This is a genomic window from Pseudomonas oplopanacis (assembly GCF_057128725.1).
Window position 1 is genome coordinate 1 of the sequence record NZ_JBSKHV010000005.1, and the last position, 111,227, is coordinate 111,227.

The following is a 111,227-nucleotide window of genomic DNA, read 5'->3' on the forward strand; positions in this document are numbered from 1 at the left end:
TGTTTACCAAGGAGTTTTCCGTTTCGACTGCGCCGGAAGTGGGGCGAATTATAGACATCCAGAATCTGCCGTCAAGCACTGATTTTGCTTATCCATCAATAACTTGCCGAACGGTGCAAAACCACCCGATTCCTCTCTATATAGAAGGGGAACAGCTCCCTTCTATATAGAAGAAGTCCTCAGAGCACCCCAGCCTCTTTGAAAGCAGCCACGGCACCCGCGCCAAGACCCAACACTCGCTGCAGAACCTCTTGCGTATGCTCACCCAGCAATGGAGGAGCATTACGGTACTCCACCGGGGTCTCGGATAAACGAATAGGGCTGGCCACCTGCGGCACCATCCCTGCCAACGCATGCGGCATTTCAATCGCCAGCCCACGCGCCTTGACCTGAGGATCAGCAAACATCTGCGCCAGATCATTGATCGGGCCACAGGGCACGCCAGCCTGCTCCAACTGCAAGACCCACTCCGCAGTGGTCTTGAACACCGTCGCCTGACGGATCAACGGAATCAACACCGCTCGATTCGCCACTCGCAGCTTGTTAGTCGCAAAGCGCGGGTCATCTGCCCACTGCGGTTGCCCGGCCACTTCAGCAAACTTGCGGAACTGACCATCGTTCCCCACGGTAAGGATGAAGTCGCCGTCCGCCGTAGGAAAATCCTGATAAGGCACGATGTTCGGGTGCGCGTTACCCAAGCGCTTGGGCGCATTGCCCGTCGTCAGGTAGTTCATTGCCTGGTTAGCCAGACAGGCAACCTGAACATCCAGTAGCGCCATGTCGATGTGCTGGCCGCCGCCGTCGTGATCCCGGTGCGCAAGCGCCGCCAGAATCGCCACCGTGGAATAGAGCCCGGTCAAAATGTCCGTCAGCGCCACACCGACCTTCACCGGCCCGGCACCCTCATCCCCTTCCGGTCGCCCGGTCAGGCTCATCAGGCCACCCAGGCCCTGGATCATGAAGTCATAACCCGCACGCTTGGCGTAGGGACCGGTCTGGCCAAACCCGGTAATCGAGCAATAGATCAGATTCGGGTTAATGGCCTTGAGCGACGCATAGTCCAGCCCATAGGCCGCCAGCCCTCCGACCTTGAAGTTCTCGATCAGGATGTCCGACTTCGCCGCCAGATCACGCACCAGCTTCTGACCTTCCGGACGCGTGAAGTCGATGGTGACCGATTGCTTGTTGCGATTGGCCGACAAGTAATAGGCGGCCTCGCTTGTGTTCTCGCCATAGGCGTCTTTCAGAAAAGGAGGCCCCCAGGCGCGCGTGTCATCGCCGTTGCCCGGGCGCTCGACCTTGATCACCTCAGCGCCAAGGTCCGCCAGGATCTGCCCGGACCAAGGCCCGGCCAGTACCCGCGATAAATCCAGTACCCGCAGATGCGAAAGCGCGCCCATGGACGTTCTCCTATTAATAGAACGCCTGGATGCCGGTTTGCGCGCGACCGAGAATCAGTGCGTGGACGTCATGCGTACCTTCATAGGTATTCACCACTTCCAGGTTGACCAGATGGCGCGCAACACCGAACTCATCGGAGATGCCGTTGCCACCCAGCATGTCGCGCGCCATACGAGCGATGTCCAGGGACTTGCCGCAGGAGTTGCGCTTCATCATCGACGTGATTTCGACTGCCGCAGTGCCTTCGTCTTTCATACGACCCAGACGCAGACAGCCTTGCAGCGCCATGGTGATTTCGGTCTGCATGTCAGCGAGCTTCTTCTGGATCAACTGAGTGGCAGCCAATGGACGACCGAATTGCTGACGATCCAGGGTGTACTGGCGAGCGGTGTGCCAGCAGAACTCAGCAGCGCCCAGTGCGCCCCAGGAAATGCCGTAACGTGCGGAGTTGAGGCAGGTAAAAGGACCTTTCAAACCACGGACGTCCGGGAAGATGTTCTCTTCAGGAACAAACACGTTGTCCATGACGATTTCGCCGGTGATGGACGCACGCAAGCCAACCTTGCCGTGAATCGCCGGGGTGCTCAGACCTTTCCAGCCCTTCTCCAGAACGAAACCACGGATGTCGCCGGCGTCATCCTTGGCCCAGACCACGAAAACATCGGCGATCGGGCTGTTGGTGATCCACATCTTGCTGCCGGTCAGGCTGTAGCCGCCTTCCACTTTGCGTGCACGAGTAATCATCGCACCCGGGTCGGAACCGTGGTTAGGCTCGGTCAGACCGAAGCAGCCAATCCACTCACCGGTGGCCAGTTTCGGCAGGTACTTCTGCTTCTGGGCTTCAGTGCCGAATTCGTTGATCGGCACCATCACCAGCGAGGACTGCACGCTCATCATCGAACGGTAGCCGGAGTCGACACGCTCGACTTCACGAGCAATCAGACCGTAGCTGACGTAGTTGAGACCGCTGCCGCCGTACTGCTCAGGGATGGTCGCGCCCAACAGACCGACTTCGCCCATTTCACGGAAGATCGCTGGATCAGTCTTCTCATGACGGAAAGCTTCGAGAACGCGCGGGGCAAGCTTCTGCTGAGCGAATTGCTCGGCAGTGTCGCGAATCATGCGTTCTTCTTCAGTGAGCTGTTGATCCAGCAGCAGAGGATCGATCCAGTTGAAGCTAGCTTTACCGCCCATGAGTGTGTCCTCTCGAATCAGGGTCAAATTGCGTGGACTGATCCTAGGCCGGGTTCGGCATTACGGCAAACGAGGATTTTGCATACTGTTGTGCTAATTTCTCACTCCGTAACATCGCAAAAGAGCCTTTATGCGATGGATTAGTGAGGTTGACGTACATGCGCAGGAAAATCCCCAGCACAACGGCCCTGATCAGCTTTGAAGCGGCCGCACGCCACGAAAGCTTCACCAAAGCTGCCCAGGAGCTTTCGCTGACCCAAGGCGCCATTTGCCGGCAGATCGCCAGCCTGGAGGAGTTCCTCAGTGTCGAACTGTTCCGACGCTCGCGGCGCGGTGTGAAACTGACGGAAGCGGGACTTTCCTACAGCCGTCGCGTCGCTACACAACTCGATGCGGTGGAGCGGGACACGCTGTCGGTGATGGGGCAACAGGGCGCCAACGTGATCGAACTGGCAGTGGTTCCGACTTTTGGCACCCAGTGGCTGCTGCCGCGACTCAAGGACTTTCAGCAGAAGCATCCGGAAGTGACGGTCAACCTTACTAACCGCACCCGGCCGTTTTTGTTTGCCGATACTGACTTCGATGCAGCGATCTATTTCGGTGATGCCGACTGGTCAGGTACCGAATCCCACAGATTGATGGGTGAAAATCCGATGCCGGTGTGCAGCCCGGCCCTACTGGGCAAGAAGGCAAATCTGACACCCGTCGAGATCGCTGAACTCCCCCTGCTGCAACAGACCACCCGCCCCTATGCATGGCGCCAGTGGTTTAACTCGCAGCACCTCAATATCCCACGGGACATGACAGGACCGCGCTACGAGCTATTCTCCATGCTTGCCCAAGCGGCAATGCATGACATGGGCATCGCGCTGATTCCACCGTTCCTGATTCAACGTGAATTGGCGGAGAAGCGCCTGGTCATTGCCAACCCGCAGGCACTGTCGAGCATCAAGGCTTATTACCTGATGATTCCCGAGCGAAAAGTGGAATCGGCGTCTTTAAAGGCATTTCGCGACTGGCTGCTCAATCAGGCGCACAGCTACAACCTAGAGGGTTAAAGGGTTCAGCTAATTAGCTGACCCCGTAGTCAGCAAAACAAAAGCCCTACAGATATAACTATATGTCGCATATACACAGGCTGTACGGACAAGCAGTACAAACGTCCCACAAGCGCCTGATGACGTGGCTTTGCGCCGCTATTGGCGGGCAATGACGCACTATTCACCGTAAAGATATGTAATTGGTCAATTTTCAACAAAACCCCTTACAAGTCACGTCCTGTAAGGGCTTGAGCCAGTTCGTTGCGACATTCGGTCACGGGGTGACTTGTAGTTAATTTTCCGTCACCCGTCATAATCCCTTGAAGGGCACAAAGTTCGCCTGCAAAATGCCGCGCCCCGCCCTGATTCGGCGGGATCGTGCTGATCGGCCGCCCCAGCCGCACCATCCGAAGTGCCTGGGTTTACTCAATAAGATCACGCAGGAGATTTGACGTGCACATTGGTGTTCCTCTCGAAACCCAGACGGGTGAAACACGGGTTGCTGCAACCCCGGAAACCATCAAGAAGCTGATCGGCCAGGGTCATAAAGTCACTGTGCAAAGCGGCGCCGGCATTAATGCCAGCGTTGTCGACAGTGCTTATGAAGCGGCAGGCGCAACGATTGGCAGCGCCAACGATGCGTTTGGTGCCGAGCTGATTCTCAAGGTGGTCGCTCCCAGCGACAGCGAACTGACGCTGATTAAAAGCGGCACCGTTGTGGTGGGCATGCTCAATCCGTTCAGCAATGAAACCATCGCCAAGCTGGCCGAATGCGGCATTACCGCCTTCGCTCTGGAGGCCGCGCCACGCACCTCCCGTGCGCAGAGCCTGGATGTGCTGTCCTCGCAAGCGAACATCGCTGGCTATAAAGCCGTGTTGTTGGCCGCTCATCACTACCCGCGCTTCATGCCGATGCTGATGACCGCTGCGGGCACCGTGAAAGCGGCGCGCGTGCTTATTCTCGGCGCGGGTGTGGCCGGTTTGCAGGCAATTGCGACTGCCAAGCGTCTGGGCGCGGTGATCGAGGCCTCGGACGTACGTCCGGCGGTGAAGGAACAAATCGAATCCCTGGGTGCGAAATTCGTCGACGTGCCGTACGAAACCGATGAAGAGCGCGAATGCGCCGTTGGTGTCGGCGGTTACGCGCGGCCAATGCCCGCCAGCTGGATGCAACGTCAGGCCCTGGCCGTGCATGAGCGCGCCAAGCAGGCTGACATCGTCATCACCACCGCACTGATCCCGGGCCGCAAGGCACCGACGCTGTTGAGCGCGGAAACCGTGGCGCAAATGAAGCCGGGCTCGGTGGTCATCGATCTCGCGGCGGCTCAGGGCGGCAACTGCCCGCTGACCGTGGCGGATCAGGTAGTGGTCGAGAATGGCGTGACCATTTGCGGCCCGACCAATCTGGCCGGCGCAGTGGCGGCAGACGCTTCGGCGCTGTATGCACGCAACCTGCTGGACTTCCTGAAGCTGGTCTTCAACAAAGAAGGTCAGTTCGAAGTGAACCTCGAAGACGATATCGTCGCCGCGTGCCTGATGTGCCGCGATGGCCAAGTCATCCGCAAAAACGCCTAAGCAGGGATTCAGACGATGGAAGAGCTTATCTCCCCCGGTATCTACAACCTGATCATCTTCGTGCTGGCGATTTATGTCGGTTACCACGTGGTCTGGAACGTTACACCTGCACTGCACACGCCATTGATGGCCGTGACCAACGCCATCTCGGCCATCGTTATCGTCGGCGCCATGCTGGCGGCGGCGCTGACCGTCACGCCACTGGGCAAAACCATGGGTACCCTCGCGGTGGCTCTGGCAGCAGTGAACGTGTTCGGTGGCTTCCTGGTTACCCGCAGGATGCTTGAGATGTTCAAGAAAAAAGCCCCGAAAGTCGTAAAAGAAGAGGCGCCGAAGTAATGAGCATGAATCTTGTAACGACGCTCTACTTGATCGCGTCGATCTGCTTCATCCAGGCCCTCAAAGGCCTGTCGCACCCAACCACGTCCCGGCGCGGCAATGTGTACGGCATGCTCGGCATGGCGTTGGCGATCCTCACCACCGTAGGCCTCATCTATAAGCTGGGCGCAGAGCTTGCCACCGCCGGCATCGGTTACGTCATCGTCGGTCTGCTGGTCGGCGGCACCGCCGGCTCGATCATGGCCAAGCGCGTCGAGATGACCAAGATGCCGGAACTGGTCGCCTTCATGCACAGCATGATTGGTATGGCTGCGGTGTTCATCGCCATTGCTGCGGTTGTTGAGCCGCAATCGCTAGGCATCGTCAAGCAACTGGGCGACGCGATTCCGGCTGGTAACCGTCTGGAGCTGTTCCTCGGCGCGGCCATCGGTGCAATCACCTTCTCCGGTTCGGTGATCGCCTTCGGCAAGCTGTCGGGCAAATACAAGTTCCGCCTGTTCCAGGGCGCACCGGTACAGTTCGGCGGGCAGCACAAGTTGAACCTGCTGCTGGGCCTGGCGACACTGGGCCTCGGCGTGACCTTCATGCTGACTGGCAACCTGAGTGCCTTCGCCTTGATGCTGGCCCTGGCCTTCGTGCTTGGCGTGCTGATCATCATCCCGATTGGCGGCGCGGACATGCCGGTCGTCGTGTCGATGCTCAACAGCTACTCCGGCTGGGCGGCGGCGGGTATCGGCTTCTCGCTGAACAACTCGATGCTGATCATTGCCGGCTCGCTGGTGGGCTCCAGCGGTGCAATCCTCTCGTACATCATGTGCAAGGCGATGAACCGTTCCTTCTTTAATGTGCTGCTTGGCGGCTTCGGCAACACAGCCGATGCAGGTCCGGCCGGCGCCAAGGAAGCCCGCCCGGTGAAATCCGGCTCGGCTGACGACGCGACGTTCCTGCTGACCAACGCCGACACCGTGATCATCGTTCCGGGCTACGGCCTGGCAGTGGCACGGGCGCAGCACGCGCTGAAAGAACTGACCGAGAAGCTGACCCATCGCGGTGTGACCGTGAAGTACGCGATCCACCCGGTTGCCGGTCGGATGCCTGGCCACATGAACGTCTTGCTGGCCGAGGCCGAAGTGCCTTACGACCAAGTGTTCGAGATGGAAGACATCAACTCCGAGTTCGGTCAGGCCGACGTGGTGCTGGTGTTGGGCGCCAACGACGTGGTCAACCCGGCCGCGAAGAACGATCCGAAGTCGCCGATTGCCGGCATGCCGATCCTGGAAGCGTTCAAGGCCAAGACCATCATCGTCAACAAACGCTCGATGGCCAGCGGCTATGCCGGTCTGGATAACGAACTGTTTTACCTGGACAAGACCATGATGGTTTTTGGCGACGCCAAGAAAGTCATCGAAGACATGGTCAAAGCCGTCGAGTAACCCTCATCGGCACACAGGACGCCCCGACTCGTCGGGGCGTTTTTGTTTGCGCAAATCGTCGGACAAAACTACGCTTTTGTTACCTATCCGGTAATGGTGTTTTGCGCAAAAGGCCCGAAATAGACGCCTCGTTTGCGACCTTGGTAGCGGGACAGGAGTCGGTGTAATTCACTAGACTGCGCATCCTGCTACCCGTTGCCCGAGATAACAATCCATGTACCATGACCGTATTCGCCTGCCTTCCTTGTTGGATAGAGTGATGAGCGCCGCCGACGCCGCCGCTCTGATTGAGGACGGCATGACCGTCGGCATGAGTGGCTTCACCCGCGCCGGCGAAGCCAAAGCAGTACCCCAGGCTCTGGCCGAGCGCGCCAAGGTCTCGCCGTTGAAAATCACCCTGATGACCGGCGCCAGCCTGGGCAACGATCTCGACAAACAGCTCACCGAAGCCGGCGTACTTTCGCGACGCATGCCGTTCCAAGTCGACAGCACGCTGCGCAAGGCTATTAATGCGGGCGAGGTGATGTTCATCGACCAGCACCTCTCGGAAACCGTGGAGCAACTGCGCAACCAGCAACTCAAGTTGCCGGACATCGCTGTAATTGAAGCGGTGGCGATCACCGAGCACGGTCATATCGTGCCAACCACGTCGGTTGGCAACTCGGCCAGCTTCGCGATTTTCGCCAAACACGTGATCGTCGAGATCAACATGGCGCACAACCCGAATCTCGAAGGCCTGCACGACATTTATATCCCCACTTATCGCCCGACCCGCACGCCGATTCCGCTGGTGAAAGTCGATGACCGCATTGGCAGCACTGCCATCCCGATCCCGCCGGAGAAGATCGTCGCGATTGTGATCACCAATCAACCGGACTCGCCGTCCACCGTATTGCCACCCGATGCCGACACCCAAGCCATCGCGGATCACCTGATCAACTTCTTCAAGCAAGAGGTGGCTGCCGGGCGCATGACCAACAAGCTCGGCCCGCTGCAGGCCGGCATCGGCACCATTGCCAACTCGGTGATGTGTGGCCTGATTGATTCGCCATTCGAAGACCTGACCATGTACTCCGAGGTGCTGCAGGATTCGACCTTCGACCTGATCGATGCCGGCAAACTGAGCTTCGCATCGGGCAGCTCGATTACCTTGTCGAGTCGCCGCAACGCCGATGTGTTTGGCAACCTCGAGCGCTACAAGGACAAACTGGTCCTGCGCCCACAGGAAATCTCCAACCACCCTGAGGTGGTGCGCCGCCTGGGCATCATCGGCGTAAACACGGCGCTGGAGTTTGACCTCTACGGCAACGTCAACTCCACCCACGTCTGCGGCACACGAATGATGAACGGCATTGGCGGCTCGGGCGACTTTGCGCGCAATGCGCATTTGTCGGTCTTCGTTACCAAATCGATCGCCAAGGGCGGCGCGATCTCCAGTGTCGTGCCGATGGTCAGCCACGTTGACCACACAGAGCATGACGTCGACATCCTGGTCACCGAGATCGGCCTTGCAGACTTGCGCGGGCTGGCACCCCGGGAGCGGGCGCGCGTCATCATCGACAACTGCGTGCACCCGGACTATCGCCAGGCCCTGGACAACTACTTCGCCGCCGCTTGTGCGATTGGCGGGCACACGCCGCATATCCTCCGTGATGCACTGAGCTGGCACATCAACCTGGAAGAAACCGGGCGCATGCTCAAGGCGTAATTGGTACAGATGGCGGCTGGCGCAAACACAATTTCGTCAGCCTGCCGTTGCCAAGCAGAATTCTGTTTAAAACTGTACTGCTGTACTGGTTATTTCCTACCGTAATTGCCTACCTTTTCAGGCCGAACGAGCAAAAACGCACGATATCGGTGCAGACAGGTACAGTTGCCTCAATTTAGACCAGTACACCCACTATTAACAGTTAACTGGTCCCTCACAATACAGGTGAACTGTATCTACAGAGACTAGGCAAACGAGAGGATCATGGGCACCAGTTAAACCACTACCTAATCCCGCCACAAGCGGAAGGATGTCAATCATGGAACGTACACTCAGTTCCGACCTGTTCTTCGAAGACACTGCTGCAAAGACCCAGGCTTCCATGCCTCTGCGCGTTATCGCCAACCTGATGCTGTGGCAGCGCCGCATCTCCAGCCGCCACCAACTGGCTCGCCTGGATTCGCGTCTGCTGGCTGATGCCGGGATTAGCGAAGCACAACGCTACGAAGAGCTGAGCAAGCCGTTCTGGCGCTAACTTAGCGTCGCTGGCCCTGACCCATCGGGTCCACTGCCAGCATCCCAGATTGAAAAAACAAAGCCCGTCGTGGGAAACCACGACGGGCTTTGTCGTTTTGGGCTGGAAACCCGAAAAACAAAGGGCGTTCTACAAAACCAGTACAGTTATCTAATTTATACATCTGTATAAGTACAATTTCAGCGCAGTGTGCCTGTTTCACAAGAACGGAGGGGATCACCATGGAATCTCATTTCCAAGCACAAGGATCGCGCCATGAATCACTTACAAGATGTTTCCGCTCCCGCGCCGCAATCACAACCTTGTAAAGCTTGGCTTCAACGCGCGTGGACGACTCTTTCCCGTTGCCTGGAACGAGCCAGAACCCGGCGTTTGTTGGGGCAACTCAATGCGCAGCAACTATCAGACTTGGGCATCAGCCACGCCGATCGCCTCATGGAACTGGATAAACCGTTCTGGCGCTAATGTCCTGCCAGCACAGACAGGACTGTTCGAACGGGTAAAAGCGCCTAATATCCAATCAGAACGTGGCGAGCGCTGTAGGACAGACGTCTGATCCCGCAGATACCTCGCTACCTCTCAATCGGTTATCCAAAGGAGTTACACCATGTCCCGTCTTCGTCTGCTCAGCGCTGCAGCCCTGCTTGCCGTGGCGGCCAATTCCCACGCCACCAGCTTTATCGTGACCACCGATGCGGTCGTCAATGCCCTCAAAGCCACGTCCGACGCAACCACCGACGTCGTTTCCTCTTCTTTCAAGGACAACAAGATTGTGCGTGAAGCGCGCGATGATGCGGCCAGCTTCGTCGCCAGCGAAGGCGCCATCCGCGGCGTAAAACTGGAAAGTGCACTCGATTACATTCGCCACCAGGCGCCACAGCTGAGCGCAACCGATGCACAACTGGCACAAGCCATCCTGACCATCTAAGCGATACCTGACGCGGGACACGCCCAACGTGTCCCCATGTTTCGGCACTGGCTCTAGACCGGGTGTTGCGCTAGCCTTGGGACTCGCTTTCAGCTATCGAGTCTCATGCATTTTCATTCAAGGTTGTTGCTCACACCCCTACTGCTTGTGGCCTGCTGGTCGGGCCCGGCACAGGCTTTCGATGCCTTCAATCTTTCCACGCAAGGCACTGTCGCCAGTGGTTATGGCACCAGTCTGGTGACCTCCGCACCCTTCGACCGTAAACTGCTGCTCGCCGCGCACGATGATGCCGCGGCATTCATCGCCAGTGACGGTCAATTACGCGGAGCACAGCTGGAATCGGCCTTGATTTACCTGCGCCATACCCGGCCAAAACTTCATGCAAGCGACCTTGAACTGGCACAAGCAATTCTCGTCCAATAGTTATCCTTGTTTCTCCGGAGTTGTTCCATGCGTAACCCGCTGATTGCCGCCACCCTTGGCCTGCTGTTGTTGGCTGACATGGCCCAGGCCCATACCCTGGTAGCCACCAGTAACATGCTCATTCGTGCCACCCAGCGCACGCTTGATTTCACCTCGGACACCACCACCTCCATCCGTGACTCGAAGATCATTCGCGAAGCCCAAGATGACGCAGCCAGTTTCGTGGCCAGCGATGGCGATATTCGCGGCGCGCACCTCGAAGCGGCTTTCAATACCCTACGCATTCGCGTGCCGGAAGCCCGGGATGCCAGTGATCAGGTACTCGCCGAAGCCATCCTCGCACTGTGAGGCCGTCAGCCGCCTGGCTGCTGGCCGGGGTCATGATGCTGCTCGGCAGCGCGGCCCACGCCAGCCTGCAATTACAGCTCAAGACTGAAGGCCTCAGCCCCGCACAACAGCAAGCCAGCCAGGCATTGCTCGATGAAGCCATGCAGGCGCTGCCGCCGCGGTTCATCGAGCAACTGGACCGACGTATCGATGTCGGCTGGACCGACGACATGCCGAGCAACGCCTACGGCCAGGCGACGCTGGTGTCCGAACTCGACTTGAATCGCAACCTGCTCGCCAGCCTCACAGACGGTAGCGCCGCGACCAAGAAGACCTATCGCCCCCATGGCACCGTCCGCCGGGAAATGCTCGCCACGGTGTTGCACGAACTCACCCACATTTACGACCGTTCGCGCCTGTGGCCAGACGCCGAGCGCAAACTGATTCAACACTGCACCCGACGCAGCAACAGCGCCGGACTGGTGGGTATTCCCGATCAGTGCCGTGGCCAGAATGATCGGCGCTTTACCCTCAGCGACGATCCGCGCCTGCTCGACCTCGCTGGCTGGCAACAATACGTCGGCCGTCGCGGCGAACGTGAACAGCACAACCGCCAGATCGCGCGTAGCCCGGACATTTACGAAACGGACAGCCCCAAAGAGTTCGTTGCGGTCAACATGGAGTATTTCCTCCTCGACCCGAGCTACGCCTGTCGGCGTCCGGCGCTGTATCGCTACTACCAGGAACACTTCGGCTGGGCGCCAGCGGCGAAAGACACCTGCGCCAAAACCTTCGCCTTCCTCAACGCCGGCAATGACTTTGCCAAAACACCCCTCGGGCAGGTTGATCCGGAACGGGTGTATGCGGTCGACTACCTGCTGGCCGAAGCCAACCAGAACTGGGTCAGTCGCTGGGGCCACAGCATGTTGCGGCTGGTGATTTGTGCGCCGGGACGACCACGAGGCCCCGACTGCCGTCTCGATCTGGACCAGCATCTGGTCTTGTCCTATCGCGCCTTCGTCGGTGATGTACAGCTCTCGAGTTGGGACGGACTGGTCGGCAAATACCCCTCGCGCCTGTTCGTCCTCCCGCTCGCCCAGGTCATCGACGAGTACACCAAGACCGAACTGCGCAGCCTGGCTTCGGTGCCGCTGAACCTGTCGCGCAATGAGATCGAAGATGTGGTGGAGCGTGCCGCGGAGATGCACTGGAGTTACGACGGCAACTACTTCTTCCTCTCCAACAATTGTGCGGTGGAAGAACTGAAACTGCTGCGAGGCGGCACCAACAACCCAAAACTGGTCGGGCTCGACAACATCATGCCCAACGGCTTGCTGGCGGTGCTGAAGGGCCGGGGACTGGCCGACACCAGCGTGCTGGATGATCCACGCGAAGCGCTACGACTGGGCTATCGCTTCGATTCCTTCCGCGACCGCTATCAAGCCATGTTCGATGTGCTGAAAAAACGCTTGCCGATCAAACAGGACAAAGTCGAGGACTGGCTGGCATTAAAAGCGGTCGAGCGCCGGCAATGGTTCGAACAGGCTGACCTGCGCACCAGCGCGGCACTGCTGTTGTTGGAACAAGCGGCCCTGCGCCAACAATTGCTGCTGGCCCAGGACGAGGTCAAGCAGCGCTACCTCGGCGCGCGGAACCTGGAAAACGGCGGCATGGACAAGGCCAATGTGACCTTGCAACAGCTCCTCGCCAATAGCGGCTACCTCAGTCGCCCGGCCGAACTGCTCGGCAGTGGCGGTTACGGGTTGCCCCAACCGAGTGAATCGCAACGCCTGGAATCGGAAAGCAGCCTGCGCCAAAAGCAGCTGCTGGTGCTGACAGGCGATCTGGACAAGGAAGTGCGAGCGCTGCTCGAACCGGACCGTGCAGCGGAAATGGCCGCCAATGAAGCCAACCTGAAGCAGGTTGGTGAGCATCTACGCAAGCTGCACAAAGCCGCCGGCGGGTTGGAACTGCCATAAGAAAAAGGGCTTCGTGGATAATCCGCGAAGCCCTTTTTTTGCCTGTACGTTAGATCAAAGCACCCCTTCCAGCACTTCGTAAACAATCCCGGTGCCGACGGCGATCAGCACAATGTCACCCCCTGCCCGGCGCCATTCGTACCCCGGGTAATACGGCAGGCGACCGAGCGCGCGATTGTCCAGACGCTCACCGTAATAGCCGTGAGGCAACGGCCGGCCGCGCTCCAGATGTATACCTGGAGGTGGCGGCGCACCGCGCACGAAATATTCGTGGTGTTCGTGGATCGTCTGACGCACCGGACCGAAGTCGCGCGGCGGAGGGCCACCGCGATGGTTGTCCTGATGATCGCGGTGATCATCCCCATGATTGTCGCCATGGTTATCGTACTGGCCCTGTTGCGGGCCGCCGTGGTCGTGATCGTCGCGCTGATCGGCGCTCGCGTGCAGCAACGGGGTAGCGCTCAACATCAGCACGCCCAGGCTGGTAATCAGACGTTTCGGCATTTTCATCGGGTCTTTCCTCACTGCACTTACAGCAAAAAGGGCTTCAGAACGTAGTCCTGAAGCCCTCGGTCTTGCTGTTTAGTCTGTGCCGCGAGGCGCTAATTCCTCTGTATCAGGAACTTTACCTTCAGCTGACGCGAGCCTTACGCACACCTTCTGCCAGCGCCGCGCAAAGGCTCAGCACGCCATCAATCGCCTGATCCGGCGTCGAAGCGTTAGCGATGTGATCGATCAACGCCGAGCCCACCACCACACCGTCGGCCAGACGCGCAATGGACGCGGCTTGCTCTGGGGTCCGAATGCCGAAACCAATGCTGATCGGCAAATCAGTGTGGCGACGCAGACGGGCAACCGCCTCTTCAACGTGTTCCAGTGTCGCCGCACCTGCGCCGGTCACGCCGGCAACCGACACGTAGTAAACGAAGCCGGAGCTGCCGTTCAGAACGGTCGGCAAGCGAACGTCATCGGTGGTCGGGGTGGTCAGACGAATGAAGTCCAGGCCCGCAGCCTGAGCCGGGTCGCACAACTCGCCGTTATGTTCCGGCGGCAAGTCGACCACGATCAGGCCATCAACGCCGGCCGCTTTGGCATCGGCAATAAAGCGTGGCACGCCGTACATGTGGATCGGGTTGAAGTAACCCATCAACACCAGCGGCGTCTCGGTATTGCCTTCACGGAACTCGCGAACCATTTGCAGGGTTTTCGCCAGGTTCTGCTTGGCACCCAGGGCGCGGATGTTGGCCAGCTGAATCGCCGGGCCATCGGCCATTGGATCGGTGAAGGGCATGCCCAACTCGATCACATCGGCACCGGCCGCGGGCAAACCTTTAAGGATCGCCAGGGACGTGTCGTAGCTCGGGTCGCCCGCGGTGACGAAGGTCACCAGGGCAGCGCGGTTCTGTTCCTTGAGTTCGGCAAAGCGCGTTTGCAGGCGGCTCATCAGTGTTTCTCCTGCTTTGATTGTTCCATATGGTGCATCACGGTTTGCATGTCTTTGTCGCCACGACCGGACAGGTTGACCACCATCAGGTGATCTTTCGGCAGGGTCGGTGCGCGTTTGAACACTTCGGCCAGGGCATGGGCGCTTTCCAGTGCAGGAATGATCCCTTCCAGGCGGCAGCATTTGTGGAACGCGTCGAGGGCTTCGTCGTCGGTCACCGAGGTGTACTGAACGCGGCCGATGTCATGCAACCACGCATGTTCCGGGCCGATACCCGGGTAGTCGAGGCCGGCGGAAATCGAATGGGCGTCGATGATCTGACCATCGTCATCCTGCAACAGGAAGGTGCGGTTGCCGTGCAGGACGCCCGGTACGCCGCCGTTCAGGCTGGCCGCGTGCTTGCCGGTTTCGATGCCGTAACCGGCAGCTTCTACACCAATGATCTCGACGCTCTTGTCGTCCAGGAACGGGTGAAACAGGCCCATGGCGTTGGAACCACCGCCGATGCACGCCACCAGGCTGTCCGGCAGACGGCCTTCCTGGGCTTGCAACTGATCGCGGGTTTCCTTGCCGATGACGGCCTGGAAGTCGCGAACCATCGCTGGATAAGGGTGCGGACCAGCGACAGTGCCGATCAGGTAGAAGGTGCTGTCGACGTTGGTCACCCAGTCACGCAGCGCTTCGTTCATTGCGTCTTTCAGGGTACCGGTGCCGGCGACCACCGGGATCACTTCAGCGCCCAGCAGCTTCATGCGGAACACGTTGGCTTGCTGACGTTCGATGTCAGTGGTGCCCATGTAGATCACGCAGTCCAGACCGAAACGCGCGGCCACGGTGGCAGTCGCCACGCCGTGCATGCCCGCGCCGGTTTCGGCGATGATGCGTTTCTTGCCCATGCGCCGCGCCAGCAGGATCTGGCCGATGCAGTTGTTGATCTTGTGCGCGCCGGTGTGGTTCAGCTCTTCGCGCTTGAGGTAAATCTTCGCGCCGCCGCAGAACTCGGTCAGGCGTTCGGCATAGTAAAGAGGACTTGGACGTCCGACATAGTCACGCTGGAAGTAGGCCAATTCTTCTTTGAATGCCGGATCTTCCTTGGCCGCTTCGTATTCGCGGGCCAGGTCGAGGATCAACGGCATCAGGGTTTCGGCGACGTAGCGGCCGCCGAACGCGCCAAACAGGCCGTTGGCGTCGGGGCCGTTGCGCAGATTAGTCTGAGTCATGGGTCGCTCCAGTGAATGCGTGAATGACAATGCGCTTAACTCTACCCCTGACGTCCCGACCTGAAAACCGATAAGATCGCCGCAACCTGTCAGGAAAACTCACAGATCCCATGAGCCACGACCTTCCCCCGTTAAACGCCCTTCGCGCCTTCGAAGCCACTGCCCGCCTGAACAGCGTCAGTCAGGCCGCCGAACAGCTGCACGTTACCCATGGTGCGGTCAGCCGACAGCTCAAGGTGCTCGAAGAACACCTCGGGGTCAGTCTGTTCATCAAGGACGGTCGCGGCCTTAAACTCACAGATGCCGGCATTCGATTGCGCGACGCCAGCGGCGAAGCGTTCGAGCGCTTACGCACGGTGTGTGCAGAACTGACGCAAAGCACCGCCGATGCGCCCTTCGTGCTCGGTTGCTCGGGAAGCTTGCTCGCACGCTGGTTTATTCCCCGCCTGGGACGGCTGAATGCGGACCTGCCAGACCTGCGCCTGCACTTGTCAGCCGGCGAAGGCGATCTCGATCCACGTCGGCCGGGGCTTGATGCATTGCTGGTGTTTGCGGAACCGCCATGGCCTGCAGACATGCAAGTCTATGAGTTGATCAGCGAGCGGATCGGTCCGGTCATGAGTCCGCGATTCGCGGGATACGAAAGGTTGCAAGGCGCGCCGGCCACAGCGCTGTTGAACGAACCGTTGTTACACACCACTTCGCGCCCCCAAGCGTGGCCGAGTTGGGCGCAGCAAAGCGGCCTCGACGCCAAGGCGTTGAAGTACGGTCAGGGATTTGAGCATTTGTATTACTTGCTGGAAGCCGCAGTGGCCGGCCTGGGAGTGGCGATTGCGCCGGAACCGCTGGTGGCCGAGGACGTGAAGGCCGGTCGCCTGGTTGCGCCATGGGGCTTCAGTGAAACCCCGGCGCAACTGGCGTTGTGGTTACCCAAGCGCGCCGCAGACGGGCGGGCTCGGCAACTGGCGCAGTGGCTCAAGAACGAACTGCACCGAGCGGATTAATCCCCGCGTTTGCACAGCAGGTAGGCCGCAAGCAGACCTAGCGCACCCACGGCAACACCGGCCGTCGTCCAAGGGTGTTCCTGGGCATAGTCCCGAGTTGCGATCCCGGTTTCACGGGTTTTGACTTTGACGTCTTCGTACGCATCGCTGAGCAGATGACGCGAATGTTTCAGCGCACTTTCAGCGTTGGCTTTCAGGGTCTTGAGGGTGCGACGCGACTCGTCCGATGCATCGTCTTTGAGGCTTTCCAACGATTTCAGCAGACTCTCGATTTCGGCTTCCATGCTTTGCAATGAGGCTTTACGTAATGAAGTGTTGGCCATGGTGGCTCTCCTGCATTGATTGAGTTGCGTGTGTTGGTTGGGACTTCAGGGGTTGGAGAAAGTGCAGTAAATCTGCACAGCCCTTTCGGATTGGCCGACGCCAGTAAGACGAAAAATCACTGCTAGGCTGTAATTCACACCCTGAGGAGATCGCCATGACTGACCATCACACCTACAAAAAAGTCGAACTGGTCGGCTCGTCCACCAGCAGCATTGAAGACGCCATCAATAACGCGCTGGCCGAAGCCAGCAAAAGCCTCAAGCACATGGAATGGTTTGAAGTGACCGAAACCCGCGGGCACATCAAGGACGGCAAGGCGGCGCACTTTCAGGTGACGCTCAAAGTCGGGTTCCGGATTGCCAGCAGCTGAGTTTGAGCTAGTCTTCTGAACTTGCGCGCTGGCCGAGTGCCATAGGGAATGGCAAAGCGCTACTTGTGTACATCCGGAAATGGCCGGATGACCCTTTTGATCCGACCAGGGAATGCGACCAATGAAGAAGTTTATGTTGGCAGTAGGTTTGTTAAGCCTTGCGGGTACAGCGCTTGCTGACGGCAAGTCGTGCGAAGAGCTAAAAGCCGAAATCGCCGCGAAGCTGGATGCCAAGGGCGTTTCTGGTTACTCGCTGGAAATTGTCGATAAAGGTGCCGCCGCTGGCGCGAAAGTTGTCGGCAAATGCGAAAAAGGCGCCAAGGAAATCGTCTACAAGCGCGGTTAATCCCGCACAGATGTGAAAAGCCGACGCAATGCGTCGGCTTTTTTATGCGCGTCTTTGCAGTTTCAGCCCTTCATGACCTGTGCCAGCAGTTCATAGGAGTGAACACGATCAGCGTGCTCATACAGGTCGCAGGTAAAAATCAGCTCGTCGGCTTGCGTCTGCTCAACCAGCACGTCCAGTTTGGCGCGGATTTTCTGCGGGCTGCCCACCATGGCCAATCCGAGGAAATCACTGACCGCTTCGCGTTCATGCGGCAGCCATAACCCGTCCATGGTTTTCACCGGCGGACGCTGCACCAGACTCTGCCCACGCATCAACGCGAGAATCCGCTGATAGACCGACGTCGCCAGGTAATCGGCCTGTTCATCGGTATCCGCCGCCACCAGCGGCACGCCGAGCATCACGTAGGGTTTATCCAGTACCGCTGAAGGCTTGAAGTGATTGCGGTAGACGCGAATCGCCTCATGCATGAAACGCGGGGCGAAATGAGAGGCGAAGGCGTAGGGCAAACCGCGCTCGCCGGCCAGTTGTGCGCTGAACAGGCTGGAGCCCAGCAACCAGACCGGGACGTTGGTGCCGGTGCCGGGCATGGCGATGATCCGCTGGTCCGGGGTGCGCGGGCCGAGGTAACGCATCAGTTCGGCCACGTCTTCCGGGAAGTCGTCGGCACTGCCGGAGCGTTCGCGGCGCAGCGCGCGGGCGGTCATTTGATCGGAACCGGGCGCGCGGCCCAGGCCAAGGTCAATACGCCCCGGATACAGACTTTCCAAGGTGCCGAACTGCTCGGCGATCACCAACGGCGCGTGGTTAGGCAGCATTACGCCACCCGAGCCGACGCGAATGGTCGAGGTGCCACCCGCCAGATAACCCAGCAAAACCGACGTCGCCGAGCTGGCGATGCCGTCCATGTTGTGGTGTTCGGCGACCCAGAAGCGGTTGTAGCCGAATTTTTCGACGTGTTGCGCCAGATCCAGAGAGTTGCGCAGCGACTGGGCCGCGCTGCCGTTTTCCCGCACGGGCACCAGATCAAGGGTCGAGAACTTGATGTCGGACAGTCGTTTCATAAACCTGCTTCTCCAATTGAGGTCGCAGGTTTTTTCTCGTAAACGAAAACCTGCCGAATCCGTAAGCGTGTTTCATCAATAAGGGCATATACCCGAGTTTCAATAGCCAAGGCAAAAAAACCTACGAAAACGGTAGGAATTAACCAGATCGGGTGAACTTTGCAACGCCGACTATCCTCAGAACCCTTAGCAACCGAAAACCACGAAGGCGCGACGCTCGTGCCCGGAACTTGAGGAGGCAGATATGGCTATTACGAAGAAAGCATCGGCTCATTGGGAAGGTGACCTGAAAACCGGCATCGGCTCGATATCCACTGAAACCGGCGTACTCAGAGAAGCACCTTACGGCTTCAAGGCGCGCTTCGAAGGCGGCAAGGGCACCAATCCGGAAGAGTTGATCGGCGCGGCTCATGCTGGCTGTTTCTCCATGGCGTTTTCAATGATTCTGGGCGATGCCGGTCTCAAGGCTGACAGCATCGATACTAATGCAGAAGTCACCCTGGACCAGGTGGACGGCGGTTTTGCGATCACGGCCGTGAAGTTGATCCTCAAGGCGAAAATCCCTGGGGCGACCCAGGCGCAATTCGAGGAACTGAGCAATAAAGCCAAAGAAGGCTGCCCGGTTTCCAAAGTGCTGAATGCGAAAATCAGTCTGGATGCAACGCTGCTCGGCTGAGTACAGCGTTTCGCAGTAACGGATAAAAGATCGCAGCTTCAAGCAGGCTGCGGTCTTTTTTTGCGCTCGGACAAAACCTGACCCGCGAAATTGTGGTCGAATAAATGACAGCAGTGAAAGCGCATTACCCTGCGCGCTGCTTCAAAGGAGCTTCAACCATGAAACGTTTTGCCTTGGCGGTTATCTGTTGCGCACTGGCCACATCGGCCCTTGCCGCACCGAAATCCTGTGAAGAATTGAAGGCCGAAATCGAAGCCAAGATTCAGGCCAACAACGTCTCGTCCTACACCCTGGAAATCGTCACCAACGAAGATGTACACGATCAGAACATGGTCGTAGGAACCTGCGGCGGCGGTACCAAGAAAATCATCTACCAGAAAAACGACCGCTGATTCGCCTCACAGGCAATAGGACTCACTGTCTTCAGCGACAATCTCGCGCTTGGCGTTGTACAGCCGGGCGCCGGGCGTGAACACGATTGACTGGCCGACCAGCACATAACGCTGGCCGGCTTCGAAATGATCGTACTTGATCGTCAGGTAGCACAGCCGTTCCGATGGACCGTCCATGACGCCCAAGCCGCCCCCACCGGGCACTTCAAAATCGAATCGAACGAGTAACACGTGGCTGCCGGGCGTGACCTGGAAAAAGCGCCCGTCATTCAACCGCTGCTTGTCCAGTCGCTCGGCCATCAACAACTTGTCGTTGGGGAATGGCACAGAGAAGTCGACCCAGGCCATCTGCGGATTGACCGGCGGCAATGGGCTCTGGCAGCCAGCAACAACACTGGCGGCGAGCAACAGCATTAACCTGCGCATGATGAATGTCCCAATGATTTGGTCATTCAGCATACCGCCGATCAGGTGTGTTGGCAGCCTGCCGGTGTGCCTTGACCTATCACTTTTCGCTGTTGGTTATAGAGCTTCGCCCATGGCCGAAAACCGATGTTCCCCGCTTGCAGCTGATAGCGCTCACCGGCGCTGAAGTCACTGAATTTCACGTTCAGCTGGCAGTCACGCCACAGCGGCTCGGCATCCGGGCCGATATTGGTCGGCTGGACCGCGAACTGGTAGCGCACCGTCAGCTCATGGCTACCGGGCTGCACCTGGAAATAGCGCTTGTCGCTGGAGGCTTTATCGTCGACTTCCACCGCTTGCAGTGCCGTGTCTTGCTGTTTTGATTCCAGATCAATCCACGCTTGCGCCGGATCGTGGTGAGGGAATCCGAATCCAGCACAGCCCGTCAGCAACAACAGGCCCCCCGTCAGCATCAACTTGTGCATAGCGCAGCTCCAGTCAGGCGGGATAGTCTTGCGGGCAGACTTTCCAGGGATGATTTTATTTTGATCAGGCCGTTTCCATGCCTTGGGTTACTTGATCGCGTTTTGCGCGTTTTGTTTCCGAGTGTGTTGCTTTTGTTACTCAACGGTTGCGCCACCGTCAGCTATTACGGTCAATTGGCCAGTGGCCAGCTGCAATTGCTGCGGGCCCGTGAGCCGGTTGCCGAGGTGGTTGCCGATTCCTCCCGCGATCAGAAACTTCGTGCGCACCTGGCCCAATCGCAAAAAGCCCGCACGTTCGCCAGTGAGCATCTGCACCTGCCGGACAACCAAAGCTATCGCCTGTATGCCGACATAGGCCGGCCGTACGTGGTCTGGAATGTCTTCGTCACCCCGGAATTCTCTCTCAAGCCGCAAAACCATTGCTTCCCGATCGCCGGCTGCGTCGCCTATCGCGGCTACTACAGCCAGAGCGCCGCCCGAGGCGAGGCCGCCATGCAGCGCCTGCAAGGTATGGACGTTTCGATTGGCGGTGTCGAGGCGTACTCGACGCTTGGCTGGTTCAACGATCCGATCATCAGCTCAATGATGGGTTGGGGCGACGAGCGGCTGGCGACCCTGATTTTCCATGAGCTGGCGCATCAACGTGTTTATGTGAAGGACGACACTGAATTCAACGAGTCTTTCGCCAGCTTCGTCGAGCAGGAAGGCACGCGCCAATGGCGTGCATCCCGCGGCCTGGCGCCGGACAACGGCGCACAGGTGCAGCGACGGGATCAATTCACGCAACTGGTGCTGGACACTCGCACGCGCCTTGAAACGCTCTACGCCCTGCCCTTGCCGGCGGACCAGATGCGCCAGCGCAAGGCCGCTGAGTTCGAGCGACTGCGCAGCGAATATCGGCAGTTACGTGACAGCCAATGGGCCGGGGACAGGCGTTACGACGCTTGGGTCAACGCACCGATGAACAATGCCAGGCTGTTGCCGTTTGGGTTGTATGACCAATGGGTGCCGGGGTTTGCGGCGTTGTTTCGGCAGGAGGGCGGGGATTGGGTGAGGTTTTATGCGGCGGTCGAGAAGCTGGGGGTGTTGCCGGTTGGGGAGCGTAAGGCGGCGTTGAAGGTTTTGGCAGAATCGAAAATTTCTGCCGGCTGAGCGGGCCTCTTCGCGAGCAGGCTCGCTCCCACAATTGACCGGTGTTCACAAATCCCATGTGGGAGCGAGCCTGCTCGCGATTGGCTTTGATCAGCGCTGCAAAAACGCCTGATGCATCTCATCCAGCGTTTCAAAGTGATAAGTCGGCGCTTCTGCACTCAACTCTTCGTGGCTACCAAACCCGTAACCCACAGCCGCTGCATCCAGCCCATTACTGCGCGCACCGATCAGGTCATGCTTACGATCACCGATCATCAGGGTATTGGCAGGATTCAGCCCCTCTTCAGCCATCAAATGCGCAATCAACTCAACCTTATTCGTCCGCGTCCCGTCCAGTTCACTGCCGTAAATCACCTTGAAGTGCTTGGCGAAGTCAAAGTGCCGGGCGATTTCGCGGGCGAACACCCAGGGTTTGGACGTCGCGATGTACAACTGACGCCCTTGCCCACCCAGCGTTTCCAGCAGCGGGGTGACGCCGTCGAACACGCGATTCTCGTAGAGGCCGGTGACTTTGAAGCGTTCGCGGTAGAAATTCACCGCCTCCCAGGCCTTGGGCTCATCAAAGTCGTAAAACTGCATGAACGCCTGCAACAATGGCGGGCCGATGAAGTGTTCGAGTTTGGTCAGGTCAGGCTCATCGATACCCAGTTTGCTCAGGGCGAACTGGATCGAACGCGTGATGCCCTCGCGCGGGTCGGTCAGGGTGCCATCGAGGTCGAATAAAACGGTTTGGTAATGCATGAGTAATCCTGGGCAATAACGGGACGAATCAGAGCTGGTCGTAACCTTCTGCCAGATGCAGATCCTTGAGCTTCGCGTAATTCGCCGCGCTGTAGGTGAAAAAGGCTTTTTCCTTGTCGGTCAGCGGGCGGATCTGTTTCACCGGGCTGCCCACATAGAGGAAGCCGCTTTCCAGGCGTTTGCCCGGCGGCACCAGGCTGCCAGCGCCGATGATCACGTCATCCTCGACCACCGCACCGTCCATGACGATGCTGCCCATGCCGATCAGCACCCGGCTGCCCACGCTGCACCCGTGCAGCATGACTTTGTGCGCGATGGTCACATCGTCGCCGATCAGCAACGGGAAGCCATCGGGATTGAACGGGCCGGCATGGGTGATGTGCAGCACGCACCCGTCCTGAACACTGGTACGCGCGCCGATGCGGATGCGGTGCATGTCGCCGCGGATCACTGTCAGCGGCCAGACAGAGCTGTCTTCGCCGATTTCAACGTCGCCGATTACCACCGCCGATCCGTCGACAAAAGCGCCTTTGCCCAGCAGCGGCGTGTGGTTCTGGTACTTGCGAAGGTTCACGATAGGGTTTCTCTCTGTTGCTGATAGCTGCGGTGAGCGTCGATTGTAATTAAGATGGCCGCATGTTTCTTCCAGCCAAGGTGCCAACCGTGAGCGTGAACAACCCTCTTCTGCAGTCCTACGACCTGCCGCCGTTCTCGGCGATCCGTGCCGAACACGTGCAACCGGCCATTGAACAGATCCTGGCTGACAACCGCGCCGCCATTATCGAGATCCTCAAGACCCAGGGCAAACAACCGACCTGGGCCGGCCTGGTGCTGGCGATGGACGAGCTCAATGATCGCCTGGGCGCCGCCTGGAGCCCGGTCAGCCACTTGAATGCCGTGTGCAACAGCGCCGAATTGCGTGAAGCCTACGAATCCTGCCTCCCAGCCTTGAGCGCCTATTCCACCGAGCTGGGCCAGAACCGCGAGCTGTTCGAAGCCTTCGAAGCCCTGGCCAACAGCCCGCAAGCTGCCGGTTTCGATGTGGCGCAGAAAACTATCCTGGAACACTCCCTGCGCGACTTCCGCCTGTCGGGTATTGATCTGCCGGAAGCCGAGCAAAAGCGTTACGCCGAAGTGCAGAGCAAGCTCTCGGAACTGGGCAGCCGTTTCTCCAACCAACTGCTCGACGCCACTCAGGCCTGGACCAAACACGTCACCGATGAAGCCACTCTCGCCGGCCTGACCGATTCGTCCAAGGCACAAATGGCTGCCGCCGCACAGGCCAAGGGCCTCGAAGGCTTTCTGATCACCCTCGAATTCCCGAGCTACTACGCGGTGATGACCTACGCCCACGACCGTGCCCTGCGTGAAGAAGTCTACGCAGCCTACTGCACCCGTGCGTCGGACCAGGGCCCAAATGCCGGTCAGAACGACAACGGCCCGGTCATGGAAGAAATCCTCGACCTGCGTCAGGAACTGGCCAGGCTGCTCGGCTTCTCCAGCTTCTCCGAACTGAGCCTGGCCACCAAAATGGCCGAGTCCAGCGATCAGGTGCTCAGCTTCCTGCGCGACCTGGCCAAGCGCAGCAAGCCGTTTGCCGCGCACGACCTGGAACAGCTCAAAGCCTACGCCGCCGAACAAGGCTGCCCGGACCTGCAAAGCTGGGACAGCGGTTTCTACGGCGAAAAACTTCGCGAGCAGCGTTACAGCGTTGCCCAGGAAGCGCTTCGCGCCTACTTCCCGATCGACAAAGTGTTGGGCGGCCTGTTCGCCATCGTGCAGCGTCTGTACGGCATTGAGATTGCCGAACAGAAAGGCTTCGACACCTGGCACCCGGACGTTCGCCTGTTCGAAATCAAGGAAAACGGCCAGCACGTCGGCCGCTTCTTCTTCGACCTCTATGCCCGCGCCAACAAGCGCGGTGGTGCGTGGATGGACGGCGCCCGTGACCGTCGCCGCACCGCTGAAGGTGTATTGCAAAACCCGGTGGCCAACCTGGTGTGCAACTTCACCCCGGCCGACAGCGGCAAGCCTGCGCTGCTGACCCATGATGAAGTCACCACCCTGTTCCACGAGTTCGGCCACGGCCTGCATCACCTGCTGACCCGCGTCGAACACGCCGGTGTCTCCGGCATCAACGGCGTGGCCTGGGATGCGGTCGAGCTGCCTAGTCAATTCATGGAGAACTGGTGCTGGGAGCCGGAAGGCCTGGCGCTGATCTCCGGTCACTACGAAACCGGCGAGCCACTGCCTCAGGACCTGCTGCAGAAAATGCTCGCGGCGAAAAACTTCCAGTCCGGGCTGATGATGGTGCGCCAGCTGGAGTTCTCGCTGTTCGACTTCGAACTGCACGCCACCCACGGCGATGGCCGTAGCGTGGCGCAGGTGCTCGAAGGCGTGCGCGACGAGGTGTCGGTCATGCGTCCACCGGCCTACAACCGCTTCCCGAACAGCTTTGCGCACATTTTCGCCGGTGGTTACGCGGCGGGTTACTACAGCTACAAATGGGCGGAAGTGCTGTCGGCCGATGCCTTCTCGAAATTTGAGGAAGACGGCGTGCTCAATGCCGAGACCGGCCGTGCGTTCCGCGAAGCCATCCTGGCGCGCGGTGGTTCCCAGGAGCCGATGGTGCTGTTCGTCGACTTCCGTGGTCGTGCGCCCTCGATTGACGCACTCTTGCGCCACAGCGGCCTGAGTGAGGACGCGGCAGCATGAGTGAGGGACCTGTGATTACCAAAAAACGCTTTATCGCCGGGGCGGTCTGCCCGGCATGCAGCGAGCCGGACAAGCTGATGATGTGGAACGAAGACGAGGTCCCGCACCGCGAGTGCGTGGCCTGCGGTTATTCCGACACATTGAATGAACAAGGTCTGTCCGTGCCCAAGGAATTGGGTACAAGGGTAAATACCTCGGCGCTGAAAGTACCGGACGCCAAGGTTCAGGCCGTGCAGTTTTTCCCGAACCCCAAGCTGAAGAAAAAACCTGACGAGCAACACTGATCGACCACCCATTTGCGCCTCTTCAGGAGGCGCAAGTTGATGTCTTTCCGGAACTTGCCGCTATTCGACGTGAGCGGATTTGAACCAACTCTTCATCGAGCACGCGGCGAACGGGCTGGTGCTGCAATCGCCGTTGGCCAATGCGGTGCGCAGCTTGTCGACGTCAGCCTGCATCATGTAACGCACGCCATCCTTGAAATGAGTACTGTCGCCAAAGCCGCCTTGAGTCATTTCGCTCAGCGCGTCTTCCTTGCTCCAGCCCTGGATCACGACCCGGTACATGGCCGCCATCAACCCCGTACGATCCGACCCGTGCTTGCAATGCATCAGCACCGGGCCGTGGGACTCGGCCGTCTGAATGGCACGAAGGGCCTTGAGTACGTCTGCGTCATCCACGTGATTGGTGCGGTAGGGCAACTGGACCTGGGTAACCCCTGGTGTCGACAGCCAGGTTTTATCCGACTCGGGCAGGAAATTGATCACGGTTCCTACCTTCAGCTTTTCCAGCAATGGAAGGGCTCCGCTGTCAGGCAAAGCGCTGCGGTAGAGCGTCGGGGACATTCGAAAGAGGTTGTATTGCACCTCGACCGATTGAGCCCACTCAGGCGGACGGGGAGAAGCGCTGTCATCCGCATGGGCCAGGGTCAGGTTGAAAAATGCGGCCATCGACAATAGAAACGTCGCAGGCAAGAGGCGCAGTCGGGACATGCTCGGACAACCCTGTTGAATAAGTACTGCATAGCTTCTGCTCTGAGCAGTCAAAGGCCTGTGAGCCATCCGTCAAAGAATTGTGAATTGGACGGCGGCCCCCAGTTTCTTCTTATTATTTCACTCATAAAAAACGACACGGATAAGTTCCGCATCGTTTTATGAATAATCATTGATTGCAGAAGTTGAGCTGCAATCAAGGATTAATAATCTTTGCATACGCCTTCGCCAACGCAATCAAAACAACTTTGTCTTGCGCGTCGATTGCACCGTTCCCGTTGACGTCAGGGATGTTGCCCATGGTAAAGGTGACGCCGCCATCCTTCGACACGGCCTCACGGGTGCTGGTATCCAGCAGCGTGTAGGTTAGCGCACGGTTTTCAGGATCATAACCTTCTTCCTTTAGCGCAAACTGCATGGAAACCCGAACTTCTTTTGGACTAACGATAGAAGGCGCCTGTAATTGTAAAAACACGCCGCGCTGATTGTAGCCTGACATTTATTAAATCCTTTTAATAGTGAGAACACGACAACTTCGTGTGCAGAGAAGAATACTGACAACAGCGAATAAAGTGCCACGCACTTTATGTTTCTCATAATGACGAGGTTCGAAAGTTGTCAGGTGCCGAACGGCACTGGCCGATGGCGTCAAGGCCGTATACTGTATGCACATACAGCTAAAGGATCTTGTCGATGGCTACCCCTTTGCCACCTCGCGGTCGTGGCACCGCCACCAACCCGCACAACCGCTTCGCGCCGAATCGTTCGGTGGTCGAGGATGACGGCTGGTATCAGGAAGCGCCGATCACCCAAGGCACCGAGGTGCGCATCGAAACGGCGAAAACCATCATCACCCGCAACAACTCGCCGGACTTGCCCTTCGATCGCTCGATCAATCCCTATCGCGGCTGCGAGCATGGCTGCATCTATTGCTATGCGCGGCCCAGTCACGCCTATTGGGACATGTCCCCGGGGCTGGATTTCGAAACCAAATTGATTGCCAAGACCAACGCCGCCGATGTGCTGGAAGAACAGCTGAGCAAACGCGGCTATCAATGTGCGCCGATCAACCTCGGTTCCAACACCGATCCGTATCAGCCCATCGAGCGCGAGCACAAAATCACCCGTCAAACCCTCGAAGTGCTGCTGCGCTACCGTCATCCGGTGACGATCATCACCAAAGGCTCGCTGATTCTTCGTGACCTGGACCTGCTGGCCGAACTCGCCCGGCAACGACTGGTAGCGGTGATGATCAGCCTCACCACCCTGGATGACGAACTCAAACGCATCCTCGAACCGCGTGCTGCCGCCCCCAAGGCCCGGTTGCGGGCGATCCGCGTGATGCGCGAAGCGGGTATTCCGGTTGGCGTGTTGTGCTCGCCGATGATTCCAATGATCAACGACAGCGAACTCGAGAGCCTGCTGACCGAAGCCCATGCTGCCGGCGCGCAAAGTGCGGCTTATATGATGTTGCGCCTGCCACTGGAAGTTGCGCCGCTGTTTGAAGAATGGCTCGCGGCCCACTATCCGCAGCGTGCCGCCCATGTGTTGAGCCTGATTCGCCAGAGCCGTGGCGGCGAACTCTATGACAGCCGGTTTGGTGCCCGGATGCGCGGCGAAGGGCCATTTGCCGACCTGTTGGCGCAACGCTTCGCCAAGACCATCAAACGCCTGGGGCTCAATCGTCGGGAAGGTTTCGATCTGGACTGTGAAGCCTTCTGTCCGCCGGGTCGCCAGATGTCATTGATTTGAGGACAATTGGCCTATGGTTGAATAGTGGGAAACGTACGGTGCATTCAGGCTGGTCACGTTTTTTGTGACCTGGAACACGCGTTCTAGAGCGTTTTATTCAGTTTGAGTTAAGTTTCGGCCGCTACCTTGTTCATCGAGTGACTGACGGGTCGGATTTTTCGACCTGGATGTTTTTTAAACAGCCACTGGCTTCACACCGGACAAAACGGGACACTTCCCTGACTCCGCCTATGAGGATGAATTCATGAGTGACAAGGATAAACAGCCGTTGGCTGCGTCGGCTTCAGCCCAACCCGAGGCGGAAACCGCCGATGCAGCGCTGCAGCATATCGTTGACGGCTTTTTGCATTTTCATCACGAGGTCTTTCCGCAGCAGGAAGAGCTCTTCAAGAAACTCGCCACGGCCCAAAGCCCCCGGGCGATGTTTATCGCCTGCGCCGACTCGCGCATCGTTCCTGAACTGATCACCCAAAGCGCCCCCGGCGATCTGTTCGTGACCCGTAACGTCGGCAACGTCGTGCCGCCTTACGGACAAATGAATGGCGGTGTGTCCACCGCCATCGAGTACGCGGTCCTGGCCCTCGGCGTGCAACACATCATCATTTGCGGGCACTCCGACTGCGGCGCAATGCGCGCGGTACTCAATCCGCAAAGCCTGGAAAAGATGCCGACGGTCAAAGCCTGGCTGCGTCATGCCGAAGTGGCGAAAACCATGGTCCAGGAAAACTGCCATTGCGCTGACGAAAACGAAAGCATGCACATCCTCACCGAAGAGAATGTGATCGCTCAGCTACAGCATTTACGCACGCATCCATCGGTGGCCTCGCGCATGGCCAACGGTCAGCTGTTTATCCATGGTTGGGTCTACAGCATCGAAACCAGCGAAATCAAAGCGTACGACGCGGACCAGGGGTGTTTCCTGCCGCTCGATGGCAGCCATCCGATTCCGGTGGCAACGCCCAAAGCGCGTTTCTAACACCTCCTAAATCCCCGTGTGGTTGAGTCGAGGCTGCTGATCCTGCAGCCCGGCTTCGCCATGCCTGAAAAATGTCGGGAGCTTCAATATGCGTGCTGCGCAACTGAAAGCTGTATTGCCACGGGAGCTGCTGGCCTCGGTGGTTGTGTTTCTGGTCGCCCTGCCCCTATGCATGGGCATCGCCATCGCTTCGGGGTTGCCGCCCGCCAAGGGCTTGATCACCGGAATCATCGGCGGTCTGGTCGTGGGCTGGCTGGCGGGTTCGCCGCTGCAAGTCAGCGGCCCGGCGGCGGGCTTGGCGGTTCTGGTGTTCGAACTGGTGCGCCAGCATGGCGTCGCCATGCTCGGGCCCATCCTGCTGCTGGCGGGATTTCTGCAATTAGTGGCCGGGCGCCTGAAGCTCGGCTGCTGGTTTCGGGTCACGGCTCCAGCGGTGGTATACGGCATGCTCGCCGGGATTGGCGTGCTGATCGTACTGTCGCAGGTGCACGTCATGCTCGACGGGGTGCCCAAGCCTTCCGGGCTGGATAACCTGGCAGCCTTTCCAGCCGCAGTGATGCACGCCCTGCCGTCGCTCGGCTGGCAAGCCGGATTGCTCGGGCTGTCGACGATGGCGGTGATGTGGCTGTGGGAAAGATTCCGGCCTCATTCGTTGCGCTTCGTTCCGGGTGCGCTGCTGGGCGTAGGACTGGCGACCGTCGCCAGCCTGTTGCTCGCACTGCAGGTCAAACGCGTGGAAGTCCCTGCCAACCTGGCCGAAGCCATCGATTGGCTGAAACCCGCTGACTTGCTCAATCTGGCGGACCCGACGTTGTTGGTCGCCGCGTTCGCCGTGGCGTTTATCGCCAGCGCCGAAACCCTGCTATCCGCCGCTGCGGTAGACCGCATGCACAGCGGCCAGCGATCCGACTTCGACCGGGAATTGTCGGCGCAAGGCGTGGGCAACATGCTCTGCGGTCTATTGGGCGCATTGCCGATGACGGGCGTGATCGTGCGCAGTTCGGCCAACGTCCAGGCCGGCGCCACCACGCGGCTGTCGGCGATCTTCCACGGTCTTTGGCTGCTGGCGTTCGTGTTGTTGCTGTCGAGCGTGCTGCAGAGCATTCCGGTGGCGAGCCTGGCGGGTGTGCTGGTTTACACCGGCTTCAAACTGGTCGATCTCAAGGCCTTTCGCGGCCTGGGCCGATATGGCCGGATGCCGATGTTCACTTACGCGGCGACTGCGCTGGCGATCATCTTTACGGACTTGCTCACGGGGGTGTTGATTGGCTTCGGCCTGACGCTGGCCAAACTGGCCTGGAAGGCTTCACGGCTGAAAATCAGCCTGATCGATCTGCCGGCGGAGGGCGAAATGGAGTTGCGGCTGACCGGCGCAGCGACCTTTCTCAAGGTACCGGCGCTGACCCAGGTGCTGGGCACCATTCCCGCCGGTGCGACGGTGCATGTGCCGCTCAATAACCTGAGCTACATCGATCACTCGTGCCTGGAGTTGCTGGAGGAATGGGGCCGGGCGAATGCGGCCAAGGGTTCGACGCTGCTGATTGAGGCGCGGGGATTGAAGCGTAGGTTGGAAGGGCGGTTGCGGACTACATCCGGCGTAGGCTCGGCTGCATAGAAAACAATGTGGGAGCGAGCCTGCTCGCTCCCACAGGGGGACAGTGTTGACTCTAAAGGATCAAGCCGCCGGCTGATCCAGCTCCAGGCCGACGCCCAGACGGCGCGACATGCACGGCCAGCGTTTCCATGCGGCGCCGGTGTCCGGGCTGCTGAGTTTCTCGCGGTACGCTTCCACCGATTCCAATGCAAAGCTCTGGTCGTCGAGCATCTCGTCCAGGGCGTGATGCACCACTTCATCCAGTTGGTTGGCAAACACCTCACCGATCAATTGGTGGGCAATCAGGTTGGCAACAGTCATGTCCAAGGGGATCAATGGCTGGCCCAGATGCTTGATGTACAGGTCGTTGACCTCTTCGACAAAACGGTGCGCCAGATAGGCTTCGTCCAGCAGGCTGTCGAGCCCGATATGCCCCGCCATGATTGTCGGCGGCTGAAGGAAGTACTGTTCGGCAATTTTCAGCACCGGTTTGATCTGCGACTCGATACCGGCTTCCCTGGCCACTTCATTGGCTGCTTCCAGCAGATCAGGTACTTCGTCGATGTAGGCAGCGACAAAACGTGTCAGCACGCCATTGGCGTCCGCCTCCGGCAATTGGATCGAAGGGTGTAGATGAGGCAGTTTGCTTTCCAGCTGACGCGTCAGCAGGCCGGTCTCGGCTTCATGTGTTTGGGCTTTTTGGATCTGCTCGCGCAATGCGGCGGTGTTCATGAAAACTCCAGGAAACAAAGGCAATGAAATAGGGAAGACATAACTTAGCTGCCTTATGAAAAATGCTAAGACGCATTTGTCATAATTGTTTCATCCTTGAGACGCCTCCGTTATATCGATTTGCCACCACTCGTCTGCATCCTTCTCCATTCGGGACCTTGAACGCAAGTTTCAGCTGTTTCAGATCATTTACGCCATCACATTGCGAGGTCGCAGTCGCTGTCTATACTCGGGTTGGAAATGGAGTTAGCTGATGACGCCCGACTGCACACGCAGCAAGGCCCGGCGATTCAAGTTCGTAGTCTGAAAAAGCCGCTCCCTTGCCGCAGGTGAAAGCCGGCGGGATAACAAGAACGATAAGGGGAACCCGCAATGATGCGACATCCACACGTCTGGATGGGCCTCCTGTTGTGGTCGATTTTCAGTCAGGCGCAAGCCGCCTGGACTGTGAATATGGCGCCGGGAGCGACTGAAATCAGTCACGCAGTATTTGACCTGCACATGACCATTTTCTGGATCTGTGTAGTGATCGGCATCATCGTCTTCGGCGCCATGTTCTGGTCGATGATGGTCCACCGCCGCTCGACCGGGCAGGTGGCCGCAAAATTTCATGAAAGCACTACCGTCGAAATCCTCTGGACCATCGTGCCCTTCCTGATCCTGGTGGCCATGGCGGTTCCTGCGACGGCCACCCTGATCAAGATGTATGACGCCAGTGAGCCGGATATCGACATCCAGGTCACCGGTTATCAGTGGAAGTGGCACTACAAGTACCTGGGCCAGGACGTCGAGTTCTTCAGCAACCTGACCACCCCCGCCGACCAGATCCACAACAAGGAAACCAAGGGCGAGCACTACTTGCTCGAGGTCGACAAGCCGCTGGTGTTGCCGATTGGCGCGAAGGTGCGCTTCCTGGTGACCTCCGCCGACGTCATCCACTCCTGGTGGGTCCCGGCCTTCGCGGTCAAGCGCGATGCGATCCCGGGGTTCGTCAACGAAGCCTGGACCCGTATCGACAAGCCCGGCATCTACCGTGGCCAATGCGCCGAGCTGTGCGGCAAGGACCACGGTTTCATGCCGATTGTGGTCGAGGTCAAGGAAAAGGCCGATTACGAAAAATGGCTCGCCGACCGCAAGGCTGAAGCCCTGCAACTCAAGGAGCTGACCAGCAAGGAATGGACCCTCGACGAGCTCAAGGAACGCGGCGACAAGATCTATCACACCACCTGCGTCGCCTGTCACCAGGCCGAAGGCCAGGGCCTGCCGCCGATGTTCCCGGCGCTCAAGGGCTCGAAAATCGCCACCGGACCGAAAGAAGGTCACCTGAGCCTGGTTTTCCACGGCAAACCCGGCACCGCCATGGCGGCGTTCGGCAAGCAGCTCTCGGAAGTCGATATCGCGGCGGTCGTGACCTACGAACGTAACGCCTGGGGCAACAACAAAGGCGACATGGTCACTCCTAAAGAAGTACTGGAGCTGAAACAGGCGGAAAGCAAATGACCCGGTCTATTGCGCGTGTAAGGAACCGGTCGGGGCAGCGCGCCCCGGCTTGCCCAGCCCATCTGTTTGCAGGAGACAGGCCATGAGCGCTGTTATCGATGACCACGGTCACGCCGACCACGCCCACGGCCCCGCCAAAGGCCTGATGCGGTGGGTGCTGACCACCAACCACAAAGACATCGGCACGCTGTACCTGTGGTTTGCGTTTTCCATGTTCCTGCTGGGCGGCTCGTTCGCGATGGTGATTCGCGCCGAACTGTTCCAGCCGGGGCTGCAAATCGTCGAGCCGGCGTTCTTCAACCAGATGACCACCATGCACGGCCTGGTGATGGTGTTCGGTGCGGTGATGCCGGCCTTCGTCGGCCTCGCCAACTGGATGATCCCGTTGATGATCGGGGCGCCGGACATGGCCCTGCCACGGATGAACAACTTCAGCTTCTGGCTGTTGCCAGCGGCGTTCATCCTGTTGGTGTCGACCCTGTTCACCCCCGGTGGCGGCCCGAACTTCGGCTGGACGTTCTACGCCCCGCTGTCGACGACCTACGCGCCGGAAAGCGTGACGTTCTTCATCTTCGCCATCCACTTGATGGGGATCAGTTCGATCATGGGTGCGATCAACGTGATCGCGACCATCCTCAACCTGCGCGCCCCCGGCATGACGCTGATGAAAATGCCGCTGTTCGTCTGGACCTGGCTGATCACCGCGTTCCTGCTGATCGCGGTGATGCCGGTACTGGCCGGGTGCGTGACGATGATGCTGATGGACATCCACTTCGGCACCAGTTTCTTCAGTGCCGCCGGTGGCGGTGACCCGGTGCTGTTCCAGCACGTGTTCTGGTTCTTCGGCCACCCCGAGGTGTACATCATGATCCTGCCGGCCTTCGGTGCCGTCAGCTCGATCATCCCGACCTTCTCGCGCAAGCCGCTGTTCGGCTACACCTCGATGGTCTATGCGACGGCGAGCATCGCGTTCCTGTCGTTCATCGTCTGGGCGCACCACATGTTCGTGGTCGGCATTCCGCTGGTGGGCGAGCTGTTCTTCATGTACGCCACGCTGCTGATCGCGGTGCCGACCGGGGTGAAGGTGTTCAACTGGGCCAGCACCATGTGGCAAGGCTCGCTGACCTTCGAGACGCCGATGCTGTTTGCGGTGGCGTTCGTGATCCTGTTCTCCATTGGTGGTTTCTCCGGATTGATGCTGGCCATCGCCCCGGCAGACTTCCAGTACCAGGACACCTACTTCGTGGTCGCGCACTTCCACTATGTACTGGTGCCAGGGGCGATCTTCGGGATCTTCGCCTCGGCCTATTACTGGATGCCGAAATGGACCGGCCACATGTACGACGAAACCCTCGGCAAGCTGCACTTCTGGCTCTCGTTCATCGGCATGAACATGGCGTTCTTCCCGATGCACTTCGTGGGCCTGGCGGGCATGCCGCGGCGGATTCCGGACTACAACCTGCAGTTCGCCGACTTCAACATGGTGTCGTCGATTGGCGCGTTCATGTTTGGCACCACGCAGCTGTTCTTCCTGTTCATCGTGATCAAGACCATTCGCGGCGGCCCGCCAGCACCGGCCAAACCGTGGGATGGCGCGGAAGGCCTGGAGTGGAGCATTCCGTCACCGGCGCCGTATCACACCTTCACCACGCCGCCGGAAGTGAAATGAACGCGCAACCCTATGTGGGAGCGAGCCTGCTCGCGAAGAACGATGACGCGGTCTGTCTGTTAAACCGTGGCGTCTGCTTCGCGAGCAGGCTCGCTCCCACAGGGATCTTGGTAGGGGTTGGAAACCATGGCTGACTCGATTTCGATGAAAAAACTGGTCACCCGCCTGTTGCTGGTGGTGGTGGCGATGTTTGTCTTCGGGTTTGCCCTGGTGCCGATCTACGACGTGATGTGCAAGGCGTTCGGCATTAACGGCAAGACTGCCGGGCAGTACGAGGGCGAGCAAACGGTCGACACTTCGCGGCAAGTGCGCGTGCAGTTCCTGTCGACCAACACCGCTGACATGCCTTGGGATTTCTATCCCAAGAGTGAAGAGCTGACGGCCCATCCGGGGGCGGTGAACGAGATGATTTTCATCGCGCACAACCCGACCGACAAGCCGATGAGCGCCCAGGCCGTGCCGAGCATCGCGCCCAGCACCGCAGCGGCGTACTTCCACAAGACCGAATGTTTTTGTTTTACCCAGCAAGTGCTGCAGCCCGGTCAACGGATCGAGATGCCGGTACGTTTCATCGTTGACCGTGACATGCCCAAGGATGTGAAGCACCTGACGCTGTCTTACACGCTGTTCGATATCACCGCACGCCATCCACCCGTGGCGGTTGCCGCCAGTACCGGTGGCTAGGCGCTAATGCGTGCCCGATAAGGAGAACAATAAATGGCAACTCATGAACACTATTACGTACCGGCCCAGAGCAAATGGCCGATCATCGCCACGTTCGGCATGCTCATCACCGTGTTCGGCCTGGCCACCTGGTTCAACGACCTGAAAGCTGCACGGCCGGAATCCCACGGCCCGTTGATCTTTTTCGTAGGCGGCCTGTTGCTGGCGTACATGCTGTTCGGCTGGTTCGGCACGGTGATCAAGGAAGGTCGCGCGGGGTTGTACAGCGCGCAGATGGACCGCTCGTTCCGCTGGGGCATGAGCTGGTTCATCTTCTCGGAAGTGATGTTCTTCATCGCCTTCTTCGGTGCGCTGTTTTATGTACGGCACATCTCAGGCCCCGCACTCGGCGGCGAAGGCCCGAAAGGCATCGCCCACATGCTCTGGCCGAACTTCCAGTTCACCTGGCCGTTGCTGCACACCCCGGACCCGAAACTGTTCCCGCCGCCCAAGGAAGTCATCAGCCCGTGGGGCCTGCCGCTGCTCAATACCATTTTGCTGGTGAGCTCCAGCGTCACGGTGACCATCGCCCACCACGCCTTGAAAAAGGGTCATCGCGGCGCGCTGAAAATCTGGCTGGCGATCACCGTGTTGCTGGGCTGTGGTTTCCTCGGGTTCCAGGCTGAAGAGTACATGCATGCCTACCACGAACTGGGCCTGACCCTGGGTTCGGGCATCTACGGTGCGACGTTCTTCATGCTCACCGGTTTCCACGGCGCCCACGTGACCATCGGCACGATCATCCTGTTTGTGATGCTGATGCGGATCATGCGCGGGCACTTCGATAACGAACACCAGTTCGGTTTCGAGGCGGCGAGTTGGTATTGGCACTTCGTGGACGTGGTGTGGATCGGGTTGTTCGTTTTCGTCTACGTGCTCTGAGCCATTACCAAGGCGCCGTAGAGACCAACTGGCCGCTGTAGAAACCCCAGGCGATCAAGCCGACAGTGGTGGCGGCCAGGGCAACACGAACACTCAAGGCAATGACGAGGCGGTTTGAGCTGCTGTCGTCCTTGACCAGAAAAAACAGGCCGCTGAACAGGCTGACAACCGTGGCAATCAGCATCAGGACGATGGCTGCTTTGAGCATGGTGAGACTCCGGGGGAAAGGCGATGCACTTGAGTATAGCTATCGCGACTCACGACTTTTTGGCCACGCCATGAAGCGCTTCCGGCCGGGCATCGTGCCGACACTGGTGGTCGCCCTGTTGCTGCCGCTGCTGGTGTCGCTCGGGTTCTGGCAACTGAGCCGGGGCGCAGAGAAAAGCGCACTGCTGCAAAGCTATGCCGAACGCCGTGCCGCCGAACCGATGGCCAGCACCGAACTGCAACACACCGAAGACCCGGCCTTCCGCCGCGTTCATCTGCACGGCCAGTTCGACGCCGCGCACAGCCTGTTGCTGGACAACCGCCAGCGCGACGGCAAGGTCGGCGTCGAGCTGCTGCAACCGTTTCAGGACCAGGCGACCGGGCTCTGGTTGCTGGTCAATCGCGGCTGGTTGCCCTGGCCGGACCGGCGCACACCGCCGCATTTCACCACGCCAACTCAAGCGTTGAGCCTGGACGCCTGGGTCTACGTTTCCCCCGGCGCGACCTTTCAATTACACGCCGATCCGAACGCCAGCACCTGGCCTGAATTAGTCACCGCCGTCGAGCCGTCGAAGCTCTGGACGGCGCTGGGTCGTGAAGGGTTTGCCTACGAATTACGCGCAGAAACGGGTCCCGCGACGTATCAGGCCGATTGGCCCGTCGTCGCCATGGGCCCGGAAAAACACATCGCTTATGCCGTGCAGTGGTTTGCCATGTCGCTTGCCCTGTTCGGCCTCTATCTCTATCTCGGTTGGCACAACGCAAAGGAGAAACACCATGGGAGCGGCCATGAATCCACCCAGCATGTCTGAGGCGAAAACGCCGGCGAGTCGACGCAAGGGGCGCTTGCAGCTGCTGCTGATTCTGCTCGGGGTCATCGGTCCGATGATCCTCGCCACCGGCATGTACAAACTGCAGTTCTGGGTACCGGACGGGCGCAGCTATCACGGCGAACTGATCGGCAATGGCCAGACCCGCGCCGACCTCGGGGTGCAGGCCCAGGAGGATCGCTGGCAGATGCTGGTGACTGCGCCGAAGGATTGCTCGGTGGATTGCCAGCAACTGGTGTACCTGGCGCGGCAGATTCAGATCGGCCTCGGCCGCGACGCCTCCCGCGCCAGCCATGCACTGGCCGCCGCACAACCGCTGACAGCTCACTATGAAGCCAAGCTGACCCGCGAGTACCCGCAACTGCAACGCTACCCAATGGACCTGACGACTTTCAGCAAGACCACGGGTGATAAGACCGTGCCGCAGCTGTGGATCATCGACCCGCACGGCAATCTGGTGCTGCGCTACGACCCGACGGTGAAGGGTAAGGACCTGCTCAACGACCTGCGTCATCTGCTGAAACTGTCGAACATCGGATAAGGGCATCGTCATGGCCAAACCTGGATTTCGCCTCGCGCTGTTTGCCACCTTGCTGGCACTGATTGTGGTGCTGCTCGGCGCCTACACCCGCCTGACCCACGCCGGCCTCGGTTGCCCGGACTGGCCGGGTTGCTACGGTTTTATCAGCGTGCCGAAAAGCGAAGCCCAACTGGCCCATGCCGAGCTGCATTTTCCCGATACGCCGGTGGTGGCCCACAAGGGCTGGAACGAGATGATCCACCGCTACTTTGCCGGCACGCTGGGGATGCTGATCGCGGTCCTGGCGGGACGCGCCTGGGTGCATCGTCGTCATCCGGGGCAACCGGTGAAGTTGCCGCTGTTTCTGCTGGCGGTGGTGTTCGCCCAGGCCGCTTTCGGCATGTGGACGGTGACGCTCAAGCTCTGGCCGCAGGTGGTGACCGGGCATCTGCTCGGCGGCTTTGCCACGCTGAGCCTGCTGTTTCTACTGACGTTGAGGTTGTCCGGCGTGTTGCCGGCGCTGACGGTGCCACGACGTTTGCAGTATTGGGCGACGGCCGGGTTGCTGTTGGTGATCCTGCAAATAGCCCTCGGCGGTTGGGTCAGTTCCAACTATGCCGCCGTGGCCTGCATCGATTTCCCGACCTGCCATGGACAGTGGATTCCGCCGGCTGATTTCGCCAACGGCTTCCATCTGACTCAGCACATCGGACCGAATTATCTCGGCGGGCAACTGGACAGCGACGCGCGCACGGCGATTCATTTGACTCACCGTATCGGCGCGCTGCTGGTCACGCTCGTACTGCTCGGGCTCGCCTGGCAGCTGAAAGTCGTCGGCATGACACGCCTCGCGGGGCTGGTGCTGGTCGCCCTCGCCTCACAAATCACCCTCGGTATCAGCAACGTGCTGTTCCACCTGCCGCTGCCCGTGGCCGTCGCCCACAACGCCGGCGGCGCGGCACTGTTGCTGACGATGGTGCTGGTCAATTATCACGCGCGAACCAGCCTGGTTCGGGTCAAGCAGCAATCCCCTGCGCGCTGGCGGTTCAGCCCGCGTAAACACTCGGCCGGGCCCATAACAATAAAAGGAGAGATGCCATGGCGACTCTGATCGGCGAACGTCACAGTCAGGCAATCTGGCGCGACTATCTGGAGCTGACCAAGCCGAAAGTGGTGGTGCTGATGCTCATCACCTCGCTGGTCGGCATGTTCCTCGCGACCCGCGCCGGGGTGCCGTGGACGGTACTGGTGTTCGGCAACCTGGGGATCGCCCTGTGTGCCGGCGGTGCGGCGGCAGTCAACCATGTGGTGGACCGGCGCATCGATGCGGTGATGGCCCGCACGCACAAACGGCCGTTGGCCGAAGGCCGGGTGTCACCGGCGGCGGCGCTGACGTTTGCCTTGGTATTGGCCGTGCTGGGCCAAGCCGTGCTGCTCGCGTTCACCAATGCGCTGACCGCATGGCTGACCCTGGCTTCGCTGCTCGGCTATGCGGTGGTCTACACCGGGTTCCTGAAACGTGCGACGCCGCAGAACATCGTCATCGGCGGCCTGGCCGGGGCTGCCCCGCCACTGCTTGGCTGGACCGCTGCAACCGGGCATGTCAGCGCCGAACCCCTGCTGCTGGTGCTGATCATCTTCGCCTGGACCCCGCCGCATTTCTGGGCCCTGGCGATTCACCGCAAGGAGGAATACGCCAAGGCTGATATTCCGATGCTGCCGGTGACCCACGGTGAGCACTACACCAAGGTTCATATCCTGCTTTACACCTTCGCGTTGCTGGCCGTCAGCCTGATGCCCTACGTGATCCACATGAGCGGCATGCTCTACCTGATTTGCGCGCTGGGGCTGGGCGCCAGGTTTCTGCAATGGGCCGTGGTGCTGTACCGTGGCACTCGGCCGCACGCGGCGATCAACACGTTCAAGTACTCTATTTATTACTTGTTCCTGCTGTTTATCGCGCTGCTCGTAGACCACTACTTACTGTTGAACCTATGACTCGAACCCAGAAAACCGTCTTCATTCTCGTCGCCCTGATCGCACTGGTCCTGGGCCTGACCATCAACAAAGTGCTGTCCGGCAAAGGCCAGGGCGACCCGACGGCACTGATCGATGCGGGCATCATCTTGCTGCCGCAAAGCCGCAACCTGCCGGACGTGAAGATGACCGATCAGGACGGCAACCCGGTGACGGTCAATCAGCTGAAAGACAAGTGGAGCCTGCTGTTCTTCGGCTACACCTTCTGCCCGGACATCTGCCCGACCACCCTCGCCCAGTTGCGTCAGATCAAGAGCGAGTTGCCACCGGAAGCGGCGGCCAAGTTGCAGGTCATCCTGGTCAGCGTCGACCCGAACCGTGATACCCCGGTTCAGCTCAAGCAGTACCTGGGCTACTTCGATCCGCAGTTCAAAGGCCTGACCGCCGCCTCGGTGGATGACATTCAGAAGCTGGCCAATGCGGTGAGCATTCCGTTTATTCCGGCGGACACCAGCAAGCCCAATTACACGGTTGATCACAGCGGCAACCTCGCGGTGATCGGGCCGGACGGCACGCAGCGCGGGTTTATTCGGGCGCCGTTGAACAATGTGAAACTGGTGGCGCAGTTGCCGGTGATGCTTAACCGCAAATAGTTCGCACGATACATAACCCATGTGGGAGCGAGCCTGCTCGCGAAAGCGCTGTGTCAGTCAACAGTGATGTTGAGTGTGATGGCCTCTTCGCGAGCAGGCTCGCTCCCACAGGGGGATGGTGTTTCGGACACAAAAAAGGGGACGCCTTGGCGTCCCCTTTTGCATTACTTTCAGTCAATCAGAACGCCGGCAATACCGCGCCTTTGTACTTCTCGAGAATGAAGGCTTTGACTTCCGGGCTGTGCAGCGCAGCAACCAGTTTCTTCATCGCGTCGCTGTCCTTGTCGTCCGGACGGGCCACCAGGATGTTCACGTACGGCGAGTCGTTGCCTTCGATGACCAGTGCGTCCTTGGACGGATCGAGCTTGGCTTCCAGCGCGTAGTTGGTGTTGATCAGCGCCAGGTCGACCTGGGTCAGCACGCGCGGGATGGTCGCGGCTTCCAGTTCACGGAATTTCAGGTCCTTGGAGTTCTCGGTGATGTCCTTCACGGTCGACAGGATGTTGTTCGAATCCTTCAACTTGATCAGGCCAGCCTTCGCCAGCAGCAACAGCGCACGGCCGCCGTTGGTGGCGTCGTTCGGGATCACCACGTTGGCGCCGCCCGGCAACTCGGTCAGAGCCTTGTACTTGCTGGAGTAAGCGCCCAGCGGTTCCAGGTGCACACCGGCAACGGCGACCAGGTTGGTGCCCTTGGCCTTGTTGAACTCATCGAGGTACGGCTGGTGCTGGAAGAAGTTGGCGTCCAGGCGTTTTTCTGCCACTTGCACGTTCGGCTGGATGTAGTCGGTGAAGACTTTGACCTTCAGGTCCACGCCTTCTTTGGCCAGGGCTGGCTTCACGAATTCGAGGATTTCTGCGTGCGGGACCGGAGTCGCCGCGACGGTCAGGGTGTCGGCATGGGCGGAAAAGGCTGCAACGGCAGCGAACGCGACGAGTAGTTTCTTCATTCAGCTAACTCCATATAAGGCGCCCGTTTGGCGCCTGCCAGCGAATGGCCGGCTCATGACTTATTTACGAGAACTGTTTATTTTCTGGAAAAATGCACAACCAATTTGTCGCCAACGGTTTGCAGCACCTGAACCAGCACCAGCAGCAACACCACCGTCACCACCATCACATCGGTCTGGAAACGCTGGTAGCCGAAGCGGATCGCCAGGTCACCCAGACCACCAGCGCCGACCACACCGGCCATGGCCGTGTAGGACACCAGTGTAATCGCCGTCACCGTAATCGCCGCGAAAATGCCCGGACGGGCTTCTGGCAGCAAGGCATTGGTGATGATCTGACGCGTCGTCGCACCCATGGCCTGGGTCGCTTCGATAATGCCGCGATCCACTTCACGCAACGCGGTTTCCACCAGTCGCGCAAAGAACGGCGTGGCACCCACCACCAGCGGCGGGATCGCACCGGCGACACCCAGCGACGTACCGGTGATCAGCACGGTGAACGGAATCATCACGATCAACAGAATGATGAAAGGCAGCGAACGCAGGATGTTCACCACCAGCGACAGCATCGCGTAGACGCCTTTGGCTTCCAGCAACTGACGCGGGCTGCACAGGAACAGCAACACGCCCAGCGGCAAGCCGAGCAACACGGTGAACAACAACGAACCACCGAGCATCAGCAGCGTGTCGCCGGTGGCCAGCCAGATTTCGAACCAGTCGATATTGGCAAAGAAAGCAGTCAGGGCTTCCATTAGCGCAGCACCTCCATGTGGACGTCAGCCGCGGTGAAACGGGCAAATGCCGCGTCCATGTCGCCACCGGTGACGGCCAGCGTGAGTTGCCCGTAAGGGACGTCTTTGATGCGGTCGATACGACCGGCCAGGATGCTGTAGTCCACACCGGTTTCCCGGGCGACGGTACCGAGCAACGGCGCGTAGGTCGCTTCGCCCTGGAAGGTCAGACGCACGATGCGACCCGGCACGTGCGCGAAGTCATCGCGCTGCTCGCTTTCGTCGATCTGCTCGTCTTCCTGCACAAAGCGCTTGGTGGTCGGGTGCTTGGGATGCAGGAACACCTCGGCCACCGACCCTTGCTCGACGATCACACCGGCGTCCATCACCGCGACCTGATCGCAAACGCGGCGGATCACGTCCATCTCGTGGGTGATCAGGACGATGGTCAGCTTCAGCTCGCGGTTGATCTCGGCCAGCAATTGCAGGACCGACGCCGTGGTCTGTGGGTCGAGGGCGCTGGTGGCTTCGTCGCACAACAGGATTTTCGGCTTGGTCGCCAGGGCGCGGGCAATGCCGACGCGCTGTTTCTGGCCACCGGACAACTGCGCCGGGTATTTCCTGGCGTGGTCGGACAAACCCACCCGCGCCAGCAACTCGGCCACACGCAGGTCGATCTCGCTGCGCGACAGCTCGCCGGCCAGGGTCAGTGGCAACGCGACGTTGTCAGCCACAGTCTTGGACGCCAGCAGGTTGAAGTGCTGGAAGATCATCCCGACTTGCTGACGGAAGCGCCGCAGGCTGTTGGCGTCCAGCGCGGTGACTTCTTCGCCGTCGACGAAGATCTTGCCGCCGCTGGAATTCTCCAGGCGATTGATCAGACGCAGCAGGGTACTTTTTCCCGCGCCGGAATGGCCGATCAGGCCGAAGACCTGACCGTTCTCAATCGTCAGACTGGTCGGATGCAGGGCGGGAATATCCTTACCGGCGACGCGGTAGGTTTTATGGACGTTTTGAAACTCGATCACGTAGCGAACCTTGTGGGGCGCGTTAGAAAAGGATCAGCGGTTAGCCGGGCGCGCATTTTAGCCTGTCCGTATAGAGGTTATTAGCATTTATTCCGCATTCAACCTTCGATTTGGCAATAACGCGATCAAAGGTCATAAAAAAGGAACGGCTAAAAACCCCATCAGTCACTAATAAGGCAACTCGAAAACGCCCCCGGTGCCGTGCCTGGGGAATGCACAAGAATCCTGGCTACGGCGGGAATCGCAACGAGGAGTTTAGACTGATGAGTAACAAGAAGCCTGCCCCCGGCAAAAGCGCATTGGCCGGTACCGACACCCTGGACCGCGGCAACACCAATACCAAGCTCGACAGCCTGGAAAAATTTCGCTCCGACGCCACCGAACAGGCCCTGCGCACCAACCAGGGCGTGAAGGTTTCGGACAATCAGAACACCCTGAAAGTCGGCGCCCGCGGGCCCTCGCTGCTGGAAGATTTCATCATGCGTGAGAAAATCACGCACTTTGACCATGAGCGCATCCCGGAACGCATCGTCCATGCTCGCGGGACCGGCGCACACGGTTACTTCCAGACGTACGAAAACCATAGCGCGCTGACCAAGGCCGGTTTCCTGCAGGATCCGGGCAAAAAGACGCCAGTGTTCACGCGTTTCTCCACGGTACAAGGCCCACGCGGGTCAGGCGATACCGTGCGGGACGTACGAGGTTTCGCCGTGAAGTTCTTCACCGACGAAGGCAACTTCGATCTGGTGGGCAACAACATGCCAGTGTTCTTCATTCAGGACGCAATCAAGTTTCCGGACTTCGTCCACGCGGTGAAACCGGAGCCGCATAACGAAATCCCCACCGGCGGTTCGGCTCACGACACCTTCTGGGACTTCGTCTCACTGGTGCCGGAATCGGCGCACATGGTGATCTGGGCCATGTCCGACCGAGCCATCCCGAAAAGCCTGCGCAGCATGCAGGGTTTCGGTGTGCACACGTTTCGGCTGATCAACGCCGAAGGCAAATCGCGCTTCGTCAAATTCCACTGGCGCCCCACTGCGGGCACGTGTTCGTTGGTGTGGGATGAGGCGCAGAAGCTGGCCGGCAAAGACACCGACTTCCACCGGCGCGATCTCTGGGAAGCCATCGAGATGGGCGACTACCCCGAGTGGGAGCTGGGTGTGCAGGTCATCGAAGAAGAAAACGAGCACGATTTCGATTTCGACATCCTCGACCCCACCAAGCTGATTCCTGAAGAAACCGTGCCCATCACCCCATTGGGCAAAATGGTGCTCAACCGCAACCCGGACAACTTCTTCGCCGAAACCGAGCAGGTCGCGTTCTGCCCGGGCCATATCGTGCCGGGGATCGATTTCTCCAACGATCCGTTGCTGCAAGGCCGGCTGTTTTCCTACACCGATACGCAAATCAGCCGACTCGGCGGGCCGAACTTTCATGAGATCCCGATCAACCGGCCGGTGGCGCCGTTCCATAACGGTCAGCGCGATGCGATGCACCGCACCACCATCGACAAGGGTCGCGCGTCCTACGAGCCGAATTCCATCGACGGCGGCTGGCCGAAAGAAACTCCGCCCGCCGCGCAGGATGGCGGTTTCGAGAGTTATCCGGAGCGCATCGACGCCAACAAGATCCGGCAGCGCAGCGAATCGTTCAGCGACCACTTCTCCCAGGCGCGGCTGTTCTTCCACAGCATGAGCAAGCACGAGCAGGAACACATCATCGCGGCGTATAGCTTCGAACTCGGAAAAGTTGAACGCGAGAGCATTCGGGCGCGGGAGGTGAACGAGATCCTGGCCAACATCGATCTGGAATTGGCCAAGCGTGTGGCCGCCAACCTTGGCTTGCCAGCGCCGAAAGCCGGGACGGTGGAGGTGCCAAAAACATCTCTGGACCGCTCACCGGCCCTGAGTCAGGCCAATTTGCTGCCGGGCAATATCAAAACCCGCAAAGTGGCGATTCTTGCGGCCAACGGAGTCGATGGTGCCGCGATTGATGCGATGAAGAAGGCGCTGCAGGCCGAAGGCGCGCACGCCAAATTGCTGGGGCCGACATCCGCACCGGTCAAAACCGCCGATGGCAAAACGTTGCCGGTGGATGCGTCGATGGAAGGTTTGCCTTCGGTGGCGTTCGATGCGGTGTTTGTGCCGGGTGGCGCGGCATCGATCAAGGCGTTGAGCGGTGATGGCGTCGCGTTGCATTACCTGCTGGAGGCGTACAAGCACTTGAAGGCGATTGCGCTGCATGGCGAGGCGAAGCAGTTGCTGGATGTGTTGAAGCTGGAGGCTGATGCGGGGTTGATCGTTGGGGCGGATGCGAAGTTGATCAAGCCCTTTTTTGCGGCGATCGGACAGCATCGGGTTTGGGATCGGGAGGCTAAGGCCAAGGCGATTCCGGCTTAGGATCTGTATGGACAGTTAGGACGCTTTCGCGAGCAGGCTCGCTCCCACATGGGATTTGTGTCGATCACATAACCCTGTGGGAGCGAGCCTGCTCCGGGCGGCGTTCCGACGAAGCTTTTACGGTTTGCGTGGACTCAAGACCATCTGCGCCGGAATATTGCGCAGGATCTGTTTTTCCAGCTTCAGATCAAAGTCCGGATCGAGTTTCTTCACTCGCTTGGTCAGCAACGTGGCCAGCCAAGGATAGTCATCAGTGCGTGGCGCCTGAATGCTCACGTCGCACTGATAATTCACCACATCGGCGGCGATGGCATCCAGTTGACGACGAAGTTTCGCCATATCGTTGAGATTCAACGCGACCGTAGTGCTTTCAGCCGTGGGATCAATCACCTTCGCCTGGGGTTTGGCTTCAGCGGCTTTCAGATCGGCTTCCGCTTTATCCAGCTCGGCTTTGCGGGCCGTGACGATGGCGTTATTCACCCCACCAGTCAGCGCCGGAGCCTTGGGCATCAGGACCCGGGCGCGGGCCAGCGCAGTGGCGGCGGCGTTCACATCACCTTTTTGCAGGACGATCTGGCTACGGCGTAGATAGGCCTCGGCCAGTTGCCGTTGGTATTGCTCAAGGGATTGATCGTTGGGGGACTGGGCCTGCAAGGCTGCCAGTTGATCTTCGGCGGTGGCCAACTCGTTGCTGGCGAGGCTTTGTTCCAGCTGTGCGATGGCCGTAGCTCGCGCGTCCGTGGCCTCGGTGGCCGCCGGTGGCGTGCTTTGGCAGGCGCCCAGCAGCAAGGAAAATGCGACAAGGAGCAGATAACGTGAGGCGAACGGCTTCATTCCTGCGACTCTCTATTTGCGCAAAAAACGAGCAAGTCTACACCCCTCGACGGGGCAGGACAAAACTCAGCAGAAACAGTGCGGCCGCCGTCACAACAATCGAGGGGCCCGCCGGTGTGTCCTTGAACCACGACAGTGCCAGCCCGCCGCAGACCGCGAGCATGCCCAGCAGGCTCGCGCCCAGTGCCATCTGTTCCGGTGACCGGGCGTGACGTTGTGCCGCAGCCGCGGGGATGATCAACAGCGAGGTAATCAGTAAAACGCCGACGATTTTCATCGCCACCGCGATCACCACGGCGATCAGCAGCATCAGCGCCAGGCGCAACGACGCCACCGGCAACCCTTCGACCTTGGCCAACTCTTCATGCACGGTGATGGCCAGCAACGGCCGCCACAACGTCACCAGCAACGCCAGTACCGCCGCGCTGCCGCCGAGGATCCAGGCCAGGTCGGTCGGGCTGATCGCCAGCAAGTCGCCGAACAGATACGCCATCAGGTCGATCCGCACTTCGTGCATGAAGCTTAGTACCACCAGGCCCAGAGAGAGCGTGCTCGGTGCGAGAATTCCCAAAAGGGTGTCAGACGCCAGCGGCTGGCGCTGTTGCAAGGTCACCAGCAGCACCGCCAACAGCAAGCAGCCTACGGTGACGGCGACGGTCGGGCTGACATCCAGCAAGAACCCGAGTGCTACGCCGAGCAAAGCCGCGTGCGACAAGGTGTCGCCGAAATAAGCCATGCGCCGCCAGACCACGAACGAACCCAGCGGGCCCGCCACCAGCGCCAAAGCCAAACCTGCAAGCAGGGCGTAGAGCAGAAAATCAGCCATGCTTGCAGCTATCTCCGTGAACGTGGGGTTGAGCCGCCGTGACGACCGAGCCATGCAGGTCATGCGCGTGGTCGTGGTGGTGGTGATAAATCGCCAGGCTTTGGGCGTTCTTGCCGAACAGCTCGACGAAGGCCGGATCGCCGCTGACTTGCTCAGGATGGCCGGAACAGCAAACGTGGCGATTGAGGCAAACCACCTGGTCGGTGGTGCTCATCACCAAATGCAAATCGTGGGACACCATCAACACGCCGCAGCCGTGACGGTCGCGCAGCCGTGTGATCAGGCTATAGAGCTCGGCCTGTCCGGCGACGTCGACGCCTTGCACCGGCTCGTCGAGCACCAGCAGTTCCGGCTCGCGCAGCAGCGCCCGGGCCAGTAATACACGCTGCATTTCACCGCCGGAAACACTTTGCACCGGGCTGTCGATCACCTGTTCGGCGCCGACTTCCTTGAGCGCGGACAGCGCCATGGCACGGTCCACGCCCGGCACCAGCCGCAAGAAGCGCAGCACCGAGAGCGGTAGCGTCGGATCGACGTGAAGTTTTTGCGGCATGTAACCCACGCGCAGTTTCGGCTTGCGCCACACCGTGCCGCTGTCCGGCTTCAACAGCCCAAGCACCGCGCGCACCAGCGTGGTCTTGCCGGCGCCGTTAGGGCCGATCAGGGTGACGATCTGCCCCGGCTCGACACTCAGTTCGATGTTATCCAGCACCGATTGCCCGGCAAACGTGACGGCAACCTGCTCGAGGCGGATCAGCGCGTTGCTCATCAAGCCCCCTGGCAGCCCGAGCAGAGACCGACCACTTCAACGGTCTGGCCCTCGACGATAAATCCAACATCCTTGGCGCTGCCAACGATGGCATCGCTTATGGACTTCTGTTCGAGCTCAATGGCGGCGTGACATTCGCGGCAAATCAGGAACTGCCCCTGGTGGGCGTGCCCCGGATGGTTACAGCCGACGAAGGCGTTCAGCGAGGAGATACGGTGCACGAGGCCGTTTTCCAGGAGGAAATCCAGCGCGCGGTATACGGTTGGCGGCGCGGCGCGACGGCCATCCTGCTCACTGAGCACCGCGAGAATGTCGTAGGCACCCAGCGGCTTGTGGCTTTGCCACACCAGTTCCAGCACCCGCCGGCGCAAAGCGGTCAGGCGCAGCCCCTGACGTGCGCACAGGACATCGGCCTCAGACAGAGCGCTATGCACGCAATGAGAGTGGTCGTGGGGACGGCTGGCAATCGGTGTTTTAGGCATGAGCGGCGACGAATTTTGTGAGAGACGTTATTATATTACCCGTTCTCGCCTCCTCGAGTGGTCATCGTGTCCCGACTTTTTTCTATCTTTGTCGCATTTGTCGCCAGTTTTCTGCTGATCGGATCGGCCCAGGCTGAGGTTAAAGTCCTCACCAGCATCAAGCCCCTGCAGTTGATTGCCGCCGCGGTGCAGGACGGCGTGGCGATTCCGGAAGTGTTGCTGCCGCCGGGGGCTTCGCCGCATAACTATGCCTTGCGCCCTTCCGACGTACGGAAGGTGCAATCGGTCGATCTGCTGTACTGGATCGGGCCGGACATGGAAGGTTTCCTGCCGCGCGTACTGAATGGTCGTACGCTGCCGAGCGTTGCGGTGCAGGATTTGCCGGGGCTGAAACTGCGTCGCTTCGCCGAAGACAGTCACTCCCATGCGGAAGAAGCCGTTGAGCATGACCACGATCACCGCCCAGGCAGCCTGGACGCGCATTTGTGGTTGTCACCGGTGAATGCCCGGGTGATCGCCAGCAAAATGGCAGCGGACCTGAGTGCCGCCGATCCCGCCAATGCAGCGCGCTATCAGAGCAACCTCAAGGCGTTCGACGAGCGACTGGATGCGCTGGACCTGCGTTTGAAGGCACGGCTCGCCGGGATCGCGGGCAAGCCGTATTTCGTGTTCCACGAAGCGTTCGACTACTTTGAAGATGCGTATGGCCTGAAACACACGGGCGTATTCAGTGTCGCGGCCGAAGTCCAGCCGGGGGCCCAACACGTTGCGGCGATGCGCGCCCGGTTGCAGGAAGTCGGCATGACTTGCGTGTTCAGCGAGCCACCATTGCGGCCGCGCCTGGCGGAGACGCTGGTTGCGGGTTTGCCGGTGAAACTGGCGGAACTGGATGCATTGGGCGGGTACACGCCAGCGACTGCTCAAGGGTATGAGCAGGTGCTGGAGAAGCTGGGGAATGATTTGGCGGGGTGTCTGGAGTCGCTTTAAAAGCTTGTTCGGCTTCGCCTCATTCGCGAGCAGGCTCGCTCCCACATGGGATCTTTAGTGGACACAAAATCTGTGCTCACATCGGTCAACTGTGGGAGCGAGCCTGCTCGCGAAGCTTTTAAAGGGCAAACGGCAGCGGTGTGCTGACCTTCTGCCGCTGCGCCAACCGCAGCTGAAACTCCATCGGGTCGTGAATCAACACGTCCTGCCCGGCGAACGATTCCGCCGCGATCAACCGCGATAACCAAAACCGCACACACGCCACGCGCAACATCGTCGGCCACAGCTCGGCTTCAGCCGCCGTGAACGGACGCAACGCCGCATACGCCCCCAGCAATGCCCGCGCCCGCGGCCCGTCGATCAAGCCGTCGTCGTCCGAACACCAGTCGTTCAAGGCAATCGCCACGTCGTAGAGCATCGGCCCCGAGCAGGCGTTGTAGAAGTCGATCAACCCGGTCAGGTGCGTGCCTTCGAACATCGCGTTATCGCGGAACAGGTCGGCGTGGATATTGGCCCGCGGCAATGCCAGGATTTTTGCCTTCTGCTCGGCGATTTCATCCAGCGCCCGTTTCAGCAGATCGCTTTGTTCGGCGTTCAGGTGGGAAAGAAATTGCGTGCCCTCCTCCAGCATCCAGTCCAGACCACGATCGGTTTTGCGCTTGATCATGTTGGCTTGGGTCGCCAGGTGCAGGTGTGCAAGCAACTCGCCGACCTGCGCGCAATGCTGCGCGTTGGCCTGCTTGATGTGCTTGCCGGCCAGTCGTGGCTGCAGCAGTGCAGGCTTGCCGGCCAGTTCGCGCAGGGCAACGCCGTCGGTGGTGCGTAGCGCGTAAGGCACCGGCAAATCGGCCTCGTGCAGGACGTCGAGCAGTTCAATGAAGAACGGCATTTCATCGACCGGGCCGCGCTCGACCAGGGTCAGGACGAATTCGCCCTGCTCCAGGCTGATGAAGAAATTGGTATTTTCGCTACCGGCAGCAATCCCCTGGAAATCAAGCAGGCGGCCGAGGCCATAAGGGGCGAGAAAAGCTTCCAGCTCGGGCCGAGCCAGGGGGGTGAACACAGACATGTTTAAACTGCCAGTACGGGCGCCGCTCGTGAGCCGGCGCCGATTGAAATTAAGAAACTACTTCCACTCAAAAATTTTCCACGCCGGAATCAGCATATCCGGCTGATCCGAGCGGATGAAGTTTGCGTCCGTCCCGTCTGCGCGCACCAGAAAGTACGGAGGTGCGCCCTTCGGCGTGACCTTGATCGCATACAGGAAACCGTTTTGACGGTACTCCTGGATGACCTTGTCCCCTTCCGTGCGGATCGTCACTTCTGGCTCAGACTTCGAAACATCGTCCGCCGCCATGACGGCCAATGGAACAGTTGCAAACAAGCCAGCCAGCAACAGGCGATTTAGTGTGCGCATGATAACCTTGTCCCTTTGTCGTCAACGGTCCCGCTATTCTAGCGCCGGACCCGCCGAAAAGGTTGATCCTGCTCATGAGCCAAGCCCCCCTCGTCCTGGTGGACGGTTCTTCTTACCTGTACCGCGCCTTTCACGCGCTGCCACCGCTGACCACGTCCAAAGGCCTGCCGACCGGTGCGGTCAAGGGCGTATTGAACATGCTCAAGAGTCTGCGCAAGCAATACCCGGACAGTCCGTTCGCCGTGGTGTTCGACGCCAAGGGCGGGACATTTCGCGATGACATGTACGCCGAGTACAAGGCCAATCGCCCAAGCATGCCCGACGACATGCGCGTGCAAATCGAGCCGCTGCACCAGAGCGTGATCGCTTTGGGCTTCCCGCTGCTGTGCGTCGAAGGCGTCGAGGCCGATGACGTGATCGGCACCCTGGCCCGCAGCAGCGCGGCGGCGGATCGCCCGGTGATCATCTCCACCGGCGACAAGGACATGGCACAACTGGTCGACGGCCACATTACCTTGGTCAATACCATGACCGGTAGCAGCATGGACGTGGAGGGCGTGAAGGAGAAATTCGGCGTCGCTCCCGAGCAGATCATCGATTATCTGGCCCTCATGGGCGACTCTTCCGACAACATCCCGGGCGTTCCGGGTATTGGCCCGAAGACCGCTTCCGGCCTGTTGGTGGGCGTGAATGGCGGTTTGACCGAGCTGTATGCTCAGCTCGACATCGTCCCTACCTTGCCGATTCGCGGCGCGAAAACACTGCCGGCCAAGCTCGAAGAGCACAAAGAGATGGCGTTCCTCTCCTATCAACTGGCGACCATCAAGATCGACGTGCCGCTGGACATCGGCCTCGACGACTTGCAAATGGGCAAGCCGGACCACGACAAGCTCGCTGAGTTGTACACCCTGTTGGAGTTCAAGAGCTGGTTCGAAGACAACCAGCGCGACGCCAAGCGCTCAGGCCAGGAAGTGACCGCTCCGGTGGTTGAAGAAGTCGCCGCAGAGACAGAACTGAAATACACGACGATCCTCACCCAGGTTGATTTCGACCTGTGGCTGAAGAAGCTCAACGACGCCAAGCTGATCGCCTTCGATACCGAAACCACCGGCATCGATGCGCAGCAGGCGCAACTGGTCGGCCTGTCTTTCGCTGTACAAGCCAACGAAGCAGCCTACATCCCGCTGACCCATTCCTACATGGGCGTGCCGGATCAGCTGGATCGCGACACCGTGCTTCGCGCACTGAAGCCGATTCTGGAAGACCCGAACAAGCTCAAGGTTGGCCAGCACGCCAAGTTCGACATGAACATCCTGGCCAACTGCGCCATCGGCGGTGATCCGAGCTGCGGCATCACCGTGCAGGGCATCGCTTTCGACACCATGCTCGAATCCTACGTGCTCGACTCCACCGCGACCCGTCACGACATGGACAGCCTGGCGCTCAAGTACCTGAATCACACCACCACCAGCTTCCAGGACATCGCCGGCAAAGGCGCCAAGCAGCTGACCTTTGACCAGATCTCTCTGGAGCTGGCCGGGCCTTATGCCGCCGAAGACGCTGACGTGACCCTGCGCCTGCACCAAACGCTGCAGGAAAAGCTCAAGGCCATCCCGAGCCTGAGCAAAGTCCTGAGCGAAATCGAAATGCCGCTGGTGCCTGTGCTGGCGCGGATCGAACGGCAGGGCGCGTTGGTCGACGCCAACCTGCTGGGCATTCAGAGCGTGGAACTGGGCGAGAAGATGGTCGCGCTCGAGCGTGAGGCGTTCGCCATCGCTGGCGAAGAATTCAACCTCGGCTCACCCAAGCAATTGGGCGTGATCCTGTACGAAAAACTCGGTCTGCCGGTGCTCAGCAAAACCGCCAAGGGCCAGGCTTCCACCGCCGAAGCCGTACTGGCGGAACTGGCCGAGCAGGATTTCCCGCTGCCTAAAGTGCTGATGCAGTACCGCTCGATGAGCAAACTGAAAAGCACCTACACCGACCGGCTGCCGGAGCAGATCAACCCGCGCACCGGACGGATTCACACTTCTTATCATCAGGCTGTCGCAGCGACCGGGCGTTTGTCGTCCAGCGATCCAAACCTGCAGAACATTCCGATCCGCACCGCCGAAGGCCGTCGCATTCGTCAGGCGTTTGTTGCACCCACAGGCTACAAACTGCTGGCGGCGGACTACTCGCAGATCGAACTGCGGATCATGGCCCACCTGGCCAAGGACGAAGGTTTGCTGCATGCGTTCCGCAATGACCTGGACGTGCATAAGGCCACCGCCGCTGAAGTTTTCGGCGTGGAACTGGCCGACGTCACCACCGATCAGCGCCGCAGTGCCAAGGCGATCAACTTCGGCTTGATCTACGGCATGAGCGCGTTTGGCCTGGCCAAGCAGATCGGTGTGGATCGCAAACAGTCTCAGGCCTACATCGACCGTTATTTCGCCCGCTACCCGGGCGTGCTGCAATACATGGAGCGCACGCGCGCCCAGGCGGCCGAGCAAGGTTTCGTGGAAACGATCTTCGGTCGTCGCTTGTACCTGCCGGAAATCAACGCGAAAAACCCGGCCCTGCGCAAAGGTGCCGAGCGCACAGCGATCAACGCCCCGATGCAAGGCACCGCGGCGGACATCATCAAGAAAGCCATGGTGGCCGTGGATAACTGGCTGACCTCCTCAGGGCTCGACGCCAAAGTCATCCTGCAGGTGCACGATGAATTGGTGCTCGAGGTGCGTGAGGATCTGGTGGAGAAGGTTCGCGAAGAAATTCGTATCCACATGAGCGATGCGGCGAAGCTGGACGTGCCGCTTCTGGTGGAGGTTGGGGTCGGGAATAACTGGGATGAGGCTCACTGAGCCGTCTGAACAGGCGTTTTCTGCTGCGGCATAGTGCCGCGGCAGAAAAACACGGAGCATCATTATGTCGAAAAATGCTTGGGCTTATTTCCAATGGATTTGGAACTTCTTCGGAACTAATCCCGTCAACCGCCACTCAGAGTTACTGAATGGCTGGTGAAGCCCTTCGATGCTCCTATGTTGTGTTAAGTGTTGGCAGATATCTGGACCCCGCCCTAGCGGTCCGGAACTTGGACCCCGGAACTTCCCCCTCCCCATAGAAGTCCGGGGTTTTTTTTGCCCGCGATTTGCCTCGACGCCTTACTCGGCAGCCTCGGAACCCTTGTCCGCCAGCTCCATCCAGCCCGCCAGTACAGTGTAGGCGTCTTCCAGACCCAGGCGTTTTGGCGCCGAGAACAACTGGATACTGACTGCATCTCCCCAGCCCTTGCGGATATCTGCCTGAACCTTGAGCAGGACGTTTTTCGCTGCGCCGTACGTCAACTTGTCGGCTTTGGTCAGCAAAATATGCATCGGCATGCCGGCGGCGACAGCCCAATCGAGCATCAACAGGTCGAAGTCGGTCATTGGATGACGGATGTCCATCATCAAGATCAGACCTTTCAAACTCTCGCGACCGCCCAGGTACGCTTCCAGGTGACGCTGCCAGTGCAGCTTCAACGGAATGGGTACTTTTGCGTAACCGTACCCCGGAAGGTCGACCAGACGACGATCATCGTCTAGCTTGAAGAAGTTCAAGAGCTGCGTGCGCCCCGGAGTTTTCGAGGTTCGCGCAAGACTGGCGTGCGTCAGGGTGTTCAGCGCACTGGACTTGCCGGCGTTGGAACGGCCCGCGAAGGCCACTTCAAAGCCTTCATCGTCCGGGCATTGGTCGACTTTGGCAGCGCTGAGCATGAAGGTGGACTGTTGGCACAGGCCGAGGATGGGATTCTTGAGTTGCATGGGATTTCCGATGTGGGCGGCGCCGGGAATGGACGCGGCAAGCGGTGTCGTTTCCGTTTCAGTGACGCCAGTATATAATGCCGCAGATTTTGTGTGCGCTTTGTCCCAGCGTAGGATGAAGTTCACGAGAGCGATTGACCTTGATTGCGCATTAGAACGCAGAACGCTCTCAACCCTGAAAAGGTCGTTTTATGACGAAATGGCTGCTAGCTGCCGGTGTCTTGATACCGCTTTACAGCGCTCAGGCTACACAGGATCCGGAAGCTGTGTACAACCGTGTTTGTGGTGCCTGTCATTCCGGCCAACTACCCATGGCGCCTCAAAAGGGCGATCAGGAAGCTTGGACGCCGAGGTTGGCGAAAGGTATGGAGACGCTGGTGCAACACGTGACCCAGGGTTTCAAGGCGATGCCGCCGCGTGGTTTGTGCATGGACTGCAGTGCCGAGGATTACCAGGCCATCATCCACTGGATGAGCGAGTGATCCCGGTCCATAACTCTTTAACCCTTAGCCGTAGTTGGATTAGCTGATGAACAAATTGATCGTGAGTCTGCTGTTGACCGTGGGGATCTCCGGCATTGCCCATGCTGCAGGTGATGCGACTGCTGGTCAGGCGAAAGCCGCAGTATGTGGCGCCTGTCATGGCCCGGATGGCAACAGCATGGCGCCTAACTTTCCGAAACTGGCGGGTCAGGGTGAACGCTACCTGAACAAGCAATTGCACGACATCAAGTCGGGCAAGCGCACCGTTCTGGAAATGACCGGCCTGCTGACCAACCTTAGCGACCAGGACCTGGCTGATATCGCGGCCTACTTCGCCAAGCAGAACGGCAGTGTTGGCGCCGCCGACCCTAAAATCGTGGCTCGCGGTGAAGCACTGTTCCGTGGCGGCGACCTGGCCAAAGGCTTGCCAGCCTGCACCGGTTGCCACTCGCCAAATGGCGTGGGTAACCCAGCTGCCGGCTTCCCGCACCTGGGCGGCCAGCACGCTCAATACGTTGCCAAGCAGCTGACCGATTTCCGCAAGGAAGAAGGCGGACGCACCAACGATGGCGACACCAAGCCGATGCAGAGCATCGCTAAAAAGCTGAGCGACGAAGATATCGCCGCCGTATCCAGCTACATTCAAGGCCTGCACTAAGACCGGTTGATCGAGCGTTGCGAGCGATGAACATCTCCTGCAACGTTAACGCTCGATTAATCCGTCGCAGCAAGTATAAAAAGGGTGGCTTTGGCCGCCCTTTTTTGTGGCCGCTGCCGTTACACTACAGAACTCAAGCCCGCCAGGACCTGTCTGAGAACAGGTCGCGCGAGGCGACCAAAATTGTCCAGGAGTAAAGCATGCGTAATCTGATCATCAGCGCCGCACTCGTCGCTGCCAGCCTGTTCGGCATGACTGCCCAAGCCGCCGAAGCACCCGCCGCCCCTTATGTCGAACTGACCAATCCGGTTCCTGTCGCCGTGCCTGGCAAGATCGAAGTCGTGGAGTTGTTCTGGTATGGCTGCCCGCATTGCTACGCTTTTGAGCCAGTGATCAATCCATGGGTCGAGAAGCTGCCTTCCGACGTCAACTTCGTCCGCATTCCAGCCATGTTCGGCGGTCCTTGGGACGCACACGGCCAGATGTTCCTGACCCTTGAAGCCATGGATGTCGAGCACAAGGTTCACGCGGCCGTTTTCGAAGCGATCCAGAAAGAACACAAGAAACTGGTCACTCCAGAAGAAATGGCAGAGTTCCTGGCCACTCAGGGCGTCGATAAAGTCAAGTTCCTGGCCACCTTCAACTCCTTCGCCATCAAGGGCAAAATCGTCCAGGCCAAAGAGCTGGCCAAGAAGTATGAGATTTCTGGTGTACCCACCATGATCGTCAACGGTAAGTATCGTTTTGACGTGGGTTCTGCCGGCGGTGCCGAGCAAGCCCTGCAACTGGCCGATAAACTGGTCGACAAAGAGCGAGCGGCTAACAAGGCTGCCGCCAACTAAGCGAAGCACTGCCATGCGCCGCTGGGGAACTGAACGCGTTGTTGGCCTGCATGATCCACGGGTCAACGAACATCACCTGGAATCCACGGGCCTGCCCGCAGACAGTCGTCTGCGCTTGCTCAGTTTTAATATTCAGGTCGGTATCAGTACCGAGCGGTATCGGCACTACCTAACCCGGGGCTGGCAACACCTGTTGCCGCACACCGGGCGTGCCGACAATCTGCAAAAGATCGGCAACCTGCTGGGCGACTTCGACCTGGTCGCCCTGCAAGAAGCCGATGGTGGCAGCCTGCGCTCAGGCTACGTCAATCAAGTAGAACACCTGGCACAGCTCGGTGCCTTCCCCTATTGGTATCAACAACTCAACCGCAACCTCGGACGACTCGGCCAGCACAGCAATGGTGTGCTCAGCCGCTTGCGCCCGTGGGCGATTGAAGATCACCCGCTGCCGGGGCCCAAGGGTCGCGGAGCAATTCTGGTGCGCTTCGGCGAAGGTCCGGACGCGCTGGTGGTGGTCATGATGCATCTGGCGCTGGGCGCTCGCGTGCGCAGCCTGCAACTGGCCTACATCCGCGAATTGATCGGCGGTTATAAACACCAGGTGCTGATGGGCGACATGAACACCCATGCCAGTGACCTGCTGCAAAACTCCCCGTTGCGCGACCTCGGCCTGCTCGCGCCGCAACTGGAAGCGACCTTTCCCAGCTGGCGTCCGCAACGCTGCCTGGACCACATTCTGCTGAGCCCGACACTGACCCTCGAAAAGGTCGAAGTGCTGGCACAGCCCATTTCCGATCACCTGCCGGTCGCGGTAGAGATTCGTCTGCCGGGTTCGCTCACGGCTGATGCATTGCCCGCGTTGAGTCCTGCCCTTCGCGGATCCCATGAATGAGCGACGAAACAGAGCGCTGGAAAGAGAAATACCTCAAAAGCATCGAACAACAGGAAAAGCTTGAGCGTCGCTGGGATGCCCGGCTCGACCTGCTACGCCGTGGGCTGGTGCGCAGCACGCTGGCGGCGGAGGGCACTGACCGCGCCGTCGACCAATGCATGAAAGAGATGCGCGAAGTCGTGCGCACCGACGACATGGACGCCGGGTTGGCGGCTCTGCTGCCGCGACTCGAAAAAGCGGTGCTCGATTCCGAGCAACGCCGGGAAACCCGAGTCAACCAGACCAGCGCCGCACTGACTGCGCTGGTCGCGCAACTGCAATCGCTGCCGCTACCCCGGGAAGTCAGCCGACCGCTCAAGAGCTTTGCCAAAAAGCTCGATGGACGCGTCAGTCAGGCCCGCGAGATGCCGCTTCTGCTCAGCGAACTGAGTGGCTTGCAAGGCAAAGCCTTGAGGCAATTGGAGCACCCCGCCGAACCTGACCGACCCGGTTTTCTGCAGAGATTGTTCGGTAGCCACGAAGCGGATGAGGGAGCGCCGCAGGTCGTCGCTCCTGCCGTTCACGCATCGGCTGCGCAGGCTGTGGAACGGGTTGTCGAGATGGCGCACGCCGATGACTTTGAGGAAGAGGACCTGCCGCCAGTCGCACTGCCAGCGGCGCAAAGCGTCCACCCCACAGTGGCCACCCCGGAACCTCAAGAGACTCACACACCGACGCCCGCTCCAGAAGTGGTGGCGTTTGTCCCACCCGTACTTCAGCCCGACATCGCGCCCACGCCTGAATCACCAACACCCTCGAACAATGAACCGCTGGAAGCACTCGCCCTTCCCCTCCCTGCGCCAGCCAATCAGGTTCAACCAGCCATCAATCCCGATGAACTGACCCGGACAGTGACGACTATTAATCCGGAGCAAACCGAACACGAGGACATTTTCTACGCCTTGCCCGATTCACCGGAGCCGTCCTATAGCTCCGTTGCCAAGCACATCGAAGACACCCTGCTGGGCCTGCTCGAAGACCTGACATTGCCGGAGCGCCACCGCCCGCAAGCCGAAGCGATGCGCGACCGCCTTCAACATGGCTTGAACTGGTACGAACTGATCCCGATCCTCGACGATCTGGCAACGTTGATGCTGGCGATCAACGACAGCGGCCAGCACGAATTCGAAGTCTATCTACAGCAACTCAATGAACGCCTGGAGTCCTTCCAGAGTAATTTGCAGGCGGCCAGCGAAGGCCACGCCGACAGCCGTTCTGCGGCGCGCCAGATGGACACGCAGATCCGCGAACAAGTTGACGGCCTGCACAGCAGCATGCAGGAAGCGGCCGACCTGGACGACCTGAAAGGGGTGCTGGAAAACCATCTTGAGGGCCTGCTCGGCACCATGGATCGCCACCAGAAGCAGCGCGATGAGCGAGAACAGGAAGTGGCGACACGCCTTCACAGCCTGGCCGAACGGGTCGCGCACATGGAGCAGGAAGCGCAGGGCTACCGTGAACACCTTGAAGAACAACGCCAGAAAGCCCTGATCGATCCGCTCACCGGCCTGCCCAATCGCGCTGCCTGGAGCGAACGCCTGGACCACGAAATCGGCCAATGGCAACAGCACGGCAATACCCTGTTGCTGGCCATGCTGGATCTCGATCACTTCAAAAGCATTAACGACAACTACGGCCACCTCGCGGGCGACAAGGTGCTGAAAATCATCGCCAATGTGCTGCGCAAACGCCTGCGCGGAACGGATTTCATTGCGCGATTTGGCGGCGAGGAATTTGTGCTCCTGATGCCCGGCACGGTCCCGGCAGTCGGTGCAAAACTGTTGGAAACCTTGCGCGCCGCGATCGAAGCTTGCCCTTTCCACTTCAAAGGTGAGCGGGTCACCATCACTATCTCCATGGGCCTGACGGCGCTAAAGCCCGGCGAACATAGCGATATCGCGCTGAAAAGAGCCGATCAAGCACTGTATCGCGCGAAAAACGCCGGACGTAATCGTGTGGAAGCTGGCTGACGGCCAATTGTTCCATTTTGTTTAAAACCGGGCTTTTGCCGTCGGCACGCAAGGCAGTACGTTACACTGTTGCATTACTGTCTTGCGCGTACGTCTCCTGCCATGAAATATCTCGCTCTAATTGTGTCGCTGCTGCTGTTGGCCGCTTGTTCCAGCGGCCCGCGTATCGACACCAGCCACCCTTCGTCCAACTACGACAGCCGCATCCAGTTCGTGGTGGTGCATTACACCAATGCCTCGCTGGAGCGCTCGCTGCAACTGCTGACCCACGGCGAAGTGAGCAGTCATTACCTGATTGGCGACGACAAGGGTGCCACCATCTATAAATTGATGGATGAGAATTTTCGCGCCTGGCACGCGGGCGAAAGCGAATGGGAAGGCAGGACCTGGCTGAACTCCAGCTCCATCGGCATCGAGATCGTCAACCCGGGCTTCAAAGACACTCCCACCGGGCGCCTCTGGTATCCCTACAGCGAAGACCAGGTCAAATCGTTGATCTTCCTGCTCAAGGACATCAGCAAGCGCTACAACATCAATCCCCACGCCATCATCGGCCATAGCGATATCGCGCCGCTGCGCAAACTCGATCCCGGTCCGTTGTTCCCCTGGAAACGCCTGGCCGCCGAAGGCCTGGGGGTCTGGCCCAGCGAGCAAGCCGTGACGCGCCAGCAAGCCCAGTTCGCGATACAGCTGCCGAGCATCAGCTGGTTTCAGGGACAGCTCGCCAGGCTGGGTTATGCCACGCCACAAACAGGTGAACTGGACGTAGCGACGCGTCATGTGTTGGCGGCTTTTCAGATGCATTTCCGCCCTTCCCGCTTCGACGGCACGCCGGATGCTGAATCCGCTGCGATCCTGCAGGTCCTGAATCAGACAAAATAATGGCGCCCGTCCGACGGTTAGAGCTTTTTCCCTAATAGCAGCTATAACTCATTGGTAATTCTTCGGATATCAATAATGGCTGCTGCACGAGAGACCCTCCGTAGCTGGTTCTATCGCCCCTGGTTTCTGGCGATACTGGCTGCTGCCCTCAGCGCAACTCTATTGATGGCCGGCAGCCTGTTTGTGGCGATGCATCAGGTTGAACAGAACGAAAGCGAAGAAATGAATGCTCAAGGCGAGCGCTTCCTTGCCCGCCTTGAACAGCTGTTCGGGCAACTGCGCGAAAGCCTCGATGACCTGGAAGCCCAGCCGCTTCGAGGCTGCGATCCTGAAATGATCGCCACCTTGCAGCAGGTCAGCTTCAACTACCGCTTCGTCTACGAAGCGGCCTACATCGATGCATCACGCGTGTGCTCCAACCGTCCTCGCCAGGAAGGCCTTTCGTTGCTGCGCCCTCCCGACATCCGGGGCCCTACCTACAGCTACTGGCTGAACACCACCACCGAACCCGATGAAAACCGTGCCGCGCTGATGCTCGGCAGAGGCAACTTTCGGGTGGCGACGTCTCGCGGGCATTTGACGGACATGGTCGACCTGACGCCCGGAAGCAGTCTGCTGGTGGTGCTGGACCACGGCACTCGCGCCATTCCCGTATTGGGTGCTGCCCAGGTCTGGCCACCGACGGAATCCTGGGCACCTAAAAGCCGCGACGCGCTGCAAGTCACGCAAACCCGCTTGATATACCGCATGCCGACCAACAACCCTGAATACCAACTGGTTTTGATCACACCACGCACAGGCATACACGTGCCGGCGGTGTGGTGGTGGCTGCTTCCGGCCAGCCTGGCACTTGGGATCATCGTCGGCTTCCTGGTGTTTCTGCTGGTGCGCCAGCGTCAGTCGCTGGATGCCGAATTGCATGGCGCCATACGCCGGGGTGAGTTGCAGGTGTTGTATCAACCGATTTTCGATCTCGACAGCCGCAACTGTGTCGGCGCCGAAGCGTTGCTGCGCTGGCGCAGGCCCGACGGCACGCTGACCAGCCCCGACCTGTTTATTCCGATGGCGGAAAATACCGGCCAGATTCGCCAGATGACCGATTTCGTCCTGCAGCGCCTGCTCGAACAATTGGGGCAACTGCTGCGCGCCAACCCGCAACTGTACATCTCGGTCAACCTGGCAGCGTGTGATGTGATGGTGCCGCGAATCGGCCAGGTGATGGCCCGCCTGCTGACGCTGCACCGTGTCGCGGCCAAGCAGATCGCCTTCGAGGTGACCGAACGGGGATTGATTGATGTGGTGGTGGCCAGGGAAAACCTGCAAGCGTTACGCGATGTCGGGCATCAAGTGCTGATCGATGATTTTGGCACCGGTTATTGCAGCCTCGCCTACCTGCAAACCCTGCCGGTGGACTGCCTGAAGATCGACAAGGCGTTTATCGATGCGCTGGGCCATGACGCCGCCAGCAGTGGCGTAGCACCGCACATCATCCACATGGCTCAAGCGCTGCAACTCAAAGTGATTGCCGAGGGTATCGAGCATGAAGCGCAGGCAACGTTTCTAAGTAGCGAAGGCGTGAAGTTCGGTCAAGGCTGGCTGTTCGCTCATGCCTTGAGCTCCGTGCAGTTCATCGAATTGATTACCCGCGGCCGGCGAATGAAAGGCCGGCGCCTGGATGACGAGGCGTGACAGCGCCTTACACTGCCAGCGCCATGTAGAACTGCGTACCCTGCCCCGGCCGCGAATAGACGCCCATCCGCCCGCCGTGCAATTGCACGATTTCCTTGCACAACGCCAGGCCAAGTCCGGCGCCGCCCTTCTTGCGGCCGACCTGGACAAAGGGCTCGAAGATTCGCCCTTGCTGGCCATAGGCAATCCCTTCGCCGTTATCCTCGACACTGATAATCACCCGCTCGCCATGACGCCGGGCCTGCAACCGGATCAGCCCTTCCCGTGCGGTATGGCGCAAAGCATTGTCGATCAAGTTGTCGAGCACCCGGTCCAGCTGCGGTTGATCGGCCTGCAATCGGGGCAACGGCCCTTGCACCTCTATGCGCAATTCGATGCCCTGCTCGGTCGCCGTGTCGGCGAAACGGGCATGGGCCTGCGCCAACAGATCCTCGATCGAGCATGGGGCCAGGGTCAGTTTCTGCAAACCGTTCTGGTAGCGAGAGAAATTCAGCAGGTCGTTGATCAACTGCATCAAGCGCTGCATTTCTTCATTGACCGTATCCAGCAGGTCAGCTTCGCGGGAGTCTTGTGGAAATTTCGCCCGCTCACGGAACAGACCGAACGCCATGTGCATGCCGGTCACCGGCGTGCGCAATTCATGAGAAGCGCGCAAGACAAACTCGCTGCGCACCCGTTCGAACGCCCGCTGTTCGGTCACGTCATGCAACACCATGACCGCCCCGAGGATGTGCCCTTGAGTATGGATAACCGGTGTCAAGCTGTAGGTCAGCAATCTCGATTCACCATCGACCTCGATACTCAGGTCTTCCGGCGCACGCTCCAGCGTGCCGCCGCGCAGCACCAGTTGCAGCTGTTCATCCAGCTCGGGACGTTCAAGCGCCGCGCCCAGCCCTTGGCCAAGCCGATCGGTGTCCCAACCCAACTGGCGCTGAGCCACCGGATTGAGGTGCTCGAGATGGCCGTCGCGATCGATCATCAACAAGCCGTCGTCGATACTGTCGAGCACGGCTTGCAGGCGTTGTTGACCGGCGAGCAGTTCATCGATGTTGGTGGCCTGATGCTCACGCAATGCCTCGGCCATGATCCCGAAGCGCTTGGTCAGCAGGTTCAATTCCACGGCGGACGACACCGGCAGGGTCACCTCGAAATTGCCCTGGCCAATATTATCGGCGGCTTGCGCCAAGGCTTCGATCGGTCCGCCAAAGCGCCGGGCAATCGCGTGTGCCGTCACGAACCCGATGATCAGCACCGCCAATCCCACCAGACCAAGCAAGCCCGCCACCAGCAACGCGCGCTCCCGGGACTGGCGTTCGGTGCTATTGATGTCATCCAGCGCCCGCTTGTGCTCTGACAGAAGACCGTTGCGCAAGGTGTTGAATTTTTCCGTGAGGGCTTCGCTGCCACTCAGTACCTTGGTGGGCTCAGTGGCCTGGCCGTAGGCTTGAACAAACTCCAGATAATCAACCTTGGCCTGTTTGAACCCGTACTGACCGCCATTGCCTGATTGCTCAAGGGCGATGCCTTCATCGAGCAACTGCAGGTAGCGTTGCCTGGACGCCTCGAACCCGGCGGGATCAGGCTTTTCGTTGACCATGATCATCAACTGATCGCCGAGGGTCTGGCGTAGTTTCAGCCCCAGATCGAGCGTGACGAAGTTGTTGCGAACGAGCGCTTCCTGGGAGCCGGCCATCTGCATCACGCTGACCAGCCCGAGCAAGAGCCCGAGCAGTGCCACGGTGATCAGTGCAGAAATACTCAGGAACAGCCGAGTACGCAGCTTCATCGCCAATTTCATCGGTGGCAGCTCACAAGTTGTATTGCTTGCGTTTGCGGTACAGGGTCGAGGCATCAATGCCCAGGGTCTTGGCCGCTTGATCCAGTGTATCCGCCGTGGCGAGTACTGCACCGATGTGAGCTTTTTCCAGTTCGTCCAGGCTCAACGCGGCGCCAATGCGCGGCGCGTTGTTGATTGGGGTTTCAGCCATGCCCAAATGGCTGATCTCGACCCGTTCCTGTGGACAGATAATGCTCGCCCGCTCCACCACGTTACGCAGTTCGCGGATGTTGCCGGGCCAGCGATAACCCAGCAGCGCTTCGCGGGCCTCATCGCTGAAGGCCCGGGCCGGGCGCGCGTACTCCTTGACGAAGCGAGCGAGGAAACGGTCGGCCAGGTTCAGGATGTCTTCACGGCGTTCGCGCAGCGGCGGCAAGTGCAACGTGATGACGTTCAGGCGATAGAGCAAGTCTTCGCGGAAGCGGCCGTCGCGCACCATGTCTTCAAGGTTCAGGTTAGTCGCCGCGAGAATGCGTACATCGGCGCGGCGGGTCACTGGATCCCCTACCCGCTCGTATTCCTTGTCTTGAATGAACCGCAGCAACTTGGGCTGCAATGTCAGCGGAAAATCGCCGATCTCGTCGAGAAACAGCGTGCCGCCATCGGCCTGGTTGACCCGGCCCAATGTACTTTCGCTGGCACCGGTAAACGCGCCACGGCTGTGACCGAACAGTTCGCTTTCCATCAGTTCGGCGGTCAGGGACGGGCAGTTGATCGTGACGCAGGACTTCTTCTGACGCTTGCTCCAGCCGTGAATCGCCTGGGACAGCTCACCTTTACCGGTGCCGGACTCACCCAGGATAAGAATGTTGGCATCGGTCCCGGCCACCTGGCGGGCGGTTTCGAGCACCACTTTCATCGCCGGGCTGTGGGAGTCCAGGCCATCCTTGGGTTTGCGCACTTCACCTTCAAGGGCTTCCAGGCGAGCGGACAATTGCCGCACTTCCAGCTGCTTGGCGGTGGCCAGGCGCAATTGATCAGGGCTGCAGGGCTTGACGAGGTAATCGGCGGCGCCCGCCTGAATCGCATCGACCGCAGTGTCTACGGCTGAGTGCGCGGTGACGATCACCACACGCATCCACGGCGCCTGAATACGCATCTGCGCCAACACATCCAGGCCATTGTCCTCGCCCAGGCGCAGATCCAGAAAGCACAGGTCGAATACCTGGCGCTGCAACAAGGCATCGGCCTGAGCGGCGCTGTTCGCGGTAGAGACGCTGTAGCCCTCGTCTTCGAGGCAATAGCGGAAGGTTCGCAGGATAGCTGACTCATCGTCTACCAACAGAATGCGGCCTTGATGCACCGTGGCTGATTCCATGTTCCTGCGCTCCTTTAATGATTGATCTTGGTTAGTCCCGGATAAATCGGGCAAGTTGCATGGTCGATTCTGATCCATTCCAGCACTGGCAGGGTAGCTATCTAAGGCCGGCCTGCCTAATCCGCTGATTTTCATGGTTTTTTATTAAAACACCGGATTTTAGGCGGTTACCCGCCTCCCTTTCTGACACCTGCGTCTGTCGCTCAATTCAAAAATATTCAAAGTGCCTGGAAATCTATCGTGCATTTCGCACGACCCTGGAGGGGTCATCGTGCAGGATGCGTCGCAATCGATTTTCATAAACTTCTTAACCTATTGATTTTGATAAGTTTTATTTGCGCAAAAAAACTGGCATGCAGGCTGCAATGGTCTGGGTAATCAGGGCATTTACCTCTATGCCCACCAACAAGATCACCACCAAAGTGGGAGGAGCTTCAGGATGAATCGCTACCGTGCCGCCCAACTGCGAATCTCGCCACTGCATACCCAGCAAGGCTTGTTTGCTGTTCTGGCATTGCTGATCACGTTGATCGCCGGCCAACAGTTCGTGCGTTGGGAGCAGAGCCAGCAGCCAGAGGCGCCGCACGTATCGATTCAACATGCAGCCCAAACCCACTTCAGCGCCGTCAGCAGCAGTCAGGCCGACCTCACCCCGATGCGGATGATGGACGTCGACCAGGCGCAGCCTCTGGACGAGATGCCTCGTCAGGAGCGCTGGGTGTTCTAGGTAATCGAACTTGGCGTGCGGTCTGCGCCGGGACACAAGCACCACAAGCGACACCTCTAAATAATGAAGCGTAAGGAGAATCACCATGTTGAGCTGGGCAATCACCTTCTTGATCATTGCCATCATCGCTGCAGTACTGGGCTTCGGTGGTATCGCGGGCACCGCCACGGGTATCGCCAAGATTCTCTTTGTCGTGTTCCTGGTGATGTTCATTGCTTCCTTCTTCTTTGGCCGTCGTGGCCGAGGCTGAACATGAGCGTTTTGTACAAGACACTGGCAGCCGCCCTGCTTTTGGGCGGTAGTGCCATGGCAATGGCGGCCAATGACGGCCAAATGCGGGCCAATGGGTTGCTTACCACCGACCCGCAATACCGTGAAACGTGGCAAGGCGTGGTGAAGAAGGAAGAACGCCTGCCGGAATGGGTGATGAACCTGTCTGGCGATGCCGAGCAAATGAATGCTGTTGAGGAAGATGGCCACAAGTATCTGGTCGGGCCGTTGTGTGAAACACAGCCCACCTGCCTGAACGAACGCCTGATCGTGGCTTTCAGTTTCGACAAGGAAGATGCCTACGCCATGCTGGTCGAAGTGCCCGCAGGACTGCCGGCCGACAAGTCGCCCACGCGACATGCCAGCTACCGCTTCCTCGGCAAACCGGACCAAGGCATGCAGGACCTGTTGATGGAACAGCTGAAAAAAGATCCGCATTGGTACTGAATTTGTCATATGAAAGAAGCACTCTGCTTCTCTCTACTGCGCTACCCGATGAAGGTAGCCGCATGACCAAGGGGCCGGGACGTTCTGACTGTTGCAGGGTCGGAGTGACCTACGGGTACAGGGAGTACCTGCGCAAGGGCCGGGTCAGGCAAAAGCTGCGACGCAAATTCGCCGGGTCACAGGACTCGACGAATTTGCGGAGAGCTTCATTCGCAAAAGCTGCGTTCCAGAACGCATCGCTGATTTACTCCTATGCCACTTCCGTTAAATCTCCGCAAAAACATTTCGCGGTGTTTCTTCGCGACCGCATATCGAGAAAGCCGTCTGCAAATGACTGCGATTTTTTGCAGCTAAACGTAGGTTTTTTCTGAAGTTTTAACCCTGAATCCCCCACTTAAAAATTAACCAACCACCTCTGAAATGGCCGGTTCACGGCACTTATAGCTGCCGAAATGGCGTATTCGAACCGGTTGGGACGCCAGTTTCATTTGGAAAAGCTCATGCCGATTCGGCATAGGGTAGGCGTTTACGGCATTAGACGTCGCTTCCTTGCATCGGAATAGTTGCGCCTTTTTTCGCCTGCCAGAGAGCCACTAACAAGCGCTCCGGGGCTCCTTATACGGGGGCAAATGCATACACTTTTCGCCACAAGCGAACCAGTGACTGCGTCTGCCTGAGTCAAACGCAAGTAAGGGTAATGATATGAAGAAGGCAAAGCTTAGCCTCGCCTGGCAGATCCTCATCGGTCTGGTATTGGGGATTGCAATCGGTGCGCTGCTCAACCATTTCAGTGCCGAAAAAGCCTGGTGGATCAGCAACGTCCTGCAACCGGCAGGCGATATCTTTATCCGTCTGATCAAGATGATCGTGATCCCGATCGTGATCTCTTCGCTGGTCGTCGGCATCGCTGGCGTCGGCGACGCCAAGAAACTCGGGCGCATCGGTCTGAAGACCATCATCTATTTCGAGATCGTCACCACCATCGCCATCCTGGTCGGTCTGGTGTTGGCCAACGTGGTCCATCCGGGCACCGGCATCGACATGAGCACCCTCGGTACCGTGGATATTTCCAAGTACCAGGCCACTGCCGCCGAGGTTCAGCATGAACACGCGTTCATCGAAACCATCCTCAACCTGATCCCGTCGAACATCTTCGCGGCCATGGCCCGCGGCGAGATGCTGCCGATCATCTTCTTCTCCGTATTGTTCGGCCTCGGTCTGTCGAGCCTGCAATCGGACCTGCGCGAGCCGCTGGTGAAGATGTTCCAGGGCGTCTCGGAAAGCATGTTCAAAGTCACTCACATGATCATGAACTACGCGCCTATCGGCGTGTTTGCCCTGATCGCGGTGACCGTGGCCAACTTCGGCTTCGCTTCCCTGCTGCCGCTGGCCAAGCTGGTGGTGCTGGTGTACTTCGCCATCGCCTTCTTCGCCTTCGTGGTGCTGGGCCTGATTGCCCGCCTGTTCGGCTTCTCGGTGATCAAGCTGATGCGCATCTTCAAGGATGAGCTGGTACTGGCCTACTCCACCGCCAGCTCCGAAACCGTGCTGCCGCGCGTGATCGAGAAGATGGAAGCCTACGGCGCGCCGAAAGCCATTTGCAGCTTCGTGGTGCCGACCGGTTACTCGTTCAACCTCGACGGTTCGACCCTGTACCAGAGCATCGCGGCGATCTTCATTGCCCAGCTGTACGGCATCGACCTGTCGATCAGCCAGCAATTGCTGCTGGTGCTGACCCTGATGGTCACCTCCAAAGGCATCGCCGGTGTACCGGGCGTTTCCTTCGTGGTGCTGCTGGCTACGTTGGGCAGCGTCGGTATTCCGTTGGAAGGCCTGGCGTTCATCGCCGGTGTCGACCGCATCATGGACATGGCCCGTACCGCATTGAACGTGATCGGTAACGCGCTGGCCGTGCTGGTCATCTCGCGCTGGGAAGGCATGTACGACGACGCCAAGGGGCAGCGCTACTGGAACTCCCTGCCGCACTGGCGCAGCAAGGAAAAACTGCCGGCTGGCGAAGTTTCCAAGAACTGACGCCGTAAACCCTGTGGGAGCGAGCCTGCTCGCGAAAGCGGTGTGTCAGACAACGAAGATGTTGAACTGACTGGCCTCTTCGCGAGCAGGCTCGCTCCCACAAGGGAGCGCGTCCTTCGTGCTAAACAAACCCCGGAGAAATCCGGGGTTTGTCGTTTCTGGCTACCCCGCTATCATTCGCCGCATATTCTGGGGGATTTGACTGATGCTTAATGGCCTGTGGCTTGGCTTCTTCATCGTGGCTGCCGTTTCGGCGCTGGCGCAATGGCTGATCGGTGGCAACGCCGGGATCTTCGCGGCGATGGTGGAGAGTATTTTCGCCATGGCCAAGCTGTCGGTCGAAGTCATGGTCCTGCTGTTCGGCACCCTGACCCTGTGGCTGGGCTTTTTGCGCATCGCCGAGAAAGCCGGGATTGTCGAATGGCTGGCCAAAGCCTTGGGTCCACTGTTCCTGCGCCTGATGCCGGAAGTACCGGCGGGCCACCCAGCCATCGGCCTGATCACCCTGAACTTCGCCGCCAACGGCCTGGGCCTGGACAACGCCGCCACACCGATCGGCCTCAAGGCGATGAAGGCGCTGCAAGAACTCAACCCCAGTGCAACGATCGCCAGCAACGCGCAGATCCTGTTCCTGGTGCTTAACGCCTCCTCCCTGACCCTGCTGCCGGTGACGATCTTCATGTACCGCGCCCAGCAAGGCGCGCCGGACCCGACGCTGGTGTTCCTGCCGATCCTGCTCGCCACCAGTTGCTCGACCATCGTCGGTTTCCTGTCGGTTGCGTTCATGCAGCGCCTGCGCATCTGGGACCCCGTGGTGCTGGCGTACCTGATTCCCGGTGCCCTCGCCCTCGGTGGCTTCATGGCGCTGCTGGCGACGCTCTCAGCCACCGCTCTGGCCGGCCTTTCATCGATCCTCGGCAACCTGACGCTGTTCGGGCTGATCATGCTGTTTCTGATCATCGGCGCGCTGCGCAAAGTTAAGGTCTACGAAGCATTCGTCGAAGGCGCCAAAGAAGGTTTCGACGTGGCCAAGAACCTGCTGCCGTACCTGGTGGCGATGCTCTGTGCGGTGGGCGTACTGCGGGCGTCCGGCGCGCTGGACTTTGGCCTGGACGGGATTCGGCATCTGGTGGAGTGGGCCGGTTGGGACACGCGCTTCGTCGACGCGTTGCCGACGGCGATGGTCAAACCATTCTCCGGCAGCGCCGCAAGGGCGATGCTGATCGAAACCATGAAAACATCCGGCGTAGACAGTTTCCCGGCGTTGGTGGCGGCCACGGTCCAGGGCAGTACTGAAACCACGTTCTACGTGTTGGCGGTGTACTTTGGTGCGGTGGGCATCCAGCGCGCGCGGCATGCGGTGGGGTGTGCGTTGCTGGCAGAACTGGCCGGCGTACTGGGCGCCATCGGGGTTTGCTACTGGTTCTTCGGTTAACTACAGAACCCCTGTGGGAGCGAGCCTGCTCGCGAAAGTGGTGTGCCAATCAACATAGATGTTGAATGTGCGGCCCCCTTCGCGAGCAGGCTCGCTCCCACATTTGGTTGTGTATTGGCTTTAAGGTCTTGCTGGCAGCTCGACTTTCTGCCCTTGCTCAACCGCCCAATTCACCACCTGCGCCGTCAATTGGTCGCTTGCCTGGCCAAACCCGGCGACCACTGCGGGGACTTTCACATCGCTCAGTGGCTGGCGCACTTCGAAGCGACGGCTGGCGAGGATGTGCTGGTCATAGCTGCGCACCAGCAAGGCATCCAGGCTTACGACCACAGTGGCGGTCGTGCCTTGATACTCCGTCTGAAACGCTTGCAAATGCCCACCCAGCTCCAGATCTGTCTGGAAAATGCTGTCATCGGTGCTCAACAGCGGCACCCGACCATCCTGCTGAAAACCATCCAACAGACGATTACGCAGCAGCACCGGTGCCGGATCGCTCCAACGCGAGCCCTTGTAGCTGCTGATCACATCGCCTTGGGGAATCACTGCGATGTTCGGGCTCTTCAACACATCACTGGCCTGGAACTTGGTCAGACGCAGCGACCAGCGTTGCGGCGTGCCATGACTGGCCGACGCGTGGCTCTGGGTCGACGGCAATCGATAAACATCGAACGGCTCGGGCTTGGGCAGGATCGAGCACGAACTGATCAGCGTGAAGCCGGCGAGGAGGGCGATACGAGTCAGCTTCATGGCGTGAATTCCTTGTTCTTGTCACTGCCCAACAGGTAACCACTGGGGTTTTCTTCGAGGCGTTGTGAGATGGCGCGCAACGAGGTCAGGGTTTCACGCAGCTCGCGAACCGCCGGGGCCAGGCCATTGAGGCCCTGCATGCCGCTGTTGAGCGAATCCTGATTGGTAGCGAGCAACTTGTTGATCGTCGCGGTGCTCTGCTGCAGCGACTTCATCGCCTGCTCGGCGCTGCCCAACGCGTCCTTGCCATGATCATTGAGCAGGCCGTTGGCATTGCGCATCAGCGCCGTGGTCTGCTCCAGCATGTTGTTGGCTTGCTTGCCCACGGACGCCAGTTGCTGCATCGCCTGACGGATATCGCCGCGCTGATCGGCAATCGCCCCAGTGGTTTGTTCCAGGTGCTCCAGGGTGTTGCTGATGCGGTCGACGTTTTCTGTGGAGAACAACAGGTTGGCGTTATGCATCAGCGTGTTCACGCCGGCCATCAGGTCGTTGCTGTCATTGAGCAGGCGAGCGATGGGTGAGGGCGAGGCGACGATGGTCGGCAGGTTGCCGTCCTTGCCCTTGAGCGCCGGGCTCTGTGGCGTACCGCCGCTGAGCTGGATGATCGAGGTCCCGGTGACGCCGGTCAGTGCCAGTTTGGCCTGGGTGTCTTCCTTGACCGGGGTGTCACCGCCCAGACGAATCCGCGCCAGCACCCGGCGCGGGTCTTTCGGGTCCAGGCGCAAGGTCACCACGTCGCCGACCTTAATCCCGCTGTACTGCACCGAACTGCCTTTGGACAGCCCACTGACCGCCTCGTTGAAGACCACTTCGTAATCCTTGAACTCGGTGTCGACGCTGGACTTGGCCAGCCACAAGCCGAAGAGCAGGGCGCCCGCCACCACAATCACGGTGAACAGGCCGATCAATACATGATGGGCTCGGGTTTCCATGTCAGACCTCGTTCAACTGTTGAGCGGCCGTCAGCGCCGCGCGGCCGCGAGGGCCATGGAAATATTCGTGAATCCACGCGTCGTCGGTTTCCGACACCTTGTCGATGGCGTCCGCCACCAGCACTTTCTTCTGCGCCAGCACCGCCACCCGGTCGGTGATGGTGTAGAGCGTGTCGAGGTCGTGGGTCACCAGGAACACACTCAGGCCCAGCGCATCGCGCAGGGTCAGAATCAATTGATCAAACGCCGCCGCGCCAATCGGGTCGAGGCCGGCGGTGGGTTCGTCGAGAAACAGGATGTCCGGGTCCAGCGCCAGCGCACGGGCCAGCGCCGCCCGCTTGATCATGCCGCCGGACAGCGAAGCGGGGTACTTGTCGGCGGCCGACAGCGGCAGCCCGGCCAGCGCCAGTTTGACCGCCGCCAGGTGCTCGGCGTCTTCGCGACTGAGGCCGGCGTGCTCGATCAAGGGCAGGGCCACGTTTTCGGTCACGGTCAGCGACGAGAACAGGGCGCCTTGCTGGAACAGCACGCCGAAACGCCGTTCAACCTTCGAGCGCTCCTGCTCGGACAAGGTCGGCAGGTTTTTACCGAAGACCTTCACGTCCCCTTCATTGGGCCGACGCAGGCCGACAATGCTGCGCAGCAGTACCGATTTACCGCTTCCGGAACCGCCGACCACGGCGAGAATTTCACCTTTGTACAAATCGAGGTCGAGGTTTTCGTGCACGCTTTGACTGCCAAAGCGATTGCACAGCCCACGGACTTCGATCACCGCCTCGGAAGGCGCTCGGGGTAAACGACTCACCAGCCCATCTCCATGAAAAACAGCGCGGCCACCGCGTCGAGCACGATCACTACGAAAATCGACTGGACCACGCTGGACGTGGTGTGTGCACCGACCGACTCCGCGCTGCCGCTGACTTTGAAACCTTCAAGGCAGCCAATCGAGGCGATCAGGAAGGCGAAAATCGGTGCTTTGACGATTCCCACCAGAAAATGCTGAACCCCGATGTCCGATTGCAGCAGCGAGAGGAACATCGCCGGCGAAATATCCAGCGACACCGCACAGACCACTCCGCCGCCAATAATCCCCGAGAGCATCGCCAGAAAGGTCAGCATCGGTAAGGCGACCAGCAGCGCCAGGACACGCGGCACCACCAGCAACTCCATCGGGTCGAGGCCCAGGGTGCGGATGGCGTCGATTTCTTCGTTGGCCTTCATCGAACCGATCTGCGCGGTGAACGCACTGGCGGTGCGCCCGGCCATCAGGATCGCCGTCAACAGCACCGCGAATTCGCGGAGGAAGGAAAAGGCCACCAGGTCCACGGTGAATACCGTGGCGCCAAAACTGGCCAACACCGTCGCCCCGAGAAACGCCACCACCGCGCCCACCAAAAAGGTCAGCAGGGCGACGATGGGCGCGGCGTCGAGGCCGGTTTGTTCGATGTGCGCGACCATCGGCGTGATGCGCCAACGCTTGGGTTGAAAGAGGCCGCGGGCGATGGTTTCGATGATCAGCCCGACGAACCCCAACAGTTGCAGGGTGTCCTGCCAAACCGTATCCACGGCGCGGCCAATGCGGGTCAGCAATTGAATGCTGACGCTGATTTCCGGTTCCTTGATCGGCACACAGAAATCAGTCATCGAGCGGTAGATGGTCTGCAACAGGGCGCGATCGGCGGTGGACAGGGTGCAATCGGGGTGTTCGGCGGACCGGCCGAGGCGCTCGGTCCCCAACAGTTCGACCAGCAATGAGGCACCCGCGGTGTCGAGGGCGCCCAGACTGTTGAGATCGATGTGGGTATTGTCGTCGTATTGACCGCGAAGCTTTTCGCACAAGGTCTTGAGATCGGCGTAATGGGCAAGCGTCCAGTCACCCGTCACCCGCAGCTGAGCAGGGGAGTGAGAGTCGTCCAGTTGGGCATTGCCGGCCATTGTGCTGCTGGTCATAAGCTCCGTGCTTGTTCGGTTAATACGCAGAACTACGTAATAGCACGAACCGCATTACTTTTCTTTGGTCGGTGTGCTGTCCGTGACGATGAAGCGCAGCACGCCGATGACTTGGCCATCTTCGGTCAACACCCGGACCTGCCATTTGCCCGCCGGGTTGCCCGGGAAATTCTGTTTGTGGGTCCAGGCGCGGTAGCCTTCCTTGCGTCCGCCGTGGATGTCCAGCGGGATGCGGTCGACCTCTTTGCCGTCGAACTGCCACACGTGATAAATCCGCTCGTCCAGACCGCGCGGGGCGTTGATCGCGGTGTAGGCATACAGCCCGCCGCCACGAATCTGCTCGGCCGTGACCTCATCCAGGCTTTTGCCGGGGGTGCGGTCCTGCATTTGCGTGCTGATTGCCACGTCAGTCATCCACAACGTCGCCGGCGGCACCCACGAACGCAGGACCCAACCGAGGGCGCCGATGCCCACGGTGATACTCAGGATCGCCAAGGCGTTGCGCACCGTGCGGATCGGGAAGATCGACGCCAGGCTCGGGAACGACAGCAGCACGGCGATCCCCAGCGCCAGTTTGAAACTCTGGGACGTGGTGAGGTGCATGATGACGGGCAGGGCGGTCAGCAACGCCGCGAACAGCGTCAGGGTATGCAGCGCCAGGAACGCCCAGCGACGGGGCGCCAGCCATTTGTAGTAGAGCGGGTCGATGATCGAAATCAGCGCGGCGATGCTCAACAGCCCGGTGAAAAACAACTGGCCGCTGTTCCAGGTGGTGGTGATGAAAAAGAACGGCAGGACGAAGAACAGGCTTTCCTGGTGGATCATCTGCGTGGCGTAACGCAACAGGGGCTGGGGAATCTCGCGCTTGAAGATTTTGGTGAACAGCTGGGTGAGGCTGTTTTCCAGCATCAGCCAGACCCAGCTGAGCACCATGATGATGGTGATCCAGGTCGCCAGGCCTTGTTGGCGATCCACCAGGATAAAGCTGCCGACACCGGAGATGAAACCACCGAGCGCAATGACCCCTGGATAGCGCTTCATCAATTCCAGGATGCGCTGGACGTATTGGGTCAGGATCGGCATTCGGCGGTTCACATTCGTCGTAGGAAATATCCTCGACAGGTTACCCGCCGGGGGCCCACCTCACCACAAAATCCTTGGCTGCCGCAGGGGCTTGTTACTGGTTACTGTCTGCGGTGAATGCGCCAGCCCAATAAGCCGAGAATCAACAACCCCAACACGCCGCCAATCACCCACATCACCTGGTCATCACCCATCAGCGGCTTCTCGATCCGCAGATACCCAGGCTGCAGCAGCAACTCACGCAACGCCTTGTTCGCTTCCTCCAGCGTCACGCCTTGCAGTTCCCTCGCCGGATCGGCGAAGCGCCCGTCCTCATAGTCGCCAAGGGCACTCCAGTAATAATCCGCCAGCGCGCTATTGCCTTGCACGGCCCAGGCCTGACGGGCGATGGCCGCCTGCTTGAGACGGTTGAAGGTGTCGGCGTCGAGACCGTCCTTGAGCAACTGCGCTTTCAACTCCTCAAGGACCTGCTCAGCCTGGGGCACATCATCGCGCTCAAGGTCGGCGTTCAGGCTCATGAAGCCCACACCGCCAAACAACTCGCGTTCAGCCGAAGGCCCGTAGGACAAGCCATGGACCAGACGCATCTGGCGATACAGCGCCCAGTCCAGATAGTCCTTGAGCAGGTCGAACGTCTCGTCGTGCTCGTCCTCCAGCACCGGCTCCGGCACCAGCCAGTGCAACTTGGCACCATCGCCGACAAAGCCACTGCTCAACGTGCGCTCATGAGCGGCACTGGAGCGAATTTCCGGCAGGGGCAAGTGTTCGCTCGGGTCGACCGCCACCAGCTCACCCCAGGCCCGTTCCAGATAGGCCGGCAGCAACCGGTCGAGGTCACCGACCATGATCAGGGTCATGTTGTTGGGCGCGTACCAGAGCTTGCGCACCTTCTCCAGTTGTTCGCGGGTCAGGTGATCGACTTCGGCGCGCTGCGGGCATTTGAGGCCCAGCTCCACCGCCAGTTGATTGCTGGCCGTATGGCCAAGGTCCTGGCGATCCAGCCAACGTTGCAGGTGCGTGTAATGACCGCCGTCTTCACGCTCGACCACTTGCTTGGCGGCGTTGATGGCGTTGTCGTCGATGCGGGTCTGGGTCAGCAGCGCCAGCAACAGGTCGAGGACCTTGCGCTGGTTTTTCGCCGGGGCTTCGATGACGAACGTGGTGTCGGCGTTGCTGGTGTAAGCGTTCCACTCACCACCCAGCGCCTGCATGCGCTCTTCCAGGCCACCTTCGCCGGTGGCGTCGATGCCGCTGAACAACAAGTGTTCGAGCAGATGGGGCAGTTCTTTGTCGGCGCAATTGAAATCATCCAGGCCAACCCCGACCACCAGACGAATCGCCACATGCCCGCGGTCAGCGCCCGGCTTGAGCAGCAATTGCAGGCCATTGGGCAGCGTATAGCCCTCGACCTGAAAACGATCCAGGGCAAACGAAGGAAGTGAACCGAGCAACAAACACGCGAACAACAGACAACGCATAACGAGTTTCCATACGACTGATTGGAGATCCGTGTCGCTTTCCGGGCAGCCATCGCGAGCTTGCTCCGGGCGGCATTCCGACGATGCTTTTAAGCCGGAACCCATGTAACTGACTGACCACACAGCCAGACGTTCAAGGCGAATGCGTGATGTCCGCCAAATCGTCGACCGACAACGCTCCCGTATCAGACGTCTCCAGCACCACATACGCGCTGCTGCAAAACAGCGAATTCAAGCGTTTCATGTCGGCAATCAGCTCCAGGTGCAGCGAACTGGTCTCGATACTTTGCACAATCTTACGTTGCAACCGGCTGACATGGGCATGGGCCAAACGCCTTTCCTGTGCGCGAAAGCGACGTTTTTCCCGCAACAACTGGCGGGCACTTTCCTTGTCGGCACTCAGGAATACGGACAACCCCAAGCGAAGATTGGAGATTAGCTGACTGTGCAGCCCGGCCAACTCTTCCAGCCCCACCTCGGAAAAAGACCGGCGCTGCGAGGTTTTCTGCTGCTGAACCTTACGCAACATGCGTTCGATCAGGTCGCTGGCGAGTTTGAGGTTGATCGCCAATTCAATGATTTCTGCCCAGCGCCGGCTGTCCTGGTCGCTGAGGTCTTCACGGGGCATTTGCGCCAGATAGAGCTTGATCGCGCTGTAGAGCGCTTCGACATCATCGGTCAAACGGCGCATTTCCTGGGTCACGGCGGTTTGCTTGCCGCGCAGCACATCGAGCATCGCTTCGAGCATGTTGTCGATCAGATCGCCCATGCGCAGGGTTTCCCGCGCCGCATTCGCCAGCGCCAGGCTCGGTGTGACCAGCGCGGTCGGGTCAAGGTGCCGGGGTTTGGCCATTCCGTTGACCTCCGGCCGCTCCGGCAGCAGCCAGGCGCACAACCGGGCCATCACCCCCACGCTCGGCAGCAGGATCAGGCAACGCGCGGTGTTGTAGAGCAGGTGGAAGCCGATGACCATTTCCTGCGGGCTGAAGTCCAGGCTATCCATCCAGTGCACCAGCGGATCCAGCACCGGGATGATCAGCAGCAAACCAATCAGCTTGTACAACAGACTACCGAGCGCAACCTGGCGTCCAGCGGCGTTCTGCATGCTGGTGCTGAGGAACGCGAGGACGCCACTGCCGATGTTGGCGCCAATCACCAGGCCGATGGCCACGGGCAGGCTGATCACATTCGCGCCGGCCAACGTCGCGGTCAGCAGGACAGCCGCGAGACTGGAATAGGAGACCATTGCGAACAGCGCGCCGATCAAGGCATCGAGCAGGATGTCGCCGGTCAGCGAGGCGAAGATCACCTTCACCCCTTGCGCATGGGTGATCGGCCCGGCGGCTTCGACGATCAGTTGCAGCGCCAGAATGATCAGGCCCAGGCCAATGCAGACCCGGCCCATCTGCCCAACCCGCGTCTGTTTGCGTGACAAGAAGAAAATCACTCCGACGAAGATCAGCAACGGCGACAGCCATGACAAATCGAACGTCAGCACCCGCGCCATCAGCGCCGTACCGACATCAGCGCCGAGCATGGTCGCCAGCGCCGGGGTCAGCGCCATCAGGCCCTGACCGACAAACGAAGTGACGAGCATGGCGGTGGCGTTACTGCTCTGCACCATCGCCGTCACCACGATCCCGGCAATAAACGCCAGCCAGCGTTTGGACATGTTCTGGCCAATCACATGGCGCAGGTTGGTGCCGTAAACCCGCAGGATGCCGGTTCGGACGATGTGTGTGCCCCAGATCAACAAGGCCACGGCCGATAACAAATTGAGCAGGGTGAGCATAAAGGCCCCCTGTGGTGGTCGCGCCCCAGAGGGGCAAATTGACGGTACCGCGCGTTTTTCTACGTTCTGTACTTTAGCTGTAGTTGGCTAACGGTCTGGGCGCCAGCATTGCACAGCTAAAGACGTGAATGAAACAAAACTGTCATGAAAACAGCGCCATCCTTGTGGGAGCGAGCTTGCTCGCGATGGTGGCATTGCATTCAACACCAAAGGGGACTGATCCACCGACCCGGAGGTGGTTCAATCGCTGAAATGATCCTTACCCAGTCCAATGTCGATCAGATACTTGGCTGTCTCGGGGTTTCGCTCATCACAGCGGCTATAGCATTTGATGTGCAGCAACAGACTGTACTTGTGGGGAACCAAAAGAATCACACCGTCAGTCTGGTCAAAAAGCTTATGTTGCAGCTGTCGCTTTTCTTCTTCGCTCGACACTTTTATCCAGTCGTTTCCCTCAGCAGGCTCAGGCGTCCAGCCGGATTTTTTGAACATGGCCTGAAGTTCGCCCAGTAGTGCTGCTGTCTGGTTGAAAGGTAAAGTTTCCACCATCGGAGACGTCGTGATGCCATCAACCTTTTCCTTGCTGTAGCTCACAGCCCCATAGATCGTTTTTGGCAACGTGAAGCCATGATCAGGATCATCAAACGTAATAACAACTGGGCTGCTGATCCAGGTGGAATCAACCTCGGGTGGTTCGCTTGGATAAACGGCGGTTTTACGTTCAATTGGAAAAGTAGAGTCTTTTACAACCTCGGCATATGGCTTGCCGACATGGGCGGAAATCTTGCTGGAACTGGACATGAAGAGGAATGCAGCTGCCGCCAAAACCACGACTATGCCAATCGCAGCGATCAGTATCCGACGTGAAAATCCCATCACTGGATTCCGCCTCCGTTGGCAATTTCCGTAATCGACTGTTTCAACTGAGCATGGGTTTTTGGACTTTTCAGCAAGCTGTCAAATTGACTGGCTGCACGTAGTACGAACTCCATTCGCTGATCTTGATCTGCAAGATCGGCCACGGGGTTCTTGGAGAATGAGACCTGCCTGCTGTCAGGCGCTTTACATTGGTTAGCCAGCGTTAGCTGAATTTCTTCCGCCGCTCCGGACATTAACCCTGTTACCACAGAAACATAATTGCCCGCATGAGTACTGCGCATAAGAACTGCGAATTGAGTATCTTCGTACATCGCTGGTTGCAAAATGTTCAGTTGCTCATGTCGAGCCATCTGCCTGACGCTATCCGCAATATGCCCAGCATCAATTGCTTCAAAAGTACGATAGATCTCTGATGCATCAATACCAAACTCTACCTTCCCAGCAATCGGCCACATCACGTCTTTCACTATGCCACGCCGGCTCTTCAGGCACTTCTCCATCTCCTTGTACCCCCGCACCATAAAAAACCGATGCAACGGATAAACATCCAGAAACAGCGAGGTGTTGCCTAGCGCCAGCATCTCGTACACGTAGTCCAATTGCTGCTGGACCACTGACCGAGTGTTATCGCCAAAGGTGATGTCTTCAGTGGGTAACGGATTGGCCGCTCGCGCTCTTTCGAGTTCCTTCTCCACTTCAGGATCGGTCTTGCTGAGCTTGAACCCGACCCCTTCGAAAATAGTTTCCGACTTACCGGTCCTAAGCTTCTCTTGCGCAGCCTTTTGCGCGGCAATAGCAGTCTGCAGTTTGGTGGCATGAATCAACCCACAGCCCACCTGCTTCGAAGCAAACGCCGCCAACCCCGCCCACTGAAACCGGTTATCTGCCAGCCACAACTGCGCATACGCGGCGTTGATCTTGCGGTTACGTGCTTGTGGGTCGGCGATCAGTACGCCACCCGGAGCGACCCATTCTTCGGCTTCTTTCTGAAACCGGCGCCACAGGCAGTTGCAGGTCAGTAACGGCACTTCGACGCGGGTCTTGGGGTTGGGGCCGGCCGTGGTGGTTTCGCGTTTGCAGGCGGGCAGTTCGCAGGTGCTGTCCCAGAGTTTTTTCATGTCCAGGTCGTCTGGGGCGATGCATTGTCCGGTCATTTGATTCTTCCTTGAGGCTTAGACGGTCCAGCGGACGACGGCGAGATCGGGTTTTAGCGTGGCGACACTTTGGGTCATGCCCAAGGCGTTGGTCTGGCCTTTGACGATGCGGCCTTCGGCGGTTTCGATTTCGTAGCCTCGTTCGGCTATCGGTTCGCCATTACCAGCGCTGACGGCTTTGAATTCCACGACGGGCTGGCCAATGATCGGGAGGGGCGGAATGAACGGCGCCGGGGTATGGGTGCTGCCGACGATGACGTTGCCGGAGCCGCCGATTATCACGCCGCCATGGCTCGTGGTGCCGTCGAGGGTCATGGCGTTCAGGCCGTTGATGAACACCGTGGAGGAGAAGCCGCCGCTGAGTGCCTGGCCGCAGGTGCAGGTGTCGCTGACTCTCGCAGCGGCGAGGCCATTAAAAAACACATCGGGGGAGCCGCTGGCGATGGGGTTGGTGCCATGGCCCGGAATCGGGCAAGTGGTCGGGTCCGTGACGCGTGCAGCCGGTTTTCCAGACACATGCATTCCTTGTCATTGTCGTTTGATGCGAGCGGGGACGCTAACCACCGAAGGGCTGTGCGTCAACCTTGGAGTGCGACCGTATCAAGCACCACGGGCGATGGCTGTAGGAAAACGCTTAAATGTTCGCGCGCCGGGAGTCCTGTTTAAAAAACACTCCGAGTTACTTCTCGGAGGCTACAACGCCTTGCGTCGTTGCCTACGGCTACTACAGAATCCGCCGGCTTGTGCGCTTTTGCCTTGGTCTCTATCGTTTCCATACCACTGCCTTTCAGTGGTCGGGTTTAGTAGCCCGGGGTGTTATCAGTAAGGTGCAGAAGCGCTGTCAGTCAGATTTTTGTCTGAACTTGATGGTGGCTGTGCGCAGGGCGCTTCGGCGCGCCGGCAATGCTGATTCTCCCCGGTCTACTAACCTGCGCACAGCCGCCACCCTTCTTTAGTAGAGATCGGTAGCGGCTTCATCAGGAGTAAATCAGCATATGCTCAAGGTAACGCCCAACCCACCGGACACCGATCCGGTCCCCCACGACTTCCCGCCGCGCAAACCCAGCACCATCTTCCTCATAGACCCCAAGGTCGATAACGAAACCCTGCTCGCACATGCCTGTGAATCGTTGGCGTCAGCCAGTGTCATGGCGAGTGATCTCGCCGGGTTTCTGGGGGGCCCGCAACGCCATACATTGCTGGGGATTCAGCAGGTGATCATGCTTGGAGAGTTGGCGGTGAATCGGGTGCTGGATAACCTCGATCCTCAAGTCAGCCAATAATCCCTGAACCTTGCACAAAACAAATGTGGGAGCGAGCCTGCTCGCGAAGGGGCCTTCACATTCAACAGTGTTGTTGACTGAAAGACCGCCTTCGCGAGCCAGCTCGCTCCCACAGGTTTTGCGGTGACGCCGGGGTTATTGGCCCGGAACGTCCTTGCGCAGTTTCACCGGATCTTGCTGTTTTTTCTTTTTCGCGATGGCAGTGCGCATCTTGATGTTGATCGCTTCAACCGCCAGCGAGAACGCCATGGCGAAGTAGACGTAGCCTTTTGGCACGTGCACGTCGAAGGATTCGGCAATCAGCACGGTACCGACGATCAGCAGGAACGACAGCGCCAGCATCTTCAGCGACGGGTGCTTGTCGATGAACTCGCTGATGGTGCCGGAAGCCCACATCATCACCAGCACGGCCACGACGATCGCGGCGACCATGACCGGAACATGGGAGACCATGCCGACGGCGGTGATCACCGAATCCAGTGAGAACACGATGTCGATGATCGCGATCTGGATGATGGTGTAGAGGAAGTTGCCGCCCTTGCCGCTCGGCTCTTCGTTGGTTTCGTCTTCACCTTCCAGCGCGTGGTACATCTCTTGCGAGCTCTTCCACAGCAGGAACAGACCACCGAAGAACAGGATCAGGTCTCGCCCGGAAATACCCTGGCCGAACACCACGAACAGGTCGGCCGTGAGGCGCATGACCCAGGTGATCGACAGCAGCAACAGGATCCGCGTGATCATGGCCAGGGCCAGACCGAAAATCCGGGTGCGCGCCTGCATGTGCTTGGGCATGCGGCTGACCAGGATCGAAATCATGATGATGTTATCGATACCCAGGACGATTTCCAGGGCGGTCAGGGTAAAGAAGGCAACCCAGATTTCAGGGTTGGTCAGCCATTCCATGTGTATTCCTTTGAGGATGTGTTAAACCACGAAAGGCCCGGGCTTCAAACGGCGAAGACCGGACCCGTCATGGTGAGTCTTTGGTTATAGAGTGCTGAACAGCGGAAAAATCCCCATCAGCAACGCTGCAACCAGTATGCACATGCACACCAGCACGGCCCATTTCAGGGTAAAGCGCTGATGGTCACCGAATTCAATACCGGCCAGGGCCACCAACAAATAGGTCGATGGTACCAGCGGGCTCAGCAAGTGGACGGGCTGACCGACGATCGAGGCACGTGCCATTTCCACTGCGGTTATACCGTAATGGCTGGCGGCTTCGGCAAGTACTGGTAACACGCCGTAATAAAATGCGTCGTTCGACATGAAAAATGTGAACGGCATGCTTACCAGCGCAGTGATCACGGCCAGGTACGGGCCGAGGAAATCCGGGATAACCCCCAGCAGGCTTTTGGACATCGCGTCGACCATGCCGGTGCCGGACAGGATACCGGTGAAGATGCCGGCAGCGAAGATCAGGCCGACCACCGACAACACGCTACCGGCGTGAGCCGCAACGCGGTCCTTCTGCATTTGCAGGCAAGGATAGTTGACGATCATCGCGATACTGAACGCCACCATGAACAGCACCGGCAGCGGCAACAGGCCGGCGATCAGGGTGCACATCAGGGCCAGGGTCAGCAAACCGTTGAACCAGATCAGCTTCGGACGACGGGCATCAGGGAACTGCGAAACGCTGATTTCACTGTGGTCGATTTCATCGCCGGCCAGGTGCAATTCACCCAGACGCGCACGCTCGCGCTTACCGTAGAAGTAGGCAATCGCCAGGATCGCCACCACACCGGCCAGCATCGCCGGAATCATAGGCACGAAAATGTCCGACGGGTCCACATGCAGTGCGCTGGCCGCACGAGCGGTCGGGCCACCCCATGGGGTCATGTTCATCACGCCACCGGCGAGGATGATCAGGCCGGCCATGATCCGCGGGCTCATGCCGATGCGGCTGTAGAGCGGTAGCATGGCGGCCACGCAGATCATATAAGTGGTCGCGCCGTCCCCATCGAGGGAAACGACGAGCGCCAGTACGGCGGTGCCGACCGAAACTTTCAGCGGGTCGCCCTTGACCAGTTTGAGGATCTTGCGCACGGCCGGGTCGAACAGGCCGGAGTCGATCATCAGGGCGAAGTACAGAATGGCGAACATCAGCATCACGCCGGTCGGCGCAAGCTTGGTGATGCCTTCGAGCATCATCGGGCCGATCTTCGGCGCAAAACCGCCGAACAGGGCAAAGATGATCGGGATGATGATCAGGGCGATCAGCGCGGACAGGCGCTTGGTCATGATCAGGAACATGAACGTGATGACCATGGCAAAGCCAAGGAAAGTCAGCATGGGAATACTCCAGGCGTAGCGCGGCTAGGGGAAATGGGCGAACCGGTTGGGTCAGCGCAGAACGGGAAGCACGAGGCGTACGGGCGGAGTGACAGCGAAGCGGCGGGTAGCAAAGGACATCAGGATCACCATTGTTGTTGTTAAATGGGCCGTGCGAGCGATAAAACACTCATGGGCCAACCGGTCTGTTGCCGGCAGTGGGGGCGATCCTAATCGGGGAAGCTTTCAGCCAGCTTTCGCCGGTGAAAGCATTGAGCGGATGGGCGACCGGTCGTCGGACCGGGTTTTGGATTTGAACCGAGTTACGGCCTTCGCGAGCAGGCTCGCTCCCACAAGGGTTTTGTGTACGACAAAGATCAAATGTGGGAGCGAGCCTGCTCGCGAAGGGGTCAGCACATAGGCAACAGGAGGAAACAGCATGGCCAACATCCACACCGGCGGCTGCCACTGCGGACATCTGCGCTATCAATTCAGCGGGCCGCTGCACGACATCGCCCACTGCCATTGCTCAATTTGCCGTCGGGTCAGCGGCGGGATCGTCACCACCTGGATCACCGTGCCCACGTCAGCCTTTCAATGGATGAAAGGCACGCCCGCGCAGTACCAGTCTTCGTCAACCGGCGTGCGCAGTTTCTGCTCGAACTGCGGGGCGCAACTGGCGTTCATGAACCCCCTCAGTCCCGAGACCATCGACGTCACCATCGCCACCTTCGACCATCCAGAGCTGGCGCCAGCCGAGCGGCATATATGGACCGACAGCCAATTGCCCTGGCTGCACCTGGACGAACACTTGCCCGGCGAAGCAGAAGAAACGATCTGATCAGAAAATAGACAGGTCCAGTGGCCGGACCGCGCCCATCCAGATCGCGTGCTCGCTATGGTCGAGCAAGTCATCGCCCGTGTCCGGGTGCAGGAACACCACCAGGCCCTTGCGGTTAAGTGCCAGCCACGGCAGCACTTCACCAATAAGCTCCGGCCCGAACGCCAGTTGGCAGCTCCAGTCCGGATGCGGGCCGACAGGGCGTTCGTGTACGCGGCCCATCTTCAGGTCGAACACCTTTGCCGCTTGTTCACACAATGTTCGCGCCTGATCGATGGTACTGGCGTCGAAATACACATGGGCGTGATAGCCCTTGATCTGCTGCATCTGAATCCCTCTGAAACCCGGTCGAACCCTCACCGTTTCCTACAGGTCACACACCATATACGTAGGAAACAAGGAACTTCAGCCATGAAAAATGCCGAAACCCCAGTGGTAAAAGTGGTGCTTTATGGTGCCATGAGCAGCCTGGGCAGTGCGCTGATGGCTGAAATGCTGCGGCGCCAACATGAAGTGATCGCCATTCTGGACGACCTCACGGCGCTGGCGCCACGCCCAGGCTTGCGAACAAAAACCGGCGATCTGTTTGAAGCGGAGCGCGTTAAACAAAGTGTGGCGGGGTGTTCAGTGGTCATCTGTTTACTGGACGCGCCAGGATTACCGTTCAACAGCGAATACATTGAAAAAACCATCATTCCAGGCCCGGTCGAGCAAGTGCTGGCCGTGGATGCGTTGATCGAAGGCATGCAGGCGGCGGGCATTGCGCGGCTGTTTCTGGTAGGTGATTTTGAATTGCTGGACGACCCGGAAATAGAAGATCGATTGCAACGCCATGCCGCCGAAGAAATCCGCGAAGCGCTGCAAAACAGTACGTTGCGCTGGACGCTGGTCAATGCGCCGCGCGGTGTGTCCGGCCTGACGATCGAGCACTTCAGCCATGTCAGCGACAGCCTTGAATCGGGCCTGGCCGAACCGCTGCAACGGTTGAACCGCGTGGCCGTAGGGATCGCCGATGAACTGCATCTGAACCTGCATGTGGGCGAGCACGTGAACTTCATCGCGGCTGACACTAAACAGCAATAGAGGGCAACGGCAGGCCATTCAACGATTGCGCGCTTCCGGCCTGTTCCTCCATCAACCAGTCCACAAACTGTTGAATCAATGCCCCACGCCGTTTTCGCTGGGGCAGGACCACGTAATAACCCAGCCTGGAAATAACCGTCTCGGCAATCGGCCGGCACAACAAATCTTGCGCCAGCAAGTTATCCACAAGGTGCCGCCAGCCAATCGCTACGCCTTGTCCGCCAATCGCCGCTTGAATCAATAGGGTGTAATTGTCGAAGCGCAGCTGCCCCGGTGCAGGCGCCGACGTTATCCCCAACTCGCGAAACACACCGCTCCAGTCGAACCAGTTACTGCTGTTTTCACCCCTCAAATGAAGCAGCGGAAACTCCAGCAACGACTGTGCAGGCAAGGGTTGGGAACGATCCTTGAGCAACAGAGGGCTGCACACCGGAAACACTTCTTCGCTGAACAGCCAATGGCTTTCACCCTGCTTGAAGCGTCCGTCCCCGAACAACACCGCCACATCGATATCGGTGCGCAACATGTTGTGATTGCGCTCGCTGGTGACGAGGCTGACGTCCACCTGAGGATTGGCTTGGTGAAAACGGTGCAGACGCGGCATCAACCAATAGGCGGCGAAGGCGAAATCGGTCGCGACTTGCAGCACTTCATGTTGCTGCTGTGCGCTGATCGCGCTCAATCCTGCGTCGATATTCTGCAAACCGAGCTGAATTTGCTCAAAAAGAATCGTCCCGGCCTCTGTCAATTCGATCCCGCGATAAATGCGGTCAAACAACCGCGTCGCGAGTTGCTCCTCCAATCGCTTGATCTGCTGGCTGACTGCCGGCTGCGTCGTGCCAAGCTCCACCGCCGCCGCAGTGAAGCTGCGATGACGGGCGGCCGCTTCAAAGGCACGAAGCAGGTCGAGCGACAGATCACCAAGGGCGTCATACATAAGCTGGGCTAATCCTAGTCATTGCCTGGCATGGGCTTTACCGCAAAGTGCATGGGTAACATGCTCGGTCGCAGCACTCTCGCATAAATATTCACTATGGAATGCCGCGATCACATGAAGCGCAAGAACATTCTTTTCATCATGGCCGATCAAATGGCCGCGCCAATGTTGCCGTTCTACGGTCCTTCGCCGATCAAACTGCCGAATCTGAGCCGCCTCGCCGCCGAAGGCGTGGTGTTCGACGCCGCTTATTGCAACAGCCCGCTGTGCGCGCCGTCGCGTTTTACCCTGGTCAGCGGCCAATTGCCGAGCAAGATCGGCGCGTACGATAACGCGGCCGATTTCCCCGCTGACGTGCCGACCTATGCCCACTACCTGCGTCGCCTCGGTTACCGCACCGCACTGTCGGGCAAGATGCACTTCTGCGGCCCGGACCAACTCCACGGCTACGAAGAACGCCTGACCAGCGACATCTACCCGGCCGACTACGGTTGGGCCGTGAATTGGGATGAGCCGGACGTGCGTCCGACCTGGTACCACAACATGTCGTCGGTGCTGCAAGCCGGGCCGTGCGTGCGCACCAATCAGCTGGATTTCGACGAGGAGGTGGTGTTCAAGGCTCAGCAATACCTGTTCGATCACATCCGCGAGGACGGCGACCAGCCGTTTTGCCTGACCGTTTCGATGACACACCCGCACGATCCGTACACGATCCCCAAGGCTTTCTGGGATATGTACGACGATGCCGACATTCCGTTGCCTGAAACCCCGCCACAGACTGAACTCGATCCGCATTCCCAGCGTTTGCTCAAGGTTTACGACCTGTGGGATAAACCGTTGCCTGTGGATAAGATTCGCGATGCACGCCGTGCCTATTTCGGTGCATGCAGCTATATCGACAGCAACGTCGGCAAACTCCTGCAAACACTTGAGGAAACCGGTCTGATCGACGACACGATCATCGTATTCTCCGGTGACCATGGCGACATGCTCGGCGAGCGCGGCCTCTGGTACAAAATGCACTGGTACGAAATGGCCGCCCGCGTGCCCCTGTTGATAAGTGCGCCGGGGCAGTTCGGGGCAGGGCGGGTCAGCGCCGCCGTGTCCACCGCCGACCTGTTGCCGACCTTCGTGGAACTGGCCGGTGGAGCGCTGGAGCCAGGTTTGCCGCTGGACGGCCGCTCACTGGTTTCGCACTTGCAAGGACAGGGCGGTCATGACGAAGTGTTCGGCGAATACATGGCCGAAGGCACCATCAGTCCGTTGATGATGATCCGTCGCGGCGCTTACAAATTCATCTACAGCGAAGACGACCCCTGCCTACTCTTCGACGTACACAACGACCCGCGCGAACTGGAGGAACTCAGCCAATCGCCGCAACATCGTTCGCTTTTCGAAGAATTTCTGGCCGAAGCACGCACCAAATGGAACATCCCGGCGATTCACCAACAAGTGCTCGCCAGCCAGCGGCGCCGACGTTTCGTTGCCGAGGCGTTGACCATCGGCAAGCTGAAGAGCTGGGATCACCAGCCGCTGGTGGACGCCAGTCAGCAGTACATGCGCAACCACATCGACCTCGATGATCTGGAGCGCAAAGCACGTTATCCACAACCCTGCCAAAACCAATAATGTTAAGGGGAAGTCCATGCAAAAGTTATCCACAGTATTGACGGTCGGGCTTTTGGCTCTGGGCAGCGCATCGGCCTTTGCCGATCAAAGCTGCGAGACGGTGAAAATGGCCGACCCTGGCTGGAGCGACATCGCCGCGACGAACGCCATCACCGGGTTTCTGCTGGATGGCATGGGCTACAAGGCCAAGGTCGACACCCTCGCGGTGCCGATCACCTTCGGTGGGTTGAAGGATGGCCAGGTCGACGTGTTTCTGGGTAACTGGATGCCGGCGCAGCAGGGCTTCTACGACAAATTCGTGGCCACCGGCGATGTCACGCAGTTGGCGAAGAACCTCGACGGCACCGAATTCACCCTCGCCGTTCCCGACTACGTGTGGGACGCGGGTGTGCATAACTTTGCCGACCTGAACAAATACGCCGACAAATTCGACAAGAAGATCTACGGCATCGGTTCGGGCGCGCCGGCAAACATCTCGTTGCAGGAAATCATCAAGAAGAACGACTTCGACATGGGCCAATGGAAACTGGTCGAGTCCAGCGAGCAAGCGATGCTGGCCGAAGTGTCTCGCGCCGTGAAGAAACAGAAGTTCGTGACGTTCCTCGGCTGGACCCCGCACCCGATGAATGTGCAGCTGAAAATGCATTACCTGAAGGGCGGCGAGAAGTACTTCGGCGACACCGGCAGCGTGCATACCCTGACCCGCAAGGGCTACGCCGAAGCCTGCCCGAACGTGGGCAAACTGCTGACCAACCTGAGTTTCACCCAGGACATGGAGAACAGCATCATGGCCGAGGTGGTGAACAAAAAAGTCAGCAACGCGGATGCGGCGAAGGCATGGATCAAGGCCAATCCGGCAGTGCTGGACAAGTGGCTGGAGGGCGTGAAGACAGCGGATGGCAAGGATGCGCTGGCGGCGGTCAAAGCCAAACTCTGACCCCATGTGGGAGCGAGCCTGCTCGCGAAGGGGCCGTCAGATCCGATATTTATGTCGACTGACATTCCGCATTCGCGAGCAGGCTCGCTCCCACAGAGGGAACAATCGGCATCTGTCCTGCTACCCTTGCGCCAAAACCCCACCCGAGAGGACCCATGGCCTTCCCCAGCCGCCATTCACTCTTCCCCTTCCTCAGTTGGTTGCCCCGGCAAACCCGCGCCAGCGTCGGGCGTGACCTGATCGTCGGCCTCAGCGGGGCGATTCTCGCGTTGCCGCAGTCCATTGCCTACGCATTGATCGCCGGTCTCCCACCGGAATACGGCTTGTACGCCGCGATCATCCCGGTGTTGATCGCCTGCCTGTGGGGTTCATCGTGGCATTTGATCTGCGGTCCCACGGCGGCGATTTCCATTGTCCTGTTCGCCAGCGTCAGTCCGCTGGCCGTCCCCGCGTCACAGGACTACATCACACTGATCCTGCTGCTGACGCTGCTGGCCGGTATTTTCCAATGGCTGCTGGGCATGCTGCGGTTCGGTGCCCTGGTGAATTTCGTCTCGCATTCGGTGGTGCTGGGTTTCACCCTGGGCGCGGCGGTGGTGATTGCCATCGGGCAGTTGCCGAACTTGCTGGGATTGGATTTGCCCAGCCAGGCCACGGCGCTGGACAGCTTCCTGATGTTGTTCAAGCACCTCGGTGACTTGGATAAACCGTCGTTGGTGCTCGGCCTGGCGACGGTCGTCGTCGGCGTGGTGCTGAAGATGTTGCTGCCTCGCTGGCCGACATTGTTGATCACGCTGGTCCTCGCCGGGTTGATAGTGTGGCTGTGGCCATCGATGTTCGGCCATGTAAAGTTGGTCAGCGCCTTTGTAGGGCGTTTGCCGCCGTTCAGCCCCGTGCCGCTGGATCTGGACCTGATCCTGCGTCTGCTGCCGAGCGCAGTGGCGGTGGGCATGCTGGGGTTGGTGACCAGCCTGTCGATTGCCCGCTCCTTGTCGGCCCGCTCGCAGCAATTGCTCGACGCCAATCAGGAAGTCCGCGCCCAAGGCCTGTCGAACATCGTCGGGGCGTTTTTTTCCGGTTCGCTGTCAGCAGGATCCTTCACACGTTCGGGCTTGAGTTACGAAGCCGGCGCCTGCTCACCGATGGCCGGGGTGTTCTCGGCCGTGTGGGTCGCGCTGTTCGCGATTTTCGGCGCCGGGCTGATCGCTCACATCCCGATCCCGGCCATGGCCGGCAGCATTCTGCTGATCGCCTGGGGTCTGGTGGATCATCGCGGCATACGTGCGCTGTTGCGCGTCAGCCGCGCGGAATTCGTGGTGATGGCGCTGACCTGTGTCGCCACGTTACTGCTGGAATTGCAGACGGCGATTTATGCCGGGGTGCTCGCTTCGTTGTTCTTCTACCTCAAGCGCACCTCACAACCGCGGGTGCAGCATTCCCGCGAAGGGGATGAAGACATCCTGCGGGTGGGTGGTTCGATCTTTTTCGGCGCCAGCCATTACCTGCAAGTGCGCCTGCAACGCCTGCACGGTGCGCGCGTGGTGATCGAAGCGCAGCAAATCAACTTTATCGATTATTCAGGGGTGGAGATGTTGCATCAGGAAGCGCGGCGACTGCTCAAGCAGGATCGCAGCCTGACACTGCGCCGCGCACGGCCGCAGGTGGTGGAGGAGTTGAGGAAGCTGGAAGGGGCGGAGAAGTGCCCGATCAGGTTCGAGGATTGATCCGCCATTGCGCAGATCCCCTGTGGGAGCGAGCCTGCTCGCGAAGGCGGCGTGTCAGGTAAATCAGTTTCGACTGACACTGCGCTTTCGCGAGCAGGCTCGCTCCCACATTAATTACAGCGTTAGCTGGCGGCGGAGTTCGGCAAGGACCGGCGCCGTGTCCGGACGCACACCGCGCCACAGGAAGAAGGCTTCCGCCGCTTGCTCAGCGAGCATGCCCAAACCATCCATCGACACTGCCGCGCCCTGTTCCGTGGCCCAGCGACAGAACGAAGTCGGTTCCTTTCCATACATCATGTCGTAGCAAACGGTCTTGCCCGGCTCGATCAAGCTGCCGGCAATCGGCGGCACATCGCCCGACAGGCTCGCCGACGTCGCGTTGATGATCAGGTCCACCGACTCCTTCAGCCAATCGAAACCGCTGGCCGACACCGGCCCCAGGTCCGCGAACAATTCCGCCAGCAACTCGGCTTTTTCCACCGTGCGATTGGCGATGATCACCGACGCCGGCTGCTCGGCCAGCAAGGGTTCCAACGCCCCACGCACCGCGCCGCCCGCGCCCAGCAGCAGAATGCGTTTGCCCTTGAGGCTGAAACCGGCGTTGACCGTCAGGTCCCGCACCAGCCCGGCGCCATCGGTGTTGTCACCCAGCAGGCTGCCATCGGCGAGTTTGCTCAAGGTGTTCACCGCGCCAGCTCGTTGCGCGCGTTCCGTCAGGCTGTCGGCCAGGCGAAAGGCATCTTCCTTGAACGGCACCGTCACATTGGCGCCGCGACCTTCGCGGAAAAACGCCCGGGCGAAGTCGGAAAAGTCGTCGAGCGGCGCCAGCGAGGTGCTGTAGTCCAGTTGCTGAGCCGTTTGCTCAGCGAACAAACGGTGGATCAGCGGCGACTTGCTGTGACCAATCGGGTTACCGAATACGACGTAACGGTCCATCAGAACTCCTCGTTCAGGCCTCGGCCAACCAATCGCGGTCTTGCAGGAAGTATTCGGTCAGGCGAGCTTCTTCACTGCCCGGTTCGGCTTTCCAGTCATAGCTCCAACGCACTTGCGGCGGCAGCGACATCAGGATCGACTCGGTACGCCCGCCCGATTGCAGGCCGAACAAGGTGCCACGGTCGTAGACCAGGTTGAATTCGACGTAACGGCCACGACGGAATTCCTGGAATTCACGCTGCTTGGCGGTGAACGCATCGTTTTTGCGGCGTTGCACGATTGGCAGGTAAGCGTCGATGTACGCGTCGCCGATGGCGCGCATGAAGGCGAAGCTGGTGTCGAAGTCCCACTCGTTCAAATCATCGAAAAACAGGCCGCCGATGCCGCGCGGCTCGTGGCGATGCTTGATGTGGAAATAGCTGTCGCACCAGGCTTTGTAGCGCGAATAGACATCCGGACCGAACGGCGCACAGGCCTGCTCGGCGACGCGGTGCCAGTGCACGCAGTCTGCTTCATTGCCGTAATAAGGGGTCAGGTCGAAACCGCCGCCGAACCACCAGACCGGTTCTTCACCTTCTTTTTCAGCGATGAAAAAGCGCACGTTGGCGTGGGACGTCGGCACATGCGGGTTGTGCGGGTGAATCACCAGCGACACGCCGAGGGCTTCGAAGCCCCGGCCGGCCAATTCTGGCCGATGAGCGCTGGCGGACGGTGGGAGACCGCTGCCGAAGACGTGGGAAAAGTTGACGCCGCCCTTTTCGATCACCGCGCCGTTTTCGATCACTCGCGTGCGACCGCCACCACCGGCCGGCCGGATCCAGGCGTCTTCGACGAAACGTGTGCCGCCATCCTCGGCTTCGAGGGCCGCGCAAATGCGGTCTTGCAGGTCGAGCAGGTAGGCTTTTACGGCCTCGGTGCGGGTTGTCATGTCATCACCTTGAATCGGGCAAAGCTACGCGGCCATCAATGGCCGGCGGCAAATTGCTGCGTAGGATAACACTGCACCTTGCTCCACCGCAGTTGACGAAGATCAGGGTTAGGAGTCCGATAGGGAGCTTGGCAAATGACCTAAGGAGAGTTCTGATGGCAAAGCGAATCCAGTTCCGCGCCCATGGCGGCCCCGAAGTGCTTGAGTATGTCGATTACCAACCCGCCGAGCCGGGCCCGCAGCAAGTCCGCGTCGCCAACAAGGCCATCGGCCTGAATTTCATCGACACCTATTACCGCAGCGGCCTTTATCCGCCGCCGGCCTTGCCGTCTGGCCTGGGTTCGGAAGGCGCGGGCATCGTCGAAGCGGTGGGCAGCGCAGTGACCCGCTTCAAGGTCGGTGATCGCGTGGCTTACGGCAGCGGCCCTTTGGGTGCCTACAGCGACGTTCACGTCTTGCCCGAGGCCAATCTGGTGCTGCTGCCAGAGGCAATCAGCTTCGAAACGGCGGCCGGGGTGATGCTCAAGGGCCTGACCGTGCAGTACCTGCTGCGTCAGACCTATGAACTCAAGGGTGGCGAAACCGTGCTGTTCCACGCCGCCGCCGGGGGTGTCGGTTCGCTGGCCTGCCAATGGGCCAAGGCGCTGGGTGTGAAGTTGATCGGCACGGTCAGCTCCCCGGAGAAAGCCGCACTGGCCAAGGCCAACGGTGCCTGGGCGACCATCGACTACAGCCATGAAAACGTCGCACAACGCGTACTGGAATTGACCGACGGCAAGAAGGTGCCGGTGGTGTACGACGGCGTCGGCAAAGACACCTGGCTGACGTCGCTCGATAGCGTAGCGGCCCGCGGGTTGGTGGTGAGCTTCGGGAATGCGTCCGGCGCAGTGGATGGGGTGAATCTGGGGATACTGGCGGCGAAGGGTTCGCTGTACGTGACCCGGCCGACGCTCGGGACTTACGCCAACAATGCCGAGAACCTGCAGCGGATGGCGGATGAGCTGTTTGAGATGATCATCAGCGCGAAGCTGCACGTGGACATCAGTCACACGTATCCGCTGGCTGATGCGGCGAAGGCGCAGACCGAGTTGTCGGCACGGCGCACTACTGGTTCGACAGTTTTGCTGCCATAACACCAAACTGTGGCGAGGGAGCTTGCTCCCGCCAACGGGGCGATGCGGCGTTCCGACAAGCTCCCTCGCCACAGGTCTGCTGGGTGTCAGCCCTGGCGCACAACGTGGCCGGTCGCGAGATCCCGGATAACGCTCGGGTTCTTGCGCCCTCCCAGGTTCCCTCCCAACACGAAATCCAGCTCTCCGCGGAAATACTGCTCCACGCGAAGCCGCGTGCGCGCCGCCGGCCGTCCCTGCGGATTGGCCGAAGTCGACACCAAGGGCCCGACAATGGCGCATAAATCCCGCACCAGCGGATGGTCGCTGACCCGCAACGCAACGGTTTCATGGACCCCGGTGATCCACTGCGGCAACAGATTCTGATGCGGCACCAGCCAAGTGTTAGGCCCAGGCCAGGTACTGGCCATGCGATCCATCCACAGTTCCGGGAAGTCTTCGAAGAGGAAGTCGAACTGACGAATGTTGTCGGCAACCAGAATCAGGCCCTTCTCCATAGACCGACCCTTGAGCATCAACAGACGATACACCGCTTCTTCGTCCCACGGGTCGCAACCCAGCCCCCAGACCGCTTCGGTTGGATAGGCAATCACCGCCCCTGCGCGAACGGCTTGCGCGGCTTGTTGCACACGCCAACTGTTGACCATGAAAAACTCTCCGGAATAAGGCTCTGCGCAGTTTACCGATCTTCTTTATAAAACCTAGCTCACCCGCGCAAACCAGCGCCCGCTTTCGCAAACGGCGCGGCCATCCATTTCCAGCTCGGTCAACGCCGCCAGCACTTTGGGCAAGGCCCAGCCGCTGGTGACGGACAACGCTTCGCTGGTGTGCGGCGCCGCGTGCAACAGCATGAGCAACGGATGGGTCACCGAAGGCGCCTCGCTGTACAACGGTAACTGTTGCCAGCCGCGCAAGGCTTCGAGGATATGGTCGATGGTCTCCACCAGCATCGCGCCGTCCCGGATCAACTGATGACACCCCTTGGCGCCAGGATGATGGATCGATCCAGGAATCGCATACACCTCCCGACCTTGCTCCGCCGCCAGCCTCGCGGTGATCAGCGAACCACTCGCCACACTGGCTTCGACCACCAGCACGCCAAGCGACAAACCGCTGATGATTCGATTGCGCCGGGGGAAGTTGCTGGCGGTGGGGCCGGCGTCCAGCGGGAACTCCGAAAGCACCGCACTGCCCGACGCAATCATGGCGTCGGCCAGTCGTCGATTGCGCTGTGGATAAAACTTTTCAAGTCCCGTGCCAAGTACACCGACCGTTTGCCCGCCCACATCCAGTGCGGCTTGATGCGCGGCCGCATCAATGCCCAGCGCCAGCCCGCTGGTGATGACGAAACCGGCGCCCGCCAAGCTGCGGGAAAATGCGGCAGCGGTGTCCATGCCCGGCCGTGAAGCGCGGCGACTGCCGACCATCGCCAGTTGCGGTTTTTCCAGAATTCCCGGATCGCCCGCTACGAACAACAGCGGCGGCGCATCGCTGATTTCTGCCAGCAGCGCCGGGTAGTCAGGCTGGTCCCACATCAGTAAATGCTGGCCCGGACGCTCTAGCCAGGCCAATGCGTGGCTGGCGCCATCGCGCACTTCATTGGCGCGGCGAGCCTCGGCGCACGCCACCGGCAAGCCCAGCGAACGCCAGGCACTGGCCGGCGCACTGATGGCTTTGGACGCCGAGCCGAAGGCTTCGAGCAGCTTCTTGAAACGCGCCGGGCCGAGTTCCGGTAAACGGTGCAAACGTAAACGAGCTTCCAGTTCCGCAGGGGAAACCGGTGTAACGGCAGGCAGCGACATGGATCATCCTTGATCGTTATGGGCCCCGTTCAAACGGGAATAAGCTGTGGATAACTCTGTTGGTAACTTGTGGAGCTGGCTAAGGATTTCGCACCTTGTCCATCACGGCCAAAGAGCGCGAAGCGTTGAGCACCAGCCCGTAGCTGAGCTTGTCGTAGGTGCGGAAAACCATCAGCAATCCGGCCTGCTCATCGGGAATCTTCAGCGGCTGGCCAGTGATCCGGTCGCGCACGGTTTCGCCGGTTTTCATCACCACCAGCACGTTGCCTTCGACGAGGCCATCACGCTGCCCCTTGTTCAGCGTGACCACATCCAGCGCGCCAATCTGCGTCACGCCGCGCGGCACATCGATGATTAGCCCGTTGACCGGATTTTTCGGCGCGCTGGGCATGAAGGTCGAGTTGATCGAGCGTTCTTCGCCGCTGAACAAGCGGTCGCCGAGGCGCACTTCCTGGGTGGTGCGTTGCAAGGCGAGGGTGGCGACGTCGCCTTCAGTGGCGACTATTTCACCGCCACCAATGTCATCGGCGTTGATCCCCAAAAACTCTTTGGTCTCGGGATCGGTGTAGACCTTGCCCTGACGGAAGATCCCGTAGACCGGTTGATCGGGATCGAAATGACCGCGGGCGAAGATGCGGTCTCCGGTGCCGCTGAGCACGCGTTCGGCATCGCCGGCGACGATGTAAGGCGCCTCGTTGAAATCCTCGACCTTGTCGACGATGCGGTTACTCAGCAAAAAGCTGTTGATCGATCGCAGCGGAATGCTCGGGATGGCTTCGGCCACCGGCGAACTGCGCACCCTGGGTGAAAGCTTGATCGTGCCGCGCGATGCACCGCGATTGAGCGTCAGCCGCGGCTGGCCGTTGACGTAGACCAGCGACAGCGAGTCGCCGGGATAGATGAGATTGGGGTTTTCGATTTGCGGATTGGCCTGCCACAGCTCGGGCCATTGCCACGGCTGGCGCAGGTATTTACCGGAGATGTCCCAGAGTGTGTCCCCCGCAACCACTGTGTATTGCTGTGGAAAACCTTCCTTGAGTTGCACTTGCCCGTGCGCCACACCGGCCGAAGCCAGAAGGAGCAAGGCGAGTAGTGATTTCCTCATGCGGTGAATCCCTTTATTATGTGCGTTCGCGTAAAACGCCAGAGCCTTCGTGGCTCGCTCCCCGTGCTTTACTAAGAAAAGGGAGCTACGTTTTACAACGGTAGCCTGCATCTTCGGACCCGCCAGGCCATCGACCCGACTTTCCTCACATGTGCAGCAATCAAGCTTATGGCCATTTTAGACATCCTCGAATTCCCCGACTCGCGCCTGCGCACTATCGCCAAACCTGTGGCCGTAGTGGACGACGAAGTGCGTCAGTTGGTCGATGACATGTTTGAAACAATGTATGAAGCGCCAGGCATCGGCCTCGCCGCGACCCAGGTCAACGTGCACAAACGTATCGTGGTGATGGACCTCTCCGAAGACCGCAGCGAACCACGGGTGTTCATCAACCCCGAGTTCGAGACCCTGACTGACGAGATGGAGCAATACCAGGAAGGCTGCCTCTCGGTGCCGGGCTTCTACGAAAACGTCGATCGCCCACAGAAGGTCAAGATCAAGGCCCTGGACCGCGACGGCCAGCCTTACGAACTGATCGCCGAAGGCCTGCTCGCCGTGTGCATCCAGCATGAATGCGACCACCTGAATGGCAAATTGTTCGTCGACTACCTGTCCAGTCTCAAACGCGACCGAATCAAGAAGAAACTGGAAAAGCTCCATCGCCAGAACGCTTGATGCCCTCCTTTCAAAGGCTTGCTGCGGCAAGCCTTTTTCTTTTGCGACTGCTTTGTAATAGAGAGCTTCCATGACTCAGCCACTGCGCATCGTCTTTGCCGGCACCCCGGAATTCGCCGCCGAACACCTCAAGGCCCTGCTCGACAGCCCTTATGAGATCGTCGCGGTCTACACCCAGCCGGACCGTCCGGCGGGCCGTGGGCAAAAGCTGATGCCGAGCCCGGTCAAGCAGTTGGCGTTGGAAAACAACATCCCGGTGTTGCAACCGCCGACCCTGCGCAACGAAGACGCTCAGGCCGAACTGGCCGCGCTCAAGCCGGACTTGCTGGTAGTGGTCGCCTACGGCCTGATCTTGCCGCAAGTGGTGCTGGATATTCCGCGCCTGGGCTGCATCAACAGCCACGCGTCCCTGCTGCCACGCTGGCGCGGTGCGGCGCCGATCCAGCGCGCCGTCGAAGCGGGCGACAGTGAAAGCGGCGTGACCGTGATGCGCATGGAGCTGGGCCTGGACACCGGGCCGATGCTGCTCAAAGTCACCACGCCGATCACTGCTGACGACACCGGCGGCAGCCTGCATGATCGTCTGGCAGAGATGGGCCCACCGGCGGTGATTCAGGCGATTGGCGGCCTCGCCGCTGGCACGCTGGAGGGCGAAGTGCAGGACGACAGCCTCGCCACTTATGCTCACAAATTGAACAAGGACGAAGCGCGCATCGACTGGACTCGCCCGGCGGTTGAGCTGGAACGTCTGGTTCGCGCCTTCAATCCATGGCCGGTTACCCACAGCACGCTGAACGGCGAAGCGCTGAAAGTGCTGGCCGCGAGCCTCGCCGAAGGTAAGGGCGCGGCAGGGGAAATCCTCAGCGCCAGCAAGGACGGCTTGCTCGTTGCTTGCGGTGAGCAAGCGCTGTGCCTGACCCGCCTGCAATTGCCCGGCGGCAAGGCGCTGAACTTCAGCGATCTGTTCAACAGCCGTAAAGAGAAATTCGCCGTCGGCACCGTGCTTGGTCAAGCGGCGGACGCTCAATGAACCCGCGTCTGGCCGCCGCCAAGGCACTTGCCGCTGTTCTGAACGGAAAAGCCTCGCTCAACAGTTCTCTGCCGACACAAATGGACAAGGTTGAAGACCGCGATCGCGGCTTCACTCAGGACCTGGCGTTCGGCACCGCGCGCTGGCAGCCACGTTTGTCGGCGCTGGCGGCCAAACTGTTGCAAAAGCCGTTCAAGGCTGCGGATGCGGACGTCGAGGCGCTGTTGCTGGTAGGCCTCTATCAACTGCTCTACACCCGCGTACCGGCCCACGCCGCCATTGGTGAAACGGTCGGCTGCGCGGACAAACTGAAAAAGCCTTGGGCCAAGGCCTTGCTCAACGCCGTACTGCGCCGTGCCCAACGGGAAAGCGAAGCGCTGCTGGCCGAGCTGGAACATGACCCGGTGGTGCGTACCGCACACCCGCGCTGGCTGCAAAAATCCCTGAAGGCCTTCTGGCCTGAACAATGGGAAGCCATTTGCGCGGCGAACAACGCGCATCCGCCGATGATCCTGCGGGTCAACCGTCGCCATCACACTCGCGACGCCTACCTTGGTTTGCTGACCGAAGCCGGGATCGCCGCGACGCCGTGCGTCTACAGTCAGGATGGCATCATCCTTGAATCCGCCGCCGACGTGCGCAGCTTGCCGGGCTTCGCCGAAGGCTGGATCAGCGTGCAGGACGAGGCGGCACAATTGGCCGCCGACCTGCTCGACCTGGCACCGGGCCAACGGGTGCTGGACGCCTGCTGCGCGCCGGGCGGCAAGACCTGCCATATCCTCGAAGCCGAGCCACAACTGGCCGGCGTCGTCGCGGTGGACTTGGAAGCCAAACGTCTGGTGCGGGTGCGCGAGAACCTGGCGCGTCTGGGCCTCAGCGCCGAACTGATCGCCGCCGACGGCCGCGACACCCAGACCTGGTGGGACGGCAAACCGTTCCAGCGCATCCTGCTGGACGCGCCGTGCTCGGCCACCGGCGTCATCCGTCGTCACCCGGACATCAAGCTGACCCGCCAACCCGACGACATCGCCGCACTCGCCGTACTGCAAGGCGAATTGCTCGATGCCCTGTGGATAACTCTGGAAGTGGGCGGCATTCTGCTTTATGCCACCTGCTCGACGCTGCCGACCGAAAACACCGAAGTCATCGAAGCCTTCCTCGCCCGCACGCCGGGCGCTCGTGAGCTGGACCTCGCTACGGCGGCCGGGATCAAGCAACCACATGGTCGCCAATTGCTGGCCCAGGAAGGTGGGCACGACGGGTTCTACTACGCCAAGCTGATCAAGATTGCCGCCGCGCGGTGATAAACCGATTTAATGGAGTGACTGGATGAAAATCATCATCCTCGGTGCAGGGCAGGTCGGTGGTTCGCTGGCGGAGCACTTGGCCAGCGAAGCCAACGACATCACCGTGGTCGACACCGACGGCGATCGCCTGCGCGACCTCGGCGATCGGCTAGACATCCGCACCGTGCATGGCCGCGGCTCACTGCCGACGGTGCTGCGCCAGGCCGGCGCGGACGACGCCGACATGCTGGTGGCCGTGACCAACAGCGACGAAACCAACATGGTGGCCTGCCAGGTTGCGCACACTCTGTTCCACACGCCGACCAAAATCGCCCGGGTGCGCGAAGCGGCGTACCTCACGCGCTCCGAATTGTTCGATAACGACGCGATCCCGGTGGATGTGCTGATCAGCCCGGAACAAGTGGTGACCAACTACATCAAGCGCCTGATCCAGCATCCGGGCGCCTTGCAGGTGATCGACTTCGCCGAAGGCAAGGCGCAACTGGTCGCGGTGAAGGCGTATTACGGCGGGCCGCTGGTGGGTCAGCAATTGCGGCAATTGCGCGAACACATGCCGAATGTCGAAACCCGAGTCGCTGCGATTTTCCGCCGTGACCGGCCGATTCTGCCTCAGGGTGACACCGTCATCGAGGCCGACGACGAAGTGTTTTTCATCGCCGCCAAGGACAATATCCGCGCGGTGATGAGCGAAATGCGCCGGCTGGATGAAACCTACAAGCGCATCGTCATTGCCGGCGGCGGGCAGATCGGCGAGCGACTGGCCGAGGCCATCGAAAGTCGTTACCAGGTGAAGATCATCGAGATGAACCCGGCCCGCTGCCGTCATCTCTCGGACACCCTCGACAGCACCGTGGTGTTGCAGGGCAGTGCGTCCGACCGTGATTTGCTGATGGAAGAGAACATCGCCGACGCGGATATCTTCCTGGCCCTGACCAACGATGACGAAGCCAACATCATGTCCTCGCTGCTGGCCAAGCGCCTGGGCGCGAAGAAGGTGATGACGATCATCAACAACCCGGCGTACGTGGATCTGATTCAGGGCGGCGACATCGACATCGCCATCAGCCCTCAACTGGCGACCATCGGCACCTTGCTAGCCCACGTACGGCGTGGCGATATCGTCAGCGTGCACTCACTGCGCCGGGGCGCGGCGGAGGCCATCGAGGCGATTGCCCATGGTGATGCGAAGTCGAGCAAGGTGATTGGCAGGGCCATCGAGAACATCGGTTTGCCGCCAGGAACGACGATTGGCGCGATCATTCGTGATGAGGAAGTGATCATTGCGCATGACGATACAGTGATCGAAACGGGCGACCATGTGATTTTGTTCCTTGTGGATAAAAAGCATATTCGCGATGTGGAGAAGCTGTTTCATGTAGGGCTGAGCTTCTTCTGATCCGGTATTTTTGGCGACTGTGGGGGCCTCTTCGCGAGCAGGCTCGCTCCCACAGTGGGATTTTCGCCGCACACTGTATTCGTGTTCACTGAAGATCAATTGTGGGAGCGAGCCTGCTCGCGAAGGCGGCCTCACTAAAACAGATCAACTCCTGACACACCTCAACAAGGAATCCACCCAATGCTCGAATCCCTGGAAAAAATGCTCGCCAAGGGTGTGGATAACTCATTGCTGCGCTTCGGCCTGGGCAAGGGTTATCTGGATCTCGGGGAAAATGCCAAGGCGGCCGAGCATTTCCAGCGCTGCGTCGAATTCGATCCGAAGTATTCAGCGGCCTGGAAGCTATTGGGCAAGGCCCATCTGGCGCAGGAAGATTTCGCGGCCGCCCGGCAGGCCTGGGAACAAGGTCTGGAAGCCGCCCGCGCCCATGGCGACAAGCAGGCAGAGAAGGAAATGACGGTGTTTCTGAAGAAACTCGAGCGCAACGCTCACTGATCAGAGGTAGCGCAGGCCTATCCCGTCGGCATCAACCTGAATCACTTCCATGCGCACTCGCGGCGCACCTGTGGGTAAGTCCTGCACCTGCCCATACACCACCGCGCCCTTGGGCAACGACGACAGGCGCGGATGCTTGACGTAGACACCCGTGGTCGACAGGTTGCGCGTCTGACCCAGGCATTCGCCGAAGCTTTCATGGCTGATCTTGATGCGAAACGATTTGCGGTGTTCGGACATCTGCTGCGCCCTTTAATGAACAGTTGTGGATAACCCTGGCCCCGGAATTATCCACAGATCATGCCAACCTACTCAATACCAGCGTTCTTCGCCCGGTGGACGCTTCTTGAAGCGCTTCATGCTCCACATGTACTGGCTTGGGTACGCCCGCACATAGCGCTCGACCACTTGGCTCATGGCTGCGCAGGACGTCTCGGTATCGGTGCTGTACATGGCCTCTGGCGCCGCTTCCAGGATCACTTTGTACCCCGAACCGTCCGGCAGCCGCAGGGCATGCAGGAACACGCCGACCGCTTTGCCACCGGCGAGCATATTCGGCACGAACTTGCTGGTCAGGGCTTGAGTGGCGAAGAAAGGCACGAAGATCCCGGCGGATTCGGCCGGTTCCGGGTCAGCGGGAATGCCCACTGCACCACCTTTGCGCACTTCCTTGATGACGCTGAGGATGCCTTCCTTGGTGGAAGCGGCTACCCGATTGCCCAATTGCACCCGCTGTTTGCGCAGCAAATCATCCACAGCCTTCAACTTCGGTGGCCGATAGAAAATGATCGGTTTGCACTGATTGCAATAAAAGTGGTTCAACACTTCCCAATTGCCCAGGTGACTGGTGATACCGACGACCCCTTTGCCGGAGGCGAGGGCGTCTTTCAAGACGTCGAGGCCTTCGACTTCGCGCACCAGGTCGATGGAGCGCTGGGCCGGCCAGATCCAGGCGCAGGCGCTTTCGGTCAGGGACTTGCCGATGTCTTTCAGGCTCTGGCCGACCAGACGCTCACGCTCGGCCGGGTCCATCTCGGGGAAACACTTGGCGAGGTTGATCCGCACCACATCGCGGGAACGGTTCGGGGTTTTCCACATGACCCAGCCAATCGCCGAGCCCACGGCCTGCACGGCCCGCCACGGGAGCAGGGCAAACAGCCGCAGAGCGCCTACCAGCAAGGCGCCTTTAAACTTATCCACAGGTCACTCCTGATTTTGTGCTGTGCGCGAGGCGGCTATTCTAACCGCCGTTCGCCAAGGTCGCGTAGCGATCGCAATCCTGGGTGTGGTCCATGACCATGCCCGAGGCCTGCATCAGCGCATAGCAAATGGTCGGCCCGACGAACGTGAAGCCGGCCTTTTTCAGGCCTTTGCTCATTTCCACCGCCACTGGCGTGACCGCCGGGACTTCGGTGCGATCCTTGAAATGATTGATCACCGGCGTGCCGCCAACGAAGGACCAGAGAAACGCCACCGGGTCCTCCAGCGCCAGCCAGGCCTGGGCGTTGCGTCGGGCGGCGTTGAGTTTGAGACGGTTGCGGATGATGCCCGGATCGAGCATCAATTCATCGATTTCCGCGTCGCTCATCTGCGCCACGCGCTGTACGTCAAAGCCGAACAGCACCTCGCGATAACGCTCACGTTTACGCAAGACCGTGATCCATGAGAGGCCGGCCTGGAACCCTTCGAGCAAAAGCAACTCGAACAATCCCTGCGCATCGCGTAGCGGCGTGCCCCACTCCTGGTCGTGATAAGCCATGTACAGCGGATCTTCGGAACACCAAAAGCAGCGTGGCATAAGGCTCCAGGGGGCGTGCGCAGCAATGAATCGGGTATACTCCCGCTCTTTAAATCGCAGCCCAAGAAACAGGTGAATTTCGTGAGCCAGCCTACGCCAGCCGTGCGTACCTTCCAAGACTTGATCCTCGCGCTCCAGCAATACTGGGCCGAGCAAGGTTGTGTGGTACTTCAGCCCTACGATATGGAAGTAGGCGCCGGCACTTTCCACACTGCCACATTCCTGCGTGCCATTGGCCCGGAAACCTGGAACGCCGCTTATGTGCAGCCCAGTCGTCGCCCGACTGACGGCCGCTACGGCGAAAACCCGAACCGTCTGCAGCACTACTACCAGTTCCAGGTGGTATTGAAGCCGAACCCGGACAACTTCCAGGAACTGTACCTGGGCTCCCTCAAGCACGTCGGCCTGGACCCATTGGTCCACGACATCCGCTTCGTCGAAGACAACTGGGAATCGCCGACCCTCGGCGCCTGGGGTCTGGGCTGGGAAGTCTGGCTCAATGGCATGGAAGTGACCCAGTTCACTTACTTCCAGCAAGCGGGCGGCATCGAGTGCTACCCGGTGACCGGCGAGATTACCTACGGTCTGGAGCGTCTGGCCATGTACCTGCAAGGCGTGGACTCGGTCTACGACCTGGTCTGGGCTGACGGCCCGATGGGCAAGGTGACCTACGGCGACGTGTTCCACCAGAACGAAGTGGAGCAGTCGACCTACAACTTCGAACACGCCAACGTCGAGAAGCTGTTCGAACTGTTCGACTTCTATGAAAGCGAAGCCAAGCGCCTGATCGAACTCGACCAGCCGCTGCCGTTGCCGAGCTACGAAATGGTGTTGAAGGCTTCCCATACTTTCAACCTGCTGGATGCGCGCCGGGCGATCTCGGTGACTGCGCGTCAGCAATACATTCTGCGTGTACGCACCCTGGCGCGTTCCGTTGCGCAAGCCTACCTGCTGGCTCGCGCCAAGCTGGGCTTCCCGATGGCGACCCCGGACCTGCGTGATGAAGTACTGGCCAAGCTGGAGGCTGCACAATGAGTGCTCTGGATTTTCTGGTTGAACTGGGCACTGAAGAACTGCCACCCAAAGCCCTGAACACCCTGGCCGAGGCGTTCCTCGCCGGTATCGACAAGGGCCTGCAAGCCGCCGGTCTGAACTACGAGACCAAAACCGTCTACGCCGCGCCGCGTCGCCTGGCCGTGCTGATCACGTCGCTGGCCACCCAGCAACCGGATCGCAGCATCAACCTCGATGGCCCGCCACGTCAGGCGGCGTTCGATGCCGAAGGCAACCCGACCCAGGCAGCACTGGGTTTTGCCAAGAAGTGCGGTGTCGAGCTGAGCGAAATCGATCAGAGCGGTCCGAAACTGCGTTACAGCCAAAGCATCGCCGGCAAGCCGACCGCGAGCCTGCTGCCGACCATCGTCGAAGATTCGCTGAACGACCTGCCGATCCCGAAACGCATGCGTTGGGGCGCTCGCAAGGAAGAATTCGTTCGTCCGACCCAATGGCTGGTGATGCTGCTCGGTGACGAAGTCATCGATTGCACCATCCTCGCCCAGAAGGCTGGCCGCGATTCCCGTGGTCACCGCTTCCATCACCCGGAAAACGTGCGCATCACCTCGCCGGCCAATTACCTGGCCGACTTGCGTGCCGCTTACGTCCTGGCCGATGCCAACGAACGTCGCGACATCATCAGCAAGCGCACCGAAGAACTGGCTACCCGTCAGGAAGGCACGGCGATTGTTCCGCCGGCGCTGCTCGACGAAGTAACCGCGCTGGTTGAGTGGCCAGTGCCGCTGGTGTGTTCGTTCGAAGAACGTTTCCTCGACGTGCCGCAAGAAGCGCTGATCACCACCATGCAGGACAACCAGAAGTATTTCTGCCTGCTGGATGCCGACGGCAAGTTGCTGCCACGTTTCATCACCGTGGCCAACATCGAAAGCAAAGACCCGCAGCAGATCATCGCCGGTAACGAGAAAGTGGTTCGCCCACGCCTGACCGACGCCGAGTTCTTCTTCAAGCAAGACAAGAAGCAGAAACTCGAAGACTTCAACCTGCGCCTGCAGAACGTGGTATTCCAGGAAAAACTCGGCAGCGTCTACGACAAGGCCGAGCGTGTTTCCAAACTCGCTGCGTTCATCGCACAACGCATTGGCGGCAACGCAGCCTGGGCGTCCCGTGCCGGCCTGCTGTCCAAGTGCGACCTGGCGACCGAAATGGTCGGTGAGTTCCCGGAGATGCAAGGTGTCGCCGGTTACTACTACGCCCTCAACGACGGCGAGCCGGAAGAAGTCGCTCTGGCGCTGAACGAGCAGTACATGCCGCGCGGTGCCGGTGCTGAACTGCCGACCACCTTGACCGGTGCAGCCGTGGCCATCGCCGACAAGCTCGACACACTGGTGGGCATTTTCGGTATCGGCATGCTGCCAACCGGTAGCAAAGACCCGTACGCCTTGCGCCGTGCTGCACTCGGTGTGCTGCGTATCCTGATCGACAAGAAGCTCGATCTGGACCTGAACGACGCCGTGGCTTTCGCCGTGAATGCGTTCGGTGCCAAGGTCAAGGCTGCCGGCCTCAACGACGCCGTGCTGGAGTTCATCTTCGACCGTCTGCGTGCCCGTTACGAAGACGAAGGCGTGGATGTCGCGACTTACCTGTCGGTGCGTGCCCTGAAGCCGGGTTCGGCACTGGACTTCGACCAGCGTGTTCAAGCGGTAGAAGCTTTCCGCAAATTGCCGGAAGCCGCGGCCCTCGCCGCCGTGAACAAGCGCGTATCGAACTTGCTGAGCAAGGTCGAAGGCTCCGTTCCGACGGTGGTTGAAGCCAAGTACTTCGACAATGCCAACGAGTTCTCCCTGTACTCGGCGATCCAGCAGGCGGACCAGGCTGTCCAGCCGATGGCCGCCGCGCGTCAGTACAGCGAATCGCTGGCACGCCTGGCCGCCTTGCGCGAGCCGGTGGATGCGTTCTTCGAAGCCGTGATGGTCAACGCAGAAGATGCCAAGGTCCGCGCCAACCGCTATGCCTTGCTGGCGCGTCTGCGTGGCCTGTTCCTCGGCGTCGCTGATATCTCGCTGCTGGGCTAAGGGGCTGCGTTTGAAACTGCTGATTCTCGATCGCGACGGGGTGATCAATTACGACTCCGACGCTTACATCAAGTCGGTGGAGGAGTGGATTCCACTTCCCGGTTCGATCGAAGCCATCGCGCAGTTGAGCAAGGCCGGCTGGACGGTAGCGGTCGCTACCAACCAGTCGGGCATCGCTCGCGGCTATTACGACATCGCCACCCTGGACGCCATGCACGAGCGCTTGCGCTCGCTGGTGGCGGAGCAGGGCGGTGAAGTCGGGCTGATCGTTTATTGCCCGCACGGGCCGGACGACGGCTGCGATTGCCGCAAGCCAAAACCCGGGATGCTGAAAACCATCGCCGAGCATTACAACGTGTCGCTGACCAATCTTTGGTTCGTCGGCGACAGCCTTGGTGACCTGGAAGCCGCCAAAGCCGTCGATTCTCAGCCAGTTTTGGTAAAGACCGGGAAAGGCGAAAAGACTTTGGGCAAGACCTTACCGGTAGGCACCTTGATTTTTGACGATCTGGCGGCGATTGCCGCAGAACTTATCCACAATTAGAGCGTTTCGAGATTCCTGACCAAGGATTGATCGGGATTGCGCTTTATATAGACGGGCAGAGCCCGCACGGTAAACGTCACCATGTCGATACTGCTGGCCATCAGAACGTTCCTCTTTTATCTGTTGCTGGGCACCAGCTCTTTGCTTTGGTGCAGCCTGAGCTTTTTCATCGCGCCTTTTTTGCCGTTCAAGGCGCGTTATCGCTTCATTAATGTGTACTGGTGCCGCTGCGCCTTGTGGCTGAGCAAAGTATTCCTGGGCATTAGCTATGAAGTGAAGGGCGCCGAGAACGTGCCTGACCAGCCCTGCGTGATTCAATCGAATCACCAGAGCACCTGGGAGACGTTCTTTCTCTCTGCTTACTTCGAACCGTTGAGCCAGGTGCTCAAGCGTTCATTGTTGTACGTGCCGTTCTTCGGCTGGGCCATGGCCATGCTGCGACCGATTGCCATCGACCGCGACAACCCGAAGGCCGCGCTCAAGCATGTGGCGAAGAAGGGCGATGAGCTGCTGAAGGATGGTGTCTGGGTGCTGATCTTCCCTGAGGGGACGCGCGTTCCTTTTGGCACCATCGGCAAGTTCTCACGCGGTGGCACCGCATTGGCCGTCAACGCCGAGCTTCCTGTACTGCCGATTGCGCACAATGCGGGCAAGTTCTGGCCTAAAACCGGTTGGGCAAAGAAGCAGGGGGTCATCACCGTAATCATCGGCGAACCGATGTACGCCGTGGGCAGCGGGCCTCGCGCCATCGCCGATCTGAACGACCGGGTACAAGCCTGGAACGAGCAGATGCAACGGGAAATGGGGTCGCTGCCAGCAGCCCCGACGGCACCGACTTCGACAGATCAAGTGGCTGTCTGAGATTCTGTGGATAACCTGTGTACCGTTTTCTCGAAAAACAGCGATAACGTTTTATAAGTTAATGATTTATATACATATTTCTTAAACACATAAAACGAAGGAAATGGTGCATAAGTTTTTTTCGGGCGTAAAAAAACCGGCTGATATAGCCGGTTTTTTTATGCCCAAAATTTGCAGTTTTCGACACTTTGTACTACGGGGAATGACGACCGAAATCCGGTCTGATCACATGCGAAATACAGACAATAAAAAAGGCCAACGCTGAGCGTTGGCCTTTTTGGTTTGGAGGGTTCGCTGGATCAGAAGTCCAGGTTGGAAACCGCCAGTGCGTTGCTTTCGATGAAGTCACGGCGAGGTTCGACCGCATCACCCATCAGGGTGTTGAAGATCTGGTCTGCGCCAATGGCGTCTTCGATGGTCACTTTAAGCATCCGGCGCTGTGCGGGGTCCATGGTGGTTTCCCACAGCTGATCCGGGTTCATCTCGCCCAGACCTTTGTATCGCTGGATGGTGTGACGCTTGGTGCTTTCAGCCATCAGCCATTCAAGGGCTTCCTTGAACTCGGTGACCGGCTTCTTGCGCTCGCCACGCTGGATGTACGCACCGTCGTCGAGCAGGGTGCTCAGTTGAGCGCCCAGCGAAACAACCGTGCGGTAATCGTTGCTGCCGAAGAAGTCGCGGTTGAAGGTGACGTAGTTCGACAGGCCGTGGGAGATCAGTTCGACCTCTGGCAGCCAGACGTTACGTTCACGGTCTTCACGCAGGCTGGCTTTGTAGACCAGGCCAGACTTCTCGACGGTGCGCAGGCGAACTTCGTACTGAGCCAGCCAATCCTGCATCGCTGCATGATCGGACAGTTGATCCATGCTCACCGCTGGCAGGTAGATGAAGTGCTCGGTCAGCTCCTGTGGGTACAGGCGCGACAGACGCTTGAGGGTCTTCATCACCAGACGGAAGTCATTCACCAGGCGCTCAAGCGCTTCACCGGAGATGCCTGGGGCTTCTTCGTTCAGGTGCAGGCTCGCGTCTTCCAGGGCCGACTGCGTCATGTACTCTTCCATGGCGTCGTCGTCTTTGATGTATTGCTCTTGCTTGCCTTTCTTGACCTTGTACAGCGGCGGCTGAGCGATGTAGATGTAGCCACGCTCGATCAGCTCTGGCAACTGACGGAAGAAGAAGGTCAGCAGCAGGGTACGGATGTGCGAACCGTCGACGTCAGCATCGGTCATGATGATGATGTTGTGATAACGCAGCTTGTCGATGTTGTACTCATCGCGACCGATGCCACAGCCCAGCGCGGTGATCAAGGTGCCAACTTCCTGCGAAGAGATCATCTTGTCGAAACGCGCCTTCTCGACGTTCAGGATCTTGCCCTTCAGCGGCAGGATGGCCTGGGTGCGGCGGTTGCGTCCCTGCTTGGCGGAGCCGCCAGCAGAGTCACCTTCCACGAGGTACAGTTCGGACAGGGCAGGATCTTTTTCCTGGCAGTCAGCCAGTTTGCCCGGCAAGCCGGCGATATCCAGCGCGCCTTTGCGACGGGTCATCTCACGGGCTTTACGCGCCGCTTCACGAGCACGTGCCGCGTCGATCATCTTGCCGACGACCAGTTTGGCTTCGTTCGGGTTTTCCAGCAGGAAGTCGGAGAAGTACTTGCCCATTTCCTGTTCGACCGCGGTCTTCACTTCGGAAGAAACCAGCTTGTCTTTGGTCTGGGAGCTGAACTTCGGATCCGGCACTTTTACCGAAATGATCGCGGTCAGGCCTTCACGGGCATCGTCACCGGTGGTGGCGACTTTGTGCTTCTTCGCCAGGCCTTCAGCTTCGATGTAGGTGTTCAGGTTACGCGTCAGTGCGGAACGGAAACCCACCAGGTGAGTACCGCCATCGCGCTGAGGAATGTTGTTGGTGAAGCACAACAGGTTCTCGTTGAAGCTGTCGTTCCACTGCAGGGCGATTTCCACGCCGATGCCGTCTTCACGCTGGATGTTGAAGTGGAACACCTGGTTGACCGCAGTCTTGTTGGTATTCAGGTATTCAACGAACGCACGCAGGCCGCCTTCGTACTTGAACAGCTCTTCCTTGCCGCTGCGCTCATCCTTGAGGACGATGCCGACACCGGAGTTGAGGAAGGACAGTTCACGAATCCGCTTGGCCAGGATGTCCCAGCTGAAGTGGATATTCTTGAAGGTATCTTCTGAAGGCTTGAAGTGAATCTGCGTGCCCGTGGTTTCGCTCTCGCCTACGATTTTCATCGGCTCTTGCGGAACACCGTGGACGTAAGTCTGTTCCCAGATCTTGCCGCTGCGGCGAACAGTCAGGATCAGTTCTTTGGACAGTGCGTTCACCACCGACACACCTACACCGTGCAGACCGCCGGATACTTTGTAGGAGTTGTCGTCGAACTTACCGCCGGCGTGCAGCACGGTCATGATGACCTCGGCTGCAGAAACGCCTTCTTCTTTGTGCACGTCTACCGGGATGCCACGGCCGTTGTCGCGAACGGTGATGGACTCATCCGGGTGAATGATGATGCTGATGTCATCGCAGTGGCCGGCGAGAGCTTCGTCGATCGAGTTATCGACCACTTCGAACACCATGTGGTGCAGACCGCTGCCATCGTCAGTGTCACCAATGTACATACCGGGACGTTTGCGTACGGCATCCAGGCCTTTCAGCACTTTAATGCTCGTTGAGTCGTACGTATTTTCTTCGCTCAATGCCTTCACTCCCGATGGTCGTGGGTCTGGGTGATACGGCCCTGTTCCACGTGGAACAAAGCGACTGGCGTTTCCGTCTGCCAGCCTTCCCTCAATAATTCGTGATCTACACAGGTGATAAAGACCTGGCAGCGTAAGTCTTCCAGCAAGCGGCAAAGCGCGCGTCGGTGGTGCTCGTCCAGTTCAGACGGCAGGTCATCCACCAGATAAATACACTGTCCGCGTCGGGCCTGGCTAACCAAGTGCCCTTGGGCAATCCTCAATGCACAGACCACCAACTTCTGCTGACCCCGAGACAAGATGTCCGCGGCGTTATGTGCGCCCAGTCTGAGACGCAAATCAGCGCGTTGTGGTCCGGCCTGGGTGTGACCCATTTGCTGGTCCCGTTGAAGGGACCCAGCGAGTACGGCACTCAGTTCGCGATCTTTATCCCAGCCTCGGTAATAGCTGAGGGTCAAGCCTTCAAGCTCGACCAATTCGCTCAAGGTCTGTTCAAAGACTGGTTTCAAGGCTTTGATGTAGGCGCGGCGGTATTCATCGATTTCAGCGCTGGCCTGGCACAGTTCCCTGTCCCAAACCGCTTGCGAAACGGCGTCAAGTGTACCATGTCGCAGCCAAGAGTTTCTCTGGCGCAGAGCCTTCTGCAAGCGCTGCCAGGTGGACATGAATCGCGGTTCCACATGGAAAACGCCCCAGTCGAGAAACTGTCGACGAATCTTCGGCGCGCCT

General features: G+C 59.5%; 113 protein-coding genes (1 of these 113 running past the window's edge). 62 read left to right on the plus strand and 51 right to left on the minus strand.

Going from position 1 to position 111,227, the window contains the following annotated elements; translation table 11 throughout:
• Window positions 1-179: 179 nt before the first annotated feature.
• Window positions 180-1,400 carry a CaiB/BaiF CoA transferase family protein gene (locus ACWKV5_RS12280; protein WP_483841465.1) on the minus strand — a complete coding sequence of 407 codons (1,221 nt, stop codon included), beginning with the start codon at window positions 1,398-1,400 and terminating at the stop codon, window positions 180-182.
• Between the two features lie 13 nt (window positions 1,401-1,413).
• Entirely contained in the window at window positions 1,414-2,595 is a 1,182-nt protein-coding gene (locus tag ACWKV5_RS12285; protein WP_027926097.1) for an acyl-CoA dehydrogenase, read from the minus strand.
• Window positions 2,596-2,753: 158 nt separating this feature from the next.
• Here ACWKV5_RS12285 and ACWKV5_RS12290 point away from each other — a divergent pair, with 158 nt between their 5' ends.
• The 11 genes from ACWKV5_RS12290 (at window position 2,754) to ACWKV5_RS12340 (ending at window position 12,882) form a co-directional block, all read left to right on the plus strand.
• Entirely contained in the window at window positions 2,754-3,653 is a 900-nt protein-coding gene (locus tag ACWKV5_RS12290; protein WP_483841466.1) for a LysR family transcriptional regulator, read from the plus strand.
• Between the two features lie 435 nt (window positions 3,654-4,088).
• Window positions 4,089-5,210: a Re/Si-specific NAD(P)(+) transhydrogenase subunit alpha gene (locus tag ACWKV5_RS12295; RefSeq protein WP_483841467.1), complete on the plus strand. Its 1,122-nt coding sequence runs from the start codon at window positions 4,089-4,091 to the stop codon at window positions 5,208-5,210.
• A 15-nt stretch (window positions 5,211-5,225) separates the two neighbouring features.
• Window positions 5,226-5,549 carry an NAD(P) transhydrogenase subunit alpha part 2 gene (locus ACWKV5_RS12300; protein ID WP_007947884.1) on the plus strand — a complete coding sequence of 108 codons (324 nt, stop codon included), beginning with the start codon at window positions 5,226-5,228 and terminating at the stop codon, window positions 5,547-5,549.
• A complete protein-coding gene (locus ACWKV5_RS12305; protein WP_027926100.1) occupies window positions 5,549-6,982 on the plus strand; it encodes an NAD(P)(+) transhydrogenase (Re/Si-specific) subunit beta in 1,434 nt (477 codons plus the stop codon). The genes ACWKV5_RS12300 and ACWKV5_RS12305 overlap by 1 nt, the downstream gene beginning before the upstream one ends.
• Window positions 6,983-7,196: 214 nt before the next feature.
• Complete coding sequence (scpC, locus tag ACWKV5_RS12310) at window positions 7,197-8,690, plus strand: succinyl-CoA:acetate CoA-transferase ScpC (protein ID WP_483841468.1); 1,494 nt, start codon at window positions 7,197-7,199, stop codon at window positions 8,688-8,690.
• Window positions 8,691-9,009: 319 nt separating this feature from the next.
• Complete coding sequence (locus tag ACWKV5_RS12315) at window positions 9,010-9,225, plus strand: DUF1127 domain-containing protein (RefSeq protein WP_007947887.1); 216 nt, start codon at window positions 9,010-9,012, stop codon at window positions 9,223-9,225.
• 255 nt (window positions 9,226-9,480) lie between these two features.
• A complete protein-coding gene (locus ACWKV5_RS12320; RefSeq protein WP_483841469.1) occupies window positions 9,481-9,690 on the plus strand; it encodes a DUF1127 domain-containing protein in 210 nt (69 codons plus the stop codon).
• 142 nt (window positions 9,691-9,832) lie between these two features.
• The gene (locus ACWKV5_RS12325; protein ID WP_140665562.1) at window positions 9,833-10,153 is read left to right on the plus strand and encodes a DUF2388 domain-containing protein; all 321 of its coding nucleotides are present in this window, start codon (window positions 9,833-9,835) and stop codon (window positions 10,151-10,153) included.
• Window positions 10,154-10,258: 105 nt separating this feature from the next.
• Window positions 10,259-10,576, plus strand: coding sequence for a DUF2388 domain-containing protein (locus tag ACWKV5_RS12330; RefSeq protein ID WP_483841470.1), 318 nt, complete (start codon window positions 10,259-10,261; stop codon window positions 10,574-10,576).
• A 27-nt stretch (window positions 10,577-10,603) separates the two neighbouring features.
• Window positions 10,604-10,924: a DUF2388 domain-containing protein gene (locus ACWKV5_RS12335; protein WP_483841471.1), complete on the plus strand. Its 321-nt coding sequence runs from the start codon at window positions 10,604-10,606 to the stop codon at window positions 10,922-10,924.
• Window positions 10,921-12,882 carry a DUF7844 domain-containing protein gene (locus ACWKV5_RS12340; protein ID WP_483841472.1) on the plus strand — a complete coding sequence of 654 codons (1,962 nt, stop codon included), beginning with the start codon at window positions 10,921-10,923 and terminating at the stop codon, window positions 12,880-12,882. The genes ACWKV5_RS12335 and ACWKV5_RS12340 overlap by 4 nt, the downstream gene beginning before the upstream one ends.
• 54 nt (window positions 12,883-12,936) lie before the next feature.
• On the opposite strand, the gene ACWKV5_RS12345 is transcribed toward ACWKV5_RS12340, so the two are convergent.
• The 3 genes from ACWKV5_RS12345 to trpB all read right to left on the minus strand — a co-directional run bounded on the left by ACWKV5_RS12345 (window position 12,937) and on the right by trpB (window position 15,546).
• Window positions 12,937-13,392, minus strand: coding sequence for an anti-virulence regulator CigR family protein (locus ACWKV5_RS12345; RefSeq protein ID WP_483841473.1), 456 nt, complete (start codon window positions 13,390-13,392; stop codon window positions 12,937-12,939).
• A gap of 121 nt (window positions 13,393-13,513) precedes the next feature.
• On the minus strand, window positions 13,514-14,326 hold the full coding sequence (trpA, locus tag ACWKV5_RS12350) for a tryptophan synthase subunit alpha (protein WP_123433320.1): 813 nt from the start codon (window positions 14,324-14,326) through the stop codon (window positions 13,514-13,516).
• Window positions 14,326-15,546: a tryptophan synthase subunit beta gene (gene trpB, locus ACWKV5_RS12355; protein ID WP_452628853.1), complete on the minus strand. Its 1,221-nt coding sequence runs from the start codon at window positions 15,544-15,546 to the stop codon at window positions 14,326-14,328. Before trpB ends, trpA begins: the two co-directional genes overlap by 1 nt.
• Before the next feature lie 110 nt (window positions 15,547-15,656).
• On the opposite strand from trpB, the gene ACWKV5_RS12360 reads away from it, so the two are divergent.
• On the plus strand, window positions 15,657-16,550 hold the full coding sequence (locus ACWKV5_RS12360) for a LysR family transcriptional regulator (RefSeq protein WP_483841474.1): 894 nt from the start codon (window positions 15,657-15,659) through the stop codon (window positions 16,548-16,550).
• Here the strand turns inward: ACWKV5_RS12360 and ACWKV5_RS12365 are convergent.
• Window positions 16,547-16,873: an ElaB/YgaM/YqjD family protein gene (locus ACWKV5_RS12365; RefSeq protein WP_140665532.1), complete on the minus strand. Its 327-nt coding sequence runs from the start codon at window positions 16,871-16,873 to the stop codon at window positions 16,547-16,549. The genes ACWKV5_RS12360 and ACWKV5_RS12365 overlap by 4 nt on opposite strands.
• Window positions 16,874-17,028: 155 nt before the next feature.
• Between ACWKV5_RS12365 and ACWKV5_RS12370 the strand changes: the two genes are divergently transcribed.
• Window positions 17,029-17,244: a dodecin gene (locus ACWKV5_RS12370; RefSeq protein ID WP_140665528.1), complete on the plus strand. Its 216-nt coding sequence runs from the start codon at window positions 17,029-17,031 to the stop codon at window positions 17,242-17,244.
• A gap of 121 nt (window positions 17,245-17,365) precedes the next feature.
• Window positions 17,366-17,590, plus strand: a complete 225-nt coding sequence (locus ACWKV5_RS12375; protein WP_483841475.1) for a DUF1161 domain-containing protein — start codon at window positions 17,366-17,368, stop codon at window positions 17,588-17,590.
• 62 nt (window positions 17,591-17,652) lie between these two features.
• Here the strand turns inward: ACWKV5_RS12375 and ACWKV5_RS12380 are convergent, their stop codons facing one another.
• The gene (locus ACWKV5_RS12380) at window positions 17,653-18,654 is read right to left on the minus strand and encodes an LLM class flavin-dependent oxidoreductase (protein ID WP_027926113.1); all 1,002 of its coding nucleotides are present in this window, start codon (window positions 18,652-18,654) and stop codon (window positions 17,653-17,655) included.
• 244 nt (window positions 18,655-18,898) lie between these two features.
• Between ACWKV5_RS12380 and ACWKV5_RS12385 the strand changes: the two genes are divergently transcribed.
• The gene (locus tag ACWKV5_RS12385; protein WP_123433313.1) at window positions 18,899-19,330 is read left to right on the plus strand and encodes an OsmC family protein; all 432 of its coding nucleotides are present in this window, start codon (window positions 18,899-18,901) and stop codon (window positions 19,328-19,330) included.
• Window positions 19,331-19,488: 158 nt separating this feature from the next.
• Window positions 19,489-19,722 (plus strand): DUF1161 domain-containing protein, encoded by a 234-nt coding sequence (locus tag ACWKV5_RS12390; RefSeq protein ID WP_483841476.1) that lies wholly within the window; start codon window positions 19,489-19,491, stop codon window positions 19,720-19,722.
• 6 nt (window positions 19,723-19,728) lie between these two features.
• Here ACWKV5_RS12390 and ACWKV5_RS12395 read toward each other — a convergent pair whose 3' ends face one another.
• Together ACWKV5_RS12395 and ACWKV5_RS12400 are read right to left on the minus strand one after the other, a co-directional pair.
• Window positions 19,729-20,148 carry a PA0061/PA0062 family lipoprotein gene (locus tag ACWKV5_RS12395; RefSeq protein WP_483841477.1) on the minus strand — a complete coding sequence of 140 codons (420 nt, stop codon included), beginning with the start codon at window positions 20,146-20,148 and terminating at the stop codon, window positions 19,729-19,731.
• 41 nt (window positions 20,149-20,189) lie between these two features.
• A complete protein-coding gene (locus ACWKV5_RS12400) occupies window positions 20,190-20,612 on the minus strand; it encodes a PA0061/PA0062 family lipoprotein (RefSeq protein WP_483841478.1) in 423 nt (140 codons plus the stop codon).
• Window positions 20,613-20,672: 60 nt separating this feature from the next.
• Here ACWKV5_RS12400 and ACWKV5_RS12405 point away from each other — a divergent pair, with 60 nt between their 5' ends.
• A complete protein-coding gene (locus ACWKV5_RS12405) occupies window positions 20,673-21,764 on the plus strand; it encodes an aminopeptidase (protein WP_483841479.1) in 1,092 nt (363 codons plus the stop codon).
• 90 nt (window positions 21,765-21,854) lie between these two features.
• On the opposite strand, the gene ACWKV5_RS12410 is transcribed toward ACWKV5_RS12405, so the two are convergent.
• Together ACWKV5_RS12410 and ACWKV5_RS12415 are read right to left on the minus strand one after the other, a co-directional pair.
• Window positions 21,855-22,505, minus strand: a complete 651-nt coding sequence (locus ACWKV5_RS12410) for an HAD family hydrolase (protein ID WP_483841480.1) — start codon at window positions 22,503-22,505, stop codon at window positions 21,855-21,857.
• 28 nt (window positions 22,506-22,533) lie between these two features.
• Window positions 22,534-23,079, minus strand: a complete 546-nt coding sequence (locus ACWKV5_RS12415) for a gamma carbonic anhydrase family protein (RefSeq protein WP_483841481.1) — start codon at window positions 23,077-23,079, stop codon at window positions 22,534-22,536.
• 62 nt (window positions 23,080-23,141) lie between these two features.
• Here ACWKV5_RS12415 and prlC point away from each other — a divergent pair, with 62 nt between their 5' ends.
• Window positions 23,142-25,220 (plus strand): oligopeptidase A, encoded by a 2,079-nt coding sequence (gene prlC, locus ACWKV5_RS12420; RefSeq protein WP_483841482.1) that lies wholly within the window; start codon window positions 23,142-23,144, stop codon window positions 25,218-25,220.
• Window positions 25,217-25,504: a YheV family putative zinc ribbon protein gene (locus tag ACWKV5_RS12425; protein ID WP_008152496.1), complete on the plus strand. Its 288-nt coding sequence runs from the start codon at window positions 25,217-25,219 to the stop codon at window positions 25,502-25,504. Before prlC ends, ACWKV5_RS12425 begins: the two co-directional genes overlap by 4 nt.
• Window positions 25,505-25,564: 60 nt before the next feature.
• Here the strand turns inward: ACWKV5_RS12425 and ACWKV5_RS12430 are convergent, their stop codons facing one another.
• Window positions 25,565-26,212 (minus strand): dual specificity protein phosphatase family protein, encoded by a 648-nt coding sequence (locus ACWKV5_RS12430; protein ID WP_483841483.1) that lies wholly within the window; start codon window positions 26,210-26,212, stop codon window positions 25,565-25,567.
• Between the two features lie 196 nt (window positions 26,213-26,408).
• A complete protein-coding gene (locus ACWKV5_RS12435) occupies window positions 26,409-26,711 on the minus strand; it encodes a hypothetical protein (RefSeq protein WP_483841484.1) in 303 nt (100 codons plus the stop codon).
• 194 nt (window positions 26,712-26,905) lie between these two features.
• Between ACWKV5_RS12435 and ACWKV5_RS12440 the strand changes: the two genes are divergently transcribed.
• From ACWKV5_RS12440 to ACWKV5_RS12450, 3 genes are all read left to right on the plus strand, one after another.
• Window positions 26,906-27,964: a PA0069 family radical SAM protein gene (locus ACWKV5_RS12440; RefSeq protein WP_483841485.1), complete on the plus strand. Its 1,059-nt coding sequence runs from the start codon at window positions 26,906-26,908 to the stop codon at window positions 27,962-27,964.
• A gap of 244 nt (window positions 27,965-28,208) precedes the next feature.
• Window positions 28,209-28,940, plus strand: coding sequence for a carbonic anhydrase (locus ACWKV5_RS12445; RefSeq protein ID WP_027926126.1), 732 nt, complete (start codon window positions 28,209-28,211; stop codon window positions 28,938-28,940).
• 88 nt (window positions 28,941-29,028) lie between these two features.
• Entirely contained in the window at window positions 29,029-30,555 is a 1,527-nt protein-coding gene (locus tag ACWKV5_RS12450; RefSeq protein WP_483841486.1) for a SulP family inorganic anion transporter, read from the plus strand.
• 60 nt (window positions 30,556-30,615) lie between these two features.
• Here the strand turns inward: ACWKV5_RS12450 and ACWKV5_RS12455 are convergent, their stop codons facing one another.
• Window positions 30,616-31,266, minus strand: coding sequence for a hypothetical protein (locus tag ACWKV5_RS12455; protein WP_483841487.1), 651 nt, complete (start codon window positions 31,264-31,266; stop codon window positions 30,616-30,618).
• Window positions 31,267-31,638: 372 nt separating this feature from the next.
• Between ACWKV5_RS12455 and coxB the strand changes: the two genes are divergently transcribed.
• The 4 genes from coxB to ACWKV5_RS12475 all read left to right on the plus strand — a co-directional run bounded on the left by coxB (window position 31,639) and on the right by ACWKV5_RS12475 (window position 36,040).
• Window positions 31,639-32,766 carry a cytochrome c oxidase subunit II gene (gene coxB, locus ACWKV5_RS12460; RefSeq protein WP_483841488.1) on the plus strand — a complete coding sequence of 376 codons (1,128 nt, stop codon included), beginning with the start codon at window positions 31,639-31,641 and terminating at the stop codon, window positions 32,764-32,766.
• Window positions 32,767-32,848: 82 nt separating this feature from the next.
• Complete coding sequence (ctaD, locus tag ACWKV5_RS12465) at window positions 32,849-34,435, plus strand: cytochrome c oxidase subunit I (protein ID WP_483841489.1); 1,587 nt, start codon at window positions 32,849-32,851, stop codon at window positions 34,433-34,435.
• A gap of 126 nt (window positions 34,436-34,561) precedes the next feature.
• Window positions 34,562-35,119, plus strand: coding sequence for a cytochrome c oxidase assembly protein (locus tag ACWKV5_RS12470; RefSeq protein WP_027926131.1), 558 nt, complete (start codon window positions 34,562-34,564; stop codon window positions 35,117-35,119).
• Between the two features lie 33 nt (window positions 35,120-35,152).
• Window positions 35,153-36,040 carry a cytochrome c oxidase subunit 3 gene (locus ACWKV5_RS12475; protein WP_483841490.1) on the plus strand — a complete coding sequence of 296 codons (888 nt, stop codon included), beginning with the start codon at window positions 35,153-35,155 and terminating at the stop codon, window positions 36,038-36,040.
• Window positions 36,041-36,044: 4 nt separating this feature from the next.
• Here the strand turns inward: ACWKV5_RS12475 and ACWKV5_RS12480 are convergent, their stop codons facing one another.
• Window positions 36,045-36,248 (minus strand): twin transmembrane helix small protein, encoded by a 204-nt coding sequence (locus tag ACWKV5_RS12480; RefSeq protein WP_027926133.1) that lies wholly within the window; start codon window positions 36,246-36,248, stop codon window positions 36,045-36,047.
• 70 nt (window positions 36,249-36,318) lie between these two features.
• Between ACWKV5_RS12480 and ACWKV5_RS12485 the strand changes: the two genes are divergently transcribed.
• Genes ACWKV5_RS12485 through ACWKV5_RS12505 form a run of 5 tightly spaced genes read left to right on the plus strand, consistent with a single transcriptional unit; the run spans window position 36,319 to window position 40,227 of the window.
• Entirely contained in the window at window positions 36,319-37,059 is a 741-nt protein-coding gene (locus ACWKV5_RS12485; RefSeq protein WP_483841491.1) for an SURF1 family protein, read from the plus strand.
• The gene (locus tag ACWKV5_RS12490) at window positions 37,025-37,618 is read left to right on the plus strand and encodes a hypothetical protein (protein ID WP_483841492.1); all 594 of its coding nucleotides are present in this window, start codon (window positions 37,025-37,027) and stop codon (window positions 37,616-37,618) included. Before ACWKV5_RS12485 ends, ACWKV5_RS12490 begins: the two co-directional genes overlap by 35 nt.
• A 10-nt stretch (window positions 37,619-37,628) precedes the next feature.
• Window positions 37,629-38,708, plus strand: a complete 1,080-nt coding sequence (locus tag ACWKV5_RS12495) for a COX15/CtaA family protein (RefSeq protein ID WP_483841493.1) — start codon at window positions 37,629-37,631, stop codon at window positions 38,706-38,708.
• Window positions 38,696-39,595, plus strand: a complete 900-nt coding sequence (gene cyoE / locus ACWKV5_RS12500; protein ID WP_059181881.1) for a heme o synthase — start codon at window positions 38,696-38,698, stop codon at window positions 39,593-39,595. Before ACWKV5_RS12495 ends, cyoE begins: the two co-directional genes overlap by 13 nt.
• Window positions 39,592-40,227 (plus strand): SCO family protein, encoded by a 636-nt coding sequence (locus ACWKV5_RS12505; protein ID WP_483841494.1) that lies wholly within the window; start codon window positions 39,592-39,594, stop codon window positions 40,225-40,227. Before cyoE ends, ACWKV5_RS12505 begins: the two co-directional genes overlap by 4 nt.
• A 178-nt stretch (window positions 40,228-40,405) precedes the next feature.
• On the opposite strand, the gene ACWKV5_RS12510 is transcribed toward ACWKV5_RS12505, so the two are convergent.
• The 3 genes from ACWKV5_RS12510 to ACWKV5_RS12520 all read right to left on the minus strand — a co-directional run bounded on the left by ACWKV5_RS12510 (window position 40,406) and on the right by ACWKV5_RS12520 (window position 42,935).
• Window positions 40,406-41,176 carry a MetQ/NlpA family ABC transporter substrate-binding protein gene (locus ACWKV5_RS12510; protein ID WP_483841495.1) on the minus strand — a complete coding sequence of 257 codons (771 nt, stop codon included), beginning with the start codon at window positions 41,174-41,176 and terminating at the stop codon, window positions 40,406-40,408.
• Window positions 41,177-41,253: 77 nt separating this feature from the next.
• The gene (locus ACWKV5_RS12515) at window positions 41,254-41,928 is read right to left on the minus strand and encodes a methionine ABC transporter permease (RefSeq protein ID WP_027926140.1); all 675 of its coding nucleotides are present in this window, start codon (window positions 41,926-41,928) and stop codon (window positions 41,254-41,256) included.
• A complete protein-coding gene (locus tag ACWKV5_RS12520) occupies window positions 41,928-42,935 on the minus strand; it encodes a methionine ABC transporter ATP-binding protein (RefSeq protein WP_123433290.1) in 1,008 nt (335 codons plus the stop codon). The genes ACWKV5_RS12515 and ACWKV5_RS12520 overlap by 1 nt, the downstream gene beginning before the upstream one ends.
• Window positions 42,936-43,147: 212 nt before the next feature.
• Between ACWKV5_RS12520 and katE the strand changes: the two genes are divergently transcribed.
• Window positions 43,148-45,337 (plus strand): catalase HPII, encoded by a 2,190-nt coding sequence (katE, locus tag ACWKV5_RS12525; protein ID WP_483841496.1) that lies wholly within the window; start codon window positions 43,148-43,150, stop codon window positions 45,335-45,337.
• A 117-nt stretch (window positions 45,338-45,454) separates the two neighbouring features.
• Here katE and ACWKV5_RS12530 read toward each other — a convergent pair whose 3' ends face one another.
• From ACWKV5_RS12530 to zur, 4 genes are read right to left on the minus strand one after another with little or no spacing between them, the layout of a single operon-like run.
• Window positions 45,455-46,171, minus strand: a complete 717-nt coding sequence (locus ACWKV5_RS12530) for a PA5502 family lipoprotein (RefSeq protein ID WP_483841497.1) — start codon at window positions 46,169-46,171, stop codon at window positions 45,455-45,457.
• A 37-nt stretch (window positions 46,172-46,208) separates the two neighbouring features.
• Window positions 46,209-46,997 (minus strand): zinc ABC transporter permease subunit ZnuB, encoded by a 789-nt coding sequence (gene znuB / locus ACWKV5_RS12535; protein WP_027926144.1) that lies wholly within the window; start codon window positions 46,995-46,997, stop codon window positions 46,209-46,211.
• Window positions 46,990-47,766: a zinc ABC transporter ATP-binding protein ZnuC gene (gene znuC, locus ACWKV5_RS12540; protein WP_027926145.1), complete on the minus strand. Its 777-nt coding sequence runs from the start codon at window positions 47,764-47,766 to the stop codon at window positions 46,990-46,992. The genes znuB and znuC overlap by 8 nt, the downstream gene beginning before the upstream one ends.
• Entirely contained in the window at window positions 47,766-48,248 is a 483-nt protein-coding gene (gene zur, locus ACWKV5_RS12545) for a zinc uptake transcriptional repressor Zur (protein WP_140665426.1), read from the minus strand. The genes znuC and zur overlap by 1 nt, the downstream gene beginning before the upstream one ends.
• A 66-nt stretch (window positions 48,249-48,314) precedes the next feature.
• On the opposite strand from zur, the gene ACWKV5_RS12550 reads away from it, so the two are divergent.
• Window positions 48,315-49,235 carry a zinc ABC transporter substrate-binding protein gene (locus ACWKV5_RS12550; RefSeq protein ID WP_483841498.1) on the plus strand — a complete coding sequence of 307 codons (921 nt, stop codon included), beginning with the start codon at window positions 48,315-48,317 and terminating at the stop codon, window positions 49,233-49,235.
• 118 nt (window positions 49,236-49,353) lie between these two features.
• On the opposite strand, the gene ACWKV5_RS12555 is transcribed toward ACWKV5_RS12550, so the two are convergent.
• Window positions 49,354-50,304: a homoserine kinase gene (locus tag ACWKV5_RS12555; RefSeq protein ID WP_027926148.1), complete on the minus strand. Its 951-nt coding sequence runs from the start codon at window positions 50,302-50,304 to the stop codon at window positions 49,354-49,356.
• A 57-nt stretch (window positions 50,305-50,361) separates the two neighbouring features.
• On the minus strand, window positions 50,362-50,652 hold the full coding sequence (locus ACWKV5_RS12560) for a DUF2782 domain-containing protein (RefSeq protein ID WP_483841499.1): 291 nt from the start codon (window positions 50,650-50,652) through the stop codon (window positions 50,362-50,364).
• A 74-nt stretch (window positions 50,653-50,726) separates the two neighbouring features.
• Here ACWKV5_RS12560 and polA point away from each other — a divergent pair, with 74 nt between their 5' ends.
• A complete protein-coding gene (gene polA, locus ACWKV5_RS12565; RefSeq protein ID WP_483841500.1) occupies window positions 50,727-53,498 on the plus strand; it encodes a DNA polymerase I in 2,772 nt (923 codons plus the stop codon).
• Between the two features lie 300 nt (window positions 53,499-53,798).
• On the opposite strand, the gene yihA is transcribed toward polA, so the two are convergent.
• Window positions 53,799-54,440: a ribosome biogenesis GTP-binding protein YihA/YsxC gene (yihA, locus tag ACWKV5_RS12570; protein ID WP_027926151.1), complete on the minus strand. Its 642-nt coding sequence runs from the start codon at window positions 54,438-54,440 to the stop codon at window positions 53,799-53,801.
• Between the two features lie 191 nt (window positions 54,441-54,631).
• Between yihA and ACWKV5_RS12575 the strand changes: the two genes are divergently transcribed.
• From ACWKV5_RS12575 to ACWKV5_RS12605, 7 genes are all read left to right on the plus strand, one after another.
• Complete coding sequence (locus ACWKV5_RS12575) at window positions 54,632-54,922, plus strand: c-type cytochrome (protein ID WP_027926152.1); 291 nt, start codon at window positions 54,632-54,634, stop codon at window positions 54,920-54,922.
• 46 nt (window positions 54,923-54,968) lie between these two features.
• Window positions 54,969-55,580, plus strand: coding sequence for a c-type cytochrome (locus tag ACWKV5_RS12580; protein ID WP_483841501.1), 612 nt, complete (start codon window positions 54,969-54,971; stop codon window positions 55,578-55,580).
• A gap of 200 nt (window positions 55,581-55,780) precedes the next feature.
• Window positions 55,781-56,422 (plus strand): thiol:disulfide interchange protein DsbA/DsbL, encoded by a 642-nt coding sequence (locus ACWKV5_RS12585; RefSeq protein WP_483841502.1) that lies wholly within the window; start codon window positions 55,781-55,783, stop codon window positions 56,420-56,422.
• 13 nt (window positions 56,423-56,435) lie between these two features.
• Window positions 56,436-57,314, plus strand: coding sequence for an endonuclease/exonuclease/phosphatase family protein (locus ACWKV5_RS12590; protein WP_483841503.1), 879 nt, complete (start codon window positions 56,436-56,438; stop codon window positions 57,312-57,314).
• Window positions 57,311-59,323: a diguanylate cyclase gene (locus ACWKV5_RS12595; protein ID WP_483841504.1), complete on the plus strand. Its 2,013-nt coding sequence runs from the start codon at window positions 57,311-57,313 to the stop codon at window positions 59,321-59,323. Before ACWKV5_RS12590 ends, ACWKV5_RS12595 begins: the two co-directional genes overlap by 4 nt.
• A gap of 102 nt (window positions 59,324-59,425) precedes the next feature.
• Window positions 59,426-60,205, plus strand: a complete 780-nt coding sequence (locus tag ACWKV5_RS12600; RefSeq protein WP_483841505.1) for an N-acetylmuramoyl-L-alanine amidase — start codon at window positions 59,426-59,428, stop codon at window positions 60,203-60,205.
• A gap of 75 nt (window positions 60,206-60,280) precedes the next feature.
• Entirely contained in the window at window positions 60,281-61,894 is a 1,614-nt protein-coding gene (locus ACWKV5_RS12605) for an EAL domain-containing protein (RefSeq protein ID WP_483841506.1), read from the plus strand.
• A gap of 7 nt (window positions 61,895-61,901) precedes the next feature.
• Here ACWKV5_RS12605 and ACWKV5_RS12610 read toward each other — a convergent pair whose 3' ends face one another.
• Window positions 61,902-63,692 (minus strand): ATP-binding protein, encoded by a 1,791-nt coding sequence (locus ACWKV5_RS12610; RefSeq protein ID WP_483841507.1) that lies wholly within the window; start codon window positions 63,690-63,692, stop codon window positions 61,902-61,904.
• A gap of 10 nt (window positions 63,693-63,702) precedes the next feature.
• Window positions 63,703-65,049, minus strand: a complete 1,347-nt coding sequence (gene algB / locus ACWKV5_RS12615) for a sigma-54-dependent response regulator transcription factor AlgB (protein WP_123433277.1) — start codon at window positions 65,047-65,049, stop codon at window positions 63,703-63,705.
• Window positions 65,050-65,488: 439 nt separating this feature from the next.
• On the opposite strand from algB, the gene ACWKV5_RS12620 reads away from it, so the two are divergent.
• From ACWKV5_RS12620 to ACWKV5_RS12640, 5 genes are all read left to right on the plus strand, one after another.
• The gene (locus ACWKV5_RS12620) at window positions 65,489-65,776 is read left to right on the plus strand and encodes a hypothetical protein (RefSeq protein WP_483841508.1); all 288 of its coding nucleotides are present in this window, start codon (window positions 65,489-65,491) and stop codon (window positions 65,774-65,776) included.
• Window positions 65,777-65,861: 85 nt separating this feature from the next.
• Complete coding sequence (locus ACWKV5_RS12625; protein WP_003177151.1) at window positions 65,862-66,026, plus strand: DUF1328 domain-containing protein; 165 nt, start codon at window positions 65,862-65,864, stop codon at window positions 66,024-66,026.
• Between the two features lie 2 nt (window positions 66,027-66,028).
• Window positions 66,029-66,493, plus strand: coding sequence for an inhibitor of vertebrate lysozyme family protein (locus ACWKV5_RS12630; protein WP_483841509.1), 465 nt, complete (start codon window positions 66,029-66,031; stop codon window positions 66,491-66,493).
• A gap of 702 nt (window positions 66,494-67,195) precedes the next feature.
• On the plus strand, window positions 67,196-68,527 hold the full coding sequence (gltP, locus tag ACWKV5_RS12635; RefSeq protein WP_027926163.1) for a glutamate/aspartate:proton symporter GltP: 1,332 nt from the start codon (window positions 67,196-67,198) through the stop codon (window positions 68,525-68,527).
• A 205-nt stretch (window positions 68,528-68,732) separates the two neighbouring features.
• Window positions 68,733-69,962, plus strand: coding sequence for a nucleoside recognition domain-containing protein (locus ACWKV5_RS12640; protein ID WP_483841510.1), 1,230 nt, complete (start codon window positions 68,733-68,735; stop codon window positions 69,960-69,962).
• Window positions 69,963-70,082: 120 nt separating this feature from the next.
• Here ACWKV5_RS12640 and ACWKV5_RS12645 read toward each other — a convergent pair whose 3' ends face one another.
• The 10 genes from ACWKV5_RS12645 to ACWKV5_RS12690 all read right to left on the minus strand — a co-directional run bounded on the left by ACWKV5_RS12645 (window position 70,083) and on the right by ACWKV5_RS12690 (window position 80,496).
• Window positions 70,083-70,709 (minus strand): ABC-type transport auxiliary lipoprotein family protein, encoded by a 627-nt coding sequence (locus ACWKV5_RS12645; RefSeq protein ID WP_483841511.1) that lies wholly within the window; start codon window positions 70,707-70,709, stop codon window positions 70,083-70,085.
• Window positions 70,706-71,644 carry an MlaD family protein gene (locus tag ACWKV5_RS12650; protein WP_483841512.1) on the minus strand — a complete coding sequence of 313 codons (939 nt, stop codon included), beginning with the start codon at window positions 71,642-71,644 and terminating at the stop codon, window positions 70,706-70,708. The genes ACWKV5_RS12645 and ACWKV5_RS12650 overlap by 4 nt, the downstream gene beginning before the upstream one ends.
• A gap of 1 nt (window position 71,645) precedes the next feature.
• Complete coding sequence (locus tag ACWKV5_RS12655) at window positions 71,646-72,449, minus strand: ABC transporter ATP-binding protein (protein ID WP_140665362.1); 804 nt, start codon at window positions 72,447-72,449, stop codon at window positions 71,646-71,648.
• Window positions 72,446-73,594: an ABC transporter permease gene (locus ACWKV5_RS12660; RefSeq protein ID WP_483841513.1), complete on the minus strand. Its 1,149-nt coding sequence runs from the start codon at window positions 73,592-73,594 to the stop codon at window positions 72,446-72,448. The genes ACWKV5_RS12655 and ACWKV5_RS12660 overlap by 4 nt, the downstream gene beginning before the upstream one ends.
• Before the next feature lie 54 nt (window positions 73,595-73,648).
• The gene (locus ACWKV5_RS12665; RefSeq protein WP_483841514.1) at window positions 73,649-74,677 is read right to left on the minus strand and encodes a DUF5924 family protein; all 1,029 of its coding nucleotides are present in this window, start codon (window positions 74,675-74,677) and stop codon (window positions 73,649-73,651) included.
• A gap of 101 nt (window positions 74,678-74,778) precedes the next feature.
• Window positions 74,779-76,155 carry a M16 family metallopeptidase gene (locus ACWKV5_RS12670; RefSeq protein WP_483841515.1) on the minus strand — a complete coding sequence of 459 codons (1,377 nt, stop codon included), beginning with the start codon at window positions 76,153-76,155 and terminating at the stop codon, window positions 74,779-74,781.
• A 133-nt stretch (window positions 76,156-76,288) separates the two neighbouring features.
• On the minus strand, window positions 76,289-77,947 hold the full coding sequence (locus tag ACWKV5_RS12675) for a Na/Pi cotransporter family protein (protein WP_483841516.1): 1,659 nt from the start codon (window positions 77,945-77,947) through the stop codon (window positions 76,289-76,291).
• Between the two features lie 240 nt (window positions 77,948-78,187).
• Window positions 78,188-78,823: a hypothetical protein gene (locus tag ACWKV5_RS12680; RefSeq protein ID WP_483841517.1), complete on the minus strand. Its 636-nt coding sequence runs from the start codon at window positions 78,821-78,823 to the stop codon at window positions 78,188-78,190.
• On the minus strand, window positions 78,823-79,980 hold the full coding sequence (locus ACWKV5_RS12685; protein WP_483841518.1) for a DUF2515 family protein: 1,158 nt from the start codon (window positions 79,978-79,980) through the stop codon (window positions 78,823-78,825). The genes ACWKV5_RS12680 and ACWKV5_RS12685 overlap by 1 nt, the downstream gene beginning before the upstream one ends.
• Window positions 79,981-79,998: 18 nt before the next feature.
• Window positions 79,999-80,496, minus strand: a complete 498-nt coding sequence (locus tag ACWKV5_RS12690; RefSeq protein WP_483841519.1) for a PAAR domain-containing protein — start codon at window positions 80,494-80,496, stop codon at window positions 79,999-80,001.
• A 479-nt stretch (window positions 80,497-80,975) separates the two neighbouring features.
• On the opposite strand from ACWKV5_RS12690, the gene ACWKV5_RS12695 reads away from it, so the two are divergent.
• Window positions 80,976-81,263 carry a DUF6124 family protein gene (locus ACWKV5_RS12695; RefSeq protein ID WP_483841520.1) on the plus strand — a complete coding sequence of 96 codons (288 nt, stop codon included), beginning with the start codon at window positions 80,976-80,978 and terminating at the stop codon, window positions 81,261-81,263.
• 135 nt (window positions 81,264-81,398) lie between these two features.
• Here ACWKV5_RS12695 and ACWKV5_RS12700 read toward each other — a convergent pair whose 3' ends face one another.
• Window positions 81,399-82,166, minus strand: coding sequence for a TerC family protein (locus ACWKV5_RS12700; RefSeq protein ID WP_483841521.1), 768 nt, complete (start codon window positions 82,164-82,166; stop codon window positions 81,399-81,401).
• 84 nt (window positions 82,167-82,250) lie between these two features.
• On the minus strand, window positions 82,251-83,558 hold the full coding sequence (locus tag ACWKV5_RS12705) for a CitMHS family transporter (protein WP_123433261.1): 1,308 nt from the start codon (window positions 83,556-83,558) through the stop codon (window positions 82,251-82,253).
• Between the two features lie 418 nt (window positions 83,559-83,976).
• Here ACWKV5_RS12705 and ACWKV5_RS12710 point away from each other — a divergent pair, with 418 nt between their 5' ends.
• Window positions 83,977-84,378, plus strand: coding sequence for a GFA family protein (locus ACWKV5_RS12710; RefSeq protein ID WP_483841522.1), 402 nt, complete (start codon window positions 83,977-83,979; stop codon window positions 84,376-84,378).
• Here the strand turns inward: ACWKV5_RS12710 and ACWKV5_RS12715 are convergent, their stop codons facing one another.
• Entirely contained in the window at window positions 84,379-84,705 is a 327-nt protein-coding gene (locus tag ACWKV5_RS12715) for a DOPA 4,5-dioxygenase family protein (RefSeq protein WP_483841523.1), read from the minus strand.
• Window positions 84,706-84,789: 84 nt separating this feature from the next.
• Between ACWKV5_RS12715 and ACWKV5_RS12720 the strand changes: the two genes are divergently transcribed.
• On the plus strand, window positions 84,790-85,461 hold the full coding sequence (locus ACWKV5_RS12720) for an NAD(P)-dependent oxidoreductase (protein ID WP_483841524.1): 672 nt from the start codon (window positions 84,790-84,792) through the stop codon (window positions 85,459-85,461).
• Here ACWKV5_RS12720 and ACWKV5_RS12725 read toward each other — a convergent pair.
• Entirely contained in the window at window positions 85,448-86,398 is a 951-nt protein-coding gene (locus ACWKV5_RS12725) for a choline sulfate utilization transcriptional regulator (RefSeq protein ID WP_483841525.1), read from the minus strand. The two genes, ACWKV5_RS12720 and ACWKV5_RS12725, sit on opposite strands and share 14 nt — an antisense overlap.
• Window positions 86,399-86,512: 114 nt before the next feature.
• Between ACWKV5_RS12725 and betC the strand changes: the two genes are divergently transcribed.
• The 3 genes from betC to ACWKV5_RS12740 all read left to right on the plus strand — a co-directional run bounded on the left by betC (window position 86,513) and on the right by ACWKV5_RS12740 (window position 90,688).
• The gene (gene betC / locus ACWKV5_RS12730; RefSeq protein WP_483841526.1) at window positions 86,513-88,027 is read left to right on the plus strand and encodes a choline-sulfatase; all 1,515 of its coding nucleotides are present in this window, start codon (window positions 86,513-86,515) and stop codon (window positions 88,025-88,027) included.
• Between the two features lie 16 nt (window positions 88,028-88,043).
• Window positions 88,044-88,964, plus strand: a complete 921-nt coding sequence (choX, locus tag ACWKV5_RS12735) for a choline ABC transporter substrate-binding protein (RefSeq protein ID WP_483841527.1) — start codon at window positions 88,044-88,046, stop codon at window positions 88,962-88,964.
• A gap of 155 nt (window positions 88,965-89,119) precedes the next feature.
• Entirely contained in the window at window positions 89,120-90,688 is a 1,569-nt protein-coding gene (locus ACWKV5_RS12740; protein ID WP_483841528.1) for a SulP family inorganic anion transporter, read from the plus strand.
• A 114-nt stretch (window positions 90,689-90,802) separates the two neighbouring features.
• On the opposite strand, the gene aroE is transcribed toward ACWKV5_RS12740, so the two are convergent.
• Window positions 90,803-91,624, minus strand: coding sequence for a shikimate dehydrogenase (aroE, locus tag ACWKV5_RS12745; RefSeq protein ID WP_483841529.1), 822 nt, complete (start codon window positions 91,622-91,624; stop codon window positions 90,803-90,805).
• A 13-nt stretch (window positions 91,625-91,637) separates the two neighbouring features.
• Window positions 91,638-92,552, minus strand: coding sequence for an oxygen-dependent coproporphyrinogen oxidase (gene hemF, locus ACWKV5_RS12750; RefSeq protein WP_483841530.1), 915 nt, complete (start codon window positions 92,550-92,552; stop codon window positions 91,638-91,640).
• 155 nt (window positions 92,553-92,707) lie between these two features.
• Between hemF and ACWKV5_RS12755 the strand changes: the two genes are divergently transcribed.
• Window positions 92,708-93,685, plus strand: coding sequence for an NADPH:quinone reductase (locus ACWKV5_RS12755; protein WP_483841531.1), 978 nt, complete (start codon window positions 92,708-92,710; stop codon window positions 93,683-93,685).
• 86 nt (window positions 93,686-93,771) lie between these two features.
• On the opposite strand, the gene tsaC is transcribed toward ACWKV5_RS12755, so the two are convergent.
• From tsaC to ACWKV5_RS12770, 3 genes are all read right to left on the minus strand, one after another.
• Window positions 93,772-94,329 (minus strand): L-threonylcarbamoyladenylate synthase type 1 TsaC, encoded by a 558-nt coding sequence (gene tsaC / locus ACWKV5_RS12760; protein ID WP_483841532.1) that lies wholly within the window; start codon window positions 94,327-94,329, stop codon window positions 93,772-93,774.
• 54 nt (window positions 94,330-94,383) lie between these two features.
• On the minus strand, window positions 94,384-95,484 hold the full coding sequence (gene dprA, locus ACWKV5_RS12765; RefSeq protein WP_483841533.1) for a DNA-processing protein DprA: 1,101 nt from the start codon (window positions 95,482-95,484) through the stop codon (window positions 94,384-94,386).
• Window positions 95,485-95,563: 79 nt separating this feature from the next.
• Window positions 95,564-96,589, minus strand: coding sequence for a LysM peptidoglycan-binding domain-containing protein (locus ACWKV5_RS12770; RefSeq protein ID WP_483841534.1), 1,026 nt, complete (start codon window positions 96,587-96,589; stop codon window positions 95,564-95,566).
• A gap of 168 nt (window positions 96,590-96,757) precedes the next feature.
• Here ACWKV5_RS12770 and def point away from each other — a divergent pair, with 168 nt between their 5' ends.
• From def to ACWKV5_RS12795, 5 genes are all read left to right on the plus strand, one after another.
• Entirely contained in the window at window positions 96,758-97,264 is a 507-nt protein-coding gene (gene def, locus ACWKV5_RS12775) for a peptide deformylase (protein WP_027926190.1), read from the plus strand.
• Window positions 97,265-97,334: 70 nt separating this feature from the next.
• Window positions 97,335-98,294, plus strand: a complete 960-nt coding sequence (gene fmt / locus ACWKV5_RS12780; RefSeq protein WP_483841535.1) for a methionyl-tRNA formyltransferase — start codon at window positions 97,335-97,337, stop codon at window positions 98,292-98,294.
• Window positions 98,291-99,598, plus strand: a complete 1,308-nt coding sequence (gene rsmB, locus ACWKV5_RS12785; protein ID WP_483841536.1) for a 16S rRNA (cytosine(967)-C(5))-methyltransferase RsmB — start codon at window positions 98,291-98,293, stop codon at window positions 99,596-99,598. Before fmt ends, rsmB begins: the two co-directional genes overlap by 4 nt.
• Window positions 99,599-99,623: 25 nt before the next feature.
• Window positions 99,624-100,997, plus strand: coding sequence for a Trk system potassium transporter TrkA (gene trkA, locus ACWKV5_RS12790; RefSeq protein ID WP_483841537.1), 1,374 nt, complete (start codon window positions 99,624-99,626; stop codon window positions 100,995-100,997).
• Between the two features lie 180 nt (window positions 100,998-101,177).
• Window positions 101,178-101,492 carry a tetratricopeptide repeat protein gene (locus tag ACWKV5_RS12795; RefSeq protein WP_027926194.1) on the plus strand — a complete coding sequence of 105 codons (315 nt, stop codon included), beginning with the start codon at window positions 101,178-101,180 and terminating at the stop codon, window positions 101,490-101,492.
• Here ACWKV5_RS12795 and ACWKV5_RS12800 read toward each other — a convergent pair whose 3' ends face one another.
• The 3 genes from ACWKV5_RS12800 to tag form a co-directional block, all read right to left on the minus strand.
• Window positions 101,493-101,732, minus strand: a complete 240-nt coding sequence (locus ACWKV5_RS12800) for a PilZ domain-containing protein (RefSeq protein WP_483841538.1) — start codon at window positions 101,730-101,732, stop codon at window positions 101,493-101,495.
• Between the two features lie 72 nt (window positions 101,733-101,804).
• Window positions 101,805-102,692, minus strand: coding sequence for a lysophospholipid acyltransferase (locus ACWKV5_RS12805; protein WP_010465508.1), 888 nt, complete (start codon window positions 102,690-102,692; stop codon window positions 101,805-101,807).
• 40 nt (window positions 102,693-102,732) lie between these two features.
• Window positions 102,733-103,290 (minus strand): DNA-3-methyladenine glycosylase I, encoded by a 558-nt coding sequence (gene tag / locus ACWKV5_RS12810; RefSeq protein WP_123433240.1) that lies wholly within the window; start codon window positions 103,288-103,290, stop codon window positions 102,733-102,735.
• 81 nt (window positions 103,291-103,371) lie between these two features.
• Between tag and glyQ the strand changes: the two genes are divergently transcribed.
• The 4 genes from glyQ to ACWKV5_RS12830 all read left to right on the plus strand — a co-directional run bounded on the left by glyQ (window position 103,372) and on the right by ACWKV5_RS12830 (window position 107,781).
• Window positions 103,372-104,325, plus strand: a complete 954-nt coding sequence (gene glyQ / locus ACWKV5_RS12815; RefSeq protein ID WP_008155694.1) for a glycine--tRNA ligase subunit alpha — start codon at window positions 103,372-103,374, stop codon at window positions 104,323-104,325.
• Window positions 104,322-106,376: a glycine--tRNA ligase subunit beta gene (gene glyS, locus ACWKV5_RS12820; RefSeq protein WP_483841539.1), complete on the plus strand. Its 2,055-nt coding sequence runs from the start codon at window positions 104,322-104,324 to the stop codon at window positions 106,374-106,376. The genes glyQ and glyS overlap by 4 nt, the downstream gene beginning before the upstream one ends.
• Window positions 106,377-106,380: 4 nt before the next feature.
• Complete coding sequence (gmhB, locus tag ACWKV5_RS12825) at window positions 106,381-106,920, plus strand: D-glycero-beta-D-manno-heptose 1,7-bisphosphate 7-phosphatase (RefSeq protein WP_483841693.1); 540 nt, start codon at window positions 106,381-106,383, stop codon at window positions 106,918-106,920.
• 81 nt (window positions 106,921-107,001) lie between these two features.
• Window positions 107,002-107,781, plus strand: coding sequence for a lysophospholipid acyltransferase family protein (locus tag ACWKV5_RS12830; protein ID WP_483841540.1), 780 nt, complete (start codon window positions 107,002-107,004; stop codon window positions 107,779-107,781).
• A 299-nt stretch (window positions 107,782-108,080) separates the two neighbouring features.
• On the opposite strand, the gene gyrB is transcribed toward ACWKV5_RS12830, so the two are convergent.
• Complete coding sequence (gene gyrB / locus ACWKV5_RS12835; RefSeq protein ID WP_483841541.1) at window positions 108,081-110,498, minus strand: DNA topoisomerase (ATP-hydrolyzing) subunit B; 2,418 nt, start codon at window positions 110,496-110,498, stop codon at window positions 108,081-108,083.
• A 5-nt stretch (window positions 110,499-110,503) separates the two neighbouring features.
• Window positions 110,504-111,227 carry the 3' portion of a DNA replication/repair protein RecF gene (recF, locus tag ACWKV5_RS12840; protein ID WP_008007898.1) on the minus strand. Its footprint extends 380 nt past the window's final position, so only the last 724 of its 1,104 coding nucleotides appear in the window; its start codon lies off the right edge, out of view — the gene reads right to left on this strand; the stop codon is at window positions 110,504-110,506.

What these genes read in the sequence shown, in the direction of transcription:
- ACWKV5_RS12280 (WP_483841465.1), bottom strand. Translation starts at nt 1,400, where the DNA reads ATGGGCGCGCTTTCGCATCTGCGGGTACTGGATTTATCGCGGGTACTG.
- ACWKV5_RS12285 (WP_027926097.1), bottom strand. Translation starts at nt 2,595, where the DNA reads ATGGGCGGTAAAGCTAGCTTCAACTGGATCGATCCTCTGCTGCTGGAT.
- ACWKV5_RS12290 (WP_483841466.1), top strand. Translation starts at nt 2,754, where the DNA reads ATGCGCAGGAAAATCCCCAGCACAACGGCCCTGATCAGCTTTGAAGCG.
- ACWKV5_RS12300 (WP_007947884.1), top strand. Translation starts at nt 5,226, where the DNA reads ATGGAAGAGCTTATCTCCCCCGGTATCTACAACCTGATCATCTTCGTG.
- ACWKV5_RS12305 (WP_027926100.1), top strand. Translation starts at nt 5,549, where the DNA reads ATGAGCATGAATCTTGTAACGACGCTCTACTTGATCGCGTCGATCTGC.
- scpC (WP_483841468.1), top strand. Translation starts at nt 7,197, where the DNA reads ATGTACCATGACCGTATTCGCCTGCCTTCCTTGTTGGATAGAGTGATG.
- ACWKV5_RS12315 (WP_007947887.1), top strand. Translation starts at nt 9,010, where the DNA reads ATGGAACGTACACTCAGTTCCGACCTGTTCTTCGAAGACACTGCTGCA.
- ACWKV5_RS12320 (WP_483841469.1), top strand. Translation starts at nt 9,481, where the DNA reads ATGAATCACTTACAAGATGTTTCCGCTCCCGCGCCGCAATCACAACCT.
- ACWKV5_RS12325 (WP_140665562.1), top strand. Translation starts at nt 9,833, where the DNA reads ATGTCCCGTCTTCGTCTGCTCAGCGCTGCAGCCCTGCTTGCCGTGGCG.
- ACWKV5_RS12330 (WP_483841470.1), top strand. Translation starts at nt 10,259, where the DNA reads ATGCATTTTCATTCAAGGTTGTTGCTCACACCCCTACTGCTTGTGGCC.
- ACWKV5_RS12335 (WP_483841471.1), top strand. Translation starts at nt 10,604, where the DNA reads ATGCGTAACCCGCTGATTGCCGCCACCCTTGGCCTGCTGTTGTTGGCT.
- ACWKV5_RS12345 (WP_483841473.1), bottom strand. Translation starts at nt 13,392, where the DNA reads ATGAAAATGCCGAAACGTCTGATTACCAGCCTGGGCGTGCTGATGTTG.
- trpA (WP_123433320.1), bottom strand. Translation starts at nt 14,326, where the DNA reads ATGAGCCGCCTGCAAACGCGCTTTGCCGAACTCAAGGAACAGAACCGC.
- trpB (WP_452628853.1), bottom strand. Translation starts at nt 15,546, where the DNA reads ATGACTCAGACTAATCTGCGCAACGGCCCCGACGCCAACGGCCTGTTT.
- ACWKV5_RS12360 (WP_483841474.1), top strand. Translation starts at nt 15,657, where the DNA reads ATGAGCCACGACCTTCCCCCGTTAAACGCCCTTCGCGCCTTCGAAGCC.
- ACWKV5_RS12365 (WP_140665532.1), bottom strand. Translation starts at nt 16,873, where the DNA reads ATGGCCAACACTTCATTACGTAAAGCCTCATTGCAAAGCATGGAAGCC.
- ACWKV5_RS12370 (WP_140665528.1), top strand. Translation starts at nt 17,029, where the DNA reads ATGACTGACCATCACACCTACAAAAAAGTCGAACTGGTCGGCTCGTCC.
- ACWKV5_RS12375 (WP_483841475.1), top strand. Translation starts at nt 17,366, where the DNA reads ATGAAGAAGTTTATGTTGGCAGTAGGTTTGTTAAGCCTTGCGGGTACA.
- ACWKV5_RS12380 (WP_027926113.1), bottom strand. Translation starts at nt 18,654, where the DNA reads ATGAAACGACTGTCCGACATCAAGTTCTCGACCCTTGATCTGGTGCCC.
- ACWKV5_RS12385 (WP_123433313.1), top strand. Translation starts at nt 18,899, where the DNA reads ATGGCTATTACGAAGAAAGCATCGGCTCATTGGGAAGGTGACCTGAAA.
- ACWKV5_RS12390 (WP_483841476.1), top strand. Translation starts at nt 19,489, where the DNA reads ATGAAACGTTTTGCCTTGGCGGTTATCTGTTGCGCACTGGCCACATCG.
- ACWKV5_RS12395 (WP_483841477.1), bottom strand. Translation starts at nt 20,148, where the DNA reads ATGCGCAGGTTAATGCTGTTGCTCGCCGCCAGTGTTGTTGCTGGCTGC.
- ACWKV5_RS12400 (WP_483841478.1), bottom strand. Translation starts at nt 20,612, where the DNA reads ATGCACAAGTTGATGCTGACGGGGGGCCTGTTGTTGCTGACGGGCTGT.
- ACWKV5_RS12410 (WP_483841480.1), bottom strand. Translation starts at nt 22,505, where the DNA reads ATGCATTACCAAACCGTTTTATTCGACCTCGATGGCACCCTGACCGAC.
- prlC (WP_483841482.1), top strand. Translation starts at nt 23,142, where the DNA reads ATGTTTCTTCCAGCCAAGGTGCCAACCGTGAGCGTGAACAACCCTCTT.
- ACWKV5_RS12425 (WP_008152496.1), top strand. Translation starts at nt 25,217, where the DNA reads ATGAGTGAGGGACCTGTGATTACCAAAAAACGCTTTATCGCCGGGGCG.
- ACWKV5_RS12430 (WP_483841483.1), bottom strand. Translation starts at nt 26,212, where the DNA reads ATGTCCCGACTGCGCCTCTTGCCTGCGACGTTTCTATTGTCGATGGCC.
- ACWKV5_RS12435 (WP_483841484.1), bottom strand. Translation starts at nt 26,711, where the DNA reads ATGTCAGGCTACAATCAGCGCGGCGTGTTTTTACAATTACAGGCGCCT.
- ACWKV5_RS12440 (WP_483841485.1), top strand. Translation starts at nt 26,906, where the DNA reads ATGGCTACCCCTTTGCCACCTCGCGGTCGTGGCACCGCCACCAACCCG.
- ACWKV5_RS12445 (WP_027926126.1), top strand. Translation starts at nt 28,209, where the DNA reads ATGAGTGACAAGGATAAACAGCCGTTGGCTGCGTCGGCTTCAGCCCAA.
- ACWKV5_RS12450 (WP_483841486.1), top strand. Translation starts at nt 29,029, where the DNA reads ATGCGTGCTGCGCAACTGAAAGCTGTATTGCCACGGGAGCTGCTGGCC.
- ACWKV5_RS12455 (WP_483841487.1), bottom strand. Translation starts at nt 31,266, where the DNA reads ATGAACACCGCCGCATTGCGCGAGCAGATCCAAAAAGCCCAAACACAT.
- coxB (WP_483841488.1), top strand. Translation starts at nt 31,639, where the DNA reads ATGATGCGACATCCACACGTCTGGATGGGCCTCCTGTTGTGGTCGATT.
- ctaD (WP_483841489.1), top strand. Translation starts at nt 32,849, where the DNA reads ATGAGCGCTGTTATCGATGACCACGGTCACGCCGACCACGCCCACGGC.
- ACWKV5_RS12470 (WP_027926131.1), top strand. Translation starts at nt 34,562, where the DNA reads ATGGCTGACTCGATTTCGATGAAAAAACTGGTCACCCGCCTGTTGCTG.
- ACWKV5_RS12475 (WP_483841490.1), top strand. Translation starts at nt 35,153, where the DNA reads ATGGCAACTCATGAACACTATTACGTACCGGCCCAGAGCAAATGGCCG.
- ACWKV5_RS12480 (WP_027926133.1), bottom strand. Translation starts at nt 36,248, where the DNA reads ATGCTCAAAGCAGCCATCGTCCTGATGCTGATTGCCACGGTTGTCAGC.
- ACWKV5_RS12485 (WP_483841491.1), top strand. Translation starts at nt 36,319, where the DNA reads ATGAAGCGCTTCCGGCCGGGCATCGTGCCGACACTGGTGGTCGCCCTG.
- ACWKV5_RS12490 (WP_483841492.1), top strand. Translation starts at nt 37,025, where the DNA reads ATGGGAGCGGCCATGAATCCACCCAGCATGTCTGAGGCGAAAACGCCG.
- ACWKV5_RS12495 (WP_483841493.1), top strand. Translation starts at nt 37,629, where the DNA reads ATGGCCAAACCTGGATTTCGCCTCGCGCTGTTTGCCACCTTGCTGGCA.
- cyoE (WP_059181881.1), top strand. Translation starts at nt 38,696, where the DNA reads ATGGCGACTCTGATCGGCGAACGTCACAGTCAGGCAATCTGGCGCGAC.
- ACWKV5_RS12505 (WP_483841494.1), top strand. Translation starts at nt 39,592, where the DNA reads ATGACTCGAACCCAGAAAACCGTCTTCATTCTCGTCGCCCTGATCGCA.
- ACWKV5_RS12510 (WP_483841495.1), bottom strand. Translation starts at nt 41,176, where the DNA reads ATGAAGAAACTACTCGTCGCGTTCGCTGCCGTTGCAGCCTTTTCCGCC.
- ACWKV5_RS12515 (WP_027926140.1), bottom strand. Translation starts at nt 41,928, where the DNA reads ATGGAAGCCCTGACTGCTTTCTTTGCCAATATCGACTGGTTCGAAATC.
- katE (WP_483841496.1), top strand. Translation starts at nt 43,148, where the DNA reads ATGCACAAGAATCCTGGCTACGGCGGGAATCGCAACGAGGAGTTTAGA.
- ACWKV5_RS12530 (WP_483841497.1), bottom strand. Translation starts at nt 46,171, where the DNA reads ATGAAGCCGTTCGCCTCACGTTATCTGCTCCTTGTCGCATTTTCCTTG.
- znuB (WP_027926144.1), bottom strand. Translation starts at nt 46,997, where the DNA reads ATGGCTGATTTTCTGCTCTACGCCCTGCTTGCAGGTTTGGCTTTGGCG.
- znuC (WP_027926145.1), bottom strand. Translation starts at nt 47,766, where the DNA reads ATGAGCAACGCGCTGATCCGCCTCGAGCAGGTTGCCGTCACGTTTGCC.
- zur (WP_140665426.1), bottom strand. Translation starts at nt 48,248, where the DNA reads ATGCCTAAAACACCGATTGCCAGCCGTCCCCACGACCACTCTCATTGC.
- ACWKV5_RS12555 (WP_027926148.1), bottom strand. Translation starts at nt 50,304, where the DNA reads ATGTCTGTGTTCACCCCCCTGGCTCGGCCCGAGCTGGAAGCTTTTCTC.
- ACWKV5_RS12560 (WP_483841499.1), bottom strand. Translation starts at nt 50,652, where the DNA reads ATGCGCACACTAAATCGCCTGTTGCTGGCTGGCTTGTTTGCAACTGTT.
- polA (WP_483841500.1), top strand. Translation starts at nt 50,727, where the DNA reads ATGAGCCAAGCCCCCCTCGTCCTGGTGGACGGTTCTTCTTACCTGTAC.
- yihA (WP_027926151.1), bottom strand. Translation starts at nt 54,440, where the DNA reads ATGCAACTCAAGAATCCCATCCTCGGCCTGTGCCAACAGTCCACCTTC.
- ACWKV5_RS12575 (WP_027926152.1), top strand. Translation starts at nt 54,632, where the DNA reads ATGACGAAATGGCTGCTAGCTGCCGGTGTCTTGATACCGCTTTACAGC.
- ACWKV5_RS12580 (WP_483841501.1), top strand. Translation starts at nt 54,969, where the DNA reads ATGAACAAATTGATCGTGAGTCTGCTGTTGACCGTGGGGATCTCCGGC.
- ACWKV5_RS12585 (WP_483841502.1), top strand. Translation starts at nt 55,781, where the DNA reads ATGCGTAATCTGATCATCAGCGCCGCACTCGTCGCTGCCAGCCTGTTC.
- ACWKV5_RS12590 (WP_483841503.1), top strand. Translation starts at nt 56,436, where the DNA reads ATGCGCCGCTGGGGAACTGAACGCGTTGTTGGCCTGCATGATCCACGG.
- ACWKV5_RS12595 (WP_483841504.1), top strand. Translation starts at nt 57,311, where the DNA reads ATGAGCGACGAAACAGAGCGCTGGAAAGAGAAATACCTCAAAAGCATC.
- ACWKV5_RS12600 (WP_483841505.1), top strand. Translation starts at nt 59,426, where the DNA reads ATGAAATATCTCGCTCTAATTGTGTCGCTGCTGCTGTTGGCCGCTTGT.
- ACWKV5_RS12605 (WP_483841506.1), top strand. Translation starts at nt 60,281, where the DNA reads ATGGCTGCTGCACGAGAGACCCTCCGTAGCTGGTTCTATCGCCCCTGG.
- ACWKV5_RS12610 (WP_483841507.1), bottom strand. Translation starts at nt 63,692, where the DNA reads ATGAAATTGGCGATGAAGCTGCGTACTCGGCTGTTCCTGAGTATTTCT.
- algB (WP_123433277.1), bottom strand. Translation starts at nt 65,049, where the DNA reads ATGGAATCAGCCACGGTGCATCAAGGCCGCATTCTGTTGGTAGACGAT.
- ACWKV5_RS12620 (WP_483841508.1), top strand. Translation starts at nt 65,489, where the DNA reads ATGAATCGCTACCGTGCCGCCCAACTGCGAATCTCGCCACTGCATACC.
- ACWKV5_RS12625 (WP_003177151.1), top strand. Translation starts at nt 65,862, where the DNA reads ATGTTGAGCTGGGCAATCACCTTCTTGATCATTGCCATCATCGCTGCA.
- ACWKV5_RS12630 (WP_483841509.1), top strand. Translation starts at nt 66,029, where the DNA reads ATGAGCGTTTTGTACAAGACACTGGCAGCCGCCCTGCTTTTGGGCGGT.
- gltP (WP_027926163.1), top strand. Translation starts at nt 67,196, where the DNA reads ATGAAGAAGGCAAAGCTTAGCCTCGCCTGGCAGATCCTCATCGGTCTG.
- ACWKV5_RS12640 (WP_483841510.1), top strand. Translation starts at nt 68,733, where the DNA reads ATGCTTAATGGCCTGTGGCTTGGCTTCTTCATCGTGGCTGCCGTTTCG.
- ACWKV5_RS12645 (WP_483841511.1), bottom strand. Translation starts at nt 70,709, where the DNA reads ATGAAGCTGACTCGTATCGCCCTCCTCGCCGGCTTCACGCTGATCAGT.
- ACWKV5_RS12650 (WP_483841512.1), bottom strand. Translation starts at nt 71,644, where the DNA reads ATGGAAACCCGAGCCCATCATGTATTGATCGGCCTGTTCACCGTGATT.
- ACWKV5_RS12660 (WP_483841513.1), bottom strand. Translation starts at nt 73,594, where the DNA reads ATGACCAGCAGCACAATGGCCGGCAATGCCCAACTGGACGACTCTCAC.
- ACWKV5_RS12665 (WP_483841514.1), bottom strand. Translation starts at nt 74,677, where the DNA reads ATGCCGATCCTGACCCAATACGTCCAGCGCATCCTGGAATTGATGAAG.
- ACWKV5_RS12670 (WP_483841515.1), bottom strand. Translation starts at nt 76,155, where the DNA reads ATGCGTTGTCTGTTGTTCGCGTGTTTGTTGCTCGGTTCACTTCCTTCG.
- ACWKV5_RS12675 (WP_483841516.1), bottom strand. Translation starts at nt 77,947, where the DNA reads ATGCTCACCCTGCTCAATTTGTTATCGGCCGTGGCCTTGTTGATCTGG.
- ACWKV5_RS12680 (WP_483841517.1), bottom strand. Translation starts at nt 78,823, where the DNA reads ATGGGATTTTCACGTCGGATACTGATCGCTGCGATTGGCATAGTCGTG.
- ACWKV5_RS12685 (WP_483841518.1), bottom strand. Translation starts at nt 79,980, where the DNA reads ATGACCGGACAATGCATCGCCCCAGACGACCTGGACATGAAAAAACTC.
- ACWKV5_RS12695 (WP_483841520.1), top strand. Translation starts at nt 80,976, where the DNA reads ATGCTCAAGGTAACGCCCAACCCACCGGACACCGATCCGGTCCCCCAC.
- ACWKV5_RS12700 (WP_483841521.1), bottom strand. Translation starts at nt 82,166, where the DNA reads ATGGAATGGCTGACCAACCCTGAAATCTGGGTTGCCTTCTTTACCCTG.
- ACWKV5_RS12705 (WP_123433261.1), bottom strand. Translation starts at nt 83,558, where the DNA reads ATGCTGACTTTCCTTGGCTTTGCCATGGTCATCACGTTCATGTTCCTG.
- ACWKV5_RS12710 (WP_483841522.1), top strand. Translation starts at nt 83,977, where the DNA reads ATGGCCAACATCCACACCGGCGGCTGCCACTGCGGACATCTGCGCTAT.
- ACWKV5_RS12715 (WP_483841523.1), bottom strand. Translation starts at nt 84,705, where the DNA reads ATGCAGCAGATCAAGGGCTATCACGCCCATGTGTATTTCGACGCCAGT.
- ACWKV5_RS12720 (WP_483841524.1), top strand. Translation starts at nt 84,790, where the DNA reads ATGAAAAATGCCGAAACCCCAGTGGTAAAAGTGGTGCTTTATGGTGCC.
- ACWKV5_RS12725 (WP_483841525.1), bottom strand. Translation starts at nt 86,398, where the DNA reads ATGTATGACGCCCTTGGTGATCTGTCGCTCGACCTGCTTCGTGCCTTT.
- betC (WP_483841526.1), top strand. Translation starts at nt 86,513, where the DNA reads ATGAAGCGCAAGAACATTCTTTTCATCATGGCCGATCAAATGGCCGCG.
- choX (WP_483841527.1), top strand. Translation starts at nt 88,044, where the DNA reads ATGCAAAAGTTATCCACAGTATTGACGGTCGGGCTTTTGGCTCTGGGC.
- ACWKV5_RS12740 (WP_483841528.1), top strand. Translation starts at nt 89,120, where the DNA reads ATGGCCTTCCCCAGCCGCCATTCACTCTTCCCCTTCCTCAGTTGGTTG.
- aroE (WP_483841529.1), bottom strand. Translation starts at nt 91,624, where the DNA reads ATGGACCGTTACGTCGTATTCGGTAACCCGATTGGTCACAGCAAGTCG.
- hemF (WP_483841530.1), bottom strand. Translation starts at nt 92,552, where the DNA reads ATGACAACCCGCACCGAGGCCGTAAAAGCCTACCTGCTCGACCTGCAA.
- ACWKV5_RS12755 (WP_483841531.1), top strand. Translation starts at nt 92,708, where the DNA reads ATGGCAAAGCGAATCCAGTTCCGCGCCCATGGCGGCCCCGAAGTGCTT.
- tsaC (WP_483841532.1), bottom strand. Translation starts at nt 94,329, where the DNA reads ATGGTCAACAGTTGGCGTGTGCAACAAGCCGCGCAAGCCGTTCGCGCA.
- dprA (WP_483841533.1), bottom strand. Translation starts at nt 95,484, where the DNA reads ATGTCGCTGCCTGCCGTTACACCGGTTTCCCCTGCGGAACTGGAAGCT.
- ACWKV5_RS12770 (WP_483841534.1), bottom strand. Translation starts at nt 96,589, where the DNA reads ATGAGGAAATCACTACTCGCCTTGCTCCTTCTGGCTTCGGCCGGTGTG.
- def (WP_027926190.1), top strand. Translation starts at nt 96,758, where the DNA reads ATGGCCATTTTAGACATCCTCGAATTCCCCGACTCGCGCCTGCGCACT.
- fmt (WP_483841535.1), top strand. Translation starts at nt 97,335, where the DNA reads ATGACTCAGCCACTGCGCATCGTCTTTGCCGGCACCCCGGAATTCGCC.
- rsmB (WP_483841536.1), top strand. Translation starts at nt 98,291, where the DNA reads ATGAACCCGCGTCTGGCCGCCGCCAAGGCACTTGCCGCTGTTCTGAAC.
- trkA (WP_483841537.1), top strand. Translation starts at nt 99,624, where the DNA reads ATGAAAATCATCATCCTCGGTGCAGGGCAGGTCGGTGGTTCGCTGGCG.
- ACWKV5_RS12795 (WP_027926194.1), top strand. Translation starts at nt 101,178, where the DNA reads ATGCTCGAATCCCTGGAAAAAATGCTCGCCAAGGGTGTGGATAACTCA.
- ACWKV5_RS12800 (WP_483841538.1), bottom strand. Translation starts at nt 101,732, where the DNA reads ATGTCCGAACACCGCAAATCGTTTCGCATCAAGATCAGCCATGAAAGC.
- tag (WP_123433240.1), bottom strand. Translation starts at nt 103,290, where the DNA reads ATGCCACGCTGCTTTTGGTGTTCCGAAGATCCGCTGTACATGGCTTAT.
- glyS (WP_483841539.1), top strand. Translation starts at nt 104,322, where the DNA reads ATGAGTGCTCTGGATTTTCTGGTTGAACTGGGCACTGAAGAACTGCCA.
- ACWKV5_RS12830 (WP_483841540.1), top strand. Translation starts at nt 107,002, where the DNA reads ATGTCGATACTGCTGGCCATCAGAACGTTCCTCTTTTATCTGTTGCTG.